Below are 105,892 nucleotides of genomic sequence, written 5' to 3'. Positions count from 1 at the left end.
GGGAAACGCGCGAGAAAGCAGGTGACGGACAGCAGGTCGGCGCTGCCGCCCGGGCTCAGATTGCGTTCGATCAGCGCGTCGTCCAGGGCCGCCAGCCGGTCGCGCCCCTCGGCGTGAAGCCCCCCGCCGTCCCGCAACAGCGCGCGGGCTGCCTCCCGCACGTAGTCCAGACCCGCCGGCCCGCCGCGCGACACCAGATTGGTATCGGCATTGCCCGCCATCAAATGGAGCAAGGCCTGCAACAGCGACGTTTCGTCGTCGTAGCCGGCCTCCAGCAGCCGCAGATAGACCGGCAGGGCCAACTGCCGTGCCGTGGCATAGCCCGAGGCCGCTTCCCCGCGCGCGCCGGTCAGGCCGTAGCGTCGGAACAAGTGCTCGCCCGCCGTGTGCGCTTCGCGTTGGCTGTTCAATTCCGCCTGCACCAGATCGCGGCAGATATCCGCCACTTCGGCGCAGACGCCGCCGCGCGTGAGCGCACCGCCCCGTCCCAGCAGCCGCCCCGCCGCCGTGCACAGCAGCCCCAGCGCGAAGATGCCGCCCTTGTGCGTGTTCACGCCGCCGGTCGCCGCATACATCGCCTGTTCGCTGGCCAGCCCGATCGGGCGGATTTGCGGCAGAACGTCGCGCGCCGCCAGGCGCGCGTGCGCCACGCCCGCGCTCGCGAAACGGACGAAATCCGGTCCTATCGCCTGCGCGCTGGCCAGAAAGCTTTCCAGATCCATGTCCCGGTGTGCGCCGCTGTTGCGGCGGTCGACCAGACCCGGTTTCGGCGTCAGGTTGACCTCGCGCTCCAGCGCTTCGCGCGCCCAGAAGCCGAGGCGCTCGGCCGCCGCCCGGTGGGCGGGGTCGAGCGGCGGGGTCTCAACGAGCGGTCGCTCGGCGATCGAATGCATCGATCCGTTCCTCGATCGCGGCCAGCAGGCTCGGCAAGGTATGCCGCTGCGAGCGCGCGCACGCATGGGCCGCTTCCCCGCACAGCAGGCACGGCCGCGCCGGCATGCCCAGCGACTGGCGCGATACCGGTCCGCCGGCGCCGATCACGTCCAGATCCCACAAGCGGCCCAGAGCGTGCCGGTTTTCCAGCTCGACCAGTGCCGCCTTCAGGTGCGCCGCCTCGGCGTTGACCACGTACAACGCCTCCGGCCCGGTCGGCAGCCAATACACCTCGCGCTCGACGATAGGACGGCTTTCGCGGCTCAGGCAGGCATCCAGCGCCTTCAGGGCTTCGCGCATCACATGCCGTTGCTGCAAGCCGTCCTTGACCGGGCCCGGACTGACCAGGGTCAGCGAAACCAGCGGCAGCGAATAGCGCTCGCGTGCCGCCGCATGGCGTGCGGCGCGCGCATCGCGCGCCGCCAGCAGCTGCGTCAGCTCGACGCTGCGCGGGTGGGCGGGGGCGTTCATTCTCTCACCTGCCGGACCACGTCGATCACGCTGCCGTCGCGGTAGCGGATCACGCCGACGATGCGCTCGGTAAATTCGATCGCCTGCGGCTCGCCGGTCAGACCCACCGCGCGCTGGTACAGCGCCTCGATACTCATCACCGGCAGGCCGGCCGCGCGCAGGCGTTCGGCCACCTCGGGGCGGCCCGGGTTGACCGCGATGCCATGGTCGGTGACCAGGACGTCGATCGATTCGCCCGGCGTCACGACGGTCGTGACATGGCGCACCACGGTCGGGATGCGGCTGCGGATCAGCGGCGCCACCACAATGGTCAGGTTGGCGGCGGTGGCCACGTCGCAGTGGCCGCCCGAGGCGCCGCGCATCACGCCATCGGAACCGGTGATCACGTTGACGTTGAAGTCGGTGTCGATTTCCAGCGCACTCAGAATCACCACATCGACCAGGTCGCAGTAGGTGCCTTTGGACGACGGATTCGCGTACTCGTTGGTCGAGACTTCCAGGTGCCGCGGCGACTCGGCCAGCGATTGCGCGGCCACGTTGTCGAAGGACTGGGTGTCGACCAGGGTTTCGATCAGCCCCTTCTTGTGCAGATCGACGATGCTGCCGGTGATGCCGCCGAGCGCGTAGCTGGCGGTGATGCCCTGGCGCACCATGCGGTCTTCGAGGAAGCGCGTGGCCGCGGTCGAGGCCGCGCCGGAACCGGTCTGCAGCGAGAAACCGGTCTTGAAATAACCCGAGTGCTCGATCACGTCGGCGGCAAAGCGCGCGATCATCAACTCGCGCGGATTGCTGGTGACGCGGGCGGCACCGACGCTGATGCGCGACGGGTCGCCGACTTCGTCCACCTTGACGATGTAATCGACGCGGTCTTGCGAGATGCTCACCGGCACATTGGGGAAACCGACGATTTCATCGGTCAGCAGCACCACCTGGCGCGCGAACTGGGCATCGACCTTCGCATAGCCGAGCGAGCCGCAGCGCGACTTGCCATGCGAGCCGTTGGCGTTGCCGAAGACGTCGCAGCACGGGACGCCGAGGAAGGCGACATCGATCTTGATCTCGCCGCTCTGCAGCAGATGGACGCGTCCGCCGTGCGAATGAATCTGCACCGGCTTTTCCATCAGCCCGTGCGAAATCGCGTCGGCCAGCTTGCCGCGCATGCCCGAGGTGTAGATCTGGGTGATCACGCCGTTCTTGATGTGTTCGATCAGGGGCGCGTTGCACGACAGCAGCGAGCTCGACGCCAGCGTCAGGTTTTTGAAACCCATGCGCGCAAGCGTGTCGACGACGCGGTTGATCACCAGATCGCCTTCGCGGAAATGGTGATGGAAGGAGATGGTCATGCCATCTTGCAGGCCGGTGCGTTCGATCGCTTCTTCGATCGAGCCCAGCAGCTTGCGTTCGCGTTTTTGAACCGGGTCGGCCAGGTAGGGCGTGGCGGCGTTGGCGCCGGCGAACGGGCGCAAGGCGGCCAGTTGCGGCTGTTGACCCGACAGTTGTTCGATACTGTTCATTGTTATCTGTCTCCTGTTATTTGCGCGTGCCCGACGCCTGCGCCCGTTGCAGGGTGCGTTGCGCCTGGTTGACGATGGGGGCGTCGATCATCTTGCCGTTGAGGGCGATCACGCCCAGCCCGTCGCGTTCCGCCGCTTCGGCCGCCGCGATCACCCGCCGCGCGTAATCGACGTCTTCGTCGGTCGGAGCGTAGGCGTTGTGCAGGAGTTCGATCTGGCGCGGGTTGATCAGCGACTTGCCGGTATAGCCAAGGCGGCGGATCAGATCGACTTCCTTGAGGAAACCTTCTTCGTCGTTGACGTCGGAGTAGACCACGTCAAAAGCATCGATGCCGGCCGCGCGCGCCGCGTGCAGCACCGCACAGCGGGCATAGAACAATTCGGTGCCGTCGCCGCGTTCGGTCTGCATGTCGACGCAGTAGTCGAAGCCGGCCAGCGCGATCCCGATCATGCGCTTGGACGAGGTGGCGATCGCGTAGGCGTTGACCACGCCGATGGCCGATTCGATCGCCGCCATCAAGCGGGTGCTGCCGACTTCGCGTCCGCATTCCCGTTCAATGCGTTCGACCTGGGTCTCCAGTTCGTGCACATCTTCCGGCTTGTCGGTCTTGGGCAGGCGGACCACGTCGACACCGGCGCGGACCACGGCTTCCAGATCCTTGAGCCCGTAGGGCGTGTTGAGCGGGTTGATGCGCACGACGGTTTCGATTTCGCGATAGACCGGGTTTTGCAGCGCGTGGAAGACCAGCAGACGGGCGGAGTCCTTCTCGCGCAGCGAGACCGCGTCTTCCAGGTCGAACATGATCGAGTCCGGCTTGTAGACGAAAGCGGTGGACAGCATGGCGGCATTGGCGCCCGGCAGGAACAGCATGCTGCGGCGTAGTTTCATGACAGGTGCTCCCAGTTCAGGTCCGTGCAGGCGGCGCCGCGCAGAACGGCGGTCTGGACGCGGGCGCGGATGGCGCAGTCGAGCGCGCCCTTGTCTTCGATGATGATGCTGCCGGCGGTCACGCCCAGCCGCTGCAGCGTCTCATCGACCACGCGGCGGATTTGCTGGCCGAACTGCTTGATGACTTCGCTGCTCAGTATGATTTCCAGGGTATCGTCATGGCTCGGCGCGACCTTGACCAGCAAATCGCTGGATTCAAGGGTGCCGGCGATGGCCTCTTTGATGATTTTCATGGTGTGTCCATGTCCTGTTAAATGAATCGGAAAACGGGCGTGCCTGTCGGCGCGCTCAGCCGTAAATGCCGGGACGGCGCGTCGTATCGGGCGCGTAGTCGCTGATCAGTAGTTGCAGTGTGGTGGCGGGCACCAGCGGCTTGATGGCGTCGAAATTACCGCTCGCCAACAGTCGCCGCACTTCCGACGCCGAAATCGGCGTGCCGTCCTGTGCGGTGCGTTGCACCTCGACCACGGTGATCGCCGGAGCCGGCGAGGGGGCCCGCTGCAGCCAGTGCTTCATGTCTTCGTTGTATTTCTTGGTCACCGGGCAGAACGGCTCGGTGCCGACGAAACGGTGGGTGATGCCGAGCGCCGGGGCCAGGTACTCGCGGAACAGCAGCAGATCGATCGCCGTGTGGCAGCTGTCGATGATGCCTTTTTCCTTGAGGAAGTAGCCGGGGAAGGTGGCGCGCGAAATCATGTACTCCGACCCGTGGTGCACGGTCAGATTGGCAATGCCGGCCAGCCCCTGCGATACCAGCTTGAAGCGGTCGGAGTAGGGAAAAAACGAGGCATCTTCGCTGACGACGAAGACATGCAGCCAGTCGCAGGCCGCCGCCGCCTGCTGAGCCAGATAACGGTGGCCCAGGGTGAAGGGGTTCGCGTTGATCACGATGCAGCCGGTCTTGTCCGACGGCTCGCGCCGCATGCGCAGCCGGTCGCAGTAGCGATCGATGGCGACCGGACTGTTCTCCATCAACACGATGTAGTCCGGCACTTCGACCAGGGGATAGAAACCGCAGCCGCGGAAGAAGGGGACGTTGCACGGCTTGGCGTAGAGAAACAGATGAAAATGGTCGCGCTCGGCCGCCTGCTGCACGATCTCGCTGACCAGCTGCAGGCTCAGCGACTCGCCGCGGAAATCTTCGCAGATGGCCACGCACTTGATGATGTTGGTCGACAGTCCGGCGCAGGCGATCAGGCGCCGGCCCGCACGCGCGACCACGAACACATCGATATTGCCGTCCATTTCCAAGTGACATGCCGCGAGAAACTGCCGGATTTCGGCAGCTTCATCCGGGGCCTGGGCGGGTATCACGGTATAAAAATCAAATTCGCCAGACATGGCTCGTCACCATTTATGCGGCGCCTGCACCGCGCCCGGCGTGATTACCGGGCGCGGTGCGGGTATCAGGCCGCGTATTCCTCGCATAACACCGTATTTTGCAGTCGGCCGATCTTCTGGATCTCGACTTCGACCACATCGCCGTCCTTGAGGAACAGCGGGGGGACACGCTTTTTACCGACCCCGCCGGGCGAACCGGTGATGATGACATCGCCGGGTGCGAGTTCGGTAAACGTGGTGATGTACTCGATCAGCTCCGGCACGGTATGGATCATGTTGCCGGTGTGATCGTCCTGCACCATCATGCCGTTGAGGAAGGTGCGGATGGTCAGCGTCTGCGGATCGGCGATCTCGTCGGTGGTCACCATCCACGGTCCGAAGGCCCCGGTCTGGCGCCAGTTCTTGCCGGCGGTGAACCAGGTGTGCTGCCAGTCGCGCACCGACCCATCCATATAGCAGCTGTAGCCGGCGACGTGTTCGAGCGCCTTCTCGCGTTTGACGCGGAAGCCTGCCTTGCCGATCACGACCGCCAGTTCGCCTTCGTAGTCGAACTCCTCGGTCTGCTCGGGCTTGAGCACCGGGCAGGCGTGGCCGGTCTGCGAATCGGGAAAGCGCACGAACATGGTCGGTGCCGAGTTGGTTTCCTCGAATTCCTTGCGCTTGGCGGCATAATTCATGCCGACGCACAGGATCTTGCCCGGCGTTTCGACGATGGGCAGAAAGCGAACCTCGGCCAGCGCATGATCCACCGCGCAGTCCTGGAAGGCGCGGGCTTCGTCCAGCGCATCGGCGGCGAGCAGCGCCTTGATGTCGACAAACCTGTCGCCCAGGCGACGTCCGAGATCGACGATCCCGGCATCGTGATAAATGCCGAAGCTTTTAATGCCGTCTTTTCCTACAAAACTGGTGAGTTTCATGATTTATTCGCCTCTGAACAAAGGTAATGGCGGACACACCGAAGGAGTGTCCCGCGACGGGGACAGCCCTTCGGACATCAGATTGGGAGAAGGAAGGTCAGACCAGACCGACCCAGTGCCAGTAGGTTTTGACGAACAACAAGAACAGCGCGATCCCCAGGACAGTGAGCGGGATACCGACCTTGAACATGTCTTTCAGTTCAAAAGTCCCAGTGGCATATGCCATCATGGCTGCAGGCGTATTGACCGGCAGGATGAACGAGTAGTAGACGCAGAAGGACGTCACCATCGTCAATCCCCCGATCGGCAGGCCCGGAATGTGAAAGCTGGAGAACAAGCCGAGCAGCGTGGGAATCACCAGGGCGGCCATCGCCACATCGCTGGCAAACGCCATCCGCATCACAACCAGCGGCACCGCCATCGCGGCGACCATGCCGAACGGAGACATATGCTCGAGCCCCAGGCCGCCTAGCGTCGTCTTGGCCACCCAGGCCGCCGCGCCAGTCTTGAACAGAACTTCGCCGATAGAGATGCCGACGCCGAACAGGATCAGGGTTCCCCATTCCACTTTGCTCGACAATTGCTTCCAGGTGGCAACCCCGATATACGGCATGAACAGCAGCAGGACGGCGAATACGGTGACGGTGTTGGCATCGATGTGATGCAGATTCTCGGTACACCACAGCACGATCGTCAGCGAAAAGATCCAGGCAATTTTTTTCTCATCGACCGACATCGGTCCCATCTCGTGGACCAGCTGCTCGACCAGCTGCTTGCCGCCTTTCAATGGCTCGAATTTGTTTAGGCCGACCACCAGCAGGAAAAACAGAATGCCGAGACAGATAGCGAACGGACCGAACCAGATAAACCACTGCATCCAGGTAATATTGATACCGAGTGCGGTATTGAGCTGAGAAACGGTAAACGGGTTGGGCGCACCGCCGGTCAGAACGAAGATCGCCGTAATATGCGACATGATGCCGGTCACCACCATCAGCTGGCGGGCAAAAGCACTCTTGTAGTCGATATTGAGCGCTTTGATCAGTCCCATCGAAATCGGAACGACCGCGGCAGCACGAGCGGCAATGGATGGAATGATGAATGCCAGCAAGTAATTGGCGATGACAATGCCGCCGATAATCGCGCACGGCTTGGTCCCGACCACACGCAGTATGCGCAAGGCGATGCGTCGGTCAAGTCCGACGCTACGCACGGCTTCGGCCAGGAACAGACCGGCGGCGACCAGCACCCAACCCGAATTGATAAAACCGGACATGGCCATGGGAATGGCTTTGGCCGTACCCAGCAGATGCCCCTCATGCCCGGGCGCCGTACCCAGGCACATGATCATCAGAAACGTGATGGCAATGGCGCTCACAGGATATGGCATGGCCTCGCTCACCCAGACGTAGACGGCAAAAGCCAGTACACCCAAGATGCGTTGCGCCGATACCGGCAACCCCACCACAGGCGGGAGCAGAAAGACCATGGCCATGATGGCGATGGCAATCATGAGATGAGTGGGCTTGTATGACAGTGCCAACCCTTTTTCAGCTGCGGACATAGTGCCTCTCCAATCACCCCTCCCCGTCGCGGAGGACGGAGGGGGGCTTATCTGTAATCTAGTTAACGATGCGTTCTGTGTTATTGCGCCCTCTCATGGGGGGGCGTGATTTTTATTCGCCAGGCGCTCTGCGCCGGGAGACGATCAAGACAGAAATACCTTGCGCGGAACGTAGACAAATCCCTCCATGATCGGTTGTGCCGTACGGCTGATACCGGCGTTCACCAGTTTCCAGGACGTGGTGGACAACTGCTCGAGCTCGATATTCACTTCGAGCACCCCGGAAGGATGGCCAATTCGCACCTGACTCTGCCGACGGGCCTGCGGCGACAACATATCGTTTACCACCGTCCCAGGAATCAGCGCCGCCGTTCCCAGGCAAATGCCTCCGGTGACCGCGTAAGCCTTGTGCAACTTGCCTAGTGCCAAGGAACGGGCGACCACGTCGACCTCGCTGGCGCTCACGGTTTCCCCATCGACGGTGACGTAGGACTGCGGCCGTGACACAAAGGCCACTTTGGGCACAGCCGGGCCACAACTCTCGCGACTGGCTGCCAACCCCATCACGACGGCGGCGCTGCGTCGCAGATCATCCATCGTTTCGATGATCGTCGGATCAGCCTGGAAGTCCTGTGCCGTCTCCGCCCCGCTCAGCCCGAGATCGCTTGCCGCGACAAAAACGCAGGGATTGGCCGCATCGACCAGGCTGACGCGCAGCGTTCTGCCATCTTGCAGTGTCACGTTATCGACCACGTTCCCGGAAGGAAGCAACTTGCCAGTCTTGGCACCACCGGAATTGACAAAGTTGAGCGGGATTTCCGAACCGGAACCCGGAACACCCGAGATGGAAAAATCCCCCTCGGTCACGACTTCGCCATCCTTCACCGCGATCTGGGCCTCAATGATCTTCTTGGTATTGGTATTGAAAATCCGCACAGTCGTAGTCGGTTCGGTAACACTGACCAGCCCCGAATAAATGGCAAAGGGTCCAACGCCAGCCGACATATTGCCGCAGTTGCCCTCGTAGTCCACATGCGGCGCACCGATTCCGACATAGCCGAATGTGTAATCGACATCGGCATCCTGCCGACTGGAACGCTGCACCAGCGCAACTTTACTGGTCAGGGGATCTGCACCGCCTATCCCGTTAATTTGCCGTGAATCCGGGCTTCCATATATTGAAAGAATGACATTATCTCTGGCTTTAGGATCATCAGGAAGATCATCCAGCATAAGATACGCCCCCTTGCTGGTACCACCACGCATGATCAGCGCTGGTATCTTGACAAAATCGCCCACTTTCAATCCTTTCCAACAATTACAGCCAGGCACCAGTCAATTTGGCGCAACCGACAGTTAAATGGCCTGTAGAAAAATAAAAAAGGGGTGCGTAGGCATACGCTTGCCATGAGACTTTGCCTATATAGCCCTTGTATGAGCGGCATTCTCATAGAAGCCGAGCAATAGGTAAAATATTATTTTTTTATTATTTGCGATAAGAAATTTTTATTGATGGCGGCGTTTTCGGCTATCGCTCCCAGAGCAGAAAACCGGAGGATATGACAAGTTACCTATTGATTTTCAAGGAAGAATCAAGGCATAGTGCGAACAGAAGACAGGAGAGCATTGTGGACGAGAAGGACTGGCAAGCCATCATCATGGTGGCAGAAGAAAAAAACATAACCAAGGCGGCGGCAAGGCTCTATGTCTCTCAGCCCGCACTGACTTACCGGCTGAGAAATATTGAAAATGAATTCGGCGCAAAACTCATGTCGCGCAGCACGAGTGGCATTGCCTTAACCCCGCAAGGCGAGTACCTGCACAATTGCGCAAAAGAAATGTTATTGCAATTGCGTAACATGAAAAACAAAATACGCGATATGGATGACGAAGTGGGAGGGTCGTTATATATAGGAACATCCGCCGTCTATGCGCATTATGAGCTACCCGATATTTTGAAGGGATTTCTGGAAAAATACCCGGACGTCGATGTATCGCTAAAAACAGGGCTAAGCAATAAAATAATCACACTGCTGTACAAAAAGGAGATATCGCTGGCCATCGTGCGTGGCGAGCATCATTGGGAAGACAGAAAATTTCTACTGAATGAAGAACCGATATGCCTGACCTCGCACCGGGAGTTACGGCTCGAGGATCTCCCCTCTACACCGCAGATCAGCTACGGCACCGATTCATCCCTGCAGAAACTAACCGACGAGTGGTGGCGTGAAACATTCAACGAACCGCGAAATGTCACCATGGAAGTCGACTCTATGGATACCGCACGCCAGATGGTACTTTGCGGTCTCGGCTGGGCGATACTGCCAGCCATCGGCCTGCGCCGGCACGACGCCCTGCAGACACAGCCACTGATCTGGAAAGACGGCACCCCCTTGACCCGGAAGACCTGGCTGCTGTGCTCCAGCCCATTCTACGACCTCCGCACCGTGCAGGCCTTCATCGGCTACGTAAAGGAATGCAGCCGGGAGAAGTGGATGGCAAACCACTTCTGACCGACATCTACAGCCAGCAGACGAACGAAACCGGCCTGCAGAACCCGCAGGGGCCGAAGCCATGCGGGTTTCACGCACTTTTTCGAGAAAAGCCAGCCAGGTGTCGCAAGCACCGTTGACGCGGGCTTTTTCCATCTATGCGGCCCCGTCACGGTCCCCTCCTTCTACCGCGTTGTAATGACCCAGCACTTGCTGCACAGGTCAGGCTGCTAATTCGTACATCTTGGCCGGCACTTTCATCCCCACGGCCTGATGGGGACGCCGGTGGTTATAAAACCCGATCCAATCTGCAATGACGCGGGATGGCACCAGCTGTCTTTGCCCGCCCAGATACGGCACAGATCGGTGGCCCAACGTTCGTTGGGTCGTTGTGCTATCGAAGGGAGTGCCTGGACGCGAGGGCGAAAGCCCACCGGGCGCTTCTTCACCTGCCAACCCTTGAGCTGGAAGATGCATTGCTAGGACCTGAACAGGAATTCAGCGGGTCATTACAAACGCAAAACGGCGCAGTCCGAAGACCGCGCCGTCATTGGCTAATTCCGGAGAAGAGAGGGGGATTCGAACCCACTGAGCCAGAAATCTACCGTATGCCAACCGTTGGGGCTGCTACAGGCAGCCCTGTTTTTTTGCGGTTGATATACGGTTGATTCCTGCCATCTGTGCCGGATTTTGTGCCGGCACGTTCCTCCCCGCGCGCGCCGCAGTCACGGCGCCCTCTGCCCCCTCACCCACTCCTGCAGGTCGGTCAGCCGGTCGGAGGTCACCTTGCACGACTCGTAATTCGACGTCACCACCGGCAGCGCCGCGCGCGCCGCCACAGGCTTACCGATCACCGCCAGCTTGGGCGCCGGTATCATGTCCCGCGCCGGAGGCGTCGGAAACCCTGCCGACTGCAGCGTCGTCATGGAGCCGCACCCACTCAGCATCCAGCACGCACTCGCCAGCAGCGCTGCTGCCATCCTTTTGTTCCACATATCGAATCACCTGGTCATGGATCGTCCGATAGACGATCTGGGTTTGCTGTTCGCGCGCCGCGCCGCTGGCGTCAACCCTGGCCGTAACCGCAGCCTGATGCTGAACCAAGGTCGTTCGGGCCGCCGCCTGCCCAGCCACCGCCTTGCTATCCACTGCCTCGGCACGCCACCCGCGCACGACCCACCCGGCCGCGAAGGACAGGGCGAGCAGCACAGCGGCCGCGGCCGGTTTCACCCAGGCCGGAATGATCATTGCGCGGGGACCTCCGTGTTCGCAGCCGGTACTGCAGCGGCCGCGTCATTGATGCCTTGGGCGACCTCCTCCGCTGCAGCCGTGCCGACGGTAGACGCGATTTGCGCCACGGGCATGGCCGCATCGACAGTTACCGGCAATGCACTATCGGTTCGCTGGTAGGCCGTGGCGGCGTGGAAGATGCCAAGGCTGGCCAGCACGGATTCGAGCGCATAGACGAACTGTTCAGCCGGTGCCTTGCCGAGCAAAACCAGAACAAACCAAACCGCCATGATTACGACGGCGGACAAGAACTTCGCATCAAGCCGCTTTTGCATGGGCTACCTCGTCGGGTGTGAATACGAACCCGGCCACGCGCGGGAACGCTTGGAAAATCCACTCGGGGAACGACATCTCGTGGATGCCGTGATCGCGGTGGCGGTGGAACTTGCTGTGCAGGACAAGCATGTTTTCCATACTGTCGACAAAGGTTTCAGGCTGGGCCGGGTCGAATGCGCGCCAATCGAAACCGCGGGCCTCGGCCAGCTTGCAGAGCATCCAGACAAGCGAATGCTCGGCGGCGAACGTTTCGTCAGTCGGCTGATCGGTTTCCAGATCCAGCACCGGCAAAACCTTCAGTTCACCCAGGGCGATCGCCTTGACCTTGACCCAGTCCACGGCGCCGGAGAAGGCCCATTCACAGAACAGGTGGTGATACTCCGTACCGTCGGTGCGGCCGGAGATGGCGCACGGCAGCTTGGCGGCATGGCCGGCCTTCTTGGTCGCGATGAAGCTGCGCGACTCGGCGCGCGGCGGGTGATCGGGGTAAAAGACATCCTCGGTCAGTTGATCGCGATGCTCGTGCTCATGATCAGGCGCGTTCATGCGTCCTCCAAATGCAAACACCCGCCGTAGCGGGTATGTTTTGCACATAATTTGATGTGGTCAGGCGACATGCGCGATGGGAACGGCCAATGCACGCCGGTACAGCATGGCCCGATCAGCGTAGCCAATAGCATCCCCCACCGGCGCGGTCTTGTGCCCACGGTTGATTTCATCGCAAACGCCATCGAAATCGCCCGCATCTGCCAAAGTATTGCAGCCGTGAGTGGAGAAGAATTGGGCAGCAGACATAGCCGCATGCTCCGGAATGGACAGCAACTCGGGATGATTCAGCAAGTCGAGCCCAAGGGCCTGCCCGGCGGCAAGATGGTTGTCATAGCCGGTAGTCTGAATCCACCCATGCCCGCGCCACCATCGCCCGGGCGTAGAGCCATGGAATCGTGCAATGCGCACAGCCTCCGGTCTGGTGTTACCAAGGTCGACGCGAGCATCGTAATGCTGCTGCAGCGCAGTCGGCCCCCATATCTCCGCTGCGTAAACAAGTCCACCAGACTCATGTCCGACATTGGCCAGCCATGCCGCAAGCCGCCGGGCGGTGTTGATCTGGAATTTATCGGCCGCCGCAGATAGCGCCGCCTGGTACTTCACTGCGGCCGCCGGCGTGCAGCCGGTACCCGCGGCAATAAGGTTCGTACCGATCATCAGTGCCCTTTCGTCGCGCCATACGCTGCCAGCCCGATAAAGCAGATGATCAACGCGCGCCACACCAGCGACAGCACGCCGCCACCGACCGCATTCCTCAGCCGGTCAAACGCCCGGTCCAGCACCGCGTCAACGTCTGCGTCGGTCAGCGTCCGCTCGCTTTCGCTCCCTTCTTCGCCCATATCGCCTCCTTGCGGGCATGAAAAAACCGCCCGAAGGCGGTTATGGTTTGCAACTACCGGCGCTTACGCGGCGGTCAGAATGGTGTTTCCTGCGGCGACCCAAGCGACGACATCTGGCCGAGTTGCAATGCACGACTCTATTGTGTCATCGGGGTAGGTGCGCATTACGACGACTTGTGTCGAGTCCGTGTATTTCCATGCGGTCGGAGTGCCGTCCATCATAGTTGTGCTCCCGTCAGAATGATCGAACCCGTCGATGACGAGTCAAAGTAAATGTCTCCGCCTGCGCCTGATGCCGCCCCGGATGCAATGGTGGCAGCCAGCCGTGACGCATCTTTGCTTGCGATGTTGAACACCACGGATGAAGGGGTTCCGCCCGCTGTTCCCGTTGTGTATTTCAGGTCGGCTATCCCAGAAATAACCACCCCGGCCGGCGGCACCCGCATGGACACGCGGTGGTTTATCGTAAAAACAAAACTCGTCGCGGATGGAAGAAAGCCCGTGCCGATATGTGCATAGCCGCCGCTGGCATTCTGAATCGCGTAGAGATATCGCTGACACCGCGCCAATTCAGCATCTGGAGTCGGCCGCTCGAATGCGGTGCAAACGGGCCCCAGCTCCAGTTGGCCACCGGTGATCTTGAACGTTGCACCTGCCGTTGCAAGCAGCGTCGCTCCGGCCGTGCCTGCTGTAGCGCCGTAGTAGTTTGCCGATGCCCACGCCCCAGCCGGGCCACGAAACGATGCCCCACTACCGAGGTCGAAACAAAGCGTGAGTCCTCCAGAGGAACCGGTCAGGGTCCACGCCCCACCCGTATCACCAGGGATATTCGGAATGGTGATTTTCGTATCGGTATTTGCCGTCGGGATAGTGAAGGTGAACGGGTACGACCGCGTGCCAGCGTAGTTCTGTAGCGAACCGGAAAACGTTCCCGCGACACTCGAGTTCACGACAAACTGCAGGCTGACGGGCTGCGCGTTTGCCGTTCCCCACATGGCAGCAGCTAGGCTCTGCGCCTCGATCGACTGTGCGAGCACGAACGCATCGGCTGCCAGCGCAGAATAGGCCGCTGCGACTGTGATCTGCTCATAGAAATCGAAGCCAAGCGCCGTCGGGCCGGACACCTGCTGCGCGCTGAGCTTCGATGCCTGAGTGAACCAGCAATGCCACTGGTCAATCGTCCATGTGTTCGTGGATGCCGCGGGCGTAACTGACGATGTGCCATACTGCTGCGCCACACGCATCGCACCATTCACCAGCAAGTTGCGGAACGAAAGCGGCGCGGCCTGGAACTGTCCTAACGGCATGGCGTGCTGGCTCTGCGTAGCGCTTGGAACCTGCACGGCACCGCCGGTCTGTTCAATCAGAACCCACGATGTGATGTCTGCCCGCCAGATAAACCCACATCGGCCGTTGGGGACGATTTCCCCCCCCTGCAGAGCCACATGCGCGCCGCCAACAACCGGATAGGCAGGGATCACCCCCGGATTCGGCGTAAAGGTCGTTGCTCCCGGGTTGGCATACTTGGTTTTTACCCAGCACTCCATGTTGTCCACGAGGGCCGTAACCGGGATCGGGTACGTAGCCTGGATCACCCCGGCCGTCCCGATGTCGGTGCCGAAGCTCAGGTTGCCCGACTGGATCGACTGCAGGAGGCCGGTGGTCAGCAAAGGCGCAGCGCTGTAAGCCGCGATATTCGCCGCCAGAATCTGGGTCTGCCCGTAAGCCACGGTGACAACGCAAAGGCCGACATAGCCCGAATCCGGCGACGGCGTCGACTGGGTGCCGGTAGTAGCTGATACGCCGGCTTTAGCCTGCAGTACGACTGCGCCTTTACGCGATGTGTTCTGGGTCAGGCCGTTGTTGCCGAGTCCACTGTAGGGATAGCTCGGCGTCGTGGTGTTGTAATACGGCAGCAAAACCGGCGCCGAGTCGGTGTCCTGATAGCTCGCTTCGATCAGGTAGTTGATCGACTGCCCGGTAGTGCCAGGAGCGGCCAGAGTCAGTAACGTGGCGTCGAGGGCGATGCCCTGTTTAACGATTTGGTGCGCAGTATCGGCGGCCAGAGACGAGAAAGCCGTCCCGTCGACGTTCTGCAGGCTGTAAATCTCGCCAGCCGCAACGGAGACCTGCAGGGTGGCCGGCGCCGTCGGCGACACGGCAAACCCGTTGGCCACGGTAGAGGTGCCAAACACGGCTCCGGACAACTTGGCGAGCGCGATCATGACGTCTTTGGTGATCTGCAGCAGCGTGGTTTCCGGCAGCACCTGCCCCGGGTAGACGATCTGTCTGTCCATGGTTTCCCCAATTGAAAAAGCCCGCACGCGGCGGGCTTGGAGTGAGTTTCGGAAACGGTTTAATTCGAGATGCGGAGCCAGATGGCGGTAGCCGCTGGCCGAACGGATTCGATTGCAGCGATGATGTCTGCATCCGAAACGGCGGGCGACATCGCCGAGGAATCGATCATGCCGGCGCTGCCAAGCCCAAACGAATACGTCGCAAGACCGGGCCAGCCGCTGGCACCGACCCCGGTCTGCCTGTATGCCGTAACAAAGGCTTGGTATGGCGTAGAGATGGATCCCACCGCCCCGCCAACGCCCAGGCCGATGGAGATGCCAAGGCCGCCGACGTCCGCCGGCCTGGCCGGTTCGATAATCAGCGGCGCTCGCCCGGTCAGATCAAACAGCACCTGCTGGATGGCATACCGTGTCCCCCGCTCCCGAATCAGGTTCGACTGAATCCGGGCTCTATAGCTGGCATCCGTCTGGTTTGATGTGCGCGGCAAGCCAGTGCCGAAGAAATCCAGCGACACCATGTCGAGCCAACCGCCGCTCGCCGTGGCGATCCGGGTTTGCGCCTTGGCGAACTGATACAGGCTATAGGCCCATGCCAGAGCCTCCGCCATCCCGGCCAGCATGCCCGTCAGGATGGGGCTGCTGTCGGCAAACCAGGTCGGCGGCAAGAGAGCGCGCAGTCTGGAAAGCATGTCGCTTTGGTCGCCTGTCGCCATTTATGCCACCGATAGGGTTGAGATTTTGATGACCTGCTTTGCCGTCGCCGCCAAGTCAGCCGTGCCACCATTGAGCGTGACTCCGGTCACGTTGGTGACATAGGACGAGGCGTCATAGGCAATCTGGGCAATCTTGGAATACGGCAGCAACTGACCGAGTGACAAGGTGCTGATGTAGTTCTGTAGGGCAGCCTGCACCAGCGCGACGACGGTGGCACGGGTAGCCGTCGAGTCGATCGTCAGTGTCATGGCTATCGCCGCCGGAACGACCGTTGGAGCGAACACGCCGAACCGCGAGCAAAACGGGCGGGCCAAGTCGATAGCACTGGAAGCGGAGGCAAGGAACGTACTGGATGGCGTGCCGCTTCCATCGTCCACCACGGCATAGAAATAGCCGTAGAGCGTGTTTCCGCTGTAGTCCTGATTCTCGACCAGCTTGTAGACGGTCCCTTGCTGCATCGAGGCGATGGCATAGCCGATCGCGGCCAGCGTCCCCTTGGACAAGGACGAGATCCACAAAACAAACCGAGAGCGGAAGGTCGAGTCGATCTCGGCGTCTTCGCCATTAGCAAAAGCCGCGACATTGGTCACGGTCGCAATGCCAGCGATACCGCCGACGATGGTTTGAACTTCACCCGCCGTGGCGTTTCCGGCCGTCCCGGCCGTGCTGGCCAACACAGGAACGGTCACGCTTGAGGTTCCTATTGGCAGAATGTAGCCAGCCAGTGATGCGCTGTAAGCCGCGTTGGTCGTGTCAACGACCACGACGTACTGCTGCGTTCCGTCAGTCGTTGCCACAATCGACCCGACAGGAACAAGCCCTTGCGTCGTCGCCGTAAAGCGGGCAAACGTACACTGGCCTGTTGCCTGAACGGCAGACAGGCGCGTAAAGCCGAAATCCCCCATCCAGCTGTCGAGGTCGGAACCGGAGCAGGTCGCCGCCCGGGTCGTTACCAGCAGCGTGACGATCAGTTGCTGGATCCACTGCACGACGCCGCCCGTCGATTCGGCTACAGCCAAAAGCAGGCTGCCGATGGTCAGGTCGACCAGGCCAGCTGCAGACGCCTGAATAGCCGCCACCTGGTCGGCGACCAGTGATGCGAACGATTTGATATTGAGAGTGGCCATATTCAGTCCGGAGTAACGTCAAACGACAAGGCGGCCGTCTCACCGGTGCCAGAGTCGGTGTACTGGATAAAAACCGAGGCACCGCCTTCGATAACCTTGACGTCGACAGTGGGCTCGGGGTCAGCCGCTACACACGATTCCAGCAGCATCTGCCCGAGAATCAGCGCCTTCCATTCCTTCACATTGACGATGTCGCCCACCTTTCGACCGAGGCCTGCGCCATAGTCGGGATGGAAGATATAATCGCCGGGATTGGTCATCAGCCTTCGCAAGACGCGCTGTTTGCCGCGCTCCAGGCCCGTGACGGGCTTTAAGTCACCCGAAGGTGACTTCGATAGATCGCTGCCCACGTAGTGGTAAAGGTCGATCACGTCAGCCTCCTTTCACGGTGCTGGTCATGTGCTTGTCGGTCATCTGCTGGGCTGGTGCATTCGTCTGCTGCCCGGCACCATTGCTGAGGTGTGTGTGCCCGTTGAACAGCGCCTGAAACAGCGAGGTCACAAAGGACAGCAGAGACTGACCGGAGGCGCCAATACTTATCGATGGCGCGGTGATAGATGCCGCACCTTGCGCAGAGACCGCCACGGTCTGTGCGCTGACGTTTGCGTTGCCCGTTGCCGTGATGTTGATAGTCGGCCCAGCCACGTCGACTTCGGCGGCACCGTTGATGTTAGCCTTGCCGTCGTTGGTCAGCTTGATATAAGAGCCTGTCTGATGGACCAACCAAGCCTCGCCAGACGGCGGCCCCGGACAGATGTCCTCATCGTTGAAGTACTGGCCACCGGCCATGCCCGCATCGATCCGGCCGGAGTCGAAGTTGATCTCGACCTCTGCCCCGATCATCGGGCCAAGGGCCAGCCCCCACCCGTTGCCAGCCCACGGCGTCGCAAGCGGAATCCATCCCGTCTCCTCCATCGTCGGCTGCAGAGCGACCTTGATGCTGTAGGCAATCGGGTCGTAGTCGGCGATAAGCCCAACGCGGGTACCGCTGAAACCGGCCTGCGCCTGGCTGGCATGCAAGCGCATGGCGTTCATGAACTGCCTCATCCCGATACCTCCATGGCAGGCGAGTGGTTCTTGGCAGTGAAAGTCATGGAATAGCCTCCGTCGAAGCTCATTGACCGCTTGATCGAGTCGCAGAAATACAGCTGGTCAAATACAGTTCCGGTGCCCTCGATGCGGACCATGGTCCGCGACGACAGCAGGTTATCGCCGGCGGTTGAACCCGACACCTTCATTTCGTGCGCGACGATTTTCTTGTAGGTGGCCTCGGCCAGCTTGGTGGCCTGCTCCTGCGTCAACCCGTTGCGAATGATCCGATAGACCTGAGACTTGGCGGTCGATCCACCAACGGCGGTACCCTTGGCCGACGTCTTGGGGTAGGAAGCCACGATCTGCTTTTGCCGCTTGCGCATCATCTGCCATGAGTGCACCTCGACAATGACCCCCTTGGTGATGGTCAAGGCCCGCTCAAACAGCAGGTCATCGGAAACATTGGCTTGCGGATATGGGAGCGCTCCAGGCGGCTGCCAGCGGATGACGTACTGGTCAGACTTTGCCGCATCGGTGATAGCCGGTACGAAGTGCAGTGTTGTGCCATCCACATACACCTGATAGTTCTCGTAGGCCGCCAGATAGGTCAGCAGATCCCACTCCGTTTGCTCTCCCTGCAGATGGGTTGTGTCGATCTGAGAGAACGTGCCGAACAGTCCCTTTGTTGGTTTCACTACGGCGCTTAGCCCGTGCCTTGCGGCAAGCGTTGTCGCAATCTGGCTCGAAGTGAGATTCTTGAACGAGTCGCCAAGTACCTTGCTCTCGATGAATCGCGCAGTGTAATCGCGGCCGACTGCAGTTACCTCAAATCGGGCCGGGTGAAACTGCCAGGAATCCACGTCGCCGAGGATCAGCCGTTTATCGTCCGGCCCATCAGCGGTTACGATGGTGGCGTAGAGCTCAACAGTGATTTTTGTCTGAGTACTCCACCAGGCCAAGCCGTATCCGGCCGGCAGCCCTGAGGTGGCAAAGGTCACCGAGAAGGTGTCCGCCGAGTTGAATGCGTTCTCGTCCACATCGAACGAGACAAACGGCATTTCGACATCCCCCAAAAGACAGCGCCCGGTGATTTGCCGGGCGCTGGATGCTGCAAGCGGGTTGTTCAGGTCCATGCTATGAACTCGGGTTTGATGGAATGATGATTGTGTTTATGCCGGTAAGCCATGGATCGGTTCTATTGTTGGCCATGGCAATTCCAGGCCACAATGACTGGTCGAGATAGGCCTTTGCGGCCACTGCACACAAGTTTCCGCCCGTCTGCGTCACCGAGCTCACGCCATCCGCGGTCTGCCCGGCCTGCACGTTCTTGTTCAGACGCCCCAACACGTTCTGCATCTGATACAGGGCACTCGTTTGCGTAAGGGCCGTGGCCTGCGACAGCGTGCGGCTGACGGCGAGTGAGACGGGATTGCCGGGCACCAGGCCGCCAAGGGTGGTGATCTCCCCCAACGACGATTCCAGGCTGGTGATCGTGGTCGAAACCAGCTGCTGCGCTGCGACAATGGGCTTGACAATGCTCTGCACCGCATCGACGGTCGCGTGCGCAATGTCCCGTACCTGCGATACGGCGGACTGGACGGCCGTCACGGCGTCGGTGACCGATGACACATTGATGGTATTCGACAGGTTCATCGCCTTACCAACATCACTGTTTATGAGAGCGTCGAGAGCGCCTGACAGGGTATTCGCTCTTTTGGGCGCATCATTCCGGGCTCTGACCAACAGTTCGATCGTGTACGGGCGCCGATACGCCCATTCGTAGGTCGGGACGAACGAAGAGATCAGCACGTCGAATGAGTATTCGTCGAGCGTCAGCGGCAGGACCTCGCCCGCATCCCGCATCTGCTCGAGTGTTCGGACGCGCGCTGCCGTGTTCTTCCCGCTGATGATCCCCGACCAGGTGATCGGGTCGTAATCGACCCCCATGACATCGATGACGCGGCGGCCACCGACCAGTTTGTGCACGGTGGTCTGCTGCTTGGCGCCAAGGGCGATCCGCTCCGGTATCTCGAAATCCAGAAACTCGAAGGTTCCGAGTATCAGGCGAGTCGCCGCCGGATTCATGCCCCGGGCGAAGTTAAGCATGGAACTCAAAACGGTCATGCTCAGCCTCCTCCAAATACACCGCTATACATGCCAGGGAAAATATGGTTCATGGCCGGGTCAACGGAAGAACCGCCGGTCGGCGCGCGCGAGGCGAATTGCGCCTGGTACTTCGTAACCACCTCGGCGACCTTCTTGCCGTCGACTGGAACGCTGACATGGAAGTGAAAGACCGGCTGTACCTTGGGCGGGACGGGAGCAGTGGAGTGGGAGGCTGCCGGCTTATCGCCAATAGAGAAAAATCCCTTCACCTTCCCGATCAGCCATGCCCATTGTTCAAAGAACCAACCGACGAATCCTTTTATAACCCCGTACCCGGCAGAAAATGCTGCAGATATGCCACTCCACAAGGCACCGACCCCATCCGAGATGAAGCCGAACACGGCCTTGGTTCCCTTCCATACGGCCCCCCAATTCCGCCACAGGTAAATTCCAAGAGTCACGGCCATGACGACCCAACCAACGACAGGAATAGCGCGCAAGCCTGTTAATAGAACCTTCCCAATGAGTGCCGTCCAGGACAGAATTGCACTTGCGATCCTTCCTCCTTTCAGTACGTCATATAGCAGGAGGAACCCATTGCCAGCCCCCCATACCATGTTGATCAGGCCTCCAGTCGCCAGAGACGCAGAGAGGCCGACAAGCGCGAATGTAAAATTTCTTATTAGATCAGGATGCTTCCCCAGCTCCACAGCCAATTCAGTCATCCTCCCAACCAGCGGTGTAATCATTGGCAAGAGATCATTCCCAATAGAAAGACAAAGGCCATCTATGGCCTTATCAAACTGCAGGATCGCCATCTGTGGAGAGTTAGCGTTGTCCTTATTCGTCGCTCCAATGCCATGCGCTACGCCGAATGCGCCTTCGGAGCTCTTAAGCTTTGGCATCTGCCTCATCATCAGGTCATAAAATTTTGCACCATTACTACCGAACAGCATCATGTTTTCACGAGAGATGTCGGATTGCTGCGTGATTCCGTGCGCCTTATATACAGCCAGCATTTTTTCTGCAAACGCGACGGGGTCTGAGTTCATCAAGCCGGAATATTCACCCTTGAGTGGGTTCCCTTTGAGCTTTTGTATGCCGCCCATCGAGTTGAACACAACTTCCTTCTTGTCCCAGATTCCGAGCCTCATCGCTTCGCCCACTAGCTGGTTTGGTGGTTTGATATGACCCTGCATGCGAGCATAGGCCGTGCGCAGCCCCATGCCCATCGTGCTTTCCTTCAGCTCGCCCATGATCGGCTCGAGCCCTGCGAATAGGGCTTTGTCAGTGTAATTTGCCACCGCCGCGCCACCGGAACTACGGAATCGACCGATCTGCTCCGGTGTGATCATTTTCCCAGTCGCTTGGACGGACTTAAATGCTGAGTCAACAATCGCGGCAGCACGCCGTGGATCGTGCACCCCCCCCATCTGATCAACGAGCCGGTTGAGCGCCATCATCCCGCTCTCAGCGGTTGCCCGCTTGTCGCCATCGAGCGTCTGAACTGCAGTCTGGTATGCCCCCAGGATTGGAGTCATGGTCTTTGCCGCCTCGAGTGCCTTCGGGCCAGCCATGCCTGATTCGCGGAATGCGCCCTGCGTTTCCACGAACAACTTCATCCGATCCATCACTGATGTCCCGATGATCTGCGTCGCCTGCACGAACTTTTGAGCATCCTGAATCTGCGCGTCGCCAAGCCCCATTTGCTTGAGCTTGGAAAGCTCGCGCTGATACTCGATCGCTTTCTCGACTGGCGTCTTGAACATGGTTGCGATAGCCTTCCCACCGGCAAACATGCTGTTCCCTAGCTCCAGCCGCTTCCCGATGGAGCCAAGCCTGTTCTCCAGCTCCTTCGCATCCATGTGTGTCGACTGCAGATTCTTCGACAGCGACAGCAGCCCGGCGCCGACGTTGCTCACGAGCGATAGTTTTACCGCGACGGAATAGGCGTCGAATGCCATAATGATTTTCCTTTATTGGTTTTGACTCACCTGGCAAAACAACATCGCGTCATCCAGTGGAACGGCGATCAGATCGAGGACGTTCCTTTAGAAAAAAGTCCTCGTCAGTGGAAGGGAATACACGTCAGTTCCGCCCCCGAGAAGGCTGTAACCAAACTCGGGCTGCAGGATGGGCTGTTGCTTTTCACGATATCGTCAGTCGTTCTTGTCTTTGCTGGGGGCGCATTGATCGCTCTGACCGCATTAATCTGCTCCTTGATATTCGGCTGATCTACTTTCCCTCGTAACCGGGCGAAGAATGGATTTGTTCGCCGCCAATCATCCCCGATACGGCGGCATGACCAATTGTTCGGATGATGAATTCCTTGCCTCGGAATGCCGCAGGTCCAAGAACGGGCTGCGCCGGCATTTTTGATGTCCCGAGTTCGTGGTAAATCAGCTTTTTTCCCGCATCATCGTCTTTCACCCCGATTGCCGCTTCAAACCCGGAAACCTCATGCGTAATGGCCTCGCGCATTTCTCCTGATGCCAGCAATGGCGCATCGACCGGGTATCCATGGGCCGCCTTCTGCTGTTCCGGGGAGTCGGCAAGCTCTGCCCAAGCTGGAAATGGGCCGACGCTGCTCTGGTAATGGCCGATTTCGTCCTTGGCCAGCCCTTCGATGTGAACAGCGCACTTCTCCAGGCCATTCTCAAGGACTACCGGCTCACGGGCCGCAGCCTTTGCAAAATGGAAAGCGAGCGCGGCCATGTCGTTAAACTCCATCCTTCCGCTCCTTGAAAGTCATGGTGTTCCAGTCGAATTCTCCCCCTTCGAACTCGGAAAACGTGATTGACATGGCATTGCGCTCGTGGGGCAAAAGCGTGTCACACTCAAACACCCGGTCGAAAGGAACCCCGTTCCTCAGTAGCCAGCACCGACTACGGAAATCAGGGTTCCCGACTAGTTTTTTGCGGCCGCCTGCTCTGCCGATATCACGGCCTTTTCCATTTCAGCCTTGGCAGCTTCGAATTTGGCGACGAGATGCGTATTGATCGCGGCCATGCCATCGGCGCCAAGCTGGGAGAGCATCGCATCGATCTGTTTGACGTTTCCAGGCAACCCGAAGAAGTCGTCATCGATATGGGCAACCATCGCGGCGGGCAGCGCAAAGCCGTTCATATAGACCTGATTCGCGGCGTTCTCGCCGCCAACCGCCATCACCAGCCGGCTCTGCTGCAGCGGATCGAGCTCGCGCAACTTGATGATGCGCCCGCGCGCATCGGGCTCCAGTGTGGTCAGTACGGGGCCGCGCTGCACCGGCTTGGTTGCTGCAACCTCTTCGGTTTCTTCGTGTACGGTAACTTTTGCCATTTCGTTTTCCTCTCGTCATGAGCCGTCTGGGTGGCGCGGCGGGCCGGCGACGAACCCGGCCACGGTGCCCCGCTTGCCGCGCCAAAGGGTTTAGCTAACCTTGATGCGGCGTGCCGCCGTGAAGGTCATTTGCATCGGCACCGTCTTGTCGCCCTGCTTTTTGCCGGCATCGACCAGCGTCAATACGACGCGCTGATAGCGCCAGGTGGTCGTACTGCCGTCAGGCTCGGCAATGGTTTCGGTAATGGTGGCCGGCGACGTCGATTTGCCGCCGTAAAAATCGGATTCAACCTGTGCCCACCAGTCATCGACGGTGGAGTCGGTTCGTTCCAGATCGATCGTTCCCTGCCAGCCCTTGAGGAACAACAATTCGTCGGTTTCTCCGCTAAGAGCGGTCACTGCCGTGCTGCTGACCTTTGGTTTCGAATCGAAGGACGTGATCTTGTCGAGCCGGATCGCGCCGTACGGGCCAAGAATGTCTATCGCAACGTCGAGGCCAATGGAATACCCACCTTGAGGCATATTTCACACTCCAAAAATGCAAACGCCCCTCCTGAGAGGGGCCGTTTTTCATGGGTTATCGGGGATTAGCCGAGACGGTAATCGTTACGCTGCCGCCGGCTTCCAGGTTGATCAGGAAGTAGCGAACGACGTTGAGATACTTGACCTGCACATCGGCCTGCAGGTAGCCAAGGGCGACGCGGCTGTCCGGGTTATTGGTCTTGTCGATTTGCACCGAGAAGCACTTACCGCCGTTCGGGTCGCCGATCATCCCCTGATCTTCCAGGGTCGACAGGAAAGCCTCGATCGTGCTCTTCGACTCGCGCCGCAGGTCGGTGGTCTGGTTTTCACCCACCACATAGCCGAACGATGCCGCCAGCGTCAGCGACAGGAAGTTCGTCATCCGGGTGTAGGTGTCGCCGTTCTGCGTCGACGAGCTCGAGCAGTTCAACCCAGAGCGATGCCCGAAGTAACTGCCGCCCGGGCACGGGTTCGTGATGACATCCAGCCTGGCGGTATTGATCGCGCCAATCTCGGAAAGGCTGTACGGCTGGTTCGCAAGCTGGCGCTGGGTGCCGACAGCATTGATCAGCTTTTTGTTCAGCGGGCTGATGTGCGGGGACAGCGCTGCGATCTCGGCCGCCGAGAACGTTGCCGGGGCCAGCATGCGATTTTGACCATTGACAGTGTCGTACCAATACACCCAGTCACCCACGAGCACCTTGAGGCCGTAGCCGTCCGCGCCGACGGTATTGAGGCTGGTCGATACGGTCGAGTAAGAGGCGCCCGCCGGCCCCTGAGTGATGACGTAAGCGCCCTCGCTGAGCCCGTAGGCCAGCATGCCGGCCCACTGCGTCGAATCCGTCAAGTCGATCAGGTTGACGACCTGGGCATTCGTGCCTCGCAGCGCGTACATGCCCTTGCGAGTGGCGCCATAGCCGTCCTGGCCAACAAGCAATGCATCGGTCAGGGTAGTCGTGCCATCGGTGCCGCCGGTGAAGGCGTACGTGGTCGATGCGTTCGGCGTGCCCGACGAAGTGCCGATGGAAGCGACCACCAACTGCGAGGGGCCGCGGATGCCGCTTTGCCCGTTGTTCACTGCACTGACCAGCGATGCCCAGAAGGCCGCACCGGTACCGGTCAGGTTATCGAATACTTCCGGCGTCTGCCCGGCGAGAATCACCGTCAACTTGAAGCTGCCGACAGCCGTCCCTGCAGAGATGAAGGCCGACAGGTTGTTGCCGATGGTGCCGGTATAGAAACCCGTCAGCGATGCGCCGGTTACCGGCGTACTGGCGGTGTCCTTCAAAGCGGTCGAGGCCGCCGTATCGGTGCCGTCTGTTATGCGCACAGCGCGAATGTTCGTTGCACCCAGCTGGATCGAAACGGCAACGTGCGTGGCCAAATCATACTTGCGCACCTGCTGGTTGCCGAGGTAGCGCTGCATGTCGGCCGTACCGCCGATCAGGTACGGGCTGTTTACCGGACCCCACGAGCCAATGCCCACGAGGCCAAGAACGTCGGTAGCGACGCCGTTGATGTATCGGGTTTTCGGGGCCAGGACCTGCACGTACAGATCGGGAGCCGAGAGCGCCGCCGTATTGATACTGCCAGCCTGATAAATGGGCATTGGCTACTCCAAAAATACAAAAACCCGGCACTAGACCGGGTTCTCGTGGTGGTTGTGTGGGGTGACTACGCGGGCGAGCCTTCCACCGGCGTCTTGTGGACGTGGTGCGCGCACTCGCCGGCCAAAACCTCGGCAATCTCGCCGGGATCGGTGATTTGATGCCCGCGCTGAAAATCAGCGAACGGGTGAATGACGACCAAGATGAATTTCGGGTCAGCCATGGACTACTCCTGAATGGTTGTGATGGATTGCCCACTGTCTTGCGACGCGACATTGAGCACTGGCGCGATGACTTGTGGAGCCGAAACGCTCTGCGTCGTTGCGTAATCGACGGTGTATATCAGGTCGCGGCGGTAGAGCTTTTCCTTGCTGAGGTCAGTCTGGTTCGAGTGCGAATACAGCAAAATCCCGACCGACCCATCAGGGAACGCAATCCCGCTCGATGCCGATAGCGCAGAATCGAGCACGGATGCTGCCGTATCGCGCAGCGACGGGGTGGACGCCCAGACCGAGAGCTGGATCTGCTTCTCCTGCCGCTTCGTTTCCCTGATGGCCGTACCAACGGCACCGACCCGAGCAACGACAGAGTGTGCCCCAGGCAGCGTCAGCACCGTTCCCATACTGGAAGCTCCGGGCACTACTGACTGAGCCAGAACAGCAAGCGCTGCCGCAATGGTTGCCAGCGTATCGGAGGCCTGAACAGCGTAGACGGCACCGACCCCGTTGGCCAGCAGGTAAACGTTCTGGGGGACGCTCACGGCCCCGCCGATTGCGACGGTATTTCCGGAAACCGTTGCTGTCAGCGTCGCCCCCCCCGGATGGGTTACCTTGAGTTTCCTACCGATATGGCGGGTGGTCTTGCGCTCCGTGGGCAGAGGGAACACCGATACATGCAGCTTTCCCGCCCGGAGGTCATCCTCAAGCACTTTTGCCGCTGGCCAGCCCGAGTACACCTTTACCGGGGCACCACAGGCGCTCGGCGATGAGGTACCGCTTGGATATAAAATGGCCGCAGCACTTCCGACCAGCACGTTCAGAACATCGGAGATGTCGGCCATGTCACACCTGTGCTTGCATGGCGGTGATCCGCCAGCCCCTATCAGTCAACTCGGCGCTCGAAATGGTGTAGCGGCGTCCTATGTCATCGGCAATGATGTCCGATGTTCTCAACACGACGCCCGGCCATGCCGGCAGCAAGATAGCCCACCATGGCATTCGCACGTCGCCCGGCAGACCAGCACCAACCTCGCTTTTTTTGCCTTTCGTGCCCTGGAGGATGCTTGCAGGCCAGCCAGACATGAGCGTCTGCTCGGTCGCATCGGTGTCGGCACCGTAGTTCACTTGCCCCACCCCGCTGTCCATTGCCACGCGTAGAACAGACACAGTCCGGTTGCATTGCACGCAGTACGTCGGGAGAGTGTCCTGCATCGCCGCAACGAAGAACGTGCCTCCGTGGCCGACAAGGATGTCTCCCGGGTTGACGTTGCTTCCATCGAAGATGCCAAGCCACGCCGCCTGCCCGTATCTGTTGGGCAGGTTGAAGTTGAAATTCGTCGTGAATGAGCAGAGCAGCGACTGCACGGCCACGCCGGACAATGGATTCAGAGGGCCGGTCGCGCGGTACTGCTGGTAGAAATACCCCATGCGCTGCGCGGCCTTGCCATAGCCGGCGTTAATCTTGGCTTGGAGAGTGGCGCCGTCCATGTCAGACCACCAAGCTCAGACCGCCATCGCCTAATGCAGGCCCGGGCGCAATGCCGAGAAAGCCGCACAATCGGCGGCGCCAGCTGTCAAACAGTGCCTCGCGGTCGGCCTGCTCGCGCCGGTTGTGCTTCCATACGGCCGCCTCGTCGGTATCCAGATTCACCCGAGTGCCTACGATGTCGGCTTCCAACTGCTGCAGACTGGCCAGGTAGGCCGTGCGGATCACCGCCTCCTCACCCGCCTGCAGGCTGTCAAGCCGGGATTCCAGCGTGCCATCCTGGGCGAAGAAGCAGTCGCCGAACGCCTGCACAGGCTGGCCGCCGAATACCGGATAACCACAGAAGCGCCGGATGTCGGTCTTTTCCGTATCAGTGAAGGACATGGTTTACTCCAGATGCTCGAGGCATACACCGTTGGTCTTAAGCTCGGCGAGCACGTCAGGATCATTGGCAACGATCTGTCCGCGATACCACTGGCGGGCGAGCTCAGTGCCAGTCGGCGTCGGAATCCAGCAAGTGGCATCGGCCAAGATGCGTGCACGCGTCGGCGCTTGCAGGGAGTCTTCGGCACGACTTTCAGCTGCGATTGCCTGCGTCGGCAGTGGAACCGAGTCAGGATTCTGTTGCACAAGATCCGGCAGGGTCGGAACTGGGTTACGTTTTGCCATGGTTATTGTACCGGTGGGCCGGCTGCAGTCAGCGCGGCCAGCAGTTGCGGGGCAGCGTTGAACGGCTCGCCGTAGTTGAAGGTCAGAATCTGGACGGCATACGCAAAGTTGAAGGTCTGTGTTGGCGTTAACGCCGAGAGACCGTCCGCTTGTTCGGCGGCGATAAACCAGGCCACCGGGCAGTTGTGCAGAGCTGGGTAACAAACGCTACGCCCTTCGTGAAACGAAGCAGACGGCCACCGCAGGTCATCGAGAAACTAGCCGTCGGCGTCTTGGCCTGCCCGAAGTAGACAGCCGGCACATAAACAGCCGTGAGTTTGCTCACCACACACCCTGTGCGTCTGGCCCCAGGTCCCGGACATCCGGGGTTCCAAACGGGATTACACGTCTCTGTCGATGTGACCGGGGCGCGAACCCCGGCCCGTTGCTTAGGCGGTCTCCATCACCACGCCACGCTTCAAGAATGAGTGGCTGGGGTGAGACATCAGTCCTCTCCGACTAAAAAACACCCCGAATCGTCTGGGCAGCTTGGGGGTAGCGGTTCTACCGCATCAGTCCTTGCTCTCGCTCAGCGGGGGCTACTTAGATGCAGCAGCCGTCGAGCTGGACAAAGGCGGATCGCTCTCGATCTGTCGTATTTCATCCGTCGGATCGGCGATATCGTAGCTCGCGGCAAGGGACTTGATGCTGGTTTCGCGTGACAGCAGGCCGCCATCGCGCAGAGTGGTCAGCGTCTCGGCCTGCGTCTGCTTGTCGGTGTAGGTTGGCAGGTACCACTGCGGCCAGCGCAGGGCGAGGTCGTCATCCTGCGACAGCTCGCCCAGCGGGCGGCCCTTCTTGTCGACCAGCTTGAACGTTGTCGAGGCACGCACCGCCATGTTCAGAAGTTCGAGCAGCGCGCCTTCTCCGTAACTGATGCGCAACTTGTCGGCCAGCCAGATCAGCGCCTGGTTCATCAGCTCCATGGCACGGCCGGATTGTACGGAGCTGAGCTTGTCCGCGTTGGCGCGATTTGCACCGGCACCCTCGAGCGCGATCTCGCGCAGGGCCTTGACCCAGTCCATTACCGCATGTGCAGAGTCGCCACTGATCTCCAAAAGCTTGGCATCGCCCTCAACGCTAGTCACGATGACATTGGCAGCCCCTTTGACCATTGCTCCGGCTCCATGAGCCGGCTCCTTGATGTGCAATGTGGGGTCGGACTGATACTTGAGTGCGCGGCCCCCTTGCGACAGCAAGTAGTCGGCCTCGATCTGAGTGTCGATCGCCTCAACGGGAAAGGTCGACACACCATCGATGTCATCGCCGCCAGGTAGATTGCGAATCCAGACTACCGGCACAAAGCCAAGTCCGTGCGGAACGGTTCGATCGTCATCCTGTACGAACGAGGCACCATCCTTTGCTTCGCTAACCTTGAGGGGCAAGAACCAGTTTTCAGCCTTGGCATCCCATTCGCGCAGAAACCAGAAGTCAGCATCGATGTCGCCGTCTGCGATGGTGTAGCCCTGAGCTTTCAGTACACCGCCCTTGACTTTGTATTGCTCGGAGAGCTTCAGCAGCGTATCGGGGGCATCCGGGTCCCAGGTTGGCGTCCGGTACTGGCTTGGCAGAACCTGCCAGAAAACACGGTTCTTCAACACTTTCATCAACACCGCCACCGATCCCACCGAGCCGCGCGTCGCCGCGTCGATCATCACCTCGTTCAGGCCTGTTTCCTTGACCAGCTTGGCGAGCGCGTCGCGGGTTGGCTCATCCTTGCACTCCACGGCGGGGAAGTGTCCCCCGCTGAACAGCAGGCTGACAGAGTCATTGACCACCGTCTGGCAGATGCGTGTGCGTACCGACGGGCGGCGCTTGGCCAGCGGGATGTACTCGCCGGCGTTGTCATGCTCCTCGGCGAACGGGTGCCCGAGCATGTTGTACAGCGTGCCATCCAGTACGCGAGTAAGGGCCGCCAACTGTGCCGTGCGCTCCGGGTAGTCCGGATCGGCCGGGAAAGTGGCCTGCAGAGTATTGAAGTCCATAGCTTAGTGGCTCATGTGCGGCATATGCGCGCCGTGGGTTGCAATCGGTTTCACTACCAGCCAGCGCCACACCATGAAGTACCCGCCAGCGTCGTTCTGGTGGTCATGGTCAGTCTTTTGTCAGGCTAGCCGTTGTCGTCATAAGGCTGCAGTTCCAGGCTCCCGGTAAAGGCAGGACACAGCTCCGTGATCACCTTCAGCCGGCGCCCCCCTGGTCGTTCAGGCTCAGCGCGTTGACGCTGTTGATCCGGTCCTTTACTGGAGGATTGGCGCTCTTTGCCAGGATCTGAAAACCGGTCCCCTGCAGAATTCTCGAGTCAGCCTCGCTGGCACCTCCCGCCTTTGCGGGTCGTGGCCCCGTATTTCGGCATGGGCCCCCTCTCCATGGGGTTTGTTTTCGAAATGATGACTGGAACAAACAGAAAGCCGCCCGAAGGCGGCTCTTAATTGGCAGCGGAACCCCTTGTTTGTAGGGATTCATCAGCGCCCCCTGATTGCCATGGCTGCCCATGCCCTAAACTCAATCAAAGGTGCCCATGGATCGTGCCCATCATCCGACGGGAATAAGCGCTTGGTCTGCCCATGAGGCTGTCGCCTCCTCGGCGGAGATCTCTGCAGTCGAAAAACAAAAGCCACCCGGTTTGGGTGGCTTGCATTTGGCGGCTAAATCAAGCGGGTCAGTACTTGATGAAGAAGTTGATCGCCAGGTTCTTCATCCGGGTCTCGCCGGCCCCCGAATACACACCGGAAGCAGTGATATCGGCCGTGTGGCTGTTGACACTAATCCCGGATTTGGAACTCCCCGTACTCGCGAGATATTGATTCGAAGACGAGTTGTACGTGGGAGTGGCTTGATTGGTGCCACCCCCCGCGTTGTAGATGCTCTCGGTATGGCTATGCCCGGGATCGCTGATACCGTGACTGTGCCCCGGGTCCGAGATGCTAACGGGTACCGTGTGCGAAGCGATTGCATCCGCCTGGTACGATCCAAGCGTTCGGCCAGAGTCCAGGCCGCGACCGCCATCCAGACCACGCAAGGCCACACCACGCGCATCGGGCAGGTTGAAGCTCGTCGAGCCGTCACCACTGCCATAGATGGAGCCGATCGCCGCAAAGAGGGTGGCGTAGGCAGTGCGAGAGACGGCGGAGCCATCGCACAGCAAGTAGCCATCCGGAGCCGCCGCACAGGCGCTGCTGATGATCGAACCGACAGGAACCGCACCGGTGATGGCGGCGATGGCGGCTTTCAGCTGCTCCAGGCTAACGGCCTGGTTGTTCTCGGTCGCGTCAGCAACGCTGAACTGTTGGCTGGCATTGCCACTTGCCACGGCCAGGGCCTGGCCAAGCGGGCACAGGGCCACCCAGGCGGTATTGTCGGCACTGCGCTGCTTGAGCAGAGCGTTACCGGTGTCGGCCCAGAAGGCGTACGCGCCGGGGCCCGCACCCGGGTCGGTCGCACCTGCGCTCAGGGTGGAAATCGCTGCGAGGGCAGCATCCACGTCTTTTTTGAGGGCGATGTCGGTTTGCGGCAAAACAATCGATGCTTGGGACATGTGTTCTTTCATGAAAAAAGGCCGCACAAGCGACCGGATGGCACCGGAGGAAATACTCTCAGGCACGAAATATTGACGCCCAGTGTGGCTACACTCTGACGAACTCGGGAATACGGTGGCGCGGCAACACGACGCAATCGTCGGGTTTCATGCCCCGGCCAAGATAGTCGAAGCGGATGGTGCGGTCGCCGATCTTGCCGACCTCGGCCGCTCGGCCAGATGCCATCAGAACGTGCTGGCCCTCACGTAGCCACACAGCGTCCTCGACGGGTTTGCAGTGCTCCATGTGCATGGCAGGCTCCAGAAACGCAAAAGCCCCGGCATGTGCCGAGGCTAGGAAGGTGAACACTCGCGCCCAACCGGGCCGAGCAAAAATGCATTGAGATGCTAAAATTTAGCCATCCGAAACAGGGGGTAGCCTAAGAAACATCGAAGCACCAACTGTAAAAAGCGCAAAAGCCCGAACTCTGGACGAGAATCGGGCTTCTGCAGAACATAATACTTTCACTAATCCAAAATTGCAAGCACTACGCTGAAACCTTTGCTCGATGGGCGTTTCGACGGCTGTGAAAATCCAACAAATCCAAAACCTGAACTTCGACCACCGACAGCCCGTTCCAGTAGTGCCGATCGAGCGTCCTGATCGTCTCTTGCCAATAATTCGACACCGACTGCTGCGACCGCATGTAGGTCTCCCCGATATCTTTCTGGCTGCGCACGAGCCCCTTCTCGGTCGCCCACCCTCGCGCCATCTCTCGGCGCAGGCCGGTCGGCCAGGTATGAGGGAGCGCCTTCGCCGCGGCATTGATGGCGCGCGGATCTCTGGTCATGATCGCGGCAATGGCGGAATACTCGAGTTCAGGGAGCCGGCCGATCTTCGCCAGAATATCGACGGCCATGTCCTTCTGCTCGGCCGGGCTTAGCTCGCTGACGCCACCCGGGATCTGCTCGGCGAACCGCTGTACCTTCACCGGTATCGCTTCGCTCATCTGAAAACACCACCCAACCAACGACCGTACTGTCGAAAAATGCATGCCCTACCCCCTTTTCTGCCTTGCCATTGCGCCGCGAAGAGCACCTGTTGCCGTTTATCCGAGTCCAGAGGGGGGATGCCCCCCTCGCCTCACCGTCCGGCTCCATGACCTCGCCGCCATTTTGTTTGATCATCTTGTCCTCGCCGAAGGCCAGCCCCTCAGCGCGTCGTTCAACACCGTCCTGGCATTGTCCGGGGCGATGCACGGCACCGAATCCCAGCCCCCGTCCGGGGCCTTCGCTGCGCAAATAGCGGGATGCCACCCCGAACGCGCCCGGGGACGAGGCTACGAACCCCGCGCTGCTGACCGGGTTTTACCACCTGCTTTTTGTAATCCTCGGCTTCATCGTCGACAGTGACGATGGCGCGCTTATGTCCGCGGGGACCGAAGCTTCGCCAGTCGCAGCGGTTTGCGCTGATCGGGTACGGCAGCATGATGGTCACAGGCTGCTTCATTTCAGCCCCCCCAGATCGAAATCGCCAGCGGCATGCCGAATACCAACAAGGCGATGATCACCAACGCCGCCCGCTTCACTGCTCGGCCTGCTCGAGTCGTGCTCATGCGGCATCCCCTCGTTGTTCTACCGTCAGGTACTTCGTCATGTGCTTCGGCAACTCGCCAATGCTGTGCAGGTAGCGCGCCGTCATCTGACGTGGCCACAGCCCACCGGGATACGTTCCTTGTGCGATCTGCTCGGCGATGAGCAGTTCGCGTTCGCGGTGCGAGATCGATCCACCATTGCACAAGCGCCTGTCAGTCAGTTCGGCCAGACGCCTGGATGCTTCGGCGCGACTCAAAATCGGCGCTGGGATCGCCTTCAGCCCCGGGATGGCTTGGGAGGCATACTCGCGATCAGGGCCGCAGCACGCGGCGATGAACTCGTCGCAGGACGGCGGATGCTTGTAGCGCGCGGCGATACCGTGCTTGATGTCGGTCGGGGTCAGGTCCTTGAGGGTCTCGACCCACACGTCCATGGCTTCCAACAGCCCAACGTCGTAGCCCTCGAACGGAAGGCCTTTAGGGACAAATTCACCGGTCTGGAACTTGGCAATGAACGGGGAGCCAAAGCGGCCGCGCATGATACGGAAGATTTCACCGACTACCTTGCGATCAACGGATGGCATGCTGCTCTCCTTCGCCTGCTGTGAGATATTGCGCCCCGACCCCGAGCGTTCTTGCTGCGGACTGCCGCTGATCTTCGCGACGGTTTCCGTAGACGGTAGCCGCCTTGACCTTCGCATCGGTCACGCGGTTGCGGTCCGAGTTGTACTGGTGCTGGTCGAGCAGCCACTTGCGGAACTGGGCCTGCCAAGCAGAGGCATCGGCACGAGTCTCGGATCGGGCCTGGTAGTGGGCAGTGAAGCGCTGCGCTTCGAGGTCAACAGCGAGGTTCAGCTCCCCGGCCTTGAGCACCGCAATGCGATCAGGTTCGAAGTCGGGTGGAATGGGTGTGCCGACTTGCGCACCACGCGCACCACTCACGAATAAACCGTAAGGTTTATGAGTATCTGGCTCTGGCTGTGGCGAGCTTTCGTCCTGGGTTTCTGCTGGGTTTTCTCCGGGTTCCTGTTTGGTTCCGTTTTCAAAACCCGGTGGGTTTTCATCCGGTTCCTGCTTGGGTTCCTGTTTGGTTTTTTTAGGACGCCCGCCGCGCTTGCCGTTCTCTCTGGCGATATCGATTCGGGACAGGTCGTCACGTATCTGCTCGTCGGCTCGCGTGTTATGGCGCAGCCCATCCTCGCCGATGAGGAAATACTGCTCGGCGACCGAAACCACGGCTTGCTGTTCCTCCGGGGAGAACGCACGGCAAATCCGGTACAGGGCAACGACGTCGCTGGGCAGCCCCTTTTCGGTCGCGTAGTAGTAGTCCAGCAGCAGCGAGTAGGCGCCGTGTTCAGCAAGCGACAGGTGCGCGGTACCGCGCGCGTAGTCACCCATAAATCGCTTGTAGAAATTCATGCAAAAACCTCCCGCACCCATTGATTTTGCTGGGTGGCATGGTCATACTCGAACTACCTTCTGAAGGTAGAGCCGCTTGGTGTGTCAGCACCTTATGCGGCTCGTTTCGCATCTGCTCTACCCCCTCCTCCACACTCCCCCGTCCCGGATCGCGTGCACTCGCAATTCGCTTCAGCCTTGCACAGGGTCGCCATAGCATTCAGGCACTTCGGGCTGACGAAGACGAACCTAAGCGCAGCGATGGCCGCATCCAGCTTGTCGGCGACAAGGCCCACTCGGCCGGACAGATAGCGGCTGACCAGGCTGTTGTCCCAGCCGAGCGCGGCCATGATCCGATGCTTGTCCCGCGGATCAGTCGATGCCGATTGCAGCGCATGCGCTACGGACGGCGAAATTCGCGTGTCCATGTTCATCTCCTATCAAAAAACGTCGAGTGCGCTTGCACGCTCCAGCGAATAGGCTTCATCACGCCGCCTCCCGGCCCAACTCCGGCCACAGCTTTTGCCAGTCGTCGCGAAGATCTTTACGGGTCACGGTTTGGTGGGACTCGCGCTCGATGGCAACGCACAACGTTCCACCGAAGCGTTGTCCGGTACTGAGAGCCTTGCGCATGTAACCGACCGTGGTTCCGCAGCGCTGGGCAAAGGCAACTTGGTCGTCAGGCACCATCCCATTCAGGTATTGTCGGAGGTTCATAGCTAGCTTCCTGGTTATGTACGCCACGACTTTACTAAACGGTAATGCAAAAAGCAACACTGTTTGGTGTTTTACCTTTTGGTAACTTTTTGAGATCCTTCCAAAATGGATACAGTTCAGAACCGAAGAGCGCGCCTGAGAGAGTGGATTGACCTCAAGTGCGACGGCAGCCAGGCAAGATTTGTCTCCCTCACAGGGATCAACCAGGGCGAGCTATCTGGCTTGCTGAAGTCGAAGTCCTTTGGGGAGAAGAAGGCGCGCGCGCTCGAGGCGCAGGCAGGAATGCCCCGCATGTTCCTTGACCAGCTTGAGACACCACGGAGTGCCGCTGACCTCGGCCCTGCCATTCAAACCCCATTGCGCCCGGTGGTGGTGCTCGGTGAAGAGGATGAAGTCCCGGACGATGTGATCGCTATTCCCCGCTACACGGTAAGGGCATCAGCGGGCTACGGTGCTCCGGTGCTCGATGTGGACGTCAAAGGGACGCCGAATTTCTGCAGAGCCGCCTGGGCGCAGCGCAACGGATACAAGCCTGGGCAGCTGTTCAGCATCGTCACGATCGGCGACAGCATGGAGCCAACGATCCCCGAGGGAGCGAGCCTGATCGTCCACCGTCAGGAAGAGATCGTAAACGGCAAGATCCACATCATCTGCCGTGGCAATGAGTGCTTCGTGAAACGCCTGTACAAGCAGCTGGATGGATCGGTTCTGATCCACTCGGACAACGAGAAGCTGTACAAGGACATGGAGGCACGGCCAGGCGACCCGGATGTGTTGCACGTAGTGGGGCTGGTTGTGTCGATGAGTGCTAATTTGTAAGAACAGGGCCCGCACGACGCAGGCTTTTTTGCGACACATGGAATGACAAATGGAATTTCATGAGGCAGCGATGGGCCGCGCCTGAGGCGAAAGAAACATCGTCACCAGTAGCCGACGCCAGCCAACTATCGTCTTCAGACAAGGCAGATACCCCGTGATCAAAGGCAGGGAGACCGGCAAGGGGCTATCCGAGGATATGAAGCACATTGGCGGCCTTATGACAACACACGAGGCGTTCAGGCGGCTGCAAAAGGCCCAGACAGTGCAGGCGATGAAGTTCCAACAACTTGCCAAATATCAGCAGATTGCCGAGGAAATCAAAGGTACGGCGATGAATACCCAGATCGGCTTTGGACCCGCAGACGGTCCCAAGGCGGACATCTACAAAGAAGCGGACGAGTTCTGCGCAAAGCAAGGCAAGTCCGTCGAGACCATCACCCTGCAAACGGAAGACTCTGGATTCGGCAAACCAGCCAGCGCCTCATTGCAGTTCCGCTGCAAGTAGCGGACGCCCCCCACCTCCCAGCCCGCATTCGCGGGCATTTTTGCGTCCACGCAACAGCTAGCATCCCTTTCACAACGCGGTTTTCATTTCCATTCAGTAAACAAATCGAAAAATAATTCACCATATAGTATTGATTAAAAAATACTGTTTAGTAATAATAGTTCCATCAGCCCAGCACACCGGGCAGCGATCTCCGACAACCGACAGCAGGACACCAGGCGGCAAAGACAACTAGCCTCGCTGGTGGCGTCACGGAAGCACCGGACGCAAAAAACGCCCCTTGGGAACAGGGGGCACATGGATGGCGACTGGTCCGACTAAGCGGCATCAGCTGGTACCGGCTGACGTAACGGCAGCGAAAGTGGCGGTCAGCGGGGCAAGGCAAGGCTGCACCTCGGAATACCCTGTCAGCAGCCATCCATGTGATCAACCAGCACCATGCCCGGTACGAAGCCCGGGCCGCCTCCTACGGAGACTTCCGGGGGCTGCGTTCGCTCCCGCTGGTTCGAAGAGCGCAGCAGCAGTCGGCAGCCCTCGGGCAGTCTGATGCCGGACGGGTGCCCCATCCATCCGGAAGCACATTCCAGCGACTGCGCTTCCGGGGGCATTCCACGACCAGACGCCCGGCCAAGGCGTCGTTTAACCGACGGCTTCGCAGCAATCCGCTTGCCCCGCCCTGTGCGGGGCTTCTTTCTTCTGGAGTCCAGCATGTTGAAACCCTATCTGGTGACCGTCGCCTATCCGGACGGTCGGCGCGTGCGCATCGCCGCGCTCGCAGACAGTTCCGCCGGCGCGTGCATCAACGTGCTGGACGGCCTCAATAACCCGCGCGTCGGCATCGGCGCCGCACCGGTCGGGAGGCACGATGTTCAAGTTGCTTAAGGCTGTTCTGTACAGCGCCGCAGCTGCTTGCGGCGGCATGTTCTTCATCATATCGGTGTGGGTGATCGCCGATCTGTTCGGGGTGTACTGACATGCCCCACCACTCACACATCGCACTCGCCGCAGAGCAGCGGCCGACGCGCAGTAAAACCGAAACTGAGCTGCGGTTGGCGTTCGATGGCGACTACCAGCCGCGCGAGCACGCAATCATCGACGACCAGACGGGCGGGTTCAAGCCCGGCAGCCTGGAAGGTTTCGAGGTGACGATGGAAGACGAACCCGTCTGCCGTGCCAGGAAGACTCACCTGGTTAAAGAGACCCTCGGCGACGAAGCACAGCTGATCGATGCGGCAATCCAGTCATCGGGGTCGATCAAGGGAAGATTTCACTACGAGTGCCAAGGCAAAGGCGCGGCAATGCAATGCCGCGTTGCTGCCGTGCTACGTGGCGAGAAGGAAATCATGTGGGATGTGTGGTTGAGCGCGAACTCGGTCACCACCAAGAACTCGTCGCTCTGGAAAACGAACCCCAAGCAGCAGCTCGGCTATCAGCAGGTGAAGAACGGGGCTCGCCTGTACTGCCCTGGCTCCCTGCTCGGCGTCTACTCCCCTCGAAAAGCTGGCAGAGCGTCCAGCCGAACACGACGTTACCCCACAGGGCGAATATCAAGAACCGACCGCAACCGCGCCGGCATCTCGAACCGCGGCATTCAAGAGCAAGTCAAGCGCCAAGGCTCCGCCAGCCTCCAGCCGCGCGCCGGAGCTGCCGGGAGCAGGTGATAGTTCTGATCGCCGCCGCCGGCAACGGCGCAGAGCGGCAAGCGGCGAAGGCGGCCGTACCGCAGACCGGAGAGGAACACGATGACCCCCATCATCTCGGTGGCACATCAATACATGCCGGGACAATACACAGAAACTGGCCGGCCCGATCATGGCGTGGTTCGAGTTCAAAGAGTGGCGGAAACGCCGGAAGAGGAGGAAGTGATATGTGGCCGTTGAAATACGTCCTGATCCAGCGGTTCTGCGAACTGACGGGCTACACTGACAGGGCTGTTCGCAGCAAGATCCACGAGGGGGTCTGGGTCGAAGGTGTCCACTACCGCCGATCTGTCGACCGTCACATTCAAATCAACCTGGAGGAATACGAAAAGTGGGTAGAGGGACAAAAATACAGTACACAGGCGTCGTCGCCCGCGAAAGCAGCGTGAGGATATGGTTCATGTGGAAGGGGAAGCGGCATTGGGAAACGCTGAAAATGCAGCCTACGCCGCCCAATCTGAAGCATGCCAGCCGGCTGCGCGAGGACATTTGCGCGCACATCGCCATCGGGGCTTTCGACTACGGGAAGTTCTTCCCCGACAGCGACGAAGCGCGCGCCGCGGCGGACGCCGATGCCGGGCCAACGTTCAGGGAGCAGGCGCAGAAGTGGCTCGCAACCATTTCTCACCTGGCTGATTCAACGCGGAACGACTACCGGCGCCGGCTCGAGCGGCACATCTACCCGGTGATCGGCGACAAGCGCGTGCGGCACATCGTCTACGGTGACTTGGCTGCCCTGCTCGGGAACATCGAGTGGGGCAGCATGAAGAGCCGGAACAACACGGCGACGGTGATCCGTCAGCCGTTCGACCTGGCCTTTCTCGACGGCCTGATCGAGACGAACCCGGCCGCACGCATCCGCAACATGAAATCGCAGAAGGAGCCGCCCGACCCGTTCAGCCTGGAAGAGATCAACGCCATCGTCGACACGATGAAGAAGCTTGATCCGGCCTACGCCAACTACTTCGAGTTCGCATTCTTCACGGGATTGCGGACGTCTGAGCTGCTGGCGCTGCGCTGGGAGGACATCGACTGGAACATGGGCCTTGTTCGCGTGAGCCGCGCCAAGGTCGACACCATAGAGAAAGGAACGAAGACATCGCGGGTGCGCGACGTCGAACTGAACAGCCGGGCACTGGAGGCGCTCGCCCGGCAAAAGCCGCTGTCCCTGCTGGCAGGCAAGGAGGTATTCATCAACCCGAATACGGGCAAGAGCATTCACACCCTGAACATTGTCCATCCGCCGTGGCGGCGCACGATCAAGGCATGCGGGATACGCTACCGCAACCCCTACCAGGCGCGCCACACATTCGCCACGCTGAACCTGATGGCCGGGGCAAACCCGATGTGGGTCAGCCGGCAAATGGGGCACACGTCGATGAAGATGTTGCTGGAAGTCTACAGCCGCTGGATCGATATGGCGGACCGATCAAGGGAGAAAAACAAGCTCGAAACCCTGCTTTCTGTGCCAACTGTGTGCCAACGCAAAACGGCGCAGTCCGAAGACCGCGCCGTTATTGGCTAATTCTGGCGGAGAGAGGGGGATTCGAACCCCCGTTAGGATATTATCCTAAACACGCTTTCCAGGCGTGCGACTTAAACCACTCATCCATCTCTCCCGCATCCCGGCGACTTGCTTTTCGTCGTCAGAGGCTGCGCAGTATAGCCGGGGCTAACTGCCTTGGCAAGTTATTTTATAGATGCCGTGTTCGTCCAGGTCGGCAAGGTAGCTGGCGACGGCGCCGCGCTCGCGCTGCAGCCAGGCGCCGATGGCCGAACGGAAACGCGGGTCGGAGATGAAATGCGCGGAGTGCGTTAGCACTGGCTCGAAACCGCGCGCGAGTTTGTGCTCTCCCTGGGCTCCGCCTTCGAAACACGCGAGTCCCTGGGTAATGGCATAGTCGATACCCTGGTAATAGCAGAGTTCGAAATGCAGGCAGGGAATGTCGACCAGCGCACCCCAATAGCGTCCGTACAGCGTATCGCGGTCGCGCAGGCACAAGCTGGCGGCCAGCGCCTCTTCGCCGCGGCGCGCGATGAACAGCACCACCTGTTCGCCGAGACCGGCACCGATGTCGCGAAAGAAGGACAAAGGCAAATAGGGGTTCGCGCCGTGTTCGGCATAGGTGCGGCAGTAACACCGATAGAACAGCTGCCAGCGCGCCTCGTCGATGGCGCCGCCGCAGACGGTCTCCACCTCGATGCCCTGTTCCGCTATGCGCCGCCGCTCCTGCCGTATTTTCTTGCGCTTGTCGCGCGCGAGAGCATCGAGAAAGTCGCCCATATCGCGGTAGCCGCGGTTGCGCCAGTGAAACTGCACGCCATGGCGTTCCAGCCAACCGGCGTCGCGCAAGGCATCCATCTCGTCGCCGCGGGGAAACAGCACATGCGCGGACGACAGGCCGAGATGCCTGACGCGCGTTTCCAGTGCGTCGATCAACACCGGCACCCGCCCGGGCACGCCGGGAAAACGGCGCCCGCCGACCGGAGTGAACGGCACCGCCACGACCAGCTTGGGGTAGTAGTCGAAGCCCGCGCGCTCGTAGGCATCGGCCCATGACCAGTCGAACACGTACTCGCCGTAGGAGTTCGCTTTCAGATAGGCGGGCACGGCCGCATCCAGCACGCCGTCGCGACGGTCGAGCAATGGCGAGGGTTGCCAGCCGCTGTCGGCACCCAGCGCCCCCGAGCGTTCCAGCGCCGCCAGCCAGCCGAGTCGCAGGAACGGCTGATCGTCGTCCAGCAGCGCATCCCAGCCCGACGCGGCCTCCGCGGCCAGCGCATCAGTCCAGTACAGGGCTGTCATTCTTCAGGTAGAATCTGAACCATTGTTTTTCGCTCATGTCCTATCAACATGCGTATTGCACTCGCTCAATTCAATCCGGTAGTCGGCGACATCGCCGGCAACACCCAGAAAATCCTGCAACTCGCCCGTCAGGCCATGGCCGACGGCGCCGACGTGCTGGTTACGCCCGAACTCGCCTTGACCGGTTATAGCCCGGAAGACCTGCTGCTGCGCGAACATTTCTACCGCGCCTGCAATGACGCGCTCGACGAACTGCTCGAACTCGACGGCATCACGCTGGTCATCGGCCACCCGGTCCGTCTCGGGCAGGAACGCTTCAACGCCGCCACCGTGCTGCGCGACGGCAATCGTCTCGGCCAGTATCACAAGATGCTGCTGCCCAACGACGAAGTCTTTGACGAATGCCGTTACTTTACGCCAGGCGCGGCCCCGCTGGTATTCGAACAGAATGGCGTCAAGGTCGGGGTTCTGATCTGCGAGGATGTCTGGGCGCTCGACCCGGCGGCGGAAGCCCTGGATGCCGGCGCCGAAGTCGTGGTCGTTCTCAACGCCTCGCCCTTCCATCGCAACAAGGTCGGGACGCGACATGAAGTCGTCCGCTACCGCTGCGAGGAAACCGGCCTGCCATTTGTCTACGTCAATCTCTGCGGCGGCCAGGACGAGCTGATTTTCGACGGCGCGTCTTTCGCCTTGAACCGCGCCGGGCAGGTGGTCGCCCAGGCGCCCGCCTACGACGAATCGCTGCTGCTGGTGGATATGGTCGACGGCGACCTGCAGCCGTCGTCGCGGGCGGTGTTGCCCGATACGCTCGAAAGCATCTATCGCGCGCTGGTGGTCGGCGTGCGCGACTATATCGACAAGAACGGTTTCCCCGGCGTGCTGCTCGGTCTGTCCGGCGGCATCGACTCGGCCCTGACGCTGGCGATCGCCTGCGATGCTCTCGGAGCCGAACGGGTCAAGGCCGTGATGATGCCATCGCGCTATACCGCCGACATCAGCGTGGACGATTCGCGCGACATGGTCGCCCGTCTCGGCGTCAAGTACGATGAAATCGCCATCTGGCCTATGTATCAGAGTTTTGTCGCGGCACTGGCGCCTTCCTTCGCCGGGTTGGCCGAGGACACCACCGAAGAAAACCTGCAGGCCCGCATCCGCGGCATGCTGCTGATGGCCCTGTCCAACAAGAGCGGCAAGCTGGTACTGACGACCGGCAACAAGTCCGAGATGACGACCGGTTACTGCACCCTGTACGGCGACATGGCCGGCGGTTTCGCGGTACTGAAGGACGTCTCCAAGACGCTGGTCTACCAGTTGGCAAACTGGCGCAACACGCTTGGCGAGGTCATTCCTGAGCGCATCATCACCCGGCCTCCATCCGCCGAGTTGCGTCCCGACCAGACAGATCAGGACAGCCTGCCGCCGTATGACGTGCTCGATGCGATCATGACCCTGTACGTCGAAGAGAATCTGTCGGCGGACGAGATCGTCGGCCGTGGTTTCGCCGACGCCGATGTCGGCCGCGTGGTACGCCTGTTGAAGATCAACGAATACAAGCGCCGCCAGGCCCCGGTCGGGCCGCGGGTCACGCCGCGCGGATTCGGCAAGGACTGGCGCTACCCGATCACCAATCGTTTCAGCTGACGCGCGTTCGCATCGGCACCGCAACACCAGTTGGCGTCGTACAACCAAATCGAGGAAGCGTGAATGGGTGACGCCGGGACAGCCGACCGCATCGCGGCCGGCTGCCTCCCCTCCCTGCCCCGACGGGGATACACGCGCGAATGAATGAAAAAACTGATACTGGCAGCCGCGCTATGCGCAAGCCTGCCGCTGCCGCTATACGCGGCGGCCATTCCGCAGCTGAAGGCGTTCATCGCCGGCAGCAGCACGCTGGCTGCGAATTTCACGCAAGTGGTCACCTCCAAGAACAAACATGACGAAGCCAGCGGCACGCTGAGCATCTCGCGTCCCGGCCGCTTCCGCTGGTCCTACGACAAGCCGTACCGGCAACTGATTGTCGGCGATGGCAAGCGCTTGTGGATCTACGATCTGGAACTCGCCCAGGTCACCACCCACCCGCTGGACGCGGCCCTGGGTTCCAGCCCGGCGGCCCTGCTTGCCGGCAGCAATGCCATCGAGCGCGACTACGTGCTCAAGGAAGCCGGCAAGCAAGGAGCGATCGAGTGGCTGTCGGCCTCGCCCAGAAAAGCGGAGAACACCTTCAGCGGAATCCGCATGGGGTTTCGCGACAATAGCCTGATCGAGATGCAGCTGACCGACAATTTCGGCAATTCGACCCACATCACATTTACCGCCCTGCGCAAGAATCCCGCGCTGGACGGCGCCCTGTTCCGCTTCACCCCGCCCAAAGGGGTGGATGTGATCAGCAACTGAGGCGCACGACCGTGCCCGCATTCGACTCTTTCTCCTCGCCGTCCTTCTTTGCCGGAGTGTTCCATGTCTGACCTGTTCCGGGTCGAACCGACCCCGCCGCTGGCCGAATCGCTGCGGCCGCAGACGCTGGACGAGGTCATCGGTCAGAGTCACCTGCTGGGCGCCGGCAAGCCCCTGCGGCTCGCCTTCGAGTCCGGCAAGGCGCATTCGATGATTTTGTGGGGCCCACCCGGCGTCGGCAAGACCACGCTGGCCCGGCTGACGGCGCATGCCTTCGGCTGCGAGTTCATCGCCTTGTCGGCCGTGTTCGCCGGGGTCAAGGACATCCGCGCGGCCATGGAACGCGCCGAGCAGAATCTCGCCCACAACCGCAAGACCATCCTGTTTGTCGATGAGATCCACCGTTTCAACAAATCGCAGCAGGATGCGCTGCTACCCTATGTCGAGTCGGGGCTGGTCACCTTCATCGGCGCCACCACGGAGAATCCGTCGTTCGAAGTCAATTCGGCCCTGCTGTCGCGGGCACAGGTCTACGTGCTGCAATCGCTGACCGAGAGCGAACTCAAGCGGCTGGTCGAACGCGCGCGGGCAAAGGCGCTATCGCATCTCGAATTCGACGCCGCCGCCATCGACACGCTGGTCGGTTATGCCGATGGCGATGCGCGCCGCCTGCTCAACTTGCTGGAACAAACTCAGACAGCCGCCGGCGCGGCCGGCCAGGCCCGCATCACGCCGGCGTTCATCGAAAACGCGCTGACGCTCAATGCCCGCCGTTTCGACAAGGGCGGCGACAATTTCTACGACCAGATTTCCGCACTGCACAAGTCGGTGCGCGGTTCCAACCCCGACGCGGCGCTGTACTGGCTGTGCCGGATGCTGGACGGGGGCGCCGATCCGCGCTATCTGTCGCGGCGCATCATACGCATGGCCTGGGAAGACATCGGGCTGGCCGATCCCCGCGCCATGCAGATTGCCAACGATGCCGCCGCCACCTTCGAGCGACTGGGTTCGCCCGAAGGCGAGCTCGCGCTCGGGCAGGCCGTCGTCTATCTGGCGGTTGCCGCCAAGAGCAATGCCGGTTATATGGCCTACAATCAGGCGCGCGCCTTCGTCAAGCAGGACGGTTCGCGCGAGGTGCCGGTCCATTTGCGCAACGCCCCCACCAAGCTGATGAAGGAGCTGGGCTACGGGCACGACTACCGCTATGCCCACGATGAGCCGCATGCCTATGCCGCCGGCGAAACCTACTTGCCGGAAGGGATGGCCGAACCGCAATGGTACCGCCCCGTCCCGCGCGGACTGGAAAGCAAGATCGCCGAAAAGCTGGCCTTTCTGCGCGAACTCGACCGCGACGCCGGCACGTCCTGATCGCACGGCAGCGCCGACACTGTCCCATTTTGACACACCGGCCCCGTTGTCTCCGGGTTTGAATTGAGTGCCGCACCCGGCCCCATGATACTGCGGCTAACGCAAGAGCTCAGACGGCAACGGTTACGAAGCACCCGCCTTTCGTGTTGCCGCCGCGTTTCTCAATGCGCCCCGCCAGGTTTTGCTGATGCCTGCACGGGATGCGTTACGCGTCCTTTATCTCTCGGTGCGGGCATATCCTGTGGCCCGCACCGCGGGTTTTTTCGTCTTGTGCGCGCCCATGTGCCGCTACCCCTCCCCCTGTTTTGCTGCCCCGCGCATTAAAAGCCGCCCCTGCGGCGCAAGCCGCATAAGGCGCGGGCGTCAACAAGGCGTATAATGGTGCACGCGCCGACCGCCTGTTGCCGCCGACCGACTTCGATTCCGACAGGCGCACGTACGGCGTCACCGGTCTGCCCGGCGGACCTCCGGCCACCGCGCTGGCCGGCACCCCGGATACAGATAAACAGACGTTTTGCGGTCCGCAGGACCGGGACGCCAAGAAAAACAGGACGATACATGCTCGACATTCAACTTCTCCGCAACGATGTGGATGCGGTGGCCGCCCGTTTGGCCGGCCGTGGTTACACCCTCGACGGTGCGGCTTTTACCCGCCTCGAGGCCGAACGCAAACAGGCTCAAGTCCGGATGCAAGAGCTGCAGGCCACGCGCAATGCCGCCTCCAAGCAAATCGGCGAAGCCAAGCGCAAGGGCGAGGACGCGTCCCCCATCATGGCGCGCATCGCCACGCTCGGCGACGAGTTGAAGGCGGCTGAGCAAGCGTATGAAGAGGTGCAGAAGCAGATCGACTTGTGGCTGCTGAGCATCCCCAACCTGCCGCACGAGTCGGTGCCGGTGGGACGCGACGAAACCGACAACGTCGAAGTCCGCCGTGTCGGCGTGCCGCGAAGCTTCGACTTTCCGGTCAAGGACCATGTCGACGTCGGTGCACCCTATGGCCTCGATTTCGAAACCGGCGCCAAGCTCTCGGGCGCCCGCTTCACCGTGCTGCGCGGCGACATCGCCCGTCTGCACCGCTCGCTCGCGCAGTTCATGCTGAACACGCACACCGAAGAGCACGGCTACACCGAGATGTACACGCCGTACATCGTCAACGACAACATCCTCTACGGTACCGGCCAGTTGCCGAAGTTCGCCGAAGACATGTTCAAGGTCCAAAAAGGCGGCGATGAAGCCGGCCCCGACCAGTATCTGATTTCCACCTCCGAAATCTCGCTGACCAACACTGTCCGCGACAGCATCATCAAGACCGACGAGCTGCCGCTGAAAATGACCGCACACTCGCCTTGTTTCCGCTCCGAAGCCGGCTCCTACGGCCGCGACACGCGCGGCATGATCCGCCAGCACCAGTTCGACAAAGTCGAAATGGTGCAGATCTCCCACCCGGATACCTCGTTCGATGCACTGGAAGAAATGGTCGGCCACGCAGAAACCATCCTCAAGAAGCTGGAACTGCCCTACCGCGTAATCACCCTGTGCACGGGCGACATGGGCTTTTCCGCCACCAAGACCTACGATCTGGAAGTCTGGCTGCCGGCGCAGAATACCTACCGCGAGATATCGAGCTGCTCCAATTGCGGCGACTTCCAGGCTCGTCGCATGATGGCGCGCTACAAGGATGAAAGCGGCAAGAACCAGCTCGTGCACACCCTGAACGGTTCCGGCCTGGCCGTCGGCCGCACCTTGGTGGCCGTGCTGGAAAACTACCAGAACGCCGATGGCTCGATCACCATCCCTACCGTGCTGCGTCCCTATATGGGCGGTCGCGACAGAATCGGCGGCTGATCCGCTCGTCCGCAAAAAACCCCCGGCGCCTGATGGCGCCGGGGGTTTTTCGCATGCAGGCGCGGCTCAGTACCAGTCGATGCCGGGCTTGGCGGTACTGACCGTGGTGCCGGCCTCGCCCCTGACGATTTTCTCGATGTCGGCCAAGGCGCCGATCACAGCCGGCTTGCCGGTCTTGCGCGCGAACTCGCAAGCCGCCAGCACTTTCGGCCCCATCGAGCCCGCGGCGAAGCCCTGTTTGTCGAGCTCGTCCGGATGTGCACGCTGCACGGCGCACGCTTCGGGCGTCCCCCAACCGGAATACACCGCCGTCACGTCAGTCGCGATCACAAACATATCGGCCTCGACCTCGCGCGCCAGCAAGCCGGACGCGAGATCCTTGTCGATCACGGCCTCGACGCCGGACAAGAGCCGGCCGGTGCTATCGTACATCGTCGGAATCCCGCCGCCGCCGGCGGCGATGACCACCACCCCCTTCTCGATCAGCCATTTGATCGGACGCAGCTCGAAGATGCGGCGCGGGATGGGGCTCGCCACCACGCGCCGGTAATATTTGCCGTCGGGCTTGACGGTCCAGCCGTTGACCAGAGCCAGCTTTTCGGCTTCATCCTTCGAGTAGACCGGCCCCACGAATTTACTCGGGTTGCCGAAAGCCGGGTCGGCGGCGTCGACTTCGACCTGGGTCAGAATGGTTGCCATCGGCACGTCGAAGGGCAGGACATTGCCCAGTTCCTGTTCGATCATATAGCCGATCATGCCCTCGGTCTGCGCCCCCAGGACATCCAGCGGGTAAGGCGTCACCTTGCTGTCGACATGGCGGCTGTACGCCTCGTTCTGCAGACCGAGCAGGCCGACCTGCGGCCCGTTGCCGTGGCACATGACCAGACTGTGCCCCATGCTGGTGACAGCGGCCAGTTGCTCGGCCGCCACCCGCACATTGCTGCGCTGGTTTTCGGCGGTCATGGCTTCCCCGCGGCGTTGTAGAGCGTTCCCGCCCAGAGCGACGACGATTCTCATTTCTCTCTCCTCGATGCATGTCGTAAATGGCGGCCGCCGGCAAGGGCGGGCGACCGCGCGGGAATCAGCCGGCCAGGGTGGAGACCAGTACCGCCTTGATCGTGTGCAGGCGGTTTTCCGCTTGCTCGAAGGCCAGGCAGGCATCTGATTCGAACACCTCCTCGGTCACTTCAATGCCGCCGGACAGCTCCGGATAGCGTTCGGCAATCTGGCGTCCGACCGCCGTTTCGCTGTTGTGATAGGACGGCAGGCAATGCATGAAGCGGACCTTGGGGTTCGCCGCCGCGCGCATCAACCCGGCGTTGACCTGATAGGGTTTGAGCAGACGGATGCGTTCATCCCAGACTTCGGCCGGCTCGCCCATCGAGACCCAGATATCGGTATGGATGAAATCGGTATTGAGCACGGCTTCACCCGCGTCTTCGGTCAGGGTCAGCCGCGCTCCGGTTTGCTCTGCGATCGCCATGCACTTTGCCACCAGATCTTCACTCGGCCACAGATGGCGCGGCGCGCCGATTCTCACGTCCATTCCGAGTTTGGAGCCGATGACCAGCAGCGAATTGCCCATATTGTTGCGTGCATCGCCAAGATAGGTGTAGCTGATGGATGAGATAGGCTTGTCGCTGTTCTCCCACATGGTCAGGACGTCGGCCAGCATTTGCGTCGGATGTGCCTCATTGGTCAGTCCGTTATATACCGGCACGCCGGCGTAGGCGGCCAGCTCGTTTTCGACCATGGCCTGGCTAAAGCCACGGTATTCGATCGCGTCGTACATACGGCCGAGAACACGCGCCGTATCCTTCATCGACTCCTTGTGACCGATTTGCGAGCCCGACGGCCCGATGTAGGACACATTGGCGCCCTGATCGAAGCATGCGACCTCGAAGGCGCAGCGGGTACGGGTCGAGGTCTTCTCGAAGATCAACGCGACGTTCTTGCCCTTCAGGTGCTGCTGCTCGGTGCCCGCATACTTGGCGCGCTTGAGGTCGCGCGCCAGGTCGAGCAAGTAACGGATCTCGCGCGGGGTGAAATCGAGAATCTCCAGAAAATTGCGATTGCGCAGATTGAAAGCCATGTCAAAACTCCTTAAATCGATAAGGTGGACGGACACCGGGTCCGTTGCGGATCAGGCAGGGGGCTAGGCCGCCCGTCATAGATTGATCGGGTCGCGGATGACCGGGCAGGTCATGCAGTGGCCCCCGCCCCGACCGCGGCCAAGCTCGGCCCCCGGGATCTCGATCACGTCGACACCATGCTGGCGCATCAAGCGGTTGGTATAGGTGTTGCGGTCGTAAGCCAGCACCGTGCGCCGATCAAGCGCCACCACATTGTTGCCGTCGTCCCATTGTTCGCGTTCGCGCTGATACACATCGCCGCCGGTCTGGATGATGCGAATGTCTTTCAGCTTGAGCTCGTCCTTGATCAGGTCGAGCAGGTGGCGGCCTTCCTGCCGCCCGGAATGGATCTCGTCGCCGCGACCGGTGGGGTCTATCGTCGTGCAGACGATCTTGTCCACGACTTCCGGGAACATCGAGATCAGGTCGATATCCAGGAAACTGAACACGGTATCCAGGTGCATCGCCGCTCGCGAGCGCGGCATTTGGCAGGCAATGACCCTCCTCGCCCCCCCCTCTTCGCTTAGCACGCGACGTGCAACCTGCACCACGGCCTGCGGCGACGTACGTTCCCCCATGCCGATCAGGACGACGCCATTGCCGATGGGCATCACATCGCCGCCTTCCAGCGTCGCCGGACCGTGGTCGATATCGCAGTCTCCCCACCAGACGCGGACCCGGCCGGCAAAGAAGGGATGGAACTGATAGACCGCTTGCAAGATCAGGGTCTCCTGCCGTCGCGCCGGCCAGTACATCGGATTGAGTGTGACGCCGCCATAGATCCAGCAGCTCGGATCACGCTGAAACAGACTATTGGGAATAGGCGGCAGGACAAAGTCCGAGTTTTCCAGATAACCGCCGAACAAGCCCTTATGCTCGAACGGCAGTTCATACTTGGCGATGCCGCCGATCAGGTATTCGGCCAGCCGTGTCGACGACAGGTTGTCGAGCCATTCGCGCATGCCGGCAAGCATGCCGATGCCGACATTGTCGGCGGTCACCTTGCGATCCAGAATCCAGTCCCGCGCGGCCTTGTCGTCCAGAACGGTGGCCAGTGCTTCGTGCAGTTCGATGACATCGATCCCGCGCGCTTCCATCTGTTCGACCATATAGGCGTGGTCGCGCTGCGCCCGCTCCACCCAGATCACATCGTCGAACAACAAGGTATCGCAGTTATCCGGCGTCAGGCGTTTGTGGGCCAGCCCCGGACGGCAGACGATGACGCAGCGCAGCCTGCCGCATTCGGAATGAACACCTAATGTTTCCATGACACAGTCTCCAGATAGTGTTGTGTTCAGGCATGCCGGCCCGTCCCCCCGGGCAGGCCGGCACACCGGATTACAGAGTCAAGGCACCGCTGAGCAACTGCCGCGCGGCAACGATGCCGGAGATGATGACCAGAGCGCACACCCCGCATTCGACTTTGGTGAAAGGCCGCTGTCCTTGCTCGCGCCGTGCCCACAGGTAGAACAAAATTCCAGGAGCATAGAGAATCATCGACAACAGCAGATACTTCAGTCCGGCAGCGTAGATCAGCCACAAGCCGTACAGGGTGGCGATCCCGGCGATGCCCAGATCGCGCGCACTGCTCTCCTCGGCCGCATAGCCCTCGCGGCGGCGAGCGACCAGCCAGGCATAGCCCGCGCAAAGCAGGTAGGGGATCAGAATCATCGACGTCGCCAGCGACAGCAGGGCCAGATAGCCGGCAGAGCTGAACAGGGTGAGAATCAGAAAGAGCTGAACCAAGCCATTGGTCACCCACAAGGAGACCATCGGGGCGCCATTTTCATTGGTCCTGGCAAACACCTTGGGCATGGTGCCGTCCTTGCCGGCAAGGTAGGGCACTTCCGCGGCGAGCAGGGTCCACGCCAGCAAGGCGCCGCCGACCGAGATCACCAGGCCCAGATTCATCAGCACCGCCCCCCATTTCCCCACCGCACGTTCCAGCACGAAGGCAGTCGACGGATTTTTCAGCGCGGCCAGCTCGGGTTGTGTCATCACCCCCAGGGACAGCAGCGAAATCGCAACCAGCAGCGAGACTGTCAGCAGAAAGCCGATGATGGTGGCATGACCGACATCGCTCATTCTTTCCGCCCGTCCAGAAAAGACCGAGGCTCCCTCGATACCGATGAACACCCATACCGTGACCAGCATGGTGCTCTTTATCTGGTCGACGACCGAGCCCAGCTTGGGATTGCCCCAGAAGTCGAGGCTGAAGGTGTGCACGCGAAATGCGAGCACGACCAACACGATAAACAAGGCCAGAGGCACCAGCTTTGCAACGGTGGTAACGGTATTAATAAAGGCTGCGCTATGGACGCCGCGCAACACCAGAAAATGCAGGCACCATAATAATAACGAAGCACAGAGAATGGCTGACAGGGTATTGCCTTCTCCGAACATGGGCGCGAATGCGCTCAGGGCCGAAAAAATAACAACGTAATAGGAAACATTGCCTATCCATGCAGAAATCCAATAACCCCATGCAGAATTAAAACCCATGTAACTTCCGAAACCGGTTCTGGCATAGCCATATACGCCGCCATCGACTTCGGGTTTGCGACTGGCCAGCATCTGAAAAACAAAGGCCAGTGTCAACATGCCGAAAAAGGTGATGATCCAGCCAAGGACAATGGCCCCGGCACCGGCGCCGGCCGCCATGTTCTGCGGCAGCGAGAAGATCCCTCCACCTATCATGGAGCCCACCACCAGCGCTGTCAGGGCGCCCAGCCTGAGCTTGTCGGAGCCCAGAACCAGTGTTTGTGTATCCGTTGCCATTTTTGCCTCCCATTAATTAAACCCTCGCTTGTCCGACTCGTAAGCAATCCAACAGGCGATGCGAAAATTAATCAATGATCCATTTAGCGAGCGTGCCCTGCTATTTTCAAAAGTCTGCGCCTTGTTTCGTGGGTATTACCATAGCCAGCCCCAAGGCAAGACACAAACACATAAATATGTGACGCCTATTCAATTTCTTGTTATTTACTTCTGCCGTCATTCTCTGACCTGGCGACGTCAAGGCATAGTGAACAAATTGAAAAGACTGGCGAAAAAAGTGACAAAACGGCAAGCTTATTACGCAAAATGGAACGAACGTTTTAGCCAGAGCAGAGAGGCGAAAGATGGGGCGTGCCAAAAAGGCTGAGATAAGATCAGAAAAATACTAAATAGAAGTGTACAAATCGCACGAACTTGTTTTATTGTTTTCAATTCGTCAGCATTGACCAGCAAATCGACAGATCATGAACGATACCGACCACCAACTACTTGCCCTGCTGCGCGACGACGCCAGGACGTCCGTAACGACGCTGGCACAGAAGCTGCGGGTATCGAGGGCAACGGTACAGAATCGGATTGCGAAACTGGAAGAAAGTGGAATCATCGTCGGCTACACGGTGCGACTCAAACCGGAAGCCGATATCCACCGCATTCGTGCCTGGATGAATATCGCCGTCGATGGCAACAAGGCGCAAGCGGTGGTGCAGGCTTTGCGCGGGGAGCCCTGCGTACACACCCTGCACTCGACCAATGGCCGCTGGGACATCCTGGCCGAGTTACAAGCGGAATCGCTGGAGCAGCTGAACCGGGTTCTCGGGCATATCCGGACCATCCAGGGAATATCGTCCACCGAGACCAGCATCCTGCTCTCCACCTACAAGGTCTGAGCCCGGCCCCTGGCCGGCTCAGATCAGGGGACGCTGAGCCAGCAAGCTCTTCTCGAACGCCTCGCGCGTCAGCGGCTGACTGAAAAAATAGCCCTGTCCGATCCGGCAGCCCGCCGCGATCAAAAAATCACACTGCTCGCTGTTTTCGATACCCTCGGCGACCAGTTCGAGTTCCAGACTCTTCGCCATCGAGATGATCGCGCGGGTGATGGCGGCATCATCGCGATCGCTGTGCACGCCCGTCACGAATGAGCGGTCGATCTTGATTGCCGACACCGGCAAACGTTTCAGGTAGGAAAGAGAAGAATAGCCGGTGCCGAAATCGTCTATCGTCAGGAATACGCCAAGTGCCTGCAATCGCAGCAGGACGTCGCTCATGCCGCAGCCCTCCTCCATGGCCACGCTCTCGGTCACCTCCAGCTCCAGCACGTGTGCCGGCAGCCCCGTCTCTGCCAGCACGGCACCAACGGTTTCGGCGATTCCCCCGAATTTGAAGTGCCGACCCGAGATGTTGACGGCGACGCGTCCCGGCATCAAGCCGCGCCGGTGCCAGTCGAGCGCGGCGCGGCATGCCTCGCGCAACACCCACTCGCCGACGCCAACGATCAGGGAACTGTCCTCGGCAACCGGGATGAACGCTTCGGGAGATATCCGTCCGAGCACGGGATGGCGCCAGCGGATCAGGGCTTCCACCCCGCAGATCCCCCCGGAGGCCAGTTCGACCTTGGGCTGGTACCAGACCTCCAGCTCGTGCGCGGCCAGCGCGCGGTGCAAGTCGTACTCGATGCGCATCTGTTCGAGCGCGCGCGAGTGCGTATCCACGGAGTAGAACTGGAAGGTGTTCTTGCCGCGCTCTTTGGCCTGGTTCATCGCGTGATCGGCATTGGCCAGCAAGTCCTCGGGCAACAGGCCATCGTCCGGGTAAAGGCTGACGCCGATGCTGGCGGAAAGGTAAACGCCGTGCCCGGCGATCTGCGGCTCACCGGCCACCGCCGCCAGCACGGCCCTGGCCTGAGCCGCCACCTGCTCGAGGCTGTCGATACCATCGAGCAGAATGCAGAACTCATCGCCGGCCAGCCGGGCGACCATGCCGCGGTCAGGCATGGCCTTGACCAGTGCGCGCGCCGCCAGATCCAGCACCGCATCCCCCACATGGCGTCCCAGCGTTTCGTTGACACGCTTGAAGCGGTCGAGATTGATACAGAGAACGGCCAGACGGGCGCCGCGCCGTGCAGCCCGGGCAATGCTCGCGTGCAGGCGTTCAAGCAGCGCGCTGCGATTGGGCAATCCGGTCAGGACATCGTGGCTGGCCAGATAGTTCAGCCGGTCTTCTGCCTGCTTGCGCTCCGTGATATCGGAAAACACCGCGACGCGGCAACGCACAGAACCATCGTCGGCGTAAACCGTCGTGACGTGCAGGTACTCGGTATACAGACAACCGCTCTTGTGGCGGTTGATCATCTCGCCGCCCCATTCTCCCTGTATGATGATCGCCCGCCAGAAATCCCGATAGAACTCCGGCGCATACAAGCCCGACTTGAACATTGCGGGCGATGCCCCGACGGCCTCTTCGGCAGAGTAGCCGCTGATGCGAGTGAACGCCGCATTGACCGACAAGATAGCGCCTTCGGCATCCGTAATCATGATGCCTTCGGTCATCGTATCAAGCACATGCCGGTTCAATGCCCGGACGGCACGCAATTCGGACACGGCGCGATCGCGCTCCGACGCGAGCCTGGCGAGTTCTGCCTGCTGGCCACGCCCGTCACCGTCCGCCGCGACACCTGACGCGGCGGATGCCTCGTACGGGGCGCCGGCATCGAGATGGTGCAGGATATCGCTGATAGACACAACGCCCAGTGCTCCCGACTCAGAGAACACGATGGCGCGCTCGATGGCATGCGCACTTAAGTGCAAGGCCGCGTCCCCTATCGTTGTTCCGGCCGGCAAGGTTGCAACGGGACTGTCCATGACTTCGCCTATCGCCATGTCTCGGCCGTAGGAGCGCCCCCCTCGCAAGCCAGCGCGCCCCGGCTCCGCCCAGATGCCGAGCGAGGTGCCATTTCCATCGACGACCACGATGAATGCACTGCGGCGAGCCGCCATCATGGCCTTGGCCTGATGCAATAGCGTCTCGGGAAGGCAGCTAGGCACCCCAAATGACAGCAGGGTCTCAACTGGCATCGTTAGTAGCGACATGCTTGCGATCTATCTCTTTCAGGTGAGTTGACCAAGAGTATCAAATCGGCCTATTGTTTGAATGTACCACTACTCGGCACCGTATAGTAAAAAGCGTAATGAGAACTACCCACAGACGGTGGCAGGAAAACGAACAGCGGGCGCAAGGGATAAAGAAACGGCCGCGCACAGGGACGGGCCTTACCGGGCGGGGTTGGCCACAAGACTCGCCCCGCCGCGCGATGACGCGATCGTTCAGCCCGGATCAAGACTTGCCTTCTTCATCCTTATCCTTGTCTTCGGGTACGACGAAAGGGGGAAAACCGAAACCGCCGAACAACTGCTTGGCCTGCTCCTGCATGCGATTCTGCATTTCCAGATACATCCCCCTGCTTTGCTCCAGATAGCTCGACATCAGATTAGGAACGCCAGCGCCCTGGAATTTGGTGAATTCTCCCCATAACTTCGGATTGAATATCACGTTATCTCCATACAAGGCTCGCGCCTGGTCCTGCAGTTTCTGCTGCAGCTCGCCAAACAGTTGCAGGTTTTTTTCCAGGAAAGGAGCCATCATCCCTTGCATCGCCTGCGGGTAGAAGCGGATGAACTGTGTCAGGACCTCATAGCTGAACATCGGCGAGACACCGTTTTCCTCTTCGAGAATGATCTGCAGCAAAACGCTGCGGGTGATGTCGTCCTGGGTTTTTGCATCGATGACCTGAAGGTCGACCTGGTCGAGCACCAACTGCTTTACATCGCCAAGCGTTATGTAGGAACTCGTCGCCGTGTCATACAAACGACGGTTCGGGTATTTTTTTATGACCCGCTTTTCAACACTCATAAAACACTCCTGTTGTTGGTGTTGCGCACTATAATTTACCATAAATACAACAGGCTAAGGCTCGATAGTCGATACCGGCCTTCAGCAAAGCCGCATTACCCCGGCATTGTGCAGTGCGTCATATTATACTCGATCAAGATATCTCTTATTCACCACTAGCGAGGATAGACACATGGTTGCCGCAAATGAGCAGTTCAGCAAGCTCTCCGCAAATGGTTTCGAAAGCGCGCTGCGTTTCGCGCAGATCGCATTGGATAGTACCGAACGCGTAGTCAAGCTGCACCTTGAGCTTTCCAAGCAATCGCTGGAAGATAATGTAAAAGCCGCTCGTGAACTGGCCGGTGCAAGCGACCCGCAAGAAGCGTTCTCCCGACTCAACAAGCTGACCACCCAATCGCTGGAAAAAGTCGTTTCCAACTCGAGAAATTTGTATGACATCGTTTCTCAGACCCAGTCGCAGTTGACCAAGCTGACCGAAGAAAACCTCGGTTCGCTGAACAAGACCTTTCTCAGCAATATAGAAACGCTCGGGCAGAACGCTCCTGCCGGCACCGATGCAGCCGTCAATGCATTCAAATCCGGCATCGCCGCCGCCGCTGCCGCCGTGAACAGCCTGACTCGCGCCGCCCAGCAAGTCGCTGAATTCACCGACACCAGCGTCAAAGCCGCTACCAGCGCAACCGCCGACGCCGTCAAGACGGCATCCAAGCGCAGCGCCTCCTGATTACTCCCCTGGCCGGGCCGACGCTCGTCGGCCCGGCTTTTGCCCTAGCGGTGACAGCCGTTGCACTTCGATTGCCCGCCTTTTGTCCAAGCACGTGGATGGCCGGCGCAGACAGCGTTACAATCCCGTCTTACGCTTCATCCCTCTACAGGTTTCGCGCATGAGAATCAGCAGTCATTTTGACGCCGGCAGCATTGAAATCGTCGCCATGAACAGTTTCGATGATATTCAATTGCGCATCCGCCGCGACAATGCGTCAGACTTTGCCCAGTGGTTTTATTTCCGCCTGCAAGGCGCGGCTTACCAGCCATGCACCCTCAAATTTCTTAACGCCGGAGCCTGCACCTACCCGCAAGGCTTTGACGACTACCAGTTGATGGCGTCCTATGACCGCATCAACTGGTTTCGAGTGCCTGCCTCCTTCGACGGAGAAGTGATGACCGTCGAGCATGTGCCACTGGCCAACAGCATTTACTACGCCTATTTCGAGCCCTACTCCTACGAGCAGCACTTGAATCTGATCGGTCAGGCCCAGGGCTCCGGACTGTGCCAGGTGACCTGTCTCGGCTCGACGGTCGAAGGACGCGACCTGGACTTGCTCACCATAGGACATGAAGTCGAGTCCGACCTGAAGATCTGGATCATCGCGCGCCAACACCCGGGTGAAACCATGGCGCAATGGTGCGTCGAAGGATTGCTCAACCGCTTGCTTGATCCGCAGGATCCGACCTCGCGCGCCCTGCTGGACCGGGCCACGTTTTATGTCGTGCCCAATATGAACCCCGATGGCTCGATACATGGCAATCTGCGCACCAATGCGCGCGGCGCCAATCTCAACCGCGAATGGCTGGAGCCGAGCCCCGAGCGCAGCCCGGAAGTATTCCTGGTGCGGGAAAAAATGCGCGAGACCGGTGTCGATCTGTTCCTGGATCTGCACGGGGACGAGGCTCTGCCCTATGTCTTTCTGGTCGGCCGCTCTGGCGTGGAAGCAGACAGTCCGCGCCTGCATCAGCTCGAACACTCCTTTGGCCATTATCTGAAACTGGCCAGCCCGGACTTTCAGGACGAGTATGGCTATGCGGAGACGGCCAAGGGCGACTTGTCGTGGGCCGGCAACTGGGTTGGCCATGAATTCGACTGTCTGTCGCTGACGCTGGAAATGCCGTTCAAGGACAATGCCAACCTGCCGGACGATGATTACGGCTGGAACGGGCAACGCAGCCTGCGCCTGGGCGAAGCCATCCTGTCGCCGATCTACGCCGTTCTGGGTGGACTGAGAGACTGATTGTCCCGGCTGCAGTGCCAAATGAAAAAGCCCGGGAAACCGGGCTTTTTCATTTGGCACTGCAGCCGGACACGGCTTGGGATCTTCAGATCTTAAGGTCGTCCAGAGTCTTGCCTGCGGCGAGCAAAGTCTGAACCCACACCGGCTTGCGGCCACGGCCGGTCCAGGTCAGCTCGGCTTGCTGCGGGTGACGGTATTTGGCTTCGACCGGCTTGCGCACGGCAACACCCTTGCCCAGCACTTCTTCGACGCTCAAACCATGCGTACGGGCCAATTCCACGATCTGCTTCTTGGCCTTGGCTTTTTCTTCGTGCTCGCGACGCTTGATTTCGGCTTCGACGTCCGAGCGAAGCGCGATCAATCCTGCAAAATCCAGATTGGAGAGTTCCATTTAATGTTCGCCTTGAGAGTTTTATAATAGTGAGAACAGTTGAATTGAAATGGCCCCGAGAATGTCAATATGTGTAATGCACGCAACTACAGGACCAGGGCCACATGTTCAATTCTATTCATCATCTATACTATAAGGCAAGGAAAGTTTTTCCAAACGCACGCCATCCAGCCCCCGCAAAAATACGCCATCCTCCCAGCGGGATGACTGGACCACTGCCAGAGCAACACATCCAGACGTTTCACGCGACACATTCACCACTTGACCGATTGCCTGATCGGCCGATCCCGGCGAATACAGACTATCCCCGCTACTTGCCATTTCCGGAATACGGACCCGGTAAAGCCGACGTTTAACCTTTCCCAGATAATGGGTACGAGCAACAATTTCCTGTCCCGGATAACATCCTTTTTTGAAACTCACGGCACCAAGCAGATCCATATTCGCCATCTGCGGGACAAATTGTTCCACCGTCGCTGACGTCACCCAGGGAATCCCGGCATCGATATCGAGGATTCCCCAGACTTCGGCCGACACCGGAACGACATCGTCTCCCAGCCGCGCCAACACGTCGGCAGCCGCTTCTGGCGTGAGGGCCAGCATCAGCGCATCATTCGGCAGACGCAGCGCGATACCGCCATCGCGCGATGCCACGGCGCCGGATTCGAAAGGAACATCGCCCGCCGCGTTCTCGGCCGCCGCGCCGGCCAATCCCAGTAATATGCACTCGCCACCCACGACCTCGGCTTTGACTTTGGAGCGCAAAATGAACATCGACAAACGTTTGCAAAATGCCAAAGCAATATCTGAAGACACTAGAAGAAAATATGCATCATGCTGGCGCCAGATTAGCATCGTCGCCTGCATGCGACCTTTCGCCGTGGAATAACTGCTGAGCTGACTGTTCGTTTCATCTATGGCGAGAATATCGGAAGAGAATTGGCCCTGCAAAAAGGACTGTGCATCGTCCCCCGTTACCCGAATCACACTAAAGCCGTTGAGAGCACTGACAACCGCCCCATTTTTCAGCGCGCTTAGCTGTTGCTCATATTCTGCGAACCCGACAGCGGCATTACCATCGAAAACCACGCCATGTCGATTAAACCAGGCTTGCCATTGTGTATTCATATCAGATACTCACAGTTATGCGACGGGAAGGCCAACGTCGCTACAGTCATTCCACACCTGCGACACCCGCCGCAAGTCGATTGCATAGAAGCGGATCCGCCAAGTGCGGCGAAACCGGATAGATGGGGGCGACCCGGGTTAAATCAACAAAATATACACCTAACATAAGACATTACAATTCATCCACTTATAACCATTTGCGCTAACCCGATATAAAAAACAGCTTGTTTACTTACAAAAGCAATTGACAGTCCGCAGGACCGCCGGTATAGTTCAGCCCATCGATTCCCTGATAGCTCAGTTGGTAGAGCGACGGACTGTTAATCCGCAGGTCGCAGGTTCGAGCCCTGCTCGGGGAGCCACCCCATTTAAAACCCCGGTCGCCTGCGACCGGGGTTTTTTCATTTTCGCACACGCTACGGCGCAGCGGTCCATCCGGGCTTTCCTGTTGCCCCCCAGGCATGGGCTCGCTTCGCCATTCACCGCTTCAAATACGCCCCTTGCCCGCCCGGTGCTTCGGCTCTGTTCGGCGTCCGCGCCGCACTATCGCGATACCCGCCGTGCTGCCCGCCCCCCGTGCACAAGCGGGGCTTGCCTGGCCTGCCGTTCCGAAACGGCAGCCTCTGCTGCGGGGGGCACGGTCCGGTCGCCTCTCCCCTGGCTCGCCACGGGCTTGTGCTGCGGCAGCGGGACAGAGTCGGAGAAATGGGTCCAGGCCTTTGCCGGTAGCGGGCGATAAGGGGCCAGCCCGGCAGGAACGCCAGGCCGAAGCCGTCCCGCAGCGCCAGGGCGAGCACTTCGCACCTGGCACGAGGACATCGGACCGGTACCGGAAGATTGATGGAGCATGATCCAAACGGGCTGGCGAAAAGCGCCACATTTCACGTGAACGGCACGAGGGGGCAGCAGGATCGGCCGCCGCTTCGGCCTTGGTCTATCTGCGGCAGCGCAAGCCGCAATCATGGCAACCGGGATCAAATCCATCGTCGCTCGACGTCGCGCCGGGCAAACGCAGCCAACCCGGCGAAGGCAGGGGCACGGTCAGGCGAAGAGGGGAATCAAAGCAGCCATCTGTCGCGGATGACGCAACAGATCGGCCAGGGTATAGCGCGACAGGACCTCGTAAAAAGCGGCCTGCGCTTCGGCCAGGACGGTCTTGAGCTCACAGGCGGCGACGATGCGGCAATGATTGTCCTCGACTCCGAAGCACTCGACCAGCGGCTGTCCCTGTTCGGTCTGACGCACGATGGCGCCGAGATTGATTTCGGACGGCGAGCGGGCCAGGCGCAAGCCTCCGCCCTTACCGCGGACGGTGTCGAGCACCCCGATCTGGGCCAGCCGGTGCACCACCTTCATCAGGTGATTTTCAGAGATCGCATACACGTCAGCGATCTCGGCAATCGTCACCAGGCGTTCGGGATAGGTTCCGGCCAGGATCAATACGCGCAATGAATAGTCGCTAAAGCGAGTGAGGTTCATATGGTTTTAACAATATTTAATGTTATGAGTGTAATGTTCGCCCGCCCGCCGGGTCAAACCGGGTGCGTCAACCGTCCCGGCCATCGATGCGCGGGCGTGTAAGAACAGGCAGGTAGCGCACAAGATAAATTGCGAAGGCCGCACTCCAGCTCGCCGCTGCAGCCGCCATCCAGCCGATGTAATTTCCCGGCAAGGGCAGCAGCAGCGGCGCAATGCGCAGCAACAGCGAGCAGACCAGCGCACCGAAGGCTGTCTTCTCGGCCAGGCCCGCACCGATCATGCGCCCCGTGTGCCCGAGTGCCGTTCGCATCATCATCCCCAGCACCAGACACGCGAGCGCACCGACCGCCAGCAGGTGATACACAGCCACCCAGCTTGCGAATCCGCACACGGCGAAGGCGGCCAGCGTCAACGCCAGTCCGATGCAAGCGTAGCCGAGGTGCAGTATCCACAGCATAGGGAGAGAGCGCGTTCTCCAGCTCCCCCAGCCACTCAGGCGCAGCAAGTGCAGTCCGCCCGCCACCAGGCAGAGCGCGGCCCCGGGAAGCCATTGCGGCGCGATGGCAATCGCGGCGAAGGCAGCGACCGTGATCGCCGGCACGATTCTCTCCAGCCAGGGCCGGAAAGTCTGCTGCAATCCCGGAATCGCATTGCGGGTGAACATAGGCAAGATCCGTCCCGCGATCAGCGTCTCCAGCACCGTGATCAGGTATAACGCGCCATGCAGAGGACGAGTCGGATCCATCTGAACCACGCCGAGCCGCCCCAGGTGGAAGGCAAGATTACACAAGGCCAACAACAGCAACAGCACGGGCACAAAGGTGTTGCGACGATTTTTTGCACGCCACAGCAGCCGTGCAATGCAAAGGGCAAGCACCGGCAGAAAGGCCAGATCGATCGCCGCCGCCAGCGGGCCGGCCGACACGAGCAGGGCCAGACGGCCGCAGCACCAGACGGCGAACAAGGCCAGCAGGCGCGGACCGCGCGGCATGGGCAACGCCGTCCAGTTACCGACCGCAGTCAGCAGAAAACCTGCGATCACGGCCACGGCAAAGCCGTACACCATCTCATGGGCATGCCATAGCACCCCGGGCACGCCGGGCAACGCGGCTCCTCCCGCCAACTGCTGCACCCAGTAGGGGACGGCCAGCAGGGCAAACACGGCGGCGGCAAGATAGAACGGTCGAAATCCCAGCCGCAATATGGGCATGCCCACGGGAGTCGGCCGGTCGGGTTCTTCAAGTTTCAGCATCGGCATGGTTTTATTCCGGATGATGGCGCGCGCGGCGCGTCAGACTACAGAGCAGGACGAAGATGAACAGAGCGAGTGCCGCGCCGTTGAGCTCGGCGGCCAGCACGCGTCGACCGAAATCGTCCACGGCCGCGACGCGCAGCAGAAGCGAGCAGAACAAGGCAAGCAGCGGCAAATACCAGGCGGCATGAAACCGCACGCGCAAGCCGGTCAACGCCGGCACGATCACCGGGGCATGCCCGAAGACCATGGCCATGATAAAGCCGAGGGTCAGCATATGAATCGTTGCGTCACGCCACGGATCGCCCGGAACCAGGGCACCACCGAGAGCGGCGATGGCGCAGGCCGCCAGCCAGCCATAGCCGCCAAGCAGGCACAACGCGATATAGCGCGGCAAGCCCGGCAGTCGAATCGTGCGACGGGCGACATCATAGCGGACCAGCCACAGGGCCACGCCCAGCAGCGCCAGGGCAAACAGGCGCAGACCGGCTTCCAGAGCGAAAGGCGTCACCGACAGTGCCGCCACCATCACACTGACCAGCCCCACCATCGCGCGCCGCGCCCGTGGCGGCGGCGTCAGCAAGCGCGACAGTTCAAGCCGTTCCGCCGCGATGGTCAGCACCAGAAAAGCCAACCATCCCGGCAAGGCCGCGGCCGTTCCGGCACGAATCCAGGTCAGCGTACCGACCGCATCGCAGAGAGCGGCCACAACCAGCAACACCGTGAAGAGTGCAAGCTGGCGCCGCGCGAGGATCGCGCTGACCACGGCCAGCCAGAGGGCCGCCAGCGCCAGCAGCCACTGCACAACCGCCAGCGGCGCACCGGACAGCAGCGCCCCCCCGCCCGTCAGGGCGGCCAGCGGTGCCAGCAGCCCCGGCCAGCGCCCCCATGCCTTCGCGCGTTCAAGCCCGATCAGGGCGGTGAAGAAGACGGGGATCATCAATACGCCATGCCACCCCGCCTGCAGCGTGATCGCGGCCGGCATCGCCACGCCGAGACGGGCAAGCCCGGCCATGACCCCAAGCGGCAACAGACAGGCGGCGGCAAGCAGCAGAGCAAGCGGCACGATCACACCCCCAGCAAGGCACGGGCGCGCGCACTCATGCGAGAGGCATCCCATGGCGGATCGAACACCAACTCGACCCGGGCGGTAACCGACGACGGCAGCGCGGCGGCCAGGGCATCGCGCACATCGGCAAGTACGGTTTCGCTCATCGGACAGGAAGGCGAAGTCATGGTCATGCGCACAAGGACGCCCTCATCGCCGAGTGCGACCCGGTAGATGAGCCCGAGATCGACAATATTGATCCCGACCTCGGGATCGAGGACGGTTTCGAGTGCGGCAAGAATATCGGCTTCGGTCGCTGGAATAGTGGCAGGCATATCGCCCTCCCTGATTGAGGCTATAGCGGCATGGTAGCCCGCCGTCCCGCATAAAACAATATCTATAATACACCTTTAAGGGAAATAAAATGCCCCGCGGAAACGACGGCGTCGTCCCCGCAGGGCCTCAGGCCGGGCGGCCGGTCATTTGCGACTCTTGCAGACGATGACCACCCCGGTGACGACCAGCATCGCTCCGACAACCTGCATCCAGGAGATACTCTCGCCGAGGACGGTCCACCCGAGAAAAATGGTCACAACCGGCCCGAAGGTGCTGATGGATGCCGCGCGCCCCGCCCCCAGGTTGCGAATAGCCTGATTGAGCGCCCACACCGGGAATACCGTGCTGATCAGCGCCATCGCCGCGCACACGGCATACCCCTGCCATGGCATCTGTAGCGTGGTCAGCGGCTGGGTTATGGCAAAATGCAGCAATACGGCCACGCAGGCCACCAGCGTCGCCAGTGCGGCAAAGGGGGTCGCACCGACGCGCTTGATCACTTCACCGGAGCCGGCAATATACAGGGCATAGGTCACCATGCTGCCGCCGACCCAGGCCAGACCGCGAAAAACCGTGGGGCCGAAAGTACTGTCTCCGAGATCGTGCGCCACGGCCAGTCCGGCACCGGCATAAGCCAGGGCGACGGCGTACCAGACACTCTTCGGATAGCGCTTGCCGAGCCAGAGCGTGGAAATCGCCAGCACCAGGGTCGGATAGAGAAACAGAGTCAAACGTTCAAGGCCGCTCGACACATACTGCAGGCCGATGAAATCGAACAGGCTGGTCAGGTAGTAGCCAAGCAGCCCGAGTATCACGATCATGGCGACATCACGCCGCGCCATTTTGCGCAGGGTGCTCGGATTCGTGCTGATGCAGGCCATCCACAGAAAAAATGGCATCGCAATCAGCATGCGCATCGCCAGCAGCGCTTCGGCGCTTGCGCCATAGCGGAACCCGAGTTTGACAAAGATCGCTTTGGCGGAGAAGCCGGCGGCGGACAGAATGGCCAGCACAATGCCTTTATTTTTGGTGAAGGCAGGCCAGCTTAGTGATTGAGTAAGAGCAAGAATCTGTTGCATGATATCGCCTTGTTGGATACGCGCATTATGCCTTCGCAGCGTATGCCCCTCCTCTCTCATTACTGCAGTCTGATTTCGCGAAAGACGAAACCTTATGCGCCTCGATTTTGTCGACCTGCGTCTGTTTGCTCTCCTTGCCGAGACCGGCAGCCTCAGCGAGACCGCCCTGCAGCTGCCGATGGCCCTGTCCGCCGCCAGCCAGCGCCTGAAAAAGATGGAAGAGCTGTACGCGGTACGGCTGGTGGAGCGGCACTCGCGCGGCGTGGTGCTGACGCCGGCCGGCGAGGTCCTGCTGTTTCATGCCCGTGGCGTACTGGAAGCGAGTGCGCGCCTGAACGGCGAAATGGGCGACATCAGCCGCGGGCTGACGCGCGAGATCCGGCTGCTGGCCAATACCGTGGCCAGCACGGTCTTTCTTCCCGACGTGCTCGGGCGCTTCCTTGCCCGCGAACCCGACATCGACATCCGTCTACTCGAACGTCCAAGCCGCGAGATCGTCAGCGCCATCGAAGAAGGCGAAGCCGACATCGGCATTCTCGACAGCGCACTTGGCGTAGAAAGGCTGAGCCTGTTTCCTTTCGCGCGCGACCGTCTTGTCCTGGTCACCCCGCTCGACCATGAGCTCAGCCATTCCTTGCGCATCGGCTTTGCACAAACGCTCGACTACCCCTTTGTCGGATTGTCGGAATACAGCGCGATCCAGCTATTCCTCGAAGATATGGCGCGACTCAAGGGCAAGGCCCTGCGCCATCGCGTCCACACCAACAATTACCAGTCGCTGGCGGGCCTGGTCGGCTCCGGGGCCGGACTGGCCATCCTGCCGTCCCGCATCGCGCGCCGCTATGCGCCGCTGAACGCCTTGCACGTGATCGAACTGGAAGATGCCTGGGCCATCCGCGACCTCAAGATCTGCGTTCGCGATGCGGCCAGCCTGCCCGCGCACGGCCGCCGGCTGCTCGATGCCCTGCTGAGCGCCTACGACAGCGGGGCCGGCGCACTCACTCCGGCGGCCTATTGAAAGACAGCGGGCAAGACAGCTAAAACAAGGCCTTACAGTTATCTTTATTTGAAGATAGTTATTCCAATGCACCACTCGAGTGCGTACAATTCGCGGCATTACCCTTGCCCTTGCCGCATCATGAATCGAAAACCAGCCCTCTTCGCCCTCGGCGCCATCGCGCTATGGGCCCTGTTTGCCACCCTGGGAACCCAGTTGCGCAGCCTGCCCCCGTTCTTTGTCGCCGGCGCAGGCCTGTGTATTGGCAGCACGCTGTCGCTGCCGCACGCCCGGCAGTGGAAGGTGGCGCCCAACATCTTCCTCAACGGTGTTTTCGGCATCTTCGGCTATCACTTGCTGATCTTCAGCGCTTTCCGCCATGCGCCGACCCTTCAGGCCAACCTGCTCAGCTATATATGGCCACTGCTGCTGGTGCTACTGTCACCGCTGGCGCTGCCTGGCAGCCGTATCGGCCTGAACCATATACTGGGCAGCTTGCTGGGGTTCGCCGGCGCAGGGTTGATCGTGACAGGAGGGAGTCTGAACTTGGTCACCGCCGATATTCCGGGCTACCTGCTCGCTCTCGGAGCCGCTCTGGTCTGGGCCTGCTACAGCGTGTTCACGCGCCGTCTGCCAGCCTTCAACAACGCCGCGGTCGGGGGCTTCTGTCTGGCCTCGGGGCTGCTGGCCTTGCTGTGCCATCAGCTGTTCGAACCCTCCGCCATCGTCAGCACGCGTCAATGGCTGGTACTGGTGCTGCTGGGCGCGGGCCCCATGGGGGCGTCCTATCTGTTCTGGAACCGCGCCGTCACGCAAGGCGACCCGCGCCAGATCGGCGCCATGGCCTATGTGACGCCGCTGCTGTCGACCCTGCTGCTGGTGGTATGCGGGCAGGCCGAGCTCAACTCGGCGGCCACGCTGGCCATTTTCCTGATCATGGGCGGCGCGGTACTCGGAGGCGTACCCGTAAAGGAAATCGTCCGCCGTCTGGCCGGAGCGCCGGCTCAAGTGTGAGCGCCCGCGCCGGAGTGGCGCGCACAGGGCGAATTAAATAAAATGAATAATACTGAGACGCAAAGGAAACCCGATGAGCATCATCAAGGAGTTCAAGGAATTTGCCATGCGCGGCAACGTCATCGACCTGGCGGTCGGTGTCGTCATCGGCGGCGCCTTTGCCACCATCGTCAAATCGCTGGTCGAAGACATCATCATGCCGCCGATCGGACTCATGCTGGGAAACGTCGATTTCTCGAACCTGTTCCTGGTCTTGAAGGATGGCAGCAAACTCGCCGGCCCCTATGTGTCGCTGGCGGCCGCCAAGCAAGCCGGCGCGGTCACACTCAATTTCGGCCTGTTCGCCAACGCGCTGGTCAATTTTCTGATCGTGGCCTTCGCCATCTTCATTGCGGTCAAGGCCATCAACCGGCTGAAGCGCGAAGCGCCGGCCGAAAGTCCGGGTCCGAGTCAAGGCGAGTGCCCCTACTGCCTGTCACCCGTTGCGCTGCAGGCGAGCCGCTGCCCGCACTGCACGTCGATGCTGGAGAACGGAAGCACGAGCAAACCCTAGGCGCACGGCGCATCGCGCCGTGCAGTCCAGCCTGGCCTCACTGCAGCAAGGCTTCCGGCGCGAAGCCGAATCTCACACACCCCCAATGCCGGCCTTCCACCATCACCGGCAGCGAAATTTCGGACAATACCTCTCCCGTGTCGCGGGTATAGGTGTGCAACAGGAACGGCTCGGTGTTGCGCGCCGATTTGAGACCGTCCACATCGTCGAACGTGCGCTTGTCGCGGCAGAAGGGCAGATCATGCGCCGGGTCGCCGGTCGGCGCTTGCGACAGCGCCGACATATGCGTCGGCGCGTAGCCGTTGAGGTCGGTCATCACACAGAAGCGGCAACCCTCGTTTTCCGCCGCATATCTGTCGCACAGGGGCTGCAGCATTTTTTCCAGCACCCTGTCGTAGGCGGTATGGAAACGTGGGGGATGGCTGCCCGGGATCGGCTGATAGTGCTGATCGAAGACATTGACTCCCCGGCGCCAAGCCTCGCGCAGCACGGCAGCCGTCGCATCGCGCGTGGTGCGGGCTGTCGCAGCGAGGCGATCGAGCGCGCCCTCCCCCAGAATGAAGCGCGACACCAGCTCCTGCACCTGCTCTGCTGCCTCCGACAATTCGACCACGGTGGAGCCGGTCTGGCTAAGCCGGCCACGCACCAGCTGCCCGAGCTGATGGATCTCGTTAACGTAGCTGTTCACCTGGCGACTGGTGTCGGCAAAGCGCTCCATGGTATGGGCAATATCGCCCAGGCCGTTGCTGGTGGTCTCGAAGTCGCCCATCATCAGGCCGAAATGATCGGATGCGCGCGCCACCACCTCGCAGGCATCGCGCGTCCCGCGGGTGATGTCTTCGGTTTCGCTTCCGGTTTCCGCCACCAGGCTCAGCATGCCATCGATATTCAGCGAAATCTCCCCGGTCGCCACCCGCACCCGTTCGGCCAGCCTGCGCACCTCGTCGGCGACCACGGCAAAACCGCGGCCGGCTTCGCCCGCACGCGCCGCCTCGATGGCAGCATTGAGCGCCAGCAGATTGGTCTGTCCGGAGATATCCTTGATCAGATCCACGATCGCCTTGATGCTTGCCGACCGCTGATTGAGGTCGGCGACGGTGAGATTGAAATGGCCGACTTTGTGACTGATCGAGTCGATGCGCTCCGCTACGGTCTTCAACTCGAGATAGGATTCGCGCGCCATCGACAGATTCGTATTCGTGGTCTGTGAGATGCCCTGAGTCTGGCTGCTGACCTGTCCGGTCCCCTCGGTCGTCTGATTGCTGGCTTCGCGCACCTGGGTGGCTATGACATCCTGTTCTTCGGCACTGAGCAAGGACTCGCTGACGTTCTTGCGCGTCAGCGCTGACCCGAGGGCGATACGCACCGACATCAGGCGCACCGTACTGATGATCTCCCGCATCTTGCGCAAGAAGAGATTGTACGACTGCGACAGTTCGCGTATTTCGTCATAGGTAATCGTGGGGATATCGCGCGACAGATCCCCCTCGCCGGCACCGATTTCATTGAAAATCGAGATAATCCGCCGCAAGGGACGCACGATCAGATAGCGCAGATACCAGATCATGAACAAGGAGAAACACAGACAGCCGCCCCAGAAGGCAACAGTCCAGAACATCGCGGAGTCTATCTTGTGCTGCAGATCGGCAACCGAAGACGCAGACAGGGGTGCCGAGCCGAGCGCGGAACGGACATCCGATAGCACATGATAGACATAGACCACCGATACTAATTGAAAAGCACTGATAAACAAGAAACTACCGATTTTTTTGCCCAGACTGTTCCAGAATTTCTCCTCGACCAGCCGATAGCAACGCCAGAACCACTCCATCGCTCTGCTCTCCTGCTTCCGTCCATACTCGTACGGTATGTTCATCGGAAGTACAGCATTCTTACCTGAATGGCCGCACATTTCCAGCACATCAGCATAATGCTTTCAACTGACTTAAAATCTTCAATCAAGCGCTCTGCCCGCCCCTTCATCGGCAGCGCTCAGACAGCGTTCGATCGCCTGCGCCAGCGCGTCATCTGTAGTCGCAACATCGCTCGCGCCGCCGCAATCGACAAGCCAGCCCTCTTGCGATCGCCGCAGCCATACCAGGCGGCCACGCACGCGCAGCCCCCCCCACTCGCCGCCCTCGCGTTCGGCAATGTCGGCCAGACCGCCGAAACCGGAAGCGATGCGCTGCAACTCCCGCCGCGATGGCAAGCGCCCGAGTACACGCTGCTGCGCCTCGTGATTCATGACGCTCCAGTTCGCGACTTCGAGAAAGGTACGGCCGCACCCGCGACAAACATTGTCGCCAAGCCCGGTACTGCACTGTGCGATACAAGGCGATGCATTATTCATAGAGGATAGCTTTTTAACCATGAAATAAAATTGTCATTTTTCTTGACGTATGACCGAGATATGACAGATAAAGGAATTGTCATCGTTTCACCCCTGCTACCACTCATGCCACGCAACGAACCCCTGGTTTTTTTCATTCTGAAAATCGCGCATACGCTGCACATCCAGTTCGTGGAAGAGCAGAGCCTGCTCAACGAACTCAGGCGCATGGGCAAATGCGAGTATAGCGCCGAGACCGTGCACGAACACCTGCTGCTGATGCAGCAGAGCGGACTACTCAGGGCGGTCAGGCTGGCGCAGGGCAGAGTCGCCTATTCGATAGACTGGGCCGGCTTCGATTATCTCGAAAACACCTGAATGCCCTGCACCGCCTCGTATCCGCGTCCCGTTCATCAGGCCGGCGGTCTGCCTTCGGCGTTCTTCGGATTCCACCGCGCGATGCCCCCTCCGGCTGACGGCTCCCCTTTCCGGGCCGGCAGACGACGTGCACCTCCAGGCCGCCGGGATGGAGTACCGCAGTCGGTCCCGTTGCGCTTGCGCGCAAGGCATCCGGGCTGGCGCATAAAAAAAACCGGCCGGAAAATCCGGCCGGAGAAGCACATGGCCTCACCACTAGCACGCTTTGACACTCAACACTACACTTCACACTCTCGCACTCACACCACTTACCCCTTGACCCCGCCGGACGTCAGGCCACTGACCATCCAACGCTGTGCAAACACGAACACCAGCGTGATGGGCAACCCGGACAGGATCGCCGCCGCGGCGAAATCGCCCCACAGGTAATTCTGGGTATAGAGATACAATTTGGAACCGACGGCGAGCGTCAGATTCTGTTCCTGATGCAGCAGCACCGAGGCTACCGGGTACTCGATGATGGCGCCGATGAAGGCCAACAGGAAAACCACGATCAGGATGGGTACGGCCATCGGCAGCAGGACATAGGCAAACGTCTGGAAATGCGAAGCGCCGTCGACACGGGCCGCCTCCTCGATCTCGACCGGGATCGTTTCGTAATAGCCCTTGATAGTCCAGATATGGAGGGCGATACCTCCCGCGTAGGCCAGTACCAGGCTGCCGTGGCTATCCAGTCCCAGCCACGGAATATAGCTGCCGATCTGGTCGAACACCGCATAGATGGCGATCAGGGACAGCACCGCCGGAAACATCTGCATCAGGAACAGGGCATTCAGGCCAAAATCGCGACCACGGAAACGCAGGCGGGCGAAAGCGTAAGCGCTGGTCGTCGACAGCAGCAAGATCACCGTCGCGCTCATCAAGGCGATCTTGATCGAGTTCCACAGCCAGTGCAGCACAGGGAACGGTGGCTGCACGACCCGTCCGGTCGCATCGACAATGGGAAACCCCAGCGCCAGCTTCCAGTGCTCCAGACTGATGGTGTCGGGAATCAGGCTGCCGGCGGCAAAGTTGCCGGGGCGCAAGGAAATGGACAACACCATCAAAAAGGGAAACAGGGTCAGCGCCAGCAAGGCGATCAACGCCACATGCGTGAGGATGATGCGTCCGCGGTGACTTCTATCGAGCACCATAGCCATGATCGGCCTCCTTTATCGCGCCGCCGACGCATTGACGCGCGTCAGCCGCAGATTGATCAGGGATAAAATCGCCACCAGCAGGAAGATGACAGTGGAAATCGCCGCCGCCAGTCCGAAGTTCTGACCCGAATCCTGGAACGCCACACGGTAGGTATACGACACCAGGATATCGGTAGTCCCGGCAGGCACCAGACTGTCGGTAAAATCGGGCCGACCGTCGGTCAACAGCGAAATCAGCACGAAGTTGTTGAAGTTGAAGGCAAACGAAGCCAGCAGCAAGGGCATCACCGGTTTCATGATCAAGGGCAGCGTGATGCGGGTCAGTTTGGTCCACGCGCCCGCGCCATGAATGGCAGCCACTTCGTACAGGTCGGACGGTATCGCCTTGATCAGCCCCATGCACAGCAACATCATGTAGGGGTAGCCGAGCCAGGTATTCACCATCAACAGCATGATCTTGGCCAGCAACGGATCGGAGAACCAGCTCGGGCGCAGCCCGAACATGCTGTGCAGGACCATATTGATTTCACCGAAGTTTTCGTTGAACAAACCGCGGAAAATCAGGATCGAGATAAAACCGGGGACGGCATACGGCATGAACAGCAGCACGCGATACAGCGTGCGCCCCCGCAACGCTTCCCAGCTCAGCAGCGTGGCGAGCACAAAGCCGAGACAGAAGGTGAACAGGACCGACAAGGCAGCAAACAGCACGGTCCAGACAAAGATGCGCCACAGGGGGGCCTGAAACTCGGGATGCGTGAAGAGCGCCTTGAAATTATCCCAGCCCACATTGACGCTGAAGCCGGGCTCCATCGCCTCGCCGTTCGCTCCGCGGTAGACCCCTTGCACAAAGTCGGGACGGACCGACTCTCCGGTCTGATTGTTATGCAGCGTACCGTCGCTGCGGCGGCTGAACAGGGGTGACGCCTCGGAAAATTCGCGCAAACCGGTCTGCCGGTAGAGAACGGGGCTGTCCGGACGCCGCAAAACAAGCGTCTTGAGGCTGGCCTGCAAAGCGATCAGCTCGCGCAGGGAGGCCGGGGCGCCGCTGGCGGCGGCAGTCGGCTGCAAGAGAAGAGTCCGCGTCTCGCCGGTATTCAGCGCCAGTGCCTCCGTACCCCACAACTTGCCGCTGTCATCGCTTAACTGCAGGCGGAACCGGCCGCCGTCATGATAGACCTGTAGCGCCAGCGGAGCCGATCCCGTCGAGTAGGTCTGATCGAGCAAGTAGGCAGTGGCTCGCTCATAGCTGAGCAAATGGGAGGAGCTGTAATTGGTGAAACCGATGCCGACCGTATACAACGCCGGAAACACCACGAAAATCAGCACGGCGGCCACCCCCGGGTAGAGATAGCGCCAGGCGTAGGCACGTGGCGACACGAACACCCAGCCGGAAGCGCCAAGCGCGACCACGCCGGCGAGCGCCATCCAGGGGTGGCCGGCGCGGGACACCAGCCACACGAGCCAGAAGCCGAGCGCCAGCATCGACACTCCGGCCGCCCGCAAAAACCACTGTGTTTTATTCCGTAACATGCTGTCAGATTCCTTGATTTCTGCGCCGCCCCGCATTCGCAGGGCGGCCCACCACCTTAGTCGTGTGCGGCAATACGCTGCGCGGCTGCATCAAGCCCGGCTTTGACCGTCTGACGACCCTGGGTGATGTTTTGCAACGTGGTCTGCATCGTCGACCAGAAACGGCCCATTTCCGGATTGTTCGGCATCGGCGCACCGGCTTGCGCGCTTTGCATGGTGGCCCGGATATTGGGGTCGGATTTCAGCAGAGCGTAGAAAGCCTTGTTGGCGGGCACGCCCAGCGGCACATCGGCATTGATGGTCTTGAGGCCGGGCAGAGTCAGCATATAGTGCTCGATGAACTCGACAGCCAGCTCCTTGTTCTTGCTCGATGCATTGACCATGGCGCCCAGGACGCCCACAAAGGGCGCGGCCGGTCGGCCGTTGACGCTGGGGATAGGCGCCACGCCAAAATTGATATGGCTCTTCTTCAGGTTATCCCAGGCCCACGGGCCGCTGATCATCATCGCGATACGGCCCTTGTTGACGCCGGCATCCATGTCTGCATAAGAAGCGCCCTTCGGCATCGCGCCACTATTGATCAGCTTCATCAGCGTATTCACGCCGGCCACGGCTCCCGGGGTATTGACGCCGACGGCCTTCGCATCATAGGTGCCGTCAGGCAGGCGCTTGAACGGATAGGCTCCGCCCGCCGCCAGCAGCGGCCAGGTAAAATAGGTGTTGGTGTAGTCCCACAGAATGGCCTTCTTGCCTTTGGCCGCCAGTTTTTTATCGAGCGCGGCGACTTCGTCGAAGGTCCTGGGCGGAGTCGGCACCAGATCCTTGTTGTAGATCAGGGCGACCGTCTCGATGGAAATCGGATAGCCCCAGGTCTTGCCCTTGATCGTGAACGCTTTCCAGCCGATGGGATCGATTCCGTCGCGAACGGCCTTGCCCGGATTGACAGGAGACAGCAAGCCGGCCGACTGCCATTCGCCGAGGCGGTCGTGCGGCCAGATCCAGATGTCCGGCCCCTTGCCAGCGGCGGCGGCCTGCTGGAACTTGCCGGCCGCGTCTTCAGGGCGCTCGACGACCACTTTGATGCCGGTATCCCTGGTAAAACTTTCCCCGACCTGCGCCAGGCCGCGATATCCCTTGTCCCCGTTGATCCAGACCACCAACTCGCCCGAAGCGGCCATGACCGGCGCAGCGGTAAAAGCGCCGGCGACAGCCAGGGCAACCATGCTTGCGAAACAGCGACGTGTAATTTGCATGTTACGACTCCTCGTGCTAGCAAAATTATGACGATTGATTATACGATCGTCGGATAAAGGCGACGGAAGGACAAGCCATCTGCGCGGAATAAATGCCCGTTCTTCGGATCGAAACACAGCGAGCAGCGATCCCACGGCACGATCTGCTGCAGCGGCGGAATGCGGGCGGCGATCGGGACCTCGGCGCCCGAGGCCTCCAGGTACAACACCGAGGTATCGCCGAGATGTTCGGTCGTAACTGCCATCGCCTGCAAAACGTTGCCGGCGTCGCACAAGGTGATGTGCTCCGGACGGACGCCCAATGTCACGGCATCGCCAAGACTCGCGCCGCTCGCGTCGACCGCGACCTGCAGCCGCTGCCCGTCGGGCAGGGCAATCGTCGCGCCCTGTCCGTCGAGGGCGGCCAGCGTGCCCGTCAGGAAATTCATCGACGGCGACCCGAGAAAGCCGGCGACGAACTGGTTGGCCGGCTGATGATAGAGCTCGTTCGGCGTACCGACCTGCTCGATACGGCCGGCGCGCAGCACCACGATGCGATCGGCCAGGGTCATCGCTTCGACCTGATCGTGCGTCACATAAATCATGGTGGTCTGCAACTCGCGCCGCAGCCGCGCGATCTCGATACGCATCTGCACCCGCAGGGCCGCATCCAGATTGGACAAGGGCTCGTCGAATAAAAAGACGCCAGGACGCTGCACGATAGAACGGCCTATCGCCACGCGCTGACGCTGTCCTCCCGACAGATCTTTGGGACGACGCTGCAGCAGGGCCTCGATCTGAAGGACTTTCGCCACCTGCTCGACCGCCGGCGTGTACTCGGCCTTGCTCTTGCCGGCCAGCTTCAGGCCAAAGGCCAAATTTTCGAATACCGACATGTGCGGATACAAGGCATACGACTGGAACACCATCGAAATACCGCGTTTGACCGGTGGCAGTTCGTTGACGCGCACGCCGCCTATCTTCAGCTCGCCGGCACTGATATCCTCCAGGCCGGCGATCGTGCGCAGCAAGGTCGACTTGCCGCAACCGGATGGCCCGACAAAGACGACGAACTCGCCGTCGGCAATATCGAGGTCGATACCGAAAAGGGTTCTCACGGGACCGAAGTCCTTGACGATCCCGCGCATATTTACTGCTGCCATGTTTCAATCTCCGTCCGAGGGCACCGCACCCTCCGCCATGGCGATTTCGCCGAACCAGCCTCCCCAGGCTTCAAGCGCGAGCTCTTGCCCTTGCACTACCCCGCCATCCAGGCCGTGCCCGGCAAGCTCGCACACGGGCTCGGGCAATGACACGCGGCACGCTTGCGCACTCAAATTGAATACGCAGAGCAGCCGCCCGCGCCGGTAAGCGAGGACATCGGCTCCGAGATCGAGGAAACGGATCGTCTCATCGCGCAACTCGGCATGTTGCGCGCGCCAAGCAATGAATTGTCGATAAAAATGCAGCAGCGATGCCGGCTCGCTTTCTTGAATGTCGACGGCGCGCTGCAAATGCTCTTCCGGCACCGGCAGCCAGGGTTCGATCGGGCTGAACCCCCCGTGCACCGCATCGCGGCGCCAGGGCATGGGGGTACGGCAACCGTCACGCCCCTTGAATTCGGGCCACATGGCGATGCCATAGGGATCGTGCAACTGCGACAACTCGAGATCAACCTCCGGCAGTCCGAGCTCTTCGCCCTGATACAGGCATACCGACCCGCGCAAGCTCATCAGCATTGCGGCGACAGTGCGCAAGAAGCGGGGATCGTCGGTATTGCGGCCCCAGCGCGTCAACACCCGCACCGAGTCGTGATTGCCGGTGGTCCAGCAGCCCCAGCCGTCGCCGATCTCCGCTTCCAGCTCTTCGACCTGGCGCCGGATATGGGCAGCCGAGAACTCGGCAGTCAGTAAATTAAAGCTGTAAGCCATGTGCAACTTGTCGTTGCCGGAGGTGTACGCCGCCATCAGACTCAGGCTGCGATCGTCGCCCACTTCGCCCAGGGCAATGGCGCCGTAACGATCGAGCAGCCCGCGCAAGCGCCGCAAGAAAACCAGATTCTCGGGTTGTGACTTGTCGTGCCGGTGGGACTGAAAGCTGTAGGGATTATCCGCGCCCACGCTGGCGGTGTCGCGGACTTGAGCGACCGGATTGTCGCGCAGCAAGGCATCGTGAAAATGGAAGTTGCACGCGTCGAAGCGCATTCCGTCGACGCCGAGCTCCAGCCAGAACCGGACCTCGGCCAGAATCGCCTCTTGCACTGCGGGCGAGTGGTAATTCAGATCGGGCTGGTTGCTAAGGAAGTTGTGCAAGAAGTATTGCCGACGACGGGTATCCCACTGCCAGGCGGAACCGCCGAACACGGACAGCCAGTTATTGGGGGGCGTGCCGTCGGTCTTGGGGTCGGCCCACACATACCAATCGGCCTTGTCGTTATCGCGGCTGATGCGGCTCCGGGCAAACCAGTCATGCTGGTCCGAAGTATGCGACAGCACTTGATCGATCATCACCTTCATCCCGCGCGCATGCGCTTCGGTCACCAGAGAGCGAAAATCGTCCAGGGTACCGAACAGCGGGTCAACGGCGCGGTAATCGGAGATGTCGTAACCGTAATCTTTCATCGGCGACAGGAAGAACGGGCTGACCCAGATTGCGTCCACTCCCAATGTCGCGACGTACTCGAGATGTTGAACGATCCCGGTAAGGTCGCCCACCCCATCTCCATTGCTATCGGCAAAGCTGCGCGGGTAAATCTGGTAGATTACCGCCCCGCGCCACCATGCATTGGTGTCCATCATCATCCAAACCTCGGGAAACCGGCGCAAGGCCGGATCGTTGCTCAAAAACCGGGTTCCGCGAACCCGGCCCTTACATCATGATCACCACCAGGCTTCGACCTGGGCGCCAATCGTCTTGCCCGAGAGCGTGCTGCCGAAGGCGCCGGTCGTCGACATCGAACTGCCGGCATCGGCCGCCAGTTGCGCCGCACGATTCCACTTGGCGTAGGTGCCGTACAGACGCAGTTGCGGGCGAGCCCAGAATTTTTCGTCAGGAGAAATCAGCAAGGCCAGGGTGGTCTTGCTCAGGGTGCGGGTATCGCCATTCTCAGGTTTGACCACATCGAACCCCTGTTCCAGCGCGATGCCCAGATGCTTGGTGAATGCATATTCTGGACGCGCACCGAAGGCATACCAAGTCTGCCCGTTCCCCGCAGCCGGCTTTTTCTTCTCCATCACGCCGACGGCCATGCCGGAGAATTTGCCCGATTGCCACTGCAGCTGTTCAACGATGCGGTAGGTCTTGTCCGACTTGTCGGCGTTCGGATTCGGATAACCATAGCTGCTGGCGATGTCGCCCTTCTGGAATTGCAGAGCCAGGGTATTGAAACCGCCGAGTACGCCGCCTTGAGTATGCATCGCATTCAGTGCAAAACCATTGGTCGAGCCATTCGCGGTATCGTTCGTCACCTTGTTGGCATGACGCAGATCCAGCCCCAGGGTCAGTTCGCCGCCCGGGTTGACCTTCAAACCGCTCCAGCGCGCGTCCAGACCGCTGATGCCGAGGGTGTGATCCATGCCGTCGGACGAGGTATTGCCACTGTCGTAAGTGTTCTGACGCCATGCCAGGGCCAGGCGGCCGACACCGACGTCGATGTTTTCGAGGCCGGCGCCAGGGCCGGAGTTGTCCCAGAAGTAGTAGTCGATGATGTGGACATCGTGGCGGTCGTAGAACCGCTTGCCGACCCAGGCCACCGTATCGCCGAGGCCGAAGTTGGATACCGTGCCGTAAGTTTCACGCATGGCGAAATTGCTGTTCGGGTTCTTGGAGCTGCTGGAACCTTCCCAGTCCTGCCACTGCGATGCCGACACGGCGAGACGCGTATTCAGACGGAACACGGCGCCGGAGGCCTCCGCATCCTTGTACAGGTTGGCGCCGATGGCCAGTTCGCCGTAGGTTTCGCACTCGTTGCCCAAGCGGAACTTGGAGCTGGCCCCCGCCAGCTGGAAGCACTGCTGCGAACCGCCGCCACCGACCGCGGTACCGATACCGCTACGCAGGTAGCCGTTCACATCGAAGGGCAGACTTTGCAGCAGGCCGTCCGCCGTCGCCGGCGCACTGCCGGCGACGGCGGCGACGGCAGCCACTACGAGCGCACATTTTTTTATCTGAGCCATTTCCACTCCCTGGTCCTATCTCGTTCCCAACGTGCCGCCAACTGCGGCCAATTGACCGTAAAGTTTTGCGAACACACCATAAAAGCACATCCCAAACCGGTTTGGTTTTTGTTCAAACCGGTTTGGTTAAAACGATGATAGTCCAGTGATTCTCAGATGGCATGTGTTTCATGAAAAAAGCGCATGAGTCGCTATGCCCGTTGCAACATTTACGCAACAAAACATAGGAGAAATTAGCGGTAATTAACAAAAAAACAGCAGAAAATATCTGAAAAACAAGATGTTAGATCGAGCCGCTTAGCCTGGGCCAAACCGGCTCGGGTCAGATCAAGAAACGAGGCGGGTCGTGCTATTGCCTTCTGCCAGCAAGGGTTCCCACAGGCAGGTCAGGTCGGCTGGGGCTCTGCCGGCGAGCCGGTCGAGCATCAGTCGGGCCAGCATATGCCCGGCATGGCGCGGCTGCGGCTGCAGAACCGCACTGATATTGGTCTCTTCACCATGAATGCTGGGCAGGCCACCGAAAACGATGACGGAAATGTCATGGCCGGCGCGCAAACCTGCATGACGAAGACATTGCATGACACCGACGGCAGCGACGTTGTTATCGACCACCACTGCCGTCGGCGGCTCGGCCAGAGCGAGCAGGCGCTGCATCGCTTCAACCCCGTACTGCGGGGTCAAGTCGCCCTCGACCAGATAGTCGGCGGGACAGACGATGTCGCCCTCGGCCAGCCCGGCCAGAAAACCGGTGCGCCGCTGCGCGGCAAAGTTCAACGCAAGCGGAGCACTGATCGAGGCGATGCGGCGATGACCGAGCGACAGCAGCCGTTCGACGGCAAGCCGCATGCCGACTTCGTTGTCGTAGTCGAACCAGGGGTAAGGCTGCGCCAGATTGCTGCGCCCGTGCGCGACGAAGGGAAATCCCTTTTCCTGCAAAAACTGCAATCTCGGATCGACCACCAGCGTCCGCGCCACGACCAAGCCGTCGACCCGCCCCGCCGACACCACCCGCTGGTAGGTGTCCATCTCGTTCTCGCGCGAGGCGGACACAATCACCAGATCCAGCCCCGCTTCGCCCAGTCCTTCGGTCAGACCGGCGATGATATCCAGAAAGACCGGGTCGCCGAGGTCGGTCGGCTCGAACGGATAAATGACGCCGATGCTGTCGGTGCGCCCCGTGGCCAGACGCCGGGCAACGGTATTGGCACGATAACCGTGCTGCGCCGCCGCTTCGCGCACCCGCTCGCGCGTTTCGGCACTGACCTCGGGAAAGCCGTTCAACGCACGGCTGACCGTCGTCGGCGACAGCTTCAGCAAGGCGGAAAGTTGACGAAGATTCATGACTACACCAAACCAACAGTTGATCAAAGCCGTGATGGCAAAGCCCGCGCCGCGGCACCACAATGCCATTAAAGTAAAAAATCACGACACTGTATTCTTATATTGCACATTACTGTGCCGACAAGTGACGCGACAGACAAGCAGATTTCGCACCCCGAGGCTAGAGCGTCTCCTGAACAACGACAACAGCCCGCCGTGCAAGCACGGCGGGCTGTTGCTAGAGGGCGGCCGATCAGCGCAACGTTCGGCGCCGACGCCCTTCCGCATCGGCGCAGCGCAGTGCGGCCAGCACCATTGCGGGCGTGACAGCTCGCGGCTCGTTATGAATCGTCTCGCCCGGAGCGCACGCCTGCTCCGCCGCACGCATCAAGTCGGCATCGCCGATGCTGTCCAGACCGATTTGCGCGAGCGTCGTCGGCAGGCCGATGCTTTCGCAGAAATCGTAGACGGTCGCAATCAGCGCCGGTTCGCGATCGGTCAGCATCAGCATGGCCAGGGTTCCAAATGCCACCTTCTCGCCATGCCAGTAGGCATGCGTCTGCTCCAGCGCCGTCAGTCCGTTATGGATAGCATGGGCGGCAGCCAGTCCGCCGCTTTCGAAACCCAAACCGGAAAGCAGGGTATTGGCCTCGACCACGCGCTCCAGCGCGGGCGTTACCACATGCAATTCGCACGCAGTCCGTGCGAGTTGACCGTATTCAAGCAAGGTGTCGTAACACAAACGCGCGAGGCCATAAGCCGACATCGGGCCCGGTCGCGCAGTCATATTGCCGGCGCCACGAACCCGGCAGTCTTCCGCCTCGAACCAGGTCGCCATCGCATCGCCCATGCCCGAGACCAGAAAGCGAACCGGCGCATTGGCCACGATCTGGGTATCGACCAGGACCAGATCGGGGTTGCGCGGCGTCACCAGATAACGCTTGAATTCGCCATGCGCACTGTAGATCACGGCCAATGCGCTGCACGGGGCATCGGTCGAAGCCAGCGTCGGAACGATGGCGACGCGCACGCCAAGGGCGGCGGCCACGGCCTTGGCCGTGTCCAGCGACTTCCCGCCGCCTATGCCCACGATCACATCGGCTTTTTCGCGCCGCGCCACCGCCAGCAGGCGATCGATCTCCTCATCGCAGCACTCGCCGCCGAATACCTCGGCTTTGCAGGAGAGCGAGGCCTGCGCCTGCAGCACCGCACTCAGCCTGCGATGCAGCGTTTCATACACGAAAGGATCTTCCACCAGCAGCGCCGTGTTCCCCAGGCGGGCAAGTTCTTCTCCCAATGCGTCGAGCGCATCGGCGCCCTGCACATAACGGCTAGGAAAAATTGCAGTAGTGATCATGATTCTGGCCTCTGAAAACGCAAAGATGCGAAATAGCGACGTCAACCAGCCAAGCCGCCGACGTGTCTGGATTCATTCTAGCGCCGACCACAGAAATTTACGCACGAAACAAACAAACTTTCGATCGAAAATTAATCTCGATCAACGGCCCGCTGTTTCAATCAGCCCGCCCTTCCAGATCATCGGCAGCGAATCGCCATTGGCATCCGCATCGCAAAAATCAAAGCCCAGCTTGCGATACAAGCGGATCGCCACGCGATTTTCGCGGTATACATTGAGGGTCACCGCCGCCACGGACAAGGCCAGCGCCTGAGCCAGCACGGCCCGCAGCAGACGCTCGCCGACACCCTGTCCGCGCAGGTGCGGATCGACAATGACGCGCGCCAGATGGGCACGACCGTCGCGCTCGACGATCTGCGCCAGGCCCTGCAGCGCCCCGTCATCGACCAGTGCGTAAACCCGATGCTCCGCCGCCTGTATCGTTTCCCAGACTTCAGCCGCCGACGCGCCCCAGCGCAATTGCGGGCCGCCCCACAGGCGCATGGCAGCGGGCGACGGCAACCAGCCCAGGGCACTAGCGAGATCGGAGAGCGTGGCAAACTGCAGGATGGGAGGGCGGGACGAAACCATGAGCGCAAAATGAATCCGGCAAAGAATCCCAGTCTGCCACGATCATGCACACAGGTAAAAGCCGGTTCGTCAATCAGCGTCCTCGCACCGGAAAGCAAAAATAAACGACTCATAGGGCTGCAAACTCACGGTCTGCCCGAGACGTTCGCGCGGCGCATAGTTGCTGATCAGGCTCTCGCCGTCCAGGTCGCGCAAGGAAACCGGCAAAACGCATTCAACGCACTGCCCGCTGAAATTACTCACCACCGCCAGCGCCTGCCCACCCAGGCGCCGCAGATACGCGAAAACCTGCGCATGCTCTTCAAGCAACAGGACAAAATCGCCGTAGACCAGAAGCTCGCTTTCCTTGCGCAGCCGTATCAAACGCTGATAGTGGAAAAAAATCGAGTCCGGATCGTTCAGCGCGGCCTCGACATTGATCTGCGCGTAATTCGGATTGGCTTGCAGCCAGGGCCGGACATGGCTGAAACCGCCGTATGCGGCACCACTCCATTGCATGGGAGTCCGTGCGTTGTCCCGACCGTTCTGATAGATCCCTTTCATCATCTCGGCCGCCGGCATGCCGGCGGCGGTGCGCTCGCGATACAGGTTCAGGGATTCAAGGTCGCGATAGTCCTCGATCGCGGGAAAACGCACATTGGTCATGCCGATTTCTTCGCCCTGGTAGACATAGGGCGTGCCTTTGAGTCCGTGCAGCGCGGTGGCCAGCATCTTGGCCGATTCGACCCGGTAGCGACCGGGGTCGCCAAACTTGGACACCGCGCGCGGCAGATCGTGGTTATTCCAGAACAGGGAATTCCAGCCTTCGCCGTCGAGCGCCGTCTGCCACTTGGCCATGCAGCGTTTGAACGCGGGCAGATCGAACGGCCGCGGCTTCCATTTTCCCGCTTCCGGATCGAAGGTCTGACTGATATGTTCGAACTGGAACACCATGGACAACTCGGCACGGGCTGGATCGGAATACTGTTTTGCGATCGCGGGCGTGGCGCTCCATGCCTCGCCCACGGTCAATACGTCGCGGGAACCGAAAGTGGCCCGGTTCATCTCCTGCAGGATGGAATGCAACTCCGGGCCGTTGCTGGTGATGCCTCGATCGACCTGTTTGCCGAGCAGATCGACCACATCCATGCGAAAACCGCCGATCCCGCGTTCCAGCCACCAATTCATCATGCGATACACCTCGCGCCGCAGACCGGGGTTTTCCCAGTTCAGGTCCGGCTGGCGTCGCGAGAACAGATGGTAGTAATACTCGCCGCTGGCCTCGTCCCATTGCCAGGCGCTGCCGCCGAAATAGGAGCGCTGTGCATCGGGCGGGCTTCCATCTGCGCGCGCAGGGCGCCAGATATAGAAGTCGCGCAACGGATTGTCCCGTGTCTTGCGCGCCTCGATGAACCAGGGATGCTCATCCGAGGTGTGGTTGACCACCAGATCCATCAGGATGCGGATGCCGCGCCGCCCGGCTTCGGCGATCAGCTCATCCATCTCGGCCAGCGTCCCGAATTCGGCGGCGATGTTCTGGTAATCCGAAATATCGTAGCCGTTGTCGTCCATCGGGGACTGATACACCGGTGACAGCCAGATCAGTTCGATCCCCAATCCGGCAAGGTAGTCGAGTTTGGCGATGATGCCGGCCAGGTCTCCGACCCCATCGTCGTTGCTGTCATAAAAGCTGCGCGGGTACACCTGATACACCACGGCGTGGTGCCACCATTTTTTCTGCTGCATCGTAAGCCTTCCAGGCAATGCCCGAGCGCAGGGCGCGCACAATGATAAAATCGGACGATGCAAAAAAGCTTAACCCCAGACACGGAAAAGACTCAACGGCCATCGCGCCGGCCCTGCCGCACTAGAGGATAGAAAATCCGGATTCACGACCGCCCGGCTGGCAAGAACAGCGCGGGAACACATGGCGACAGCCATTTTCATCCCGCGCCGAAACATGCTCTGCAAGTCGCAGGCACGTATTCCGGGAGCGGCCCTTTCGGACCGCCCCGGTGATTGCCTGAACCAGGGATTTTTCCTCGCACAGCGATTTCATCCGTCAGTTTCGCAGACACGTCTCCATGAGCCCGGGGACTGGCGCTCGCGCGACATGCCACCGTCGACGGGCCTGTATCGGGCCTTCCGCTACCCGCCGCAGCGTACGCAATGCCATGTCCGCGTTCGCGGCGGATGAACGAGACAAGCAACAGACTGACGCGCAGAGCAGACTCGGGAACAGGCCCTTGCAGCAACAGACCCGATTAAACTTAATACTGGCTTAAGCATATCTGTCTAGTATGTATGATGACTGTAAAATAAACGGTCCCCGCTCGATTCCAGGCATACTCACAAGGACAGCAGATATGGCGGACAAGACAACGTTTTCGATCGACCTCTCCCCGGTTAAAATCGGTTTGGCGCTCGTATTTTTGACACTACTGATGAATATCGGGCTTGGTGCCCTGTTCGGCATGAATGAGGATTTGTTCCAGAACTACATCCATAGCGGCATCGCCGCCCACCCGGCCCTGTTCACCAATCCAGACAAGGATCAGGATGTAATCTGGCGCTGGGTTCAGCGCGCCCACTTCCATGCGGGCGGTATTGGCGCCTTCACGCTCGGCCTGGTCATCCTGACCGCGATCAGCAAGCTCAGCGAGCGCCGCAAACAAATCACGGCGGCCCTGCTCGGACTGTCCATCTTCTACCCGCTGGCCTGGTTCGCCATGTTCCTGTACGCCCCGTCGGTCGGCAGAAGCGCCGCCCATCACATGCCCGTGGTCGAGCTGTTCACCGATATCGGCGTCGGCACCCTGTGCCTGGGCCTGCTGTCGCTGATTACCGGCATCTTCCTCCCGTCCAGGGACTAAGCGCTGATGGCGGGCTGCGAGGCCCGCCGCTCCTCCGCCCCGCAAGACGGCTTCATGCCGGCTTCCGCGACATGCAGGAAACCATTGCCCGGGGCGACACGCCTGACGACGTTCTGTCGAAGGCATTCAGCCCCCTGCCTGCACCGTCCAATCCCTCCGCTGGCGAGCGCCCGCTCGACCTCCCGCCCAAGCTGCCGCCAGGGTCCTGCTGCCCAACGAAATGATCACTCTGGGTGTCGGCAGCAGCGAACGAACTCGGCGCACGGGAACGGCGAAGCGGGAATTTCAGCGCATCGCGATGCCTGGCACATGCCACCGGGATCGATACGCTTTCCGCGACTCTGCGCGCCCCCCCGGGCAGCGGCTTGAACTGCAGCTGGCGAACGGGACAGGCGGCACGGCAACTTGCTTGCAAGAACGAAGCGGCTGCGAGCGGGACCCGGGTTTTGCCGAACGTCGAGCGTACAAACCGATGCATGCGTTCGGGCATCGCCGGCGCACTGTCGGCGCACAGCTTGAGGATTCTTTGAGCGGGACACACGTCGAGCAGCGTCACAACACACGGCTCTGCCCTGGCGATTGGCCATTTGATCGAAATGGCGGACTGGCTACTGGAAACGGACACGCGGCAGTTGGCAGCGCCGACCATCCTGAGGCGGAAAACAGCATGATGCGAGGAAGAAAACTCGCACACGCGAATTTCAGGCAACAAAAAAGCCCAGCGGCAACTGAGCTTGAATGCTTGATTCGATTGTCTCGTTAATGGTCGGGGTGAAAGGATTCGAACCTTCGACCCCTTGCACCCCATGCAAGTGCGCTACCAGACTGCGCCACACCCCGACTCGAGAGGAAAACAGTATAGCGCGCTTACTCTTGTTTGCCAATCCCGGAATTCAAAAATTCAAGAATCGCTTCGAGCTCGGCGCGCACCGCCTGCGCGGTCAGCGGCGCTTCGGCCTCGCCGCCTGCACCCAGGCGCTGGCGGGCGCCCTGGATGGTAAAACCGTCGTCGTAAAGCAAGCCGCGAATGCGGCGCACCAGCAGCACCTCGTGGTGCTGGTAGTAGCGCCGGTTGCCGCGCCGCTTGACCTGGCGCAGCTGAGCGAACTCCTGCTCCCAGTATCGCAACACATGAGGCTTGACCCCGGTCAGCACGCTCACTTCACCGATCGTGAAGTAGCGCTTGGCCGGAATAGCCGGCAATTCACCCTCGATTGTTGGCATGATGCAGCTCGACCATTCCCTTGAGTTTCTGGCTTGCATGGAACGTTACCACACGACGGGCGGTGATTGGAATCTCCTCCCCGGTCTTGGGGTTGCGCCCGGGCCGCTGCGGCTTGTCGCGCAACTGGAAATTGCCGAAACCGGACAATTTCACGCTATCGCCAGCTTCCAGCGCGATACGGATCTCTTCGAAAAACGCCTCGACCATGTCCTTGGCTTCGCGCTTGTTCAGTCCGACCTTGTCAAACAACATGTCGGCCAATTCCGCTTTGGTCAAAGTCATGCCACCCCCTAGAACTCGATATATACATATTAGTAACAGCAACAGCCCGCGCTCGCGCGCGGGCCGCCCTTGGAATCACGCCCTTACAGACGCAGACGCGCGCCATGCCCGGCGGCGACGGCATCCAGCAGCCCACGCACCGCCGCTTCCACGTCGTCGTCGGTCAGGGTGCGGGTCGCATCTTGCAGCGTCACGCGGAAAGCCAGGCTCTTCTTGCCTTCGTCCACGCCGCGGCCACGGTAAACGTCGAACAGCGAAACATCGCTGACGATGGGGCTGGCGGCGGCGGCGAACGTCGCCAGCAGGCTGCCGGCCTCCACCGCCTCATCGACCACCAGCGCCAGGTCGCGGCGTGCGGCCTGGAACTTGCTGACCGGTCGTGCCGACACGCGCTCGACCGCGTCCAGCGCCGCAAGATCCAGTTCAAACACGACCGGTGCCGATGGCAGGTCATAGGACTGGACCCAGCGCGGGTGCAACTCGCCGATCACGCCGACCTTCACTCCGTCGATGCGGACTTCGGCACAGCGCCCCGGGTGCAAGGCGGGATGTGCACTGCGCACGAATTCGGGGCGGCGCGGCGCGAACAGCGCCTCGACGTCGGCTTTGACATCGTAGAAATCGACCCGCTCGCTCTTGATGCCCCACTGCTCCGGCGCGCGCGCGCCCCAGGCCAGGCCGCCGAGTTTCTCCGGTTGCGCAATGGCGCCATCATGCTTGACGAATATGCGCGCGAGTTCGAACAAGCGCACTCGCGCTTGCTTGCGGTTGATATTGGCCACCAGAACATCGACCAACCCGCCTATCAGTGTCGAGCGCATCACGCTCATCTGCGACGCGATCGGGTTGATCAGCCGAACCGGATCGGTGTTGGCCGCAAAATCACGTTCCCAGGCTTCGTCGACGAAGGCATAGTTGATGACTTCCTGATAATCGCGCGCGACAACCTTGCGCCGCAACACGGCACGCGGCTGGGTATCCTGCGGCAGTTCCAGCATGGACATGCGCGAAGCGGATACCCGGTCGGGAATCGCATCGTAGCCATAGACGCGCGCCACCTCCTCGACCAGATCCGCTTCGATTTCGATATCGAAACGGAAAGACGGCGCGCGAACGGCAAACGCATCGCCATCGCGCTGAACCGGCAGGCCAAGTCGACCGAGAATCGCGGCGATGGCATCGTCGGACAGGTCGGTGCCGATCAGTCGGTTGACGCGTGCCGGACGCACGCGCACGACATCGCGTTGCGGCAACGTGCCCAGGGCTTCGCTCACCGGACCGGCTTCGCCGCCGCAGATTTCCAGAATCAGCGCCGTCGCCCGTTCGGATGCCGCGCGTTGCAATTCGAAATCGACGCCGCGTTCGTAGCGGAACGAAGAGTCGGAGCCGAAGCCCAGTACGCGCGAGCGACCGGCGATGGCCTCGGGGGCGAAGAAGGCGCTCTCGAGGAAAATATCGCGACTGGCCGGGGTCACGCTGCTTGGCTCGCCCCCCATCACGCCGGCAATGGCCAGCGCGCGGCTATCGTCGGCGATGACCATGAAACCGGGGTCCAGGCGCACGGTTTTATCGTTCAGGCAAGCGAGTTCCTCGCCATCGCGCGCCATACGCACGGTGATGCCGCCGTCGAGACGGGACAGGTCGAACGCATGCAGCGGCTGCCCGAGTTCGAGCAGCACATAATTGGTGACGTCGACGACGGCCGATACCGAGCGCAGGCCCGAACGCTCGAGGCGGCGGCGCATCCAGGCCGGGGTCGGCGCCGAAGCGTCGATATTTCGGATCACGCGCCCGAGGTAACGCCCGCAGCGCGCAGGCTCGGCTATCGTCACGGCGACGGTCTCATCGTGTGACGGCGCAACGGCCGGGATCGCGACTTCGGTCAGCGGGGACGAGGTCAGCGCCGCGACTTCGCGCGCGATACCGCGGATGGACAAGCAGTCGGCGCGGTTCGGTGTGATCTTGAGCGTGAACAGGACATCGTCCAGACCCAGATAATCGCGGATGGAGGTCCCGACCGGGGCATCGGATGGCAGGACGAGCAGCCCGTCGACATCGTCGGGCACACCCAGCTCCTTGCCGGAGCACAGCATGCCATTGGATTCGACACCGCGCATCTTGGTCGGTTTGATCTTGAAGTCGCCAGGCAGCTCGGCCCCCGGCAGCGCACAAGGCACTTTCAGGCCTACGGCAACATTGGGGGCGCCGCATACGATCTGAACCAGCTCGCCGCCGCCGACATTCACGCGCGTCACGCGCAGGCGATCCGCGTTTTCATGCGGCACGACTTCGACCACCTCGGCCACCACCACACCGCTGAACGCCGGTGCGGCGGCCGTCGTTTCTTCGACCTCCAGCCCGGCCATGGTCAGCAAATAGGACAGTTGTTCGCTTTTGAGCGACGGGTCGACCCAGCTACGCAGCCATTGTTCGGAAAATTGCATTGTCTAGCCTCCGCCCGCGATCAATTGAATTGTTTGAGGAAATTGAGATCGTTCTCGAAGAACAGACGCAAGTCGTTGACCCCGTAGCGCAGCATGGCGAAGCGATCCAGGCCGATGCCGAAGGCAAAGCCCGTGTAGCGCTCGGGATCGATATTGACGTTCTGCAGGACGTTCGGGTGCACCATGCCGCAACCGCCGACTTCGAGCCAGCCACGGTCGCCGAGCACATCGATTTCGGCCGATGGTTCGGTGAACGGAAAAAAGGACGGGCGGAAGCGCACCTGCAGGTCGTCACGTTCGAAGAAACGACGCAGGAAGTCGGTCATCACGCCCTTGAGATCGGCCAGGCTGACGCCCTCTTCCACCCACAAGCCTTCCATCTGATGGAACATCGGCGAGTGGGTCGCATCCGAGTCGACGCGATAGACGCGCCCAGGGGCGATGATCTTGACCGGCGCGCCGTGCGTCAGCATATGGCGCACCTGGATAGGGGAAGTGTGCGTGCGCAATACGTCCCCCCCTTCGACATAGAAGGTATCCTGCATCGCGCGCGCAGGATGGTCGGCCGGCATGTTGAGGGCCTGGAAGTTGTGGAAATCGTCTTCGATTTCCGGGCCGTCGGCCACGGCGAAGCCCATGCTGGCGAACAAGGCACTGATGCGCTCCAGCGTCAGGGTCACCGGGTGCAGACCGCCGGCGGATGTGCCGCGTCCAGGCAGGGTGACGTCGAGCGCTTCGGCCGCGAGCTGTTGCTCCAGCTTCTGCGCATTGATGGCGTCGCGGCGCGCATTATGGCTCGCTTCGAAAGCCTGCTTGGCCTGATTGATGATGGCGCCGGTGCTCTTGCGCTCTTCCGGCGCAAGCGTGCCCAGCTGTTTCAGCAAGCCGGTCAACTCACCGCTCTTGCCGAGAAAACGGGCTTTCACCTGTTCGAGTTCCACCAGGTCGGTGACCGCGTCCAGTGCGGTCAGACCCGAGGCGAGAATTGCGTCGACATTCGTCATATGTCTCACACCCTATGGGTAAGAAGGCTGGCCGCACCGCTTGCGGTCTGGTCAGTCATCTCGGTCGGACGGGATTATGGCAATAAAAAAAGGGGAGGCAGCTACCCCCCCTTGCAGCGAGGGGGCAAAGCCCCCTCTCATGATCGTTCAACGATCAGGCAGCGAGGCCAGCCTTCGCCAGTTCGACGATCTGGGCAAAAGCCGCCTTGTCGAAAACGGCCAGATCGGCCAGGACCTTGCGGTCGATTTCGATGGCGGCCTTCTTCAGACCATTCATGAACTTGCTGTAAGGCAGGCCGCAAGAACGCGCACCGGCGTTGATACGAGCGATCCACAGTTGGCGGAACTGACGCTTTTTCTGACGACGGTCACGATAAGCGTACTGTCCAGCCTTCATCACCGCCTGTTTGGCGACGCGATATACGTTCTTGCGGCGACCGCGGTAGCCCTTGGCCAGGGCGAGGATTTTTTTGTGACGGGCACGAGCGGTCACACCGCGTTTAACACGAGGCATAGTCTAACTCCTTAAGCGTAGGGCAACATTGCGCGAACAGAGGCCATATTGGTCGCGTGTACCATGGTGGTACCGCGCAACTGGCGCTTGCTCTTGGTGGTCTTCTTGGTCAGGATGTGACGCTTGAACGCCATGGAGCGTTTGACACCACCATTACCCAGCACTTTGAGGCGTTTTTTCGCACTCGATTTGGTTTTCATTTTCGGCATGGAAAACTCCTGCAGAATTTTTTAGATTCGGTGTAGGGTGGCTCGAGAGCACTTCAAAACCGCTACACCACGCTTTTAAGCACCGTGCTTCCACGGCACAAAATCAACACGGCAGGTCACCCTGCCGTGCCAAACCGCTGATTATACCTGATTATTTCTTTTTCGGGGAAATCATCATCACCATCTGACGGCCTTCCAGGCGCGGAAACTGCTCGACCACGCCCACTTCGACCAGATCGGCCTCGACACGCTTGAGCAGCGTCAAGCCGATTTCCTGGTGCGCCATTTCACGTCCGCGGAAACGCAGCGTGATCTTGGCCTTGTCGCCATCGCTCAGGAAACGGATCAAGTTGCGTAACTTGACCTGGTAGTCGCCCTCGTCGGTGCCGGGTCGGAATTTGATTTCCTTGACCTGAATCTGCTTCTGCTTCTGCTTCGCCTCATGACGTTTCTTGGCTTGTTCGTACTTGAACTTGCCGTAGTCCATGAGCTTGCACACCGGGGGCTGTGCGGTCGGGGAAATTTCCACCAGATCGACATCGCTTTCTTCGGCAAGCGCCATTGCCTCGCGCAACCCGACGATGCCGAGCTGCTCCCCTTCCAAACCTACCAGGCGGAGTTCACGGGCGGTAATCTCGCCATTGATCCGCGCTTCGCGTTCCTGAGCTATAGCTAAATCTCCTGTTTCACATTCATCAAATCCGTCGCTGCATCACGCCGCCGGCAATTCCGACTGCAGACGCGCCAACAGCGCATCCATCGTGAGCTGCCCGAGGTCTTCCCCGCGGGCGCGTACGGCCACCAACCCATCCGCTTTTTCCTTGTCGCCCACGATGATCTGATAGGGCAACTTCTGCAAGCTGTGTTCGCGAATTTTATAGCCGATCTTTTCGTTTCTCAAGTCGACTTCCACGCGGAAACCGGCTTTACGGAACGTATCCGCCACGGCAGCGGCGTAATCGGCCTGCCCTTCGGTAATGTTCATCACAACCATCTGCACCGGCGCCAGCCACAATGGGAAAGCGCCTGCGTGATGCTCGATCAGAATACCGATGAAACGTTCGAACGACCCCAGGATCGCACGGTGCAGCATGACCGGACGACTGCGGCCATTATCCTCGGTGACGTACTCGGCACCCAGGCGCTCCGGCAACACAAAATCGAGTTGCAAGGTACCGCACTGCCACGAACGACCCAGCGCATCCTTGATATGATACTCGACCTTGGGGCCGTAGAAGGCACCTTCGCCCGGCAATTCTTCCCACTCGACGCCACAGGCGGACAATGCGTGACGCAAGCCGTCCTCCGCCTTGTCCCAGACTTCATCGCTACCGGCCCGCTTTTCCGGACGCAGCGAGAGCTTCACCGCCACCTGCTCGAAGCCGAAATGGCGATAGATTCCCATCGTCAGCTCGTTGAACGCGCGCGCCTCGGAGATGATCTGATCTTCGGTGCAGAAGATATGCGCATCGTCCTGCACAAAACCGCGCACGCGCATGATGCCGTGCAAGGCGCCGGACGGTTCGTTGCGATGGCAAATGCCGAATTCGGCCAGACGCAGAGGCAGGTCGCGATACGAACGCAGCCCCTGATTGAAGACCAGCACATGCCCGGGGCAGCTCATCGGCTTCACGGCGTAATCGCGCTTCTCCGACTCGGTCGTGAACATCGCATCGCGATAGTTGTCCCAGTGGCCGGACTTTTCCCATAGCGCACGATCCATGACCTGCGGCGTGCGGATTTCCTGATAGCCGGCGGCAGTCAGTGTGCGGCGCAGCCATTGCTCGATGTTCTGCCACAGCTGCCAGCCCTTCGGGTGCCAGAAAGCCATACCCGGCGCTTCATCCTGCAGGTGAAACAGGTCGAGCACACGTCCCAGACGGCGATGATCGCGTTTTTCCGCCTCTTCGAGCATGAACAGATGCTGCTCGAGATCTTCTTTCTTGGCCCAGGCCGTTCCGTAGATGCGCTGGAGCATTTCGTTCCGGGAGTCGCCACGCCAGTAGGCGCCGGCCAGCTTCATCAGCTTGAACACCTTGAGCTTGCCGGTGGACGGCACGTGCGGCCCGCGGCACAGATCGGTGAAATCGCCCTCGCGGTACAACGACAGGACTTCGCCGGCCGGAATCGACTCGATGATTTCGGCCTTGTACGCCTCGCCGATGGAACGGAAATAGGCGATCGCCTCATCGCGCGGCATCTCCAGGCGCTCGACGGGGATATCCTTACGCGCAAGTTCGGTCATTTTCTTTTCGATCGCGACCAAATCTTCCGGCGTAAACGGGCGCTTGTAGCTGAAGTCGTAATAGAAGCCATTTTCGATCGACGGCCCGATGGTGACTTGCGCATCCGGGTACAAGGTCTTGACGGCGTAGGCCAGCAAGTGCGCGCTGGAATGGCGAATGACCTCCAGACCGTCCGCATCGCGGTCGGTCACGATGGCCAGCTCGGCGTCGCGATCGATCACGAAGGACGTATCCACCAGCTTGCCATCGACGCGACCGGCCAGCGCGGCGCGCGCCAGGCCGGTTCCGATGGAAGCAGCGACTTCGTGAACCGATACCGGTTTGTCGAAGGAACGGATTGAACCGTCGGGCAGGCGAATGTCGGGCATATCATCTCCAGCACATTGAGACCGCGGCGCGCAGGCACGCAATCGGAAATAGGCAAAAAAAAAGTGCGGCCCGAGCCGCACTTTTTTCAATGGAACACCGAGTGGCTCGACTAGCGCGAGAAACCGGTAGTAGTAGTTCGAGACATAACGCTGCTCCATATGGTAATTCTGGTAGGCACGATTGGATTCGAACCAACGACCCCCACCATGTCAAGGTGGTGCTCTAACCAACTGAGCTACGTGCCTAACGAGAGGCACATAGTATATCCCCGAGACCGTTTTGGCAAGCTTTTTTCGTACAAAGCAGCGCCGACCCCGGCCATCGGTTATACTAGCCCCCTGATTTTGTTCGCACATTCACTTATATATAATGCTGAAGTTTACCGTTCACAAGACGTCCGGCGGAGCCCGACGCGGCACACTGGAACTGAATCACGGCACCGTGGAGACCCCGGTGTTCCAGCCGGTGGGCACCTACGGTTCCGTCAAGGCAATGAGCCCGCTCGAACTCAACGAGATCGGCGCGCAGATCATTCTCGGCAACACCTTCCACCTGTGGCTGCGCCCGGGACTGGAAGTGATCGAGTCCTTTGGCGGATTGCACCAGTTCATCGGCTGGGACAAGCCGATCCTGACCGATTCAGGCGGATTCCAGGTATTCAGCCTCGGCGACCTGCGCAAGCTGACCGAGGAAGGCTGCGCCTTCCAGAGCCCGGTCAACGGCGACCGCTGCTTCCTGTCGCCCGAAGTTTCGATGAAGATACAGCGCGTGCTCAACTCCGACATCGTCATGATTTTTGACGAATGCACGCCATTCCCGGCCGATCACAAAACCGCGGGCGAATCGATGCGCATGAGCCTGCGCTGGGCCGAACGGTCGCGTAGCGCGTTCAACGACCTGAATAATCCCAATGCCCTGTTCGGCATCGTTCAAGGTTCGATGTACGAGGACCTGCGTGCGGAGTCCTTGCGCGAGCTGATGCAGATCGGTTTCGACGGCATCGCCATCGGCGGGCTGTCGGTGGGCGAACCCAAGGCGGAAATGGAACGCATGCTCGGCGTGATGCAGCCGATGCTGCCGCCCGAGTTGCCGCACTATCTGATGGGGGTCGGCACGCCGGAGGACCTCGTCTACGGCGTAGCCCACGGCATCGACATGTTCGACTGCGTGATGCCGACCCGAAACGCACGCAACGGCTGGCTGTTCACGCAATGGGGCGACATCAAGATAAAGAACGCGCGCCACAAGAGCGACCACCGCCCGCTGGATGAAAACTGCGAGTGCTATACCTGCCGTCATTTCAGCCGCGCCTACCTGCATCATCTGCACCGCGTCGGCGAGATCCTGGGCGCACGCCTGAACACCATCCATAACCTGCATTATTATCAGCAACTGATGGCCGAGATCCGCGCGTCCATCGAACAGGACCGCTTCGACGATTTTCGCCGCGAATTTGCCGTACGCAGGGCAAGGGGAACGTTGTAAGCTGGCGCACCCGCTCCATCCGTCGCGGAACGCTTTGCGTCGCGGCGGGTCTGATTCACGCGGCACGGTTGGAAAAGCCACCCGTGGTGGCTACAATGTCCGGTTTGGACTAACCACGATAACGATTGGGAGTTACACGATGTTGTTCATTTCCCCCGCTTACGCAGCAGGCCCCGCCACTCCGGGCGGCTTCGACGTGATGAGCCTGCTGCCTATGGTGGTCATTTTCGCCCTGTTCTGGTTCCTTCTGGTTCGTCCGCAACAGAAGCGCCAGAAAGAGACCCAGAAAATGCTGAGCGAGCTGGCCAAGGGCGACGAAGTTGTCACCCAGGGCGGCATCGTCGGCCGCGTGGCAAAATTGCACGAGCAGTATCTGACGCTGGAAATCGCCGATGGCATGGAAATTCATGTTCAGCGCAGCGCCGTGACCGGCAAGCTGGAAAAGGGCACCCTCAAGTCCCTGTAACCCGGCCGGGGTCGCCAGCGGACACCGTCGGTGTCGGCTGGCGACGTGTTTTTCCCTACCCTGAAACTCACTCATGAACCGCTACCCACTCTGGAAGTACATCGTAATCGTGGTGGCACTCGTCCTGGCGACGATTTATACGCTGCCCAACTTTTACGGCGAAACTCCGGCCGTGCAGGTGTCCACCTCGCGCCAGTCCATCACCATCGACACCGGTGTGATGGGACGCGTCGAGCATGCCCTTAAAGCACAGGGCCTGACACCCGATGGTCTGATCCTCGACGGAAACAGCCTCAAAGTCCGCTTCCACGACCCGGAAACCCAAATCAAGGCGCGCGACGCCATCCAGCACGAGCTGGGCGACAACTACATCATCGCGCTCAACCTGCTGACCGCTTCACCCGACTGGCTGACTCACCTCAAGGCCTACCCGATGTTCCTCGGCCTCGATTTGCGCGGCGGCGTGCACTTCCTGCTGGAAGTCGACATGAAAGCGGCGCTCGACAAGACCATGGAGCGCTACGCCGGCGATCTGCGCCGCGAGCTCAAGAACAAGCAAGTCCGCTACGGCGCAATCAAGCGTAGCGGCAACGCACTGGAAATCCAGCTGCGCGACGCCGATACGCTCAAGAGCGCGGCGGATGTGGTAAACAAGACCGCTCCGGTCCTCACGCAGAACAGCGACGACAGCAACTTCCGCCTGACGCTCACGCTCAAGCCGGAAGAAATCACGCGCATCCAGAACGATGCCGTAAAACAGAACATCACCACCTTGCACAACCGTGTCAACGAACTCGGCGTCGCCGAACCGGTCATCCAGCAGTCCGGCCCCGACCGTATCGTGGTCGAGCTGCCAGGCGTGCAGGACACGGCCAAGGCCAAGGACATCCTCGGCCGCACCGCCACGCTGGAAGTTCGCATGGTCGAAGACGATCCGGCCAAGGTACAGGATGCGCTCGGCGGCAATGTCCCGGCCGGCTACGAACTGCTCGACGATGCGAGCAACCGCGGCCGTAGCGACAAGATACTGGTGCGGCGCGATGTCGAGCTGACCGGCGACAATATCAACGACGCCCAGCCCGGCTTCGACGAGAACGGCGGCCCGTCGGTCAACATCAACCTCGACTCGACCGGAGCCGCGATCTTCCGTCAGGTCACCGCCGAGAATATCGGCAAGCGCATGGCGATGATCCTGGTTGAAAAAGGCCGTACCGAAGTGGTCACCGCTCCGGTGATCCGCTCCGAAATCGGCGGCGGTCGCGTCCAGATTTCCGGCAGCATGAATCCGGCCGAAGCCAACGACACGGCCCTGCTGCTGCGCGCGGGCTCGCTGGCCGCGCCGATGAACATCGTGGAAGAACGCACGGTCGGCCCGAGCCTGGGCAAGGAAAACATCGCCAAGGGCTTCCACTCGACGTTGTGGGGCTTTGCCGCCATCGCCGTGTTCATGTTGATCTACTACCGTGTGTTCGGCGTCATTTCGGCGCTGTCGCTCGGCGTCAACCTGTTCATGCTGGTCGCCTTGCTGTCGATGATGCAAGCGACGCTGACCCTGCCCGGTATCGCCGCCATCGCGCTGACGCTGGGCATGGCCATCGACTCGAACGTTCTGATCAATGAACGGGTTCGCGAGGAACTGCGCAACGGCGTGCCACCGCAGACGGCGATCCAGCTCGGCTACGACCACGCCTGGGCCACCATCCTCGACTCCAACATCACCACGCTGATCGCCGGCCTCGCGCTGCTGATCTTCGGTTCCGGCCCGGTGCGCGGCTTCGCCGTCGTTCACTGCCTGGGTATCATGACCTCGATGTTCTCGGCGGTTCTGGTGTCTCGCGGCCTGGTCAACCTGTGGTACGGCCGACGTCGCCGTGTGGCTTCGCTGTCGGTTTAAGGGGAAAACGTCATGGAATTCTTCAGGATCAAAAAAGACATCCCCTTCATGAGCTATGGTCGGATCACGACGGCGATTTCGCTGCTGACCTTCCTGCTGGCAGTGTTCTGCCTGTTCTACAAGGGGCTCAACTATAGCGTCGAGTTTACCGGCGGCACGGTGCTGGAAGTTCAGTACGCGTCGGCTGCCAATCTCGGCGACGTGCGCGCACGGGTCGAAAAGCTGGGCGTGGGCGACACCACCATCCAGAACCTGGGCACCGCGCGCGACGTGATGATACGCCTGCAGACGCGCAAGGATCGTTCCTCGGCACAGCTGTCCAACGCGGTGATGGCCGCCTTGCAGGCAGGCGGCCAATCCGTCGAACTGCGCAAGGTCGACTTCGTCGGCCCGCAGGTCGGCGAAGAACTGGTGCAGCATGGTCTGGTTGCGATCATCGTGGTCTGCCTCGGCATCATGCTTTACCTGGCGATGCGGTTCGAATGGCGGTTTGCCGTATCGGCCATCATCGCCAACATGCATGATGTGGTGATCATTCTCGGCTGCTTCGCCTTCTTCCAGTGGGAATTCTCGCTGACGGTGCTGGCCGGCGTTCTCGCCGTGCTCGGCTACTCGGTCAACGAGTCGGTGGTGGTCTTCGACCGGATCCGCGAAAACTTCCGCAAGCCGGCGATGCGCACCCACACCGTGCACGAGATCATCGACAATGCCATCACCTCGACCATGAGCCGTACCATCATCACCCACGGTTGCACCGAGACCATGGTCATGTCGATGCTGGTGTTCGGCGGCCCGGCACTGCACGGTTTCGCCACCGCACTGACCATCGGCATCCTGTTCGGTATCTACTCGTCGGTTCTGGTGGCGAGCCCGATCGTGATGTGGCTCGGCGTCTCGCGCGAGAACCTGGTCAAACCGCCGAAACCCAAGCAAGAAGCGGTCGTCTGACTCCCGGCGCGGCGGCGCCTGCGCCGCCGCGTCTCCCCTGCCCCCTACCGGTACGCTACGCCCATGGAAATCCTGTCCTATCTGATCGACTTCGTGCTTCACATCGACCACCACCTCACTCTGCTGGTCGCGATGTACGGACCGTGGATCTATCTGGTCCTGTTCGCCATCGTGTTCTGCGAAACCGGCCTGATCGTGACCCCTTTCCTGCCCGGCGACTCTCTGCTGTTCGTCGCCGGCACGCTGGCCGCCACCGGCCACATGAATATCCATCTGCTCGCCGGCGCACTGATGATCGCAGCCCTGTCGGGCGACAACCTGAACTACCTGGTCGGACGCACACTGGGCATGCGCCTGTTCGCCCGCCCCGACTCGCGGATTTTCCGTCGCAGCTACCTTGAGCGCACCCATGCCTTCTATGCCAAGCATGGCGGCAAGACGGTGATCCTGGCGCGCTTCGTCCCCATCGTCCGCACTTTCGCCCCCTTCGTCGCCGGTATCGGCAAGATGCGCTACGCGCGCTTCTTCTCGTTCAGCCTGTGCGGCAGCGTGCTCTGGGTCGGGCTGTTCTGCTATGCGGGCTTCCTGTTCGGCAACCTGCCCTTCATTCGCAAGAATCTCGAACTCCTGATCATCGCCATCATCCTGGTGTCCTTCCTGCCGGGCATGATCGAAATCTGGCGCCACAAGCGGGCGCGTTCGGCATCATGAGCCGCATCCGCAAGCTCCCCGACCACCTGGTCAACCAGATCGCCGCCGGTGAGGTGGTCGAACGTCCGGCCTCGGCGCTGAAGGAAATCCTCGAGAACAGTCTGGATGCCGGGGCCGATAAAATCAGCGTCGACCTCGCCCAGGGCGGCATCAAGTTGATCCGCGTCACCGACAACGGCGCAGGCATCGCCGGGGCCGATCTGCCGCTGGCCCTCGATCGCCACGCGACCAGCAAGATCGGTTCACTCGACGAACTCGAACATGTCGCCACGCTAGGCTTTCGCGGCGAAGGCCTGGCCAGCATCGCCTCGGTTTCGCGCCTGACACTGACCAGCCGCCAGCAGGAGGATGCCCATGCGCAGCAGATCGTCGCCATAGACGGCACCCTGCACCCGGTCGAGCCGGCCGCGCATGCGCCGGGCACCACGGTAGAAGTCGTCGACATCTACTTCAACACCCCGGCGCGTCGCAAATTCCTGAAGTCGGAAGCGACCGAGTACGCCCATTGCGCGGCCACCTTCGAGCGCATCGCGCTTGCCCACCCGCAAGTCGAGTTCACCTTGCGGCATAACGGCAAGGTGGTGTGGCGACTCCCGGGCCAGGATCTGGCTGCGCGCGTCGGCGCCCTGCTCGGCCGCGATTTTGTCGAGGCGGCACTGCCGCTGGAGAGCGTCGCCGCCGGCCTGGAACTGACCGGTTTCGTCGCCAGCCCCACCTACTCCAAGGCCAGCCGCGAAACCCAGTATTTCTACGTCAACGGCCGCTTCGTGCGCGACAAGACCGCGCAACATGCGCTGCGCCAGGCCTATCGCGACGTGCTGCACCACGACCGCCACCCGGCCTACGCCCTGTTCTTGCGCCTCGACCCGGCCGGCGTCGACGTCAACGTCCACCCGACCAAGACCGAGGTGCGCTTTCGCGAATCGCAAGGCATACACCAGTTTCTGTTTCACAGCATCAACAAGGTTCTGGCTGCCACACGCGCCGGCGCCATGCCCGCCGTCGCGCTGGACGAAGCGCCGGCAACCGCCTCCGACCGGCTGCCGTTTGCAGCGGCCGACAACGCCGCGCCTCGCTCCGCCGCGCCGGCCCCGGCACGCCCTTACCAGCAGCAACGCATGCCGCTGCAGGCGGCGCACGACGGTGGGGCGCTCTATGCACGTCTGTTCGAAGGCGTACGCGAGGACGAGGCGGCCCGCGCCGCCGCGCCGCGCACGATCCTGCCCGTCGCGGCAGGCGAAACGCCGGATCTGCCGCCGCTCGGTTTCGCTCTCGCGCAGCTGCATGGCGTCTATATCCTGTCCCAGGGGGCCGATGGCCTGATCCTGGTCGATATGCACGCCGCACACGAGCGCATCGTGTATGAAAGACTGAAAGACGCGATCGACCACGACGCGATGCCGACCCAGGCTTTGCTGCTTCCGGTCGCCTTTGCCGCCGACCGCTTCGAGGCCGCGACCGTGCAAGAGCACGGCACCGAGCTGCAGCGACTCGGGCTGGAGCTCGCGCTCCTCTCGCCGACACAGATCGCCGTGCGTGCGGTGCCGCTATGGTTGAAGGACGGCAATGCCGTCGAGCTCGCACGCGCCGTACTGAACGATGTGCGCGAAGTCGGGCTCACCCGCGCCCTGACCGAACGCCGCAACGAACTGCTCGCCACCATGGCCTGCCATGGCGCGGTCCGCGCCAACCGCCAGCTGACGCTGCCGGAAATGAACGCGCTATTGCGCGACATGGAAGCCACCGAGCGTTCAGGACAATGCAATCATGGCCGTCCGACCTGGACCCGGCTGTCGATGCAGGACCTGGACAATCTGTTCATGCGCGGCCGCTGACGCAGCCGCCCCGCCGTAGAGACCCCCATTCCCATGCCCACCCCACCCCGCGTCATTCTGTTGATGGGCCCGACCGCCAGCGGCAAGACCGGCCTGGCGCTCGAAATCGCGCGCCGTTTCCCTTGCGAAATCGTCAGCGTCGACTCGGCGCTCGTCTATCGCGGCATGGACATCGGCACCGCCAAGCCCAGCGCAGCCGAACAAGCACTCTGCCCGCATCATCTGATCGACATCATCGACCCGCCGGACGCCTACTCCGCCGCGCAATTCCACGCCGATGCCAACCGCCTGATCGCCACCATCAATGCACGCGGCAAGCATGCCCTTCTGGTCGGCGGGACCATGATGTATTTCAAGGCGCTGCGCGATGGACTGTCCGCCTTACCGCAGGCCGACGCGGGCTTGCGCGCCGAAATCGACCGTGAAGCCGCGATTCTCGGCTGGCCTGCGCTGCACGCACGCCTTGCAGCGCTCGACCCCGTCACCGCCGCCCGCCTTGAACCCAACGATGCCCAGCGCATTCAGCGCGCACTGGAGGTATGCCTGCTCGCGGCGGCGCCGATGTCGCAGCTGTTGGAGCGCGGCCGCGAGCAGGCCGCCGTTTTCGATGCGCTGTCGCTCGCGCTGGTGCCGGCCGAGCGTAGCTGGCTGCATGCGCGCATCGCAGAACGCTTCAGCCAGATGCTGGAACAGGGCTTTCTGGATGAGGTCGCGCGTTTGCGCGAACGCTGGCCGACGCTGTCGCTGCAACTGCCGTCCATGCGCTGCGTCGGCTACCGCCAGGCCTGGGAGTTTCAGGACGGCGACTACGACCATGCGACCTTCGTCGGCAAGGGCATCGCTGCCACGCGGCAGCTGGCCAAACGCCAGCTGACCTGGATCCGCGGCATGGACACGCTGACGCTGGCGGCCGAGGCGCCCGACATGACATCCGCCGCACTGAGCGCCGTTGCCAGCCATATCGAAGGCCGTCCACTGCCAGATACGCTCGCTTACCGCGGCGCTTACTGAGACGCGGCGGCACCCCTCGCCCCCATCGCTGCCGACGGCAGCATGCAAAACGGCCCCGCAGGGCCGTTTTGCATGCCTACGCCACGCTCTCAGCGCGCGGCGATGATCTTGATTTCTATCTTCCAGGCCGGATCGGCGAGACGCGCCTGGACCGTCGCCCGGGCAGGCGCCTGCCCGGGCGCCACCCACGCATCCCAGGCCTCGTTCATCGCATCGTAATCGGCCAGATCGGCCAAAAAGAGGGTCGCATCGACGATGCGCGTCTTGTCCGACCCCAGCGCGGCCAGCGTGCGGTCTATCTGGGCCAGCACGTCGGCGGTCTGCGCACGGGCATCGGCCTCCGTATTCTCCGGCACCTGGCCCGCCAGAAAGATAAGACCGTTGACCACGACGGCCTCCGACAAGCGCGCCCCCGGCAAATGACGATACAGACTCATGCGTGTCCTTCCTCTCTCACAGGGCGTTATCCAGATCGGCGATCAGCGCTTCCACGCCTTCAATACCGACCGACAGGCGGATCAGTGTGTCGCTGACGCCGAGTTCGGCCCGGCGCTCCGGCGACACCGACGCGTGTGTCATCGCCGCCGGCAGGCAGGCCAGACTTTCCACGCCCCCCAGGCTTTCCGCCAGAATAAACAGCTTCAGGGCATTGAGAAAGCGGCGCGAAGTCCCTTCGTCGCCCTTGAGATAGAACGACACAACGCCGCCGAAACCCTGCATCTGCCGACGCGCCAGCTCATGCTGGGGGTGGCTGGGCAAGCCCGGGTACAGCACGCGCTCGACGGCAGGGTGCGTTTCCAGCCATTGCGCGACAGCCAGCGCATTGGCGCAATGCCGCTCCATGCGCAAGGCCAGCGTGCGCAGTCCGCGCCACACCAGAAAGCTTGGCAAGGGATCGAGCACGGCACCGGTCGCGTTATGCAGAAACGCGAGCTGCTCGGCCAGCTCCGGGCGTTCGCGCGACACCACCGCCACGCCGGCCACGACATCGGAGTGTCCGTTCAGATATTTGGTCGCCGAGTGCACCACGATATCGAAACCGAAAGCCAGCGGACGCTGAATCAGGGGCGTGGCGAAGGTGTTGTCGACCACGGACAGCAGCCCGCGGCGCTTGGCCACTGCCGCCACCGCCGCCAGATCGACCAGGCGGTTGAGCGGATTGGAGGGGGTTTCTATCCAGATCATACGCGTCTGCGGGCCGATCGCCGCTTCCAGCGCCGACAGGTCCTGGCTATCGACATAGCTGACCGTCAGCCCGGCACTGATTCCGCGCACGCGCTCAAACAGGCGGAAGGTACCGCCGTACAGATCGTCGACCGCGACCACATGGCTGTTGACCGGCAACAGGTCGAGCACGGTGGCGATAGCGGCCAGTCCCGACGGAAAGGCATAACCCTGCATCCCGTCTTCGAGTTGCGCCACCGCCAGCTCAAGCGCCTGACGCGTCGGATTCTGCGAGCGCGAATATTCAAAGCCGGTATGCTCGCCCGGACCGTACTGCTCATAGGTCGAAGTGGCATAGATCGGAGGGATTACCGCGCCGAATACATCCTTATGCCGACCTGACGTCACCGCCAGGGTATCAAAATCAATCATTCACGCTTTCCTCGGTTTCCGGTCTTCTGCACGGGCAAAACCACCGACGGCCCCGGCTGGGGCCGGACGCACGCTGCCCGTCATCGTTGCGACAAGGTACAACATTAGAAAAAGACTATACAACAGATTTTTTATCTTATTTGGTTATATCTGAAAGGAATGCGATACGGGGCGGCAAAGCGGAGGGAGGACGGTGCCTCCCTCGCGACGGGCGGACGGACTCAGGCCAGGGCGGCCTGCCGTAGTTGAACCGAAAAACGCTGCAGGGCGGAGATGCCGCTGGCCTCGGCGCGCAGGCACCAGGCCTGCAGTTCGTGCAACAGCTGCTCGCGCGTAAGCGACGAACGCTCCCACAAGCGCGACAGTTCCTGGCGCATCGAGTAGACGGTGGCCAGCACCTGGCTGTGGGCGAGCAGGCGTTCTAGCTGCTCGCGCTCGCACTCGGGCGTGTCCTTGGCTTCCTGCTTCAGCCAGACTTTCATCTTGTGCGCGAGATCGGAGCCGAACTCGGCCGAACCGGCGGCATGGCGCCGCAGCAGGGCCAATTCTTCGTGGCATACGCTTTTAAGTTCGCGCGCATAACGGGCGGCGATTGCGTAGCGGTTGGCGACGATGGCTTGCAGCTGCTCGATTCCGGGCTGGTGACGGGCGAGATCCAGCCCCAATCGCGGCGCAACCTTGCGCACGCGCGCGAGACGCATGATTTCCAGCAGACGGATGTACATCCAGCCGATGTCGAACTCGAACCACTTGTATGACAGGCGCGCCGACGCGCCGAAGGTGTGGTGGTTGTTGTGCAGTTCTTCGCCGCCGATGAGAATGCCCCACGGCACGATATTGGTCGCCGCATCCTCGTTTTCGAAGTTGCGGTAGCCCCAGAAGTGGCCGATGCCATTGATCACGCCCGCCGCGAACAGCGGAATCCAGATCATCTGCACGCCCCAGATCAGAAACCCGACCGGTCCGAACAGGACAACATCGATCATCATCATCAGGATCACGCCCACGCCGCTGCCAGGCGTATAGACATGCCGCTCCAGCCAGTCGTCAGGGGTACCGTGGCCGAATTTCTCCATGATGCTGCGATCCTTGCACGCCTCGCGGTAGAGCTCGGCCCCCGACCACAGCACGGCCTTCAAACCGCGGACCTGCGGGCTGTGCGGATCTTCTGCCGTTTCGCAGCGCGCATGGTGCTTGCGGTGTATGGACGCCCACTCACGGGTGATCATGCCGGTCGTCAGCCACAGCCAGAAGCGGAAGAAATGGCTGGGTACGGGGTGCAGATCGAGCGCGCGATGCGCCTGGTGCCGATGCAGGTAAATCGTCACGGCCGCGATGGTGACATGGGTCAGCCCCAGGGTCACCGCAACATAGCCCCACCAGGGCAAATCGAAGACTCCGTCGAGCCAGGGCATCAGGTGCACACCTCTTCAATAAAATGTAAACCTAAGTGTATATAAATATGCCCGCCACCGCCAGCCTTCCGGCTGGCGGCGCGCAAATTTGCCCTGCGCACGCGTCTGCCGCTACCCAGCTCTCCTACATGGTGTAACATAAGCCCTGATTTTCACCCTTTGCAGAAAAGACGCTGTGTTGCAAAAACAACGCCTGATCATCGCCGCCGCCATTGCCGGCGGTCTTTTCGCGCTCTATGGCGGAGCGGCGTTCTGGGCCGGCCTCAAGGCCCAGGACACTCTTGAAGAACAGCACAGGCTGCTGGCCGGCCTGCCGATCTTCAAGGTCAAGTCCCACAGCTACAACCGCGGATGGTTCTCCAGCACGGAAACGACCGAGCTGGTTTTCAACCGCCGCCTGTTCGCGCCCTATGAAGGCATGCTGCCGGACAACCTGCGCCCGCTGCTCGCGTCGACGATCCGCTATACCAATACGGTCAAACACGGCCCCTTCCCCGGACTCGGTCATTTCGACCTGCGCCCGGCCAGCGCCGAGGTGACCACGCGCTTCGACATGAGCGAGGGCACGCGCCAGACGCTGTCGCGCTTTTTCGGCGACAAGGAACCGATCACCGTCATCAACCGCCTCGGCTTCAGCGGCGGCGGCGTGCTGACGGTCAGCGTTCCGTCCTTCGACTACGAAGAAACCCTGTCCGGCGTCAAGATGAAGTGGAAAGGGTTCGATCTCAAGGTCGACTACAAGCGCGGCTACAAGGAATACAAATCGGAAGCCGTTTCTCCCGGCTTCCTGCTCGAGGCGGCGTCCAAGGGCAGCCTGATGTTCGACAATGTGCACTACCTGTCCGATGTGCGCCCCGGCAATACCGGCGTCAAGCTCGGCACCAGCGAACTGACGGTCGGCAACGTCCAGCTCAACTGGAAGGATAGCGTTCCCTACAGCATCAAGCTCAACGAACTGGTGTTTCTGCTGACCCGCGTCCGGGTCGGCGAGTTCATCAATCCATCCGGCGAATTCAAACCGTCCAACGTCACGCTCAAGGGCCTGCACTACCAGATCGTGACCAGCGAACAGGATGAATTCATCAATTCGCGCGGCAAACTCGACTTCGATACCTTCGGCTTCAACGACAGCCTGTATGGCCCGATGCGGCTTGATGTCTCGGCCAATCACCTGCACGGCCCGACCCTGATGCGGCTCGACAGCGAGATAGGCAAGATTCCGTTCGAGGGCGTCGATCCGGCCGGACTGCGCAAGCAATACATCGCCGTCCTCAAGCAGTATGTCGTGCCCTTGCTGGTCAACAATCCGCGCCTGGTCATCAACGATTTCTTCCTGCACCTGCCGGATGGCGATGCCACGCTGCGCGGTTCGCTCGGGCTGCAGGGCTTCCAGCCGGAAGACATGCGCGACCCGCTCGCTTTCCTCAAGCGCGTCGAGGCCAGCGCGCGCGTGGCCCTGCCGCGGCAGACGCTGGAAAACCTGGTGGTCGCCCAGGCGCGCAACCTGTTCACCGTGGATCAGACGGCAGAAGATCAGCCCAATCTGAAAGAGATAGACGAACTGGCGCGCAATCTGCTCGACAGCCAGCTCGCGCAGTGGAGCGATCAGGGCTATATCAAGGACGAGCATAATCAGCTGTCGTCCGAACTGGAATTCCGCAACGGCGAGCTGAAGATCAGCCACAAGAAAGTGGCCTTGCCGTGGGAAGAAAAGGACGACCCGGAAGGCCCGGACGCGTCGCAGGCGGTGGCAAAAAAGAAGTAGCCACGCCCGTCCCCGGGGTGGAACACGAAGCCGGCGCTCAGCGCCGGCTTTTTTGCGGCACGCGGATGGGGCGGTCAGCCGACAGCAGCGCCCCGGTCGTGGCCGCCGCCTGCTTGCTGGAGGGTATTTTACTCATGGGCAGCGGCATGAACACGATGCCGCCGTTTGCCGCGCCGCGGGCTAACGGCGGCGCCCCTGCCATTGCGCAGGAGGCGCATTGGTCCTGACAGGCGTGGCGATGATCCGACGGCGCGCGCCGTCACGGGGGAGGCAGAGCCTCCCCGGGCCGTCACTCTCCCATCTGGCTTTGCAGATAGTTGGCCGCTCCGATGCGCGCGATCAGATCGAGTTGCGTTTCCAGCCAGTCGACATGGTCTTCTTCCGCCGCCAGAATGTGCTCGAACAACTCGCGCGTAATGTAGTCGTGCACGC

General features: G+C 60.9%; 107 protein-coding genes and 4 tRNA genes (1 of these 111 cut by a window edge). 29 read left to right on the top strand and 82 right to left on the bottom strand.

Annotated features, from left to right (window positions below):
* The 9 genes from citG to G520_RS0102180 all read right to left on the bottom strand — a co-directional run.
* A partial coding sequence (gene citG, locus G520_RS21180; RefSeq protein ID WP_051228844.1) for a triphosphoribosyl-dephospho-CoA synthase CitG occupies positions 1-893 on the bottom strand: 893 nt, incomplete at its 3' end.
* Complete coding sequence (gene citX / locus G520_RS0102215; RefSeq protein WP_028534242.1) at positions 862-1,404, bottom strand: citrate lyase holo-[acyl-carrier protein] synthase; 543 nt, start codon at positions 1,402-1,404, stop codon at positions 862-864. The genes citG and citX, both read right to left, overlap by 32 nt.
* Positions 1,401-2,918, bottom strand: a complete 1,518-nt coding sequence (gene citF / locus G520_RS0102210; RefSeq protein ID WP_028534241.1) for a citrate lyase subunit alpha — start codon at positions 2,916-2,918, stop codon at positions 1,401-1,403. The genes citX and citF overlap by 4 nt, the downstream gene beginning before the upstream one ends.
* A gap of 16 nt (positions 2,919-2,934) precedes the next feature.
* Positions 2,935-3,807 carry a citrate (pro-3S)-lyase subunit beta gene (citE, locus tag G520_RS0102205; protein ID WP_028534240.1) on the bottom strand — a complete coding sequence of 291 codons (873 nt, stop codon included), beginning with the start codon at positions 3,805-3,807 and terminating at the stop codon, positions 2,935-2,937.
* Complete coding sequence (gene citD / locus G520_RS0102200; protein ID WP_028534239.1) at positions 3,804-4,100, bottom strand: citrate lyase acyl carrier protein; 297 nt, start codon at positions 4,098-4,100, stop codon at positions 3,804-3,806. Before citD ends, citE begins: the two co-directional genes overlap by 4 nt.
* Before the next feature lie 55 nt (positions 4,101-4,155).
* Entirely contained in the window at positions 4,156-5,208 is a 1,053-nt protein-coding gene (gene citC / locus G520_RS0102195) for a [citrate (pro-3S)-lyase] ligase (RefSeq protein WP_028534238.1), read from the bottom strand.
* A gap of 65 nt (positions 5,209-5,273) precedes the next feature.
* Entirely contained in the window at positions 5,274-6,125 is an 852-nt protein-coding gene (locus G520_RS0102190; RefSeq protein ID WP_028534237.1) for a fumarylacetoacetate hydrolase family protein, read from the bottom strand.
* A 97-nt stretch (positions 6,126-6,222) separates the two neighbouring features.
* Positions 6,223-7,689, bottom strand: coding sequence for an SLC13 family permease (locus G520_RS0102185; protein WP_036665007.1), 1,467 nt, complete (start codon positions 7,687-7,689; stop codon positions 6,223-6,225).
* Between the two features lie 144 nt (positions 7,690-7,833).
* On the bottom strand, positions 7,834-8,988 hold the full coding sequence (locus tag G520_RS0102180; RefSeq protein ID WP_028534235.1) for a 2-methylaconitate cis-trans isomerase PrpF family protein: 1,155 nt from the start codon (positions 8,986-8,988) through the stop codon (positions 7,834-7,836).
* A gap of 329 nt (positions 8,989-9,317) precedes the next feature.
* On the opposite strand from G520_RS0102180, the gene G520_RS0102175 reads away from it, so the two are divergent.
* Entirely contained in the window at positions 9,318-10,202 is an 885-nt protein-coding gene (locus G520_RS0102175) for a LysR family transcriptional regulator (protein ID WP_028534234.1), read from the top strand.
* A 704-nt stretch (positions 10,203-10,906) separates the two neighbouring features.
* Here G520_RS0102175 and G520_RS25635 read toward each other — a convergent pair.
* From G520_RS25635 to G520_RS0102010, 32 genes are all read right to left on the bottom strand, one after another.
* Positions 10,907-11,035, bottom strand: a complete 129-nt coding sequence (locus tag G520_RS25635) for a hypothetical protein (protein ID WP_281424705.1) — start codon at positions 11,033-11,035, stop codon at positions 10,907-10,909.
* Positions 11,025-11,429, bottom strand: coding sequence for a hypothetical protein (locus G520_RS0102170; protein ID WP_028534233.1), 405 nt, complete (start codon positions 11,427-11,429; stop codon positions 11,025-11,027). The genes G520_RS25635 and G520_RS0102170 overlap by 11 nt, the downstream gene beginning before the upstream one ends.
* Positions 11,426-11,746 carry a hypothetical protein gene (locus tag G520_RS0102165; protein WP_028534232.1) on the bottom strand — a complete coding sequence of 107 codons (321 nt, stop codon included), beginning with the start codon at positions 11,744-11,746 and terminating at the stop codon, positions 11,426-11,428. Before G520_RS0102165 ends, G520_RS0102170 begins: the two co-directional genes overlap by 4 nt.
* On the bottom strand, positions 11,730-12,293 hold the full coding sequence (locus G520_RS0102160) for a hypothetical protein (RefSeq protein ID WP_028534231.1): 564 nt from the start codon (positions 12,291-12,293) through the stop codon (positions 11,730-11,732). The genes G520_RS0102165 and G520_RS0102160 overlap by 17 nt, the downstream gene beginning before the upstream one ends.
* Positions 12,294-12,353: 60 nt before the next feature.
* A complete protein-coding gene (locus tag G520_RS0102155) occupies positions 12,354-12,953 on the bottom strand; it encodes a glycoside hydrolase family 19 protein (protein ID WP_036665006.1) in 600 nt (199 codons plus the stop codon).
* A complete protein-coding gene (locus G520_RS0102150; RefSeq protein ID WP_028534229.1) occupies positions 12,953-13,135 on the bottom strand; it encodes a hypothetical protein in 183 nt (60 codons plus the stop codon). The genes G520_RS0102155 and G520_RS0102150 overlap by 1 nt, the downstream gene beginning before the upstream one ends.
* Positions 13,136-13,353: 218 nt before the next feature.
* Positions 13,354-15,432 (bottom strand): hypothetical protein, encoded by a 2,079-nt coding sequence (locus G520_RS23810; RefSeq protein WP_051228838.1) that lies wholly within the window; start codon positions 15,430-15,432, stop codon positions 13,354-13,356.
* Positions 15,433-15,491: 59 nt separating this feature from the next.
* Complete coding sequence (locus G520_RS0102135; RefSeq protein WP_028534228.1) at positions 15,492-16,145, bottom strand: hypothetical protein; 654 nt, start codon at positions 16,143-16,145, stop codon at positions 15,492-15,494.
* A complete protein-coding gene (locus tag G520_RS0102130) occupies positions 16,146-17,273 on the bottom strand; it encodes a baseplate J/gp47 family protein (RefSeq protein WP_028534227.1) in 1,128 nt (375 codons plus the stop codon).
* Between the two features lie 2 nt (positions 17,274-17,275).
* Positions 17,276-17,644 carry a GPW/gp25 family protein gene (locus tag G520_RS0102125; protein ID WP_028534226.1) on the bottom strand — a complete coding sequence of 123 codons (369 nt, stop codon included), beginning with the start codon at positions 17,642-17,644 and terminating at the stop codon, positions 17,276-17,278.
* 1 nt (position 17,645) lies between these two features.
* On the bottom strand, positions 17,646-18,308 hold the full coding sequence (locus G520_RS21170; protein ID WP_211222733.1) for a phage baseplate assembly protein V: 663 nt from the start codon (positions 18,306-18,308) through the stop codon (positions 17,646-17,648).
* Between the two features lie 8 nt (positions 18,309-18,316).
* On the bottom strand, positions 18,317-19,438 hold the full coding sequence (locus G520_RS0102115; RefSeq protein WP_028534225.1) for a phage late control D family protein: 1,122 nt from the start codon (positions 19,436-19,438) through the stop codon (positions 18,317-18,319).
* 1 nt (position 19,439) lies between these two features.
* Entirely contained in the window at positions 19,440-20,429 is a 990-nt protein-coding gene (locus G520_RS0102110) for a hypothetical protein (RefSeq protein WP_028534224.1), read from the bottom strand.
* Between the two features lie 2 nt (positions 20,430-20,431).
* A complete protein-coding gene (locus tag G520_RS0102105; RefSeq protein ID WP_028534223.1) occupies positions 20,432-22,375 on the bottom strand; it encodes a phage tail tape measure protein in 1,944 nt (647 codons plus the stop codon).
* 271 nt (positions 22,376-22,646) lie between these two features.
* Positions 22,647-23,141 carry an HK97-gp10 family putative phage morphogenesis protein gene (locus G520_RS0102095; RefSeq protein WP_028534221.1) on the bottom strand — a complete coding sequence of 165 codons (495 nt, stop codon included), beginning with the start codon at positions 23,139-23,141 and terminating at the stop codon, positions 22,647-22,649.
* A 177-nt stretch (positions 23,142-23,318) separates the two neighbouring features.
* Positions 23,319-23,729 carry a hypothetical protein gene (locus G520_RS0102090; RefSeq protein WP_028534220.1) on the bottom strand — a complete coding sequence of 137 codons (411 nt, stop codon included), beginning with the start codon at positions 23,727-23,729 and terminating at the stop codon, positions 23,319-23,321.
* Between the two features lie 90 nt (positions 23,730-23,819).
* On the bottom strand, positions 23,820-24,251 hold the full coding sequence (locus tag G520_RS0102085) for a hypothetical protein (RefSeq protein WP_028534219.1): 432 nt from the start codon (positions 24,249-24,251) through the stop codon (positions 23,820-23,822).
* A 55-nt stretch (positions 24,252-24,306) separates the two neighbouring features.
* Complete coding sequence (locus tag G520_RS0102080) at positions 24,307-25,860, bottom strand: tail protein (RefSeq protein WP_028534218.1); 1,554 nt, start codon at positions 25,858-25,860, stop codon at positions 24,307-24,309.
* A gap of 65 nt (positions 25,861-25,925) precedes the next feature.
* A complete protein-coding gene (locus tag G520_RS25180) occupies positions 25,926-26,081 on the bottom strand; it encodes a hypothetical protein (protein WP_169449802.1) in 156 nt (51 codons plus the stop codon).
* A 3-nt stretch (positions 26,082-26,084) separates the two neighbouring features.
* A complete protein-coding gene (locus G520_RS0102070; protein WP_028534217.1) occupies positions 26,085-26,918 on the bottom strand; it encodes a hypothetical protein in 834 nt (277 codons plus the stop codon).
* A gap of 1 nt (position 26,919) precedes the next feature.
* Entirely contained in the window at positions 26,920-27,564 is a 645-nt protein-coding gene (locus tag G520_RS0102065) for a hypothetical protein (RefSeq protein ID WP_028534216.1), read from the bottom strand.
* Between the two features lies 1 nt (position 27,565).
* On the bottom strand, positions 27,566-27,946 hold the full coding sequence (locus tag G520_RS0102060; RefSeq protein ID WP_028534215.1) for a hypothetical protein: 381 nt from the start codon (positions 27,944-27,946) through the stop codon (positions 27,566-27,568).
* A gap of 3 nt (positions 27,947-27,949) precedes the next feature.
* Entirely contained in the window at positions 27,950-28,231 is a 282-nt protein-coding gene (locus G520_RS24745; RefSeq protein WP_156876835.1) for a hypothetical protein, read from the bottom strand.
* A 2-nt stretch (positions 28,232-28,233) separates the two neighbouring features.
* Positions 28,234-28,407 (bottom strand): hypothetical protein, encoded by a 174-nt coding sequence (locus G520_RS24740; RefSeq protein ID WP_156876834.1) that lies wholly within the window; start codon positions 28,405-28,407, stop codon positions 28,234-28,236.
* 402 nt (positions 28,408-28,809) lie between these two features.
* Positions 28,810-30,255, bottom strand: coding sequence for a phage portal protein (locus tag G520_RS0102050; RefSeq protein WP_028534214.1), 1,446 nt, complete (start codon positions 30,253-30,255; stop codon positions 28,810-28,812).
* 677 nt (positions 30,256-30,932) lie between these two features.
* A complete protein-coding gene (locus G520_RS23805) occupies positions 30,933-31,808 on the bottom strand; it encodes a tail fiber protein (protein WP_051228834.1) in 876 nt (291 codons plus the stop codon).
* Between the two features lie 88 nt (positions 31,809-31,896).
* Positions 31,897-32,034: a hypothetical protein gene (locus G520_RS0102040; RefSeq protein WP_156876832.1), complete on the bottom strand. Its 138-nt coding sequence runs from the start codon at positions 32,032-32,034 to the stop codon at positions 31,897-31,899.
* A 301-nt stretch (positions 32,035-32,335) separates the two neighbouring features.
* Complete coding sequence (locus G520_RS0102035) at positions 32,336-32,797, bottom strand: hypothetical protein (RefSeq protein WP_156876831.1); 462 nt, start codon at positions 32,795-32,797, stop codon at positions 32,336-32,338.
* Positions 32,798-33,399: 602 nt separating this feature from the next.
* Entirely contained in the window at positions 33,400-33,966 is a 567-nt protein-coding gene (locus tag G520_RS0102025) for a hypothetical protein (RefSeq protein ID WP_028534211.1), read from the bottom strand.
* A complete protein-coding gene (locus tag G520_RS23800; protein ID WP_051228832.1) occupies positions 33,953-34,801 on the bottom strand; it encodes a YdaU family protein in 849 nt (282 codons plus the stop codon). The genes G520_RS0102025 and G520_RS23800 overlap by 14 nt, the downstream gene beginning before the upstream one ends.
* 92 nt (positions 34,802-34,893) lie before the next feature.
* Entirely contained in the window at positions 34,894-35,208 is a 315-nt protein-coding gene (locus G520_RS0102015) for a hypothetical protein (protein WP_051228862.1), read from the bottom strand.
* Between the two features lie 58 nt (positions 35,209-35,266).
* Positions 35,267-35,497, bottom strand: a complete 231-nt coding sequence (locus G520_RS0102010; protein ID WP_036665005.1) for a transcriptional regulator — start codon at positions 35,495-35,497, stop codon at positions 35,267-35,269.
* Positions 35,498-35,602: 105 nt separating this feature from the next.
* Here G520_RS0102010 and G520_RS0102005 point away from each other — a divergent pair, with 105 nt between their 5' ends.
* The 6 genes from G520_RS0102005 (at position 35,603) to G520_RS21140 (ending at position 40,046) form a co-directional block, all read left to right on the top strand.
* The gene (locus G520_RS0102005) at positions 35,603-36,316 is read left to right on the top strand and encodes a S24 family peptidase (RefSeq protein ID WP_028534208.1); all 714 of its coding nucleotides are present in this window, start codon (positions 35,603-35,605) and stop codon (positions 36,314-36,316) included.
* A 154-nt stretch (positions 36,317-36,470) separates the two neighbouring features.
* Positions 36,471-36,821 (top strand): hypothetical protein, encoded by a 351-nt coding sequence (locus G520_RS21155; RefSeq protein ID WP_036665004.1) that lies wholly within the window; start codon positions 36,471-36,473, stop codon positions 36,819-36,821.
* Positions 36,822-37,529: 708 nt separating this feature from the next.
* Positions 37,530-37,703, top strand: coding sequence for a hypothetical protein (locus G520_RS24735; protein ID WP_156876830.1), 174 nt, complete (start codon positions 37,530-37,532; stop codon positions 37,701-37,703).
* A gap of 92 nt (positions 37,704-37,795) precedes the next feature.
* Positions 37,796-38,482 (top strand): recombinase RecT, encoded by a 687-nt coding sequence (locus G520_RS23795; protein WP_028534206.1) that lies wholly within the window; start codon positions 37,796-37,798, stop codon positions 38,480-38,482.
* Positions 38,483-38,688: 206 nt separating this feature from the next.
* The gene (locus G520_RS21145; RefSeq protein ID WP_036665002.1) at positions 38,689-38,910 is read left to right on the top strand and encodes a hypothetical protein; all 222 of its coding nucleotides are present in this window, start codon (positions 38,689-38,691) and stop codon (positions 38,908-38,910) included.
* Positions 38,911-38,921: 11 nt separating this feature from the next.
* Positions 38,922-40,046 carry a tyrosine-type recombinase/integrase gene (locus G520_RS21140; protein ID WP_051228831.1) on the top strand — a complete coding sequence of 375 codons (1,125 nt, stop codon included), beginning with the start codon at positions 38,922-38,924 and terminating at the stop codon, positions 40,044-40,046.
* Positions 40,047-40,049: 3 nt separating this feature from the next.
* Here the strand turns inward: G520_RS21140 and G520_RS0101970 are convergent.
* Together G520_RS0101970 and G520_RS0101965 are read right to left on the bottom strand one after the other, a co-directional pair.
* Positions 40,050-40,140: transfer RNA gene (locus tag G520_RS0101970), tRNA-Ser, on the bottom strand.
* Positions 40,141-40,193: 53 nt separating this feature from the next.
* Positions 40,194-41,327, bottom strand: a complete 1,134-nt coding sequence (locus G520_RS0101965) for a GNAT family N-acetyltransferase (RefSeq protein WP_028534205.1) — start codon at positions 41,325-41,327, stop codon at positions 40,194-40,196.
* Positions 41,328-41,375: 48 nt separating this feature from the next.
* On the opposite strand from G520_RS0101965, the gene G520_RS0101960 reads away from it, so the two are divergent.
* From G520_RS0101960 to serS, 4 genes are all read left to right on the top strand, one after another.
* Positions 41,376-42,968: an NAD+ synthase gene (locus tag G520_RS0101960; RefSeq protein ID WP_028534204.1), complete on the top strand. Its 1,593-nt coding sequence runs from the start codon at positions 41,376-41,378 to the stop codon at positions 42,966-42,968.
* A gap of 144 nt (positions 42,969-43,112) precedes the next feature.
* Positions 43,113-43,721: an outer membrane lipoprotein periplasmic chaperone LolA gene (gene lolA, locus G520_RS0101955; protein ID WP_028534203.1), complete on the top strand. Its 609-nt coding sequence runs from the start codon at positions 43,113-43,115 to the stop codon at positions 43,719-43,721.
* A 63-nt stretch (positions 43,722-43,784) separates the two neighbouring features.
* The gene (locus G520_RS0101950; protein ID WP_028534202.1) at positions 43,785-45,089 is read left to right on the top strand and encodes a replication-associated recombination protein A; all 1,305 of its coding nucleotides are present in this window, start codon (positions 43,785-43,787) and stop codon (positions 45,087-45,089) included.
* A gap of 558 nt (positions 45,090-45,647) precedes the next feature.
* On the top strand, positions 45,648-46,934 hold the full coding sequence (gene serS / locus G520_RS0101945) for a serine--tRNA ligase (protein WP_028534201.1): 1,287 nt from the start codon (positions 45,648-45,650) through the stop codon (positions 46,932-46,934).
* A 66-nt stretch (positions 46,935-47,000) separates the two neighbouring features.
* Here serS and arcC read toward each other — a convergent pair whose 3' ends face one another.
* The 4 genes from arcC to arcD form a co-directional block, all read right to left on the bottom strand.
* Positions 47,001-47,951, bottom strand: a complete 951-nt coding sequence (arcC, locus tag G520_RS0101940) for a carbamate kinase (RefSeq protein ID WP_028534200.1) — start codon at positions 47,949-47,951, stop codon at positions 47,001-47,003.
* A gap of 64 nt (positions 47,952-48,015) precedes the next feature.
* On the bottom strand, positions 48,016-49,026 hold the full coding sequence (locus G520_RS0101935) for an ornithine carbamoyltransferase (RefSeq protein ID WP_028534199.1): 1,011 nt from the start codon (positions 49,024-49,026) through the stop codon (positions 48,016-48,018).
* 75 nt (positions 49,027-49,101) lie between these two features.
* Positions 49,102-50,334, bottom strand: a complete 1,233-nt coding sequence (locus tag G520_RS0101930; protein WP_028534198.1) for an arginine deiminase — start codon at positions 50,332-50,334, stop codon at positions 49,102-49,104.
* Between the two features lie 70 nt (positions 50,335-50,404).
* Complete coding sequence (gene arcD / locus G520_RS0101925; protein WP_028534197.1) at positions 50,405-51,844, bottom strand: arginine-ornithine antiporter; 1,440 nt, start codon at positions 51,842-51,844, stop codon at positions 50,405-50,407.
* Positions 51,845-51,902: 58 nt separating this feature from the next.
* Between arcD and G520_RS24730 the strand changes: the two genes are divergently transcribed.
* The gene (locus G520_RS24730; RefSeq protein ID WP_156876829.1) at positions 51,903-52,211 is read left to right on the top strand and encodes a hypothetical protein; all 309 of its coding nucleotides are present in this window, start codon (positions 51,903-51,905) and stop codon (positions 52,209-52,211) included.
* A 97-nt stretch (positions 52,212-52,308) separates the two neighbouring features.
* On the top strand, positions 52,309-52,731 hold the full coding sequence (locus G520_RS0101920; protein ID WP_028534196.1) for an Lrp/AsnC family transcriptional regulator: 423 nt from the start codon (positions 52,309-52,311) through the stop codon (positions 52,729-52,731).
* An 18-nt stretch (positions 52,732-52,749) separates the two neighbouring features.
* Here G520_RS0101920 and G520_RS21135 read toward each other — a convergent pair whose 3' ends face one another.
* Entirely contained in the window at positions 52,750-54,930 is a 2,181-nt protein-coding gene (locus G520_RS21135; protein ID WP_084637410.1) for a putative bifunctional diguanylate cyclase/phosphodiesterase, read from the bottom strand.
* A gap of 244 nt (positions 54,931-55,174) precedes the next feature.
* Positions 55,175-55,750 carry a polyhydroxyalkanoate synthesis repressor PhaR gene (gene phaR, locus G520_RS0101910; RefSeq protein WP_028534195.1) on the bottom strand — a complete coding sequence of 192 codons (576 nt, stop codon included), beginning with the start codon at positions 55,748-55,750 and terminating at the stop codon, positions 55,175-55,177.
* 172 nt (positions 55,751-55,922) lie between these two features.
* Here phaR and G520_RS0101905 point away from each other — a divergent pair, with 172 nt between their 5' ends.
* The gene (locus tag G520_RS0101905; RefSeq protein WP_028534194.1) at positions 55,923-56,474 is read left to right on the top strand and encodes a phasin family protein; all 552 of its coding nucleotides are present in this window, start codon (positions 55,923-55,925) and stop codon (positions 56,472-56,474) included.
* Between the two features lie 160 nt (positions 56,475-56,634).
* Entirely contained in the window at positions 56,635-57,759 is a 1,125-nt protein-coding gene (locus tag G520_RS0101900) for a M14 family metallopeptidase (protein WP_028534193.1), read from the top strand.
* Positions 57,760-57,844: 85 nt separating this feature from the next.
* On the opposite strand, the gene G520_RS0101895 is transcribed toward G520_RS0101900, so the two are convergent.
* Both G520_RS0101895 and ygfZ read right to left on the bottom strand, forming a co-directional pair.
* The gene (locus tag G520_RS0101895) at positions 57,845-58,150 is read right to left on the bottom strand and encodes an H-NS histone family protein (RefSeq protein WP_028534192.1); all 306 of its coding nucleotides are present in this window, start codon (positions 58,148-58,150) and stop codon (positions 57,845-57,847) included.
* Between the two features lie 114 nt (positions 58,151-58,264).
* A complete protein-coding gene (gene ygfZ, locus G520_RS0101890) occupies positions 58,265-59,278 on the bottom strand; it encodes a CAF17-like 4Fe-4S cluster assembly/insertion protein YgfZ (RefSeq protein ID WP_028534191.1) in 1,014 nt (337 codons plus the stop codon).
* A 286-nt stretch (positions 59,279-59,564) separates the two neighbouring features.
* Between ygfZ and G520_RS0101885 the strand changes: the two genes are divergently transcribed.
* Positions 59,565-59,640: transfer RNA gene (locus G520_RS0101885), tRNA-Asn, on the top strand.
* 679 nt (positions 59,641-60,319) lie between these two features.
* Here the strand turns inward: G520_RS0101885 and G520_RS0101880 are convergent.
* From G520_RS0101880 to G520_RS0101860, 5 genes are all read right to left on the bottom strand, one after another.
* Positions 60,320-60,757 carry an RrF2 family transcriptional regulator gene (locus tag G520_RS0101880; RefSeq protein WP_028534190.1) on the bottom strand — a complete coding sequence of 146 codons (438 nt, stop codon included), beginning with the start codon at positions 60,755-60,757 and terminating at the stop codon, positions 60,320-60,322.
* A gap of 67 nt (positions 60,758-60,824) precedes the next feature.
* Entirely contained in the window at positions 60,825-62,015 is a 1,191-nt protein-coding gene (locus G520_RS0101875) for an NnrS family protein (protein ID WP_028534189.1), read from the bottom strand.
* A gap of 4 nt (positions 62,016-62,019) precedes the next feature.
* On the bottom strand, positions 62,020-63,075 hold the full coding sequence (locus tag G520_RS0101870; protein ID WP_156876828.1) for a hypothetical protein: 1,056 nt from the start codon (positions 63,073-63,075) through the stop codon (positions 62,020-62,022).
* A gap of 2 nt (positions 63,076-63,077) precedes the next feature.
* On the bottom strand, positions 63,078-63,392 hold the full coding sequence (locus G520_RS0101865) for a metal-sulfur cluster assembly factor (protein WP_028534243.1): 315 nt from the start codon (positions 63,390-63,392) through the stop codon (positions 63,078-63,080).
* A gap of 144 nt (positions 63,393-63,536) precedes the next feature.
* Positions 63,537-64,472: a DMT family transporter gene (locus tag G520_RS0101860; protein WP_028534187.1), complete on the bottom strand. Its 936-nt coding sequence runs from the start codon at positions 64,470-64,472 to the stop codon at positions 63,537-63,539.
* A 94-nt stretch (positions 64,473-64,566) separates the two neighbouring features.
* On the opposite strand from G520_RS0101860, the gene G520_RS0101855 reads away from it, so the two are divergent.
* The 3 genes from G520_RS0101855 (at position 64,567) to mscL (ending at position 67,036) form a co-directional block, all read left to right on the top strand.
* Positions 64,567-65,490 (top strand): LysR family transcriptional regulator, encoded by a 924-nt coding sequence (locus G520_RS0101855; protein WP_028534186.1) that lies wholly within the window; start codon positions 64,567-64,569, stop codon positions 65,488-65,490.
* Positions 65,491-65,610: 120 nt separating this feature from the next.
* On the top strand, positions 65,611-66,483 hold the full coding sequence (locus tag G520_RS0101850) for a DMT family transporter (RefSeq protein ID WP_028534185.1): 873 nt from the start codon (positions 65,611-65,613) through the stop codon (positions 66,481-66,483).
* A gap of 73 nt (positions 66,484-66,556) precedes the next feature.
* Entirely contained in the window at positions 66,557-67,036 is a 480-nt protein-coding gene (gene mscL, locus G520_RS0101845) for a large conductance mechanosensitive channel protein MscL (RefSeq protein ID WP_036664991.1), read from the top strand.
* A gap of 37 nt (positions 67,037-67,073) precedes the next feature.
* Here mscL and G520_RS0101840 read toward each other — a convergent pair whose 3' ends face one another.
* Positions 67,074-68,867 carry a methyl-accepting chemotaxis protein gene (locus G520_RS0101840; protein WP_028534183.1) on the bottom strand — a complete coding sequence of 598 codons (1,794 nt, stop codon included), beginning with the start codon at positions 68,865-68,867 and terminating at the stop codon, positions 67,074-67,076.
* Positions 68,868-68,990: 123 nt separating this feature from the next.
* Positions 68,991-69,386 (bottom strand): DUF1289 domain-containing protein, encoded by a 396-nt coding sequence (locus G520_RS25315; protein ID WP_281424688.1) that lies wholly within the window; start codon positions 69,384-69,386, stop codon positions 68,991-68,993.
* A 60-nt stretch (positions 69,387-69,446) separates the two neighbouring features.
* On the opposite strand from G520_RS25315, the gene G520_RS0101830 reads away from it, so the two are divergent.
* A complete protein-coding gene (locus G520_RS0101830) occupies positions 69,447-69,743 on the top strand; it encodes a hypothetical protein (protein WP_156876827.1) in 297 nt (98 codons plus the stop codon).
* A gap of 308 nt (positions 69,744-70,051) precedes the next feature.
* On the opposite strand, the gene malG is transcribed toward G520_RS0101830, so the two are convergent.
* The 10 genes from malG to G520_RS0101780 all read right to left on the bottom strand — a co-directional run bounded on the left by malG (position 70,052) and on the right by G520_RS0101780 (position 82,914).
* Positions 70,052-70,942: a maltose ABC transporter permease MalG gene (gene malG, locus G520_RS0101825; RefSeq protein WP_028534180.1), complete on the bottom strand. Its 891-nt coding sequence runs from the start codon at positions 70,940-70,942 to the stop codon at positions 70,052-70,054.
* Between the two features lie 12 nt (positions 70,943-70,954).
* Positions 70,955-72,475 carry a maltose ABC transporter permease MalF gene (gene malF, locus G520_RS0101820; RefSeq protein WP_051228827.1) on the bottom strand — a complete coding sequence of 507 codons (1,521 nt, stop codon included), beginning with the start codon at positions 72,473-72,475 and terminating at the stop codon, positions 70,955-70,957.
* Between the two features lie 56 nt (positions 72,476-72,531).
* Positions 72,532-73,728 carry a maltose/maltodextrin ABC transporter substrate-binding protein MalE gene (malE, locus tag G520_RS0101815; RefSeq protein WP_028534178.1) on the bottom strand — a complete coding sequence of 399 codons (1,197 nt, stop codon included), beginning with the start codon at positions 73,726-73,728 and terminating at the stop codon, positions 72,532-72,534.
* A 38-nt stretch (positions 73,729-73,766) separates the two neighbouring features.
* On the bottom strand, positions 73,767-74,870 hold the full coding sequence (locus G520_RS21130; RefSeq protein WP_036664989.1) for an ABC transporter ATP-binding protein: 1,104 nt from the start codon (positions 74,868-74,870) through the stop codon (positions 73,767-73,769).
* Between the two features lie 3 nt (positions 74,871-74,873).
* On the bottom strand, positions 74,874-76,550 hold the full coding sequence (locus tag G520_RS21125; protein WP_246542747.1) for an alpha-glucosidase: 1,677 nt from the start codon (positions 76,548-76,550) through the stop codon (positions 74,874-74,876).
* A gap of 36 nt (positions 76,551-76,586) precedes the next feature.
* Positions 76,587-77,882: a maltoporin gene (locus tag G520_RS0101800; RefSeq protein WP_028534177.1), complete on the bottom strand. Its 1,296-nt coding sequence runs from the start codon at positions 77,880-77,882 to the stop codon at positions 76,587-76,589.
* A gap of 327 nt (positions 77,883-78,209) precedes the next feature.
* Entirely contained in the window at positions 78,210-79,223 is a 1,014-nt protein-coding gene (locus G520_RS21120; RefSeq protein WP_036665078.1) for a substrate-binding domain-containing protein, read from the bottom strand.
* 232 nt (positions 79,224-79,455) lie between these two features.
* Complete coding sequence (locus G520_RS0101790; RefSeq protein WP_028534176.1) at positions 79,456-80,559, bottom strand: glycerol dehydrogenase; 1,104 nt, start codon at positions 80,557-80,559, stop codon at positions 79,456-79,458.
* A 141-nt stretch (positions 80,560-80,700) separates the two neighbouring features.
* On the bottom strand, positions 80,701-81,189 hold the full coding sequence (locus tag G520_RS23790; RefSeq protein ID WP_051228824.1) for a GNAT family N-acetyltransferase: 489 nt from the start codon (positions 81,187-81,189) through the stop codon (positions 80,701-80,703).
* A gap of 69 nt (positions 81,190-81,258) precedes the next feature.
* Positions 81,259-82,914, bottom strand: a complete 1,656-nt coding sequence (locus tag G520_RS0101780) for a glycoside hydrolase family 13 protein (protein ID WP_036664987.1) — start codon at positions 82,912-82,914, stop codon at positions 81,259-81,261.
* A gap of 620 nt (positions 82,915-83,534) precedes the next feature.
* Here G520_RS0101780 and G520_RS0101775 point away from each other — a divergent pair.
* Entirely contained in the window at positions 83,535-84,041 is a 507-nt protein-coding gene (locus G520_RS0101775; protein WP_028534174.1) for a hypothetical protein, read from the top strand.
* A 763-nt stretch (positions 84,042-84,804) separates the two neighbouring features.
* Here the strand turns inward: G520_RS0101775 and G520_RS0101770 are convergent.
* The 10 genes from G520_RS0101770 to G520_RS0101725 all read right to left on the bottom strand — a co-directional run bounded on the left by G520_RS0101770 (position 84,805) and on the right by G520_RS0101725 (position 92,579).
* Positions 84,805-84,881 (bottom strand) — tRNA-Pro (locus tag G520_RS0101770).
* Positions 84,882-84,908: 27 nt separating this feature from the next.
* Positions 84,909-85,265, bottom strand: a complete 357-nt coding sequence (locus G520_RS0101765; RefSeq protein WP_028534173.1) for a MerR family transcriptional regulator — start codon at positions 85,263-85,265, stop codon at positions 84,909-84,911.
* Complete coding sequence (locus tag G520_RS0101760; RefSeq protein WP_028534172.1) at positions 85,246-85,548, bottom strand: integration host factor subunit alpha; 303 nt, start codon at positions 85,546-85,548, stop codon at positions 85,246-85,248. Before G520_RS0101760 ends, G520_RS0101765 begins: the two co-directional genes overlap by 20 nt.
* 83 nt (positions 85,549-85,631) lie before the next feature.
* Entirely contained in the window at positions 85,632-87,992 is a 2,361-nt protein-coding gene (gene pheT, locus G520_RS0101755; RefSeq protein WP_028534171.1) for a phenylalanine--tRNA ligase subunit beta, read from the bottom strand.
* A 20-nt stretch (positions 87,993-88,012) separates the two neighbouring features.
* Positions 88,013-88,996, bottom strand: a complete 984-nt coding sequence (gene pheS, locus G520_RS0101750) for a phenylalanine--tRNA ligase subunit alpha (protein WP_028534170.1) — start codon at positions 88,994-88,996, stop codon at positions 88,013-88,015.
* Positions 88,997-89,150: 154 nt separating this feature from the next.
* Positions 89,151-89,510: a 50S ribosomal protein L20 gene (gene rplT, locus G520_RS0101745; protein WP_028534169.1), complete on the bottom strand. Its 360-nt coding sequence runs from the start codon at positions 89,508-89,510 to the stop codon at positions 89,151-89,153.
* 11 nt (positions 89,511-89,521) lie between these two features.
* The gene (gene rpmI / locus G520_RS0101740) at positions 89,522-89,719 is read right to left on the bottom strand and encodes a 50S ribosomal protein L35 (protein ID WP_028534168.1); all 198 of its coding nucleotides are present in this window, start codon (positions 89,717-89,719) and stop codon (positions 89,522-89,524) included.
* Positions 89,720-89,870: 151 nt separating this feature from the next.
* Positions 89,871-90,389, bottom strand: coding sequence for a translation initiation factor IF-3 (gene infC / locus G520_RS0101735; protein WP_084637408.1), 519 nt, complete (start codon positions 90,387-90,389; stop codon positions 89,871-89,873).
* Between the two features lie 42 nt (positions 90,390-90,431).
* Positions 90,432-92,333 carry a threonine--tRNA ligase gene (thrS, locus tag G520_RS0101730; protein ID WP_028534166.1) on the bottom strand — a complete coding sequence of 634 codons (1,902 nt, stop codon included), beginning with the start codon at positions 92,331-92,333 and terminating at the stop codon, positions 90,432-90,434.
* Between the two features lie 169 nt (positions 92,334-92,502).
* Positions 92,503-92,579, bottom strand: a tRNA-Val gene (locus G520_RS0101725).
* A 124-nt stretch (positions 92,580-92,703) separates the two neighbouring features.
* Here G520_RS0101725 and tgt point away from each other — a divergent pair.
* The 7 genes from tgt (at position 92,704) to miaA (ending at position 100,684) form a co-directional block, all read left to right on the top strand.
* Entirely contained in the window at positions 92,704-93,819 is a 1,116-nt protein-coding gene (gene tgt / locus G520_RS0101720; protein ID WP_028534165.1) for a tRNA guanosine(34) transglycosylase Tgt, read from the top strand.
* 139 nt (positions 93,820-93,958) lie between these two features.
* Positions 93,959-94,285, top strand: coding sequence for a preprotein translocase subunit YajC (yajC, locus tag G520_RS0101715; RefSeq protein WP_028534164.1), 327 nt, complete (start codon positions 93,959-93,961; stop codon positions 94,283-94,285).
* 73 nt (positions 94,286-94,358) lie between these two features.
* Positions 94,359-96,179 (top strand): protein translocase subunit SecD, encoded by a 1,821-nt coding sequence (gene secD, locus G520_RS0101710; RefSeq protein WP_028534163.1) that lies wholly within the window; start codon positions 94,359-94,361, stop codon positions 96,177-96,179.
* A gap of 12 nt (positions 96,180-96,191) precedes the next feature.
* Complete coding sequence (gene secF / locus G520_RS0101705) at positions 96,192-97,127, top strand: protein translocase subunit SecF (protein WP_028534162.1); 936 nt, start codon at positions 96,192-96,194, stop codon at positions 97,125-97,127.
* Between the two features lie 69 nt (positions 97,128-97,196).
* Positions 97,197-97,838 carry a DedA family protein gene (locus G520_RS0101700; RefSeq protein ID WP_211222738.1) on the top strand — a complete coding sequence of 214 codons (642 nt, stop codon included), beginning with the start codon at positions 97,197-97,199 and terminating at the stop codon, positions 97,836-97,838.
* On the top strand, positions 97,835-99,673 hold the full coding sequence (gene mutL, locus G520_RS0101695) for a DNA mismatch repair endonuclease MutL (protein ID WP_028534160.1): 1,839 nt from the start codon (positions 97,835-97,837) through the stop codon (positions 99,671-99,673). Before G520_RS0101700 ends, mutL begins: the two co-directional genes overlap by 4 nt.
* Before the next feature lie 33 nt (positions 99,674-99,706).
* On the top strand, positions 99,707-100,684 hold the full coding sequence (gene miaA / locus G520_RS0101690) for a tRNA (adenosine(37)-N6)-dimethylallyltransferase MiaA (protein ID WP_028534159.1): 978 nt from the start codon (positions 99,707-99,709) through the stop codon (positions 100,682-100,684).
* 89 nt (positions 100,685-100,773) lie between these two features.
* On the opposite strand, the gene G520_RS0101685 is transcribed toward miaA, so the two are convergent.
* The 3 genes from G520_RS0101685 to G520_RS0101675 form a co-directional block, all read right to left on the bottom strand.
* Entirely contained in the window at positions 100,774-101,121 is a 348-nt protein-coding gene (locus G520_RS0101685; RefSeq protein ID WP_028534158.1) for a RidA family protein, read from the bottom strand.
* Between the two features lie 16 nt (positions 101,122-101,137).
* Positions 101,138-102,280, bottom strand: a complete 1,143-nt coding sequence (locus G520_RS0101680) for a trans-sulfuration enzyme family protein (protein ID WP_028534157.1) — start codon at positions 102,278-102,280, stop codon at positions 101,138-101,140.
* A 221-nt stretch (positions 102,281-102,501) separates the two neighbouring features.
* Positions 102,502-103,695, bottom strand: a complete 1,194-nt coding sequence (locus G520_RS0101675) for a DesA family fatty acid desaturase (protein ID WP_028534156.1) — start codon at positions 103,693-103,695, stop codon at positions 102,502-102,504.
* A gap of 175 nt (positions 103,696-103,870) precedes the next feature.
* Between G520_RS0101675 and G520_RS0101670 the strand changes: the two genes are divergently transcribed.
* Positions 103,871-105,460 (top strand): YdgA family protein, encoded by a 1,590-nt coding sequence (locus tag G520_RS0101670; protein ID WP_028534155.1) that lies wholly within the window; start codon positions 103,871-103,873, stop codon positions 105,458-105,460.
* Between the two features lie 289 nt (positions 105,461-105,749).
* Here the strand turns inward: G520_RS0101670 and bfr are convergent, their stop codons facing one another.
* Positions 105,750-105,892, bottom strand: partial view of a bacterioferritin gene (bfr, locus tag G520_RS0101660; RefSeq protein ID WP_028534154.1) — the final stretch only. The gene runs 328 nt beyond the window's last position; 143 of the gene's 471 nt are visible here — the last part of the coding sequence; its start codon lies beyond the right edge, outside the window; its stop codon occupies positions 105,750-105,752.

Origin of the sequence: Paludibacterium yongneupense DSM 18731 (genome assembly GCF_000422925.1) — a bacterium.
GTDB classification, from domain to species: domain Bacteria; phylum Pseudomonadota; class Gammaproteobacteria; order Burkholderiales; family Chromobacteriaceae; genus Paludibacterium; species Paludibacterium yongneupense.
The sequence above is the reverse complement of the archived record's forward strand: the minus strand, read 5'-3'. Positions and strand labels throughout refer to the sequence as shown.

Bases quoted from the DNA above. Each gene is read 5' to 3' on its own strand.
- G520_RS0102160 (WP_028534231.1), bottom strand. From the start codon at position 12,293: ATGAACGCGCCTGATCATGAGCACGAGCATCGCGATCAACTGACCGAG.
- G520_RS0102165 (WP_028534232.1), bottom strand. From the start codon at position 11,746: ATGCAAAAGCGGCTTGATGCGAAGTTCTTGTCCGCCGTCGTAATCATG.
- rplT (WP_028534169.1), bottom strand. From the start codon at position 89,510: ATGCCTCGTGTTAAACGCGGTGTGACCGCTCGTGCCCGTCACAAAAAA.
- G520_RS21120 (WP_036665078.1), bottom strand. From the start codon at position 79,223: ATGAATCTTCGTCAACTTTCCGCCTTGCTGAAGCTGTCGCCGACGACG.
- G520_RS0102025 (WP_028534211.1), bottom strand. From the start codon at position 33,966: ATGCCATCCGTTGATCGCAAGGTAGTCGGTGAAATCTTCCGTATCATG.
- thrS (WP_028534166.1), bottom strand. From the start codon at position 92,333: ATGCCCGACATTCGCCTGCCCGACGGTTCAATCCGTTCCTTCGACAAA.
- arcC (WP_028534200.1), bottom strand. From the start codon at position 47,951: ATGAGAATCGTCGTCGCTCTGGGCGGGAACGCTCTACAACGCCGCGGG.
- G520_RS0101855 (WP_028534186.1), top strand. From the start codon at position 64,567: ATGCGCCTCGATTTTGTCGACCTGCGTCTGTTTGCTCTCCTTGCCGAG.
- G520_RS0101780 (WP_036664987.1), bottom strand. From the start codon at position 82,914: ATGCAGCAGAAAAAATGGTGGCACCACGCCGTGGTGTATCAGGTGTAC.
- citF (WP_028534241.1), bottom strand. From the start codon at position 2,918: ATGAACAGTATCGAACAACTGTCGGGTCAACAGCCGCAACTGGCCGCC.
- tgt (WP_028534165.1), top strand. From the start codon at position 92,704: ATGCTGAAGTTTACCGTTCACAAGACGTCCGGCGGAGCCCGACGCGGC.
- G520_RS0102080 (WP_028534218.1), bottom strand. From the start codon at position 25,860: ATGCCCATTTATCAGGCTGGCAGTATCAATACGGCGGCGCTCTCGGCT.
- G520_RS0101685 (WP_028534158.1), bottom strand. From the start codon at position 101,121: ATGAGTCTGTATCGTCATTTGCCGGGGGCGCGCTTGTCGGAGGCCGTC.
- G520_RS0102050 (WP_028534214.1), bottom strand. From the start codon at position 30,255: ATGGACTTCAATACTCTGCAGGCCACTTTCCCGGCCGATCCGGACTAC.
- secD (WP_028534163.1), top strand. From the start codon at position 94,359: ATGAACCGCTACCCACTCTGGAAGTACATCGTAATCGTGGTGGCACTC.
- G520_RS0102170 (WP_028534233.1), bottom strand. From the start codon at position 11,429: ATGATCATTCCGGCCTGGGTGAAACCGGCCGCGGCCGCTGTGCTGCTC.
- G520_RS0101920 (WP_028534196.1), top strand. From the start codon at position 52,309: ATGAACGATACCGACCACCAACTACTTGCCCTGCTGCGCGACGACGCC.
- G520_RS0102135 (WP_028534228.1), bottom strand. From the start codon at position 16,145: ATGGCGACAGGCGACCAAAGCGACATGCTTTCCAGACTGCGCGCTCTC.
- ygfZ (WP_028534191.1), bottom strand. From the start codon at position 59,278: ATGAATACACAATGGCAAGCCTGGTTTAATCGACATGGCGTGGTTTTC.
- G520_RS0102095 (WP_028534221.1), bottom strand. From the start codon at position 23,141: ATGGAGTTTAACGACATGGCCGCGCTCGCTTTCCATTTTGCAAAGGCT.
- serS (WP_028534201.1), top strand. From the start codon at position 45,648: ATGCTCGACATTCAACTTCTCCGCAACGATGTGGATGCGGTGGCCGCC.
- G520_RS0101775 (WP_028534174.1), top strand. From the start codon at position 83,535: ATGGCGGACAAGACAACGTTTTCGATCGACCTCTCCCCGGTTAAAATC.
- citC (WP_028534238.1), bottom strand. From the start codon at position 5,208: ATGTCTGGCGAATTTGATTTTTATACCGTGATACCCGCCCAGGCCCCG.
- G520_RS0102010 (WP_036665005.1), bottom strand. From the start codon at position 35,497: ATGAACCTCCGACAATACCTGAATGGGATGGTGCCTGACGACCAAGTT.
- G520_RS25315 (WP_281424688.1), bottom strand. From the start codon at position 69,386: ATGAATAATGCATCGCCTTGTATCGCACAGTGCAGTACCGGGCTTGGC.
- lolA (WP_028534203.1), top strand. From the start codon at position 43,113: ATGAAAAAACTGATACTGGCAGCCGCGCTATGCGCAAGCCTGCCGCTG.
- G520_RS0101895 (WP_028534192.1), bottom strand. From the start codon at position 58,150: ATGGAACTCTCCAATCTGGATTTTGCAGGATTGATCGCGCTTCGCTCG.
- G520_RS0102185 (WP_036665007.1), bottom strand. From the start codon at position 7,689: ATGTCCGCAGCTGAAAAAGGGTTGGCACTGTCATACAAGCCCACTCAT.
- G520_RS0102115 (WP_028534225.1), bottom strand. From the start codon at position 19,438: ATGGACCTGAACAACCCGCTTGCAGCATCCAGCGCCCGGCAAATCACC.
- G520_RS0102070 (WP_028534217.1), bottom strand. From the start codon at position 26,918: ATGGCCGACATCTCCGATGTTCTGAACGTGCTGGTCGGAAGTGCTGCG.
- G520_RS23810 (WP_051228838.1), bottom strand. From the start codon at position 15,432: ATGGACAGACAGATCGTCTACCCGGGGCAGGTGCTGCCGGAAACCACG.
- mscL (WP_036664991.1), top strand. From the start codon at position 66,557: ATGAGCATCATCAAGGAGTTCAAGGAATTTGCCATGCGCGGCAACGTC.
- miaA (WP_028534159.1), top strand. From the start codon at position 99,707: ATGCCCACCCCACCCCGCGTCATTCTGTTGATGGGCCCGACCGCCAGC.
- G520_RS0101840 (WP_028534183.1), bottom strand. From the start codon at position 68,867: ATGGAGTGGTTCTGGCGTTGCTATCGGCTGGTCGAGGAGAAATTCTGG.
- G520_RS0102040 (WP_156876832.1), bottom strand. From the start codon at position 32,034: ATGGCATCTGGCCGAGCGGCCGAGGTCGGCAAGATCGGCGACCGCACC.
- G520_RS0102090 (WP_028534220.1), bottom strand. From the start codon at position 23,729: ATGGCAAAAGTTACCGTACACGAAGAAACCGAAGAGGTTGCAGCAACC.
- G520_RS23805 (WP_051228834.1), bottom strand. From the start codon at position 31,808: ATGTCCCAAGCATCGATTGTTTTGCCGCAAACCGACATCGCCCTCAAA.
- rpmI (WP_028534168.1), bottom strand. From the start codon at position 89,719: ATGCCGAAAATGAAAACCAAATCGAGTGCGAAAAAACGCCTCAAAGTG.
- G520_RS0101800 (WP_028534177.1), bottom strand. From the start codon at position 77,882: ATGGCTCAGATAAAAAAATGTGCGCTCGTAGTGGCTGCCGTCGCCGCC.
- G520_RS24745 (WP_156876835.1), bottom strand. From the start codon at position 28,231: ATGGCAAAACGTAACCCAGTTCCGACCCTGCCGGATCTTGTGCAACAG.
- G520_RS24735 (WP_156876830.1), top strand. From the start codon at position 37,530: ATGTTGAAACCCTATCTGGTGACCGTCGCCTATCCGGACGGTCGGCGC.
- G520_RS0101875 (WP_028534189.1), bottom strand. From the start codon at position 62,015: ATGCCGATGCTGAAACTTGAAGAACCCGACCGGCCGACTCCCGTGGGC.
- G520_RS0101950 (WP_028534202.1), top strand. From the start codon at position 43,785: ATGTCTGACCTGTTCCGGGTCGAACCGACCCCGCCGCTGGCCGAATCG.
- G520_RS0101830 (WP_156876827.1), top strand. From the start codon at position 69,447: ATGACAGATAAAGGAATTGTCATCGTTTCACCCCTGCTACCACTCATG.
- phaR (WP_028534195.1), bottom strand. From the start codon at position 55,750: ATGAGTGTTGAAAAGCGGGTCATAAAAAAATACCCGAACCGTCGTTTG.
- yajC (WP_028534164.1), top strand. From the start codon at position 93,959: ATGTTGTTCATTTCCCCCGCTTACGCAGCAGGCCCCGCCACTCCGGGC.
- malG (WP_028534180.1), bottom strand. From the start codon at position 70,942: ATGGCTATGGTGCTCGATAGAAGTCACCGCGGACGCATCATCCTCACG.
- G520_RS0102035 (WP_156876831.1), bottom strand. From the start codon at position 32,797: ATGAGCGAAGCGATACCGGTGAAGGTACAGCGGTTCGCCGAGCAGATC.
- G520_RS0101865 (WP_028534243.1), bottom strand. From the start codon at position 63,392: ATGCCTGCCACTATTCCAGCGACCGAAGCCGATATTCTTGCCGCACTC.
- G520_RS0101935 (WP_028534199.1), bottom strand. From the start codon at position 49,026: ATGGCTTTCAATCTGCGCAATCGCAATTTTCTGGAGATTCTCGATTTC.
- G520_RS0102015 (WP_051228862.1), bottom strand. From the start codon at position 35,208: ATGGACACGCGAATTTCGCCGTCCGTAGCGCATGCGCTGCAATCGGCA.
- G520_RS23790 (WP_051228824.1), bottom strand. From the start codon at position 81,189: ATGGTTTCGTCCCGCCCTCCCATCCTGCAGTTTGCCACGCTCTCCGAT.
- G520_RS0102155 (WP_036665006.1), bottom strand. From the start codon at position 12,953: ATGATCGGTACGAACCTTATTGCCGCGGGTACCGGCTGCACGCCGGCG.
- G520_RS0101880 (WP_028534190.1), bottom strand. From the start codon at position 60,757: ATGAACCTCACTCGCTTTAGCGACTATTCATTGCGCGTATTGATCCTG.
- arcD (WP_028534197.1), bottom strand. From the start codon at position 51,844: ATGGCAACGGATACACAAACACTGGTTCTGGGCTCCGACAAGCTCAGG.
- G520_RS0101960 (WP_028534204.1), top strand. From the start codon at position 41,376: ATGCGTATTGCACTCGCTCAATTCAATCCGGTAGTCGGCGACATCGCC.
- G520_RS0101790 (WP_028534176.1), bottom strand. From the start codon at position 80,559: ATGATCACTACTGCAATTTTTCCTAGCCGTTATGTGCAGGGCGCCGAT.
- G520_RS0102060 (WP_028534215.1), bottom strand. From the start codon at position 27,946: ATGTCCTTCACTGATACGGAAAAGACCGACATCCGGCGCTTCTGTGGT.
- G520_RS0101965 (WP_028534205.1), bottom strand. From the start codon at position 41,327: ATGACAGCCCTGTACTGGACTGATGCGCTGGCCGCGGAGGCCGCGTCG.
- G520_RS0102190 (WP_028534237.1), bottom strand. From the start codon at position 6,125: ATGAAACTCACCAGTTTTGTAGGAAAAGACGGCATTAAAAGCTTCGGC.
- G520_RS0101850 (WP_028534185.1), top strand. From the start codon at position 65,611: ATGAATCGAAAACCAGCCCTCTTCGCCCTCGGCGCCATCGCGCTATGG.
- G520_RS21135 (WP_084637410.1), bottom strand. From the start codon at position 54,930: ATGTCGCTACTAACGATGCCAGTTGAGACCCTGCTGTCATTTGGGGTG.
- G520_RS0102065 (WP_028534216.1), bottom strand. From the start codon at position 27,564: ATGGACGGCGCCACTCTCCAAGCCAAGATTAACGCCGGCTATGGCAAG.
- G520_RS25180 (WP_169449802.1), bottom strand. From the start codon at position 26,081: ATGGCTGACCCGAAATTCATCTTGGTCGTCATTCACCCGTTCGCTGAT.
- mutL (WP_028534160.1), top strand. From the start codon at position 97,835: ATGAGCCGCATCCGCAAGCTCCCCGACCACCTGGTCAACCAGATCGCC.
- G520_RS0102085 (WP_028534219.1), bottom strand. From the start codon at position 24,251: ATGCCTCAAGGTGGGTATTCCATTGGCCTCGACGTTGCGATAGACATT.
- G520_RS0102150 (WP_028534229.1), bottom strand. From the start codon at position 13,135: ATGGGCGAAGAAGGGAGCGAAAGCGAGCGGACGCTGACCGACGCAGAC.
- malF (WP_051228827.1), bottom strand. From the start codon at position 72,475: ATGTTACGGAATAAAACACAGTGGTTTTTGCGGGCGGCCGGAGTGTCG.
- G520_RS0102005 (WP_028534208.1), top strand. From the start codon at position 35,603: ATGGATACAGTTCAGAACCGAAGAGCGCGCCTGAGAGAGTGGATTGAC.
- G520_RS0101675 (WP_028534156.1), bottom strand. From the start codon at position 103,695: ATGCCCTGGCTCGACGGAGTCTTCGATTTGCCCTGGTGGGGCTATGTT.
- G520_RS24730 (WP_156876829.1), top strand. From the start codon at position 51,903: ATGCGAAAATTAATCAATGATCCATTTAGCGAGCGTGCCCTGCTATTT.
- G520_RS0101765 (WP_028534173.1), bottom strand. From the start codon at position 85,265: ATGCCAACAATCGAGGGTGAATTGCCGGCTATTCCGGCCAAGCGCTAC.
- G520_RS0102105 (WP_028534223.1), bottom strand. From the start codon at position 22,375: ATGGCATTCGACGCCTATTCCGTCGCGGTAAAACTATCGCTCGTGAGC.
- G520_RS0101900 (WP_028534193.1), top strand. From the start codon at position 56,635: ATGAGAATCAGCAGTCATTTTGACGCCGGCAGCATTGAAATCGTCGCC.
- G520_RS21145 (WP_036665002.1), top strand. From the start codon at position 38,689: ATGTGGCCGTTGAAATACGTCCTGATCCAGCGGTTCTGCGAACTGACG.
- pheT (WP_028534171.1), bottom strand. From the start codon at position 87,992: ATGCAATTTTCCGAACAATGGCTGCGTAGCTGGGTCGACCCGTCGCTC.
- pheS (WP_028534170.1), bottom strand. From the start codon at position 88,996: ATGACGAATGTCGACGCAATTCTCGCCTCGGGTCTGACCGCACTGGAC.
- G520_RS0102110 (WP_028534224.1), bottom strand. From the start codon at position 20,429: ATGACCGTTTTGAGTTCCATGCTTAACTTCGCCCGGGGCATGAATCCG.
- G520_RS0101680 (WP_028534157.1), bottom strand. From the start codon at position 102,280: ATGATTGATTTTGATACCCTGGCGGTGACGTCAGGTCGGCATAAGGAT.
- G520_RS21130 (WP_036664989.1), bottom strand. From the start codon at position 74,870: ATGGCAGCAGTAAATATGCGCGGGATCGTCAAGGACTTCGGTCCCGTG.
- G520_RS0101860 (WP_028534187.1), bottom strand. From the start codon at position 64,472: ATGCAACAGATTCTTGCTCTTACTCAATCACTAAGCTGGCCTGCCTTC.
- citE (WP_028534240.1), bottom strand. From the start codon at position 3,807: ATGAAACTACGCCGCAGCATGCTGTTCCTGCCGGGCGCCAATGCCGCC.
- G520_RS0101930 (WP_028534198.1), bottom strand. From the start codon at position 50,334: ATGGAAACATTAGGTGTTCATTCCGAATGCGGCAGGCTGCGCTGCGTC.
- secF (WP_028534162.1), top strand. From the start codon at position 96,192: ATGGAATTCTTCAGGATCAAAAAAGACATCCCCTTCATGAGCTATGGT.
- citX (WP_028534242.1), bottom strand. From the start codon at position 1,404: ATGAACGCCCCCGCCCACCCGCGCAGCGTCGAGCTGACGCAGCTGCTG.
- G520_RS23800 (WP_051228832.1), bottom strand. From the start codon at position 34,801: ATGAATTTCTACAAGCGATTTATGGGTGACTACGCGCGCGGTACCGCG.
- G520_RS21140 (WP_051228831.1), top strand. From the start codon at position 38,922: ATGTGGAAGGGGAAGCGGCATTGGGAAACGCTGAAAATGCAGCCTACG.
- malE (WP_028534178.1), bottom strand. From the start codon at position 73,728: ATGCAAATTACACGTCGCTGTTTCGCAAGCATGGTTGCCCTGGCTGTC.
- G520_RS0101905 (WP_028534194.1), top strand. From the start codon at position 55,923: ATGGTTGCCGCAAATGAGCAGTTCAGCAAGCTCTCCGCAAATGGTTTC.
- G520_RS21170 (WP_211222733.1), bottom strand. From the start codon at position 18,308: ATGAACGCCATGCGCTTGCATGCCAGCCAGGCGCAGGCCGGTTTCAGC.
- G520_RS0102130 (WP_028534227.1), bottom strand. From the start codon at position 17,273: ATGGCCACTCTCAATATCAAATCGTTCGCATCACTGGTCGCCGACCAG.
- G520_RS23795 (WP_028534206.1), top strand. From the start codon at position 37,796: ATGCCCCACCACTCACACATCGCACTCGCCGCAGAGCAGCGGCCGACG.
- citD (WP_028534239.1), bottom strand. From the start codon at position 4,100: ATGAAAATCATCAAAGAGGCCATCGCCGGCACCCTTGAATCCAGCGAT.
- G520_RS0101760 (WP_028534172.1), bottom strand. From the start codon at position 85,548: ATGACTTTGACCAAAGCGGAATTGGCCGACATGTTGTTTGACAAGGTC.